111 protein-coding genes, 1 tRNA gene and 1 other annotated feature are annotated in these 115,343 nt (G+C 40.3%); of the genes, 84 read left to right on the forward strand and 28 right to left on the reverse strand.

Translation table 11 applies throughout. The features are described 5' to 3' along the window. Positions 1-127: 127 nt before the first annotated feature. Complete coding sequence (locus tag ACZ5NG_RS01780) at positions 128-283, reverse strand: DUF1540 domain-containing protein (RefSeq protein ID WP_464252301.1); 156 nt, start codon at positions 281-283, stop codon at positions 128-130. A gap of 235 nt (positions 284-518) precedes the next feature. Here ACZ5NG_RS01780 and ACZ5NG_RS01785 point away from each other — a divergent pair, with 235 nt between their 5' ends. The 9 genes from ACZ5NG_RS01785 to trxB all read left to right on the forward strand — a co-directional run bounded on the left by ACZ5NG_RS01785 (position 519) and on the right by trxB (position 10,659). Next, positions 519-965 carry a GreA/GreB family elongation factor gene (locus ACZ5NG_RS01785; protein ID WP_464252302.1) on the forward strand — a complete coding sequence of 149 codons (447 nt, stop codon included), beginning with the start codon at positions 519-521 and terminating at the stop codon, positions 963-965. A gap of 42 nt (positions 966-1,007) precedes the next feature. Continuing rightward, positions 1,008-1,685, forward strand: a complete 678-nt coding sequence (locus ACZ5NG_RS01790; protein ID WP_464253095.1) for a response regulator — start codon at positions 1,008-1,010, stop codon at positions 1,683-1,685. Continuing rightward, complete coding sequence (locus ACZ5NG_RS01795; protein ID WP_464252303.1) at positions 1,682-3,079, forward strand: sensor histidine kinase; 1,398 nt, start codon at positions 1,682-1,684, stop codon at positions 3,077-3,079. The genes ACZ5NG_RS01790 and ACZ5NG_RS01795 overlap by 4 nt, the downstream gene beginning before the upstream one ends. Before the next feature lie 121 nt (positions 3,080-3,200). Continuing rightward, the gene (locus ACZ5NG_RS01800) at positions 3,201-4,124 is read left to right on the forward strand and encodes a GerMN domain-containing protein (protein ID WP_464252304.1); all 924 of its coding nucleotides are present in this window, start codon (positions 3,201-3,203) and stop codon (positions 4,122-4,124) included. A gap of 459 nt (positions 4,125-4,583) precedes the next feature. After that, a complete protein-coding gene (locus ACZ5NG_RS01805; RefSeq protein ID WP_464252305.1) occupies positions 4,584-6,086 on the forward strand; it encodes an SLC13 family permease in 1,503 nt (500 codons plus the stop codon). Positions 6,087-6,309: 223 nt separating this feature from the next. Beyond that, a complete protein-coding gene (locus ACZ5NG_RS01810; RefSeq protein ID WP_464252306.1) occupies positions 6,310-7,026 on the forward strand; it encodes a Crp/Fnr family transcriptional regulator in 717 nt (238 codons plus the stop codon). A 131-nt stretch (positions 7,027-7,157) separates the two neighbouring features. After that, on the forward strand, positions 7,158-9,041 hold the full coding sequence (locus ACZ5NG_RS01815) for an aryl-sulfate sulfotransferase (protein WP_464252307.1): 1,884 nt from the start codon (positions 7,158-7,160) through the stop codon (positions 9,039-9,041). 50 nt (positions 9,042-9,091) lie between these two features. Next, on the forward strand, positions 9,092-9,415 hold the full coding sequence (locus ACZ5NG_RS01820; RefSeq protein ID WP_464252308.1) for a thioredoxin family protein: 324 nt from the start codon (positions 9,092-9,094) through the stop codon (positions 9,413-9,415). Positions 9,416-9,444: 29 nt separating this feature from the next. Beyond that, positions 9,445-10,659: a thioredoxin-disulfide reductase gene (gene trxB, locus ACZ5NG_RS01825; RefSeq protein ID WP_464252309.1), complete on the forward strand. Its 1,215-nt coding sequence runs from the start codon at positions 9,445-9,447 to the stop codon at positions 10,657-10,659. Between the two features lie 351 nt (positions 10,660-11,010). Here trxB and ACZ5NG_RS01830 read toward each other — a convergent pair whose 3' ends face one another. From ACZ5NG_RS01830 to ACZ5NG_RS01855, 6 genes are all read right to left on the reverse strand, one after another. Next, entirely contained in the window at positions 11,011-11,856 is an 846-nt protein-coding gene (locus tag ACZ5NG_RS01830; RefSeq protein ID WP_464252310.1) for an SPFH domain-containing protein, read from the reverse strand. Positions 11,857-12,568: 712 nt separating this feature from the next. Next, positions 12,569-13,369 (reverse strand): hypothetical protein, encoded by an 801-nt coding sequence (locus ACZ5NG_RS01835; protein WP_464252311.1) that lies wholly within the window; start codon positions 13,367-13,369, stop codon positions 12,569-12,571. Next, a complete protein-coding gene (locus ACZ5NG_RS01840; protein ID WP_464252312.1) occupies positions 13,362-14,231 on the reverse strand; it encodes an ATP-binding cassette domain-containing protein in 870 nt (289 codons plus the stop codon). The genes ACZ5NG_RS01835 and ACZ5NG_RS01840 overlap by 8 nt, the downstream gene beginning before the upstream one ends. Beyond that, positions 14,212-14,592, reverse strand: a complete 381-nt coding sequence (locus ACZ5NG_RS01845; RefSeq protein ID WP_464252313.1) for a GntR family transcriptional regulator — start codon at positions 14,590-14,592, stop codon at positions 14,212-14,214. Before ACZ5NG_RS01845 ends, ACZ5NG_RS01840 begins: the two co-directional genes overlap by 20 nt. 314 nt (positions 14,593-14,906) lie before the next feature. Beyond that, positions 14,907-15,392, reverse strand: a complete 486-nt coding sequence (locus tag ACZ5NG_RS01850) for an ImmA/IrrE family metallo-endopeptidase (RefSeq protein ID WP_464252314.1) — start codon at positions 15,390-15,392, stop codon at positions 14,907-14,909. A 224-nt stretch (positions 15,393-15,616) separates the two neighbouring features. Beyond that, positions 15,617-16,117 carry a helix-turn-helix domain-containing protein gene (locus tag ACZ5NG_RS01855; protein ID WP_464252315.1) on the reverse strand — a complete coding sequence of 167 codons (501 nt, stop codon included), beginning with the start codon at positions 16,115-16,117 and terminating at the stop codon, positions 15,617-15,619. A 177-nt stretch (positions 16,118-16,294) separates the two neighbouring features. Here ACZ5NG_RS01855 and ACZ5NG_RS01860 point away from each other — a divergent pair, with 177 nt between their 5' ends. From ACZ5NG_RS01860 to ACZ5NG_RS01870, 3 genes are all read left to right on the forward strand, one after another. Beyond that, entirely contained in the window at positions 16,295-16,789 is a 495-nt protein-coding gene (locus ACZ5NG_RS01860; RefSeq protein WP_464252316.1) for a hypothetical protein, read from the forward strand. A gap of 89 nt (positions 16,790-16,878) precedes the next feature. After that, positions 16,879-17,637 (forward strand): DnaD domain protein, encoded by a 759-nt coding sequence (locus tag ACZ5NG_RS01865; RefSeq protein WP_464252317.1) that lies wholly within the window; start codon positions 16,879-16,881, stop codon positions 17,635-17,637. 14 nt (positions 17,638-17,651) lie between these two features. After that, positions 17,652-17,993 (forward strand): hypothetical protein, encoded by a 342-nt coding sequence (locus ACZ5NG_RS01870; RefSeq protein WP_464252318.1) that lies wholly within the window; start codon positions 17,652-17,654, stop codon positions 17,991-17,993. A gap of 78 nt (positions 17,994-18,071) precedes the next feature. On the opposite strand, the gene ACZ5NG_RS01875 is transcribed toward ACZ5NG_RS01870, so the two are convergent. After that, positions 18,072-19,763, reverse strand: coding sequence for an MEDS domain-containing protein (locus ACZ5NG_RS01875; RefSeq protein WP_464252319.1), 1,692 nt, complete (start codon positions 19,761-19,763; stop codon positions 18,072-18,074). Between the two features lie 477 nt (positions 19,764-20,240). Between ACZ5NG_RS01875 and hydG the strand changes: the two genes are divergently transcribed. The 3 genes from hydG to ACZ5NG_RS01890 all read left to right on the forward strand — a co-directional run bounded on the left by hydG (position 20,241) and on the right by ACZ5NG_RS01890 (position 23,282). Then, positions 20,241-21,704, forward strand: coding sequence for a [FeFe] hydrogenase H-cluster radical SAM maturase HydG (gene hydG / locus ACZ5NG_RS01880; protein ID WP_464252320.1), 1,464 nt, complete (start codon positions 20,241-20,243; stop codon positions 21,702-21,704). 548 nt (positions 21,705-22,252) lie between these two features. Beyond that, positions 22,253-22,771 carry a hypothetical protein gene (locus ACZ5NG_RS01885; protein WP_464252321.1) on the forward strand — a complete coding sequence of 173 codons (519 nt, stop codon included), beginning with the start codon at positions 22,253-22,255 and terminating at the stop codon, positions 22,769-22,771. 115 nt (positions 22,772-22,886) lie between these two features. Next, the gene (locus ACZ5NG_RS01890) at positions 22,887-23,282 is read left to right on the forward strand and encodes a PH domain-containing protein (protein WP_464252322.1); all 396 of its coding nucleotides are present in this window, start codon (positions 22,887-22,889) and stop codon (positions 23,280-23,282) included. 324 nt (positions 23,283-23,606) lie between these two features. Here the strand turns inward: ACZ5NG_RS01890 and ACZ5NG_RS01895 are convergent, their stop codons facing one another. Both ACZ5NG_RS01895 and ACZ5NG_RS01900 read right to left on the reverse strand, forming a co-directional pair. After that, a complete protein-coding gene (locus tag ACZ5NG_RS01895; protein ID WP_464252323.1) occupies positions 23,607-24,365 on the reverse strand; it encodes an SDR family NAD(P)-dependent oxidoreductase in 759 nt (252 codons plus the stop codon). 195 nt (positions 24,366-24,560) lie between these two features. Next, positions 24,561-24,649, reverse strand: a tRNA-Leu gene (locus ACZ5NG_RS01900). 182 nt (positions 24,650-24,831) lie between these two features. Between ACZ5NG_RS01900 and ACZ5NG_RS01905 the strand changes: the two genes are divergently transcribed. The 5 genes from ACZ5NG_RS01905 to ACZ5NG_RS01925 all read left to right on the forward strand — a co-directional run bounded on the left by ACZ5NG_RS01905 (position 24,832) and on the right by ACZ5NG_RS01925 (position 28,079). Further along, positions 24,832-25,473 (forward strand): peptidylprolyl isomerase, encoded by a 642-nt coding sequence (locus tag ACZ5NG_RS01905; protein WP_464252324.1) that lies wholly within the window; start codon positions 24,832-24,834, stop codon positions 25,471-25,473. 195 nt (positions 25,474-25,668) lie between these two features. Further along, positions 25,669-26,289: an RNA polymerase sigma factor gene (locus ACZ5NG_RS01910; protein ID WP_464252325.1), complete on the forward strand. Its 621-nt coding sequence runs from the start codon at positions 25,669-25,671 to the stop codon at positions 26,287-26,289. Beyond that, the gene (locus ACZ5NG_RS01915; protein WP_464252326.1) at positions 26,289-27,389 is read left to right on the forward strand and encodes a DUF4349 domain-containing protein; all 1,101 of its coding nucleotides are present in this window, start codon (positions 26,289-26,291) and stop codon (positions 27,387-27,389) included. Before ACZ5NG_RS01910 ends, ACZ5NG_RS01915 begins: the two co-directional genes overlap by 1 nt. A 143-nt stretch (positions 27,390-27,532) precedes the next feature. Beyond that, on the forward strand, positions 27,533-27,754 hold the full coding sequence (locus ACZ5NG_RS01920) for a NifU family protein (protein ID WP_464252327.1): 222 nt from the start codon (positions 27,533-27,535) through the stop codon (positions 27,752-27,754). Positions 27,755-27,857: 103 nt separating this feature from the next. Next, positions 27,858-28,079: a NifU family protein gene (locus tag ACZ5NG_RS01925; RefSeq protein ID WP_464252328.1), complete on the forward strand. Its 222-nt coding sequence runs from the start codon at positions 27,858-27,860 to the stop codon at positions 28,077-28,079. 155 nt (positions 28,080-28,234) lie between these two features. On the opposite strand, the gene ACZ5NG_RS01930 is transcribed toward ACZ5NG_RS01925, so the two are convergent. Continuing rightward, a complete protein-coding gene (locus tag ACZ5NG_RS01930) occupies positions 28,235-29,143 on the reverse strand; it encodes a selenium metabolism-associated LysR family transcriptional regulator (protein WP_464252329.1) in 909 nt (302 codons plus the stop codon). Positions 29,144-29,259: 116 nt separating this feature from the next. Beyond that, positions 29,260-30,321, reverse strand: coding sequence for a CapA family protein (locus ACZ5NG_RS01935; protein WP_464252330.1), 1,062 nt, complete (start codon positions 30,319-30,321; stop codon positions 29,260-29,262). Between the two features lie 422 nt (positions 30,322-30,743). Between ACZ5NG_RS01935 and ACZ5NG_RS01940 the strand changes: the two genes are divergently transcribed. The 4 genes from ACZ5NG_RS01940 (at position 30,744) to ACZ5NG_RS01955 (ending at position 36,783) form a co-directional block, all read left to right on the forward strand. Beyond that, positions 30,744-31,895 carry an iron-containing alcohol dehydrogenase gene (locus ACZ5NG_RS01940; protein WP_464252331.1) on the forward strand — a complete coding sequence of 384 codons (1,152 nt, stop codon included), beginning with the start codon at positions 30,744-30,746 and terminating at the stop codon, positions 31,893-31,895. Positions 31,896-32,401: 506 nt separating this feature from the next. Further along, positions 32,402-33,562 (forward strand): iron-containing alcohol dehydrogenase, encoded by a 1,161-nt coding sequence (locus tag ACZ5NG_RS01945; protein WP_464252332.1) that lies wholly within the window; start codon positions 32,402-32,404, stop codon positions 33,560-33,562. An 11-nt stretch (positions 33,563-33,573) separates the two neighbouring features. Beyond that, entirely contained in the window at positions 33,574-35,235 is a 1,662-nt protein-coding gene (locus ACZ5NG_RS01950) for a GAF domain-containing sensor histidine kinase (protein ID WP_464252333.1), read from the forward strand. Between the two features lie 18 nt (positions 35,236-35,253). Then, complete coding sequence (locus ACZ5NG_RS01955) at positions 35,254-36,783, forward strand: sigma-54-dependent transcriptional regulator (RefSeq protein ID WP_464252334.1); 1,530 nt, start codon at positions 35,254-35,256, stop codon at positions 36,781-36,783. A 4-nt stretch (positions 36,784-36,787) separates the two neighbouring features. On the opposite strand, the gene ACZ5NG_RS01960 is transcribed toward ACZ5NG_RS01955, so the two are convergent. Beyond that, positions 36,788-37,099, reverse strand: coding sequence for a ubiquitin family protein (locus ACZ5NG_RS01960; protein ID WP_464252335.1), 312 nt, complete (start codon positions 37,097-37,099; stop codon positions 36,788-36,790). 384 nt (positions 37,100-37,483) lie between these two features. On the opposite strand from ACZ5NG_RS01960, the gene ACZ5NG_RS01965 reads away from it, so the two are divergent. From ACZ5NG_RS01965 to ACZ5NG_RS02040, 16 genes are all read left to right on the forward strand, one after another. Continuing rightward, positions 37,484-39,205 carry an aldehyde ferredoxin oxidoreductase family protein gene (locus tag ACZ5NG_RS01965; protein ID WP_464252336.1) on the forward strand — a complete coding sequence of 574 codons (1,722 nt, stop codon included), beginning with the start codon at positions 37,484-37,486 and terminating at the stop codon, positions 39,203-39,205. A gap of 83 nt (positions 39,206-39,288) precedes the next feature. Further along, positions 39,289-39,528: a MoaD/ThiS family protein gene (locus tag ACZ5NG_RS01970; RefSeq protein WP_464252337.1), complete on the forward strand. Its 240-nt coding sequence runs from the start codon at positions 39,289-39,291 to the stop codon at positions 39,526-39,528. A 96-nt stretch (positions 39,529-39,624) separates the two neighbouring features. Continuing rightward, positions 39,625-40,326, forward strand: coding sequence for an ABC transporter permease (locus ACZ5NG_RS01975; RefSeq protein WP_464252338.1), 702 nt, complete (start codon positions 39,625-39,627; stop codon positions 40,324-40,326). Next, complete coding sequence (locus tag ACZ5NG_RS01980) at positions 40,323-41,051, forward strand: energy-coupling factor ABC transporter ATP-binding protein (protein ID WP_464252339.1); 729 nt, start codon at positions 40,323-40,325, stop codon at positions 41,049-41,051. Before ACZ5NG_RS01975 ends, ACZ5NG_RS01980 begins: the two co-directional genes overlap by 4 nt. A 51-nt stretch (positions 41,052-41,102) precedes the next feature. After that, positions 41,103-42,080: a GTP 3',8-cyclase MoaA gene (gene moaA / locus ACZ5NG_RS01985; protein WP_464252340.1), complete on the forward strand. Its 978-nt coding sequence runs from the start codon at positions 41,103-41,105 to the stop codon at positions 42,078-42,080. An 8-nt stretch (positions 42,081-42,088) separates the two neighbouring features. Next, positions 42,089-42,586, forward strand: coding sequence for a cyclic pyranopterin monophosphate synthase MoaC (moaC, locus tag ACZ5NG_RS01990; protein WP_464252341.1), 498 nt, complete (start codon positions 42,089-42,091; stop codon positions 42,584-42,586). Then, complete coding sequence (locus ACZ5NG_RS01995) at positions 42,571-43,017, forward strand: MOSC domain-containing protein (protein ID WP_464252342.1); 447 nt, start codon at positions 42,571-42,573, stop codon at positions 43,015-43,017. Before moaC ends, ACZ5NG_RS01995 begins: the two co-directional genes overlap by 16 nt. A gap of 5 nt (positions 43,018-43,022) precedes the next feature. Further along, positions 43,023-43,514, forward strand: a complete 492-nt coding sequence (mobB, locus tag ACZ5NG_RS02000; protein WP_464252343.1) for a molybdopterin-guanine dinucleotide biosynthesis protein B — start codon at positions 43,023-43,025, stop codon at positions 43,512-43,514. Positions 43,515-43,520: 6 nt separating this feature from the next. Then, positions 43,521-44,279 (forward strand): HesA/MoeB/ThiF family protein, encoded by a 759-nt coding sequence (locus ACZ5NG_RS02005; protein WP_464252344.1) that lies wholly within the window; start codon positions 43,521-43,523, stop codon positions 44,277-44,279. Between the two features lie 525 nt (positions 44,280-44,804). After that, positions 44,805-45,272 carry a sigma factor-like helix-turn-helix DNA-binding protein gene (locus ACZ5NG_RS02010; RefSeq protein ID WP_464252345.1) on the forward strand — a complete coding sequence of 156 codons (468 nt, stop codon included), beginning with the start codon at positions 44,805-44,807 and terminating at the stop codon, positions 45,270-45,272. Positions 45,273-45,749: 477 nt separating this feature from the next. Further along, positions 45,750-46,115, forward strand: a complete 366-nt coding sequence (locus ACZ5NG_RS02015; protein ID WP_464252346.1) for a sigma-70 family RNA polymerase sigma factor — start codon at positions 45,750-45,752, stop codon at positions 46,113-46,115. Positions 46,116-46,259: 144 nt separating this feature from the next. Continuing rightward, entirely contained in the window at positions 46,260-47,555 is a 1,296-nt protein-coding gene (locus ACZ5NG_RS02020; protein WP_464252347.1) for a sulfite exporter TauE/SafE family protein, read from the forward strand. Then, a complete protein-coding gene (locus ACZ5NG_RS02025) occupies positions 47,555-48,256 on the forward strand; it encodes a hypothetical protein (protein WP_464252348.1) in 702 nt (233 codons plus the stop codon). The genes ACZ5NG_RS02020 and ACZ5NG_RS02025 overlap by 1 nt, the downstream gene beginning before the upstream one ends. Before the next feature lie 108 nt (positions 48,257-48,364). Further along, a complete protein-coding gene (locus ACZ5NG_RS02030) occupies positions 48,365-48,952 on the forward strand; it encodes a CBS domain-containing protein (protein WP_464252349.1) in 588 nt (195 codons plus the stop codon). 129 nt (positions 48,953-49,081) lie between these two features. Continuing rightward, entirely contained in the window at positions 49,082-49,663 is a 582-nt protein-coding gene (locus ACZ5NG_RS02035; RefSeq protein WP_464252350.1) for a hypothetical protein, read from the forward strand. Between the two features lie 107 nt (positions 49,664-49,770). Then, entirely contained in the window at positions 49,771-50,826 is a 1,056-nt protein-coding gene (locus tag ACZ5NG_RS02040; RefSeq protein WP_464252351.1) for a sulfite exporter TauE/SafE family protein, read from the forward strand. A gap of 240 nt (positions 50,827-51,066) precedes the next feature. On the opposite strand, the gene ACZ5NG_RS02045 is transcribed toward ACZ5NG_RS02040, so the two are convergent. From ACZ5NG_RS02045 to ACZ5NG_RS02060, 4 genes are all read right to left on the reverse strand, one after another. Then, complete coding sequence (locus tag ACZ5NG_RS02045; RefSeq protein WP_464252352.1) at positions 51,067-51,840, reverse strand: WCX domain-containing protein; 774 nt, start codon at positions 51,838-51,840, stop codon at positions 51,067-51,069. A gap of 25 nt (positions 51,841-51,865) precedes the next feature. Continuing rightward, positions 51,866-52,474, reverse strand: a complete 609-nt coding sequence (locus ACZ5NG_RS02050) for a CBS domain-containing protein (protein WP_464252353.1) — start codon at positions 52,472-52,474, stop codon at positions 51,866-51,868. 194 nt (positions 52,475-52,668) lie between these two features. After that, on the reverse strand, positions 52,669-53,142 hold the full coding sequence (locus ACZ5NG_RS02055; protein WP_464252354.1) for a DUF1634 domain-containing protein: 474 nt from the start codon (positions 53,140-53,142) through the stop codon (positions 52,669-52,671). A gap of 24 nt (positions 53,143-53,166) precedes the next feature. Next, positions 53,167-54,114, reverse strand: a complete 948-nt coding sequence (locus ACZ5NG_RS02060; protein WP_464252355.1) for a sulfite exporter TauE/SafE family protein — start codon at positions 54,112-54,114, stop codon at positions 53,167-53,169. A 673-nt stretch (positions 54,115-54,787) separates the two neighbouring features. On the opposite strand from ACZ5NG_RS02060, the gene ACZ5NG_RS02065 reads away from it, so the two are divergent. Genes ACZ5NG_RS02065 through ACZ5NG_RS02075 form a run of 3 tightly spaced genes read left to right on the forward strand, consistent with a single transcriptional unit; the run spans position 54,788 to position 58,568 of the window. Continuing rightward, positions 54,788-56,269 carry an ATP-binding protein gene (locus ACZ5NG_RS02065; protein ID WP_464252356.1) on the forward strand — a complete coding sequence of 494 codons (1,482 nt, stop codon included), beginning with the start codon at positions 54,788-54,790 and terminating at the stop codon, positions 56,267-56,269. After that, positions 56,244-57,599, forward strand: coding sequence for a sigma-54-dependent transcriptional regulator (locus ACZ5NG_RS02070; protein WP_464252357.1), 1,356 nt, complete (start codon positions 56,244-56,246; stop codon positions 57,597-57,599). Before ACZ5NG_RS02065 ends, ACZ5NG_RS02070 begins: the two co-directional genes overlap by 26 nt. Positions 57,600-57,659: 60 nt before the next feature. After that, complete coding sequence (locus ACZ5NG_RS02075) at positions 57,660-58,568, forward strand: radical SAM protein (protein WP_464252358.1); 909 nt, start codon at positions 57,660-57,662, stop codon at positions 58,566-58,568. Positions 58,569-58,578: 10 nt separating this feature from the next. Here the strand turns inward: ACZ5NG_RS02075 and ACZ5NG_RS02080 are convergent, their stop codons facing one another. Beyond that, positions 58,579-59,760 carry an MFS transporter gene (locus ACZ5NG_RS02080; RefSeq protein ID WP_464252359.1) on the reverse strand — a complete coding sequence of 394 codons (1,182 nt, stop codon included), beginning with the start codon at positions 59,758-59,760 and terminating at the stop codon, positions 58,579-58,581. A 133-nt stretch (positions 59,761-59,893) separates the two neighbouring features. Between ACZ5NG_RS02080 and rlmD the strand changes: the two genes are divergently transcribed. Then, positions 59,894-61,246: a 23S rRNA (uracil(1939)-C(5))-methyltransferase RlmD gene (gene rlmD, locus ACZ5NG_RS02085; RefSeq protein ID WP_464252360.1), complete on the forward strand. Its 1,353-nt coding sequence runs from the start codon at positions 59,894-59,896 to the stop codon at positions 61,244-61,246. Positions 61,247-61,301: 55 nt separating this feature from the next. On the opposite strand, the gene ACZ5NG_RS02090 is transcribed toward rlmD, so the two are convergent. The 3 genes from ACZ5NG_RS02090 to ACZ5NG_RS02100 all read right to left on the reverse strand — a co-directional run bounded on the left by ACZ5NG_RS02090 (position 61,302) and on the right by ACZ5NG_RS02100 (position 63,872). Next, on the reverse strand, positions 61,302-62,864 hold the full coding sequence (locus ACZ5NG_RS02090; RefSeq protein WP_464252361.1) for a recombinase family protein: 1,563 nt from the start codon (positions 62,862-62,864) through the stop codon (positions 61,302-61,304). After that, positions 62,861-63,028, reverse strand: a complete 168-nt coding sequence (locus ACZ5NG_RS02095) for a hypothetical protein (RefSeq protein WP_429840266.1) — start codon at positions 63,026-63,028, stop codon at positions 62,861-62,863. Before ACZ5NG_RS02095 ends, ACZ5NG_RS02090 begins: the two co-directional genes overlap by 4 nt. A 481-nt stretch (positions 63,029-63,509) precedes the next feature. Further along, on the reverse strand, positions 63,510-63,872 hold the full coding sequence (locus ACZ5NG_RS02100; protein ID WP_008881297.1) for a helix-turn-helix domain-containing protein: 363 nt from the start codon (positions 63,870-63,872) through the stop codon (positions 63,510-63,512). A gap of 122 nt (positions 63,873-63,994) precedes the next feature. Here ACZ5NG_RS02100 and ACZ5NG_RS02105 point away from each other — a divergent pair, with 122 nt between their 5' ends. Both ACZ5NG_RS02105 and ACZ5NG_RS02110 read left to right on the forward strand, forming a co-directional pair. Beyond that, on the forward strand, positions 63,995-64,285 hold the full coding sequence (locus tag ACZ5NG_RS02105; RefSeq protein ID WP_464252362.1) for a hypothetical protein: 291 nt from the start codon (positions 63,995-63,997) through the stop codon (positions 64,283-64,285). 24 nt (positions 64,286-64,309) lie between these two features. Continuing rightward, the gene (locus ACZ5NG_RS02110) at positions 64,310-64,663 is read left to right on the forward strand and encodes a hypothetical protein (RefSeq protein ID WP_464252363.1); all 354 of its coding nucleotides are present in this window, start codon (positions 64,310-64,312) and stop codon (positions 64,661-64,663) included. Between the two features lie 155 nt (positions 64,664-64,818). On the opposite strand, the gene ACZ5NG_RS02115 is transcribed toward ACZ5NG_RS02110, so the two are convergent. Further along, a complete protein-coding gene (locus tag ACZ5NG_RS02115; protein ID WP_110087611.1) occupies positions 64,819-64,989 on the reverse strand; it encodes a hypothetical protein in 171 nt (56 codons plus the stop codon). Positions 64,990-65,443: 454 nt separating this feature from the next. Between ACZ5NG_RS02115 and ACZ5NG_RS02120 the strand changes: the two genes are divergently transcribed. The 7 genes from ACZ5NG_RS02120 to ACZ5NG_RS02150 all read left to right on the forward strand — a co-directional run bounded on the left by ACZ5NG_RS02120 (position 65,444) and on the right by ACZ5NG_RS02150 (position 81,052). Further along, entirely contained in the window at positions 65,444-66,040 is a 597-nt protein-coding gene (locus ACZ5NG_RS02120) for a DUF1819 family protein (RefSeq protein WP_008881294.1), read from the forward strand. A 4-nt stretch (positions 66,041-66,044) separates the two neighbouring features. Then, positions 66,045-66,590, forward strand: coding sequence for a BREX protein BrxB domain-containing protein (locus ACZ5NG_RS02125; protein ID WP_008881293.1), 546 nt, complete (start codon positions 66,045-66,047; stop codon positions 66,588-66,590). A gap of 13 nt (positions 66,591-66,603) precedes the next feature. Further along, positions 66,604-70,176 (forward strand): BREX system P-loop protein BrxC, encoded by a 3,573-nt coding sequence (gene brxC / locus ACZ5NG_RS02130; protein WP_464252364.1) that lies wholly within the window; start codon positions 66,604-66,606, stop codon positions 70,174-70,176. Positions 70,177-70,227: 51 nt separating this feature from the next. Further along, positions 70,228-73,695 carry a BREX-1 system adenine-specific DNA-methyltransferase PglX gene (gene pglX, locus ACZ5NG_RS02135; RefSeq protein ID WP_464252365.1) on the forward strand — a complete coding sequence of 1,156 codons (3,468 nt, stop codon included), beginning with the start codon at positions 70,228-70,230 and terminating at the stop codon, positions 73,693-73,695. A gap of 61 nt (positions 73,696-73,756) precedes the next feature. Further along, a complete protein-coding gene (pglZ, locus tag ACZ5NG_RS02140) occupies positions 73,757-76,264 on the forward strand; it encodes a BREX-1 system phosphatase PglZ type A (protein WP_464252366.1) in 2,508 nt (835 codons plus the stop codon). A 61-nt stretch (positions 76,265-76,325) separates the two neighbouring features. Next, complete coding sequence (locus ACZ5NG_RS02145; RefSeq protein ID WP_008881288.1) at positions 76,326-79,499, forward strand: DEAD/DEAH box helicase; 3,174 nt, start codon at positions 76,326-76,328, stop codon at positions 79,497-79,499. A 1,064-nt stretch (positions 79,500-80,563) separates the two neighbouring features. After that, on the forward strand, positions 80,564-81,052 hold the full coding sequence (locus ACZ5NG_RS02150; RefSeq protein ID WP_340434195.1) for a hypothetical protein: 489 nt from the start codon (positions 80,564-80,566) through the stop codon (positions 81,050-81,052). A 250-nt stretch (positions 81,053-81,302) separates the two neighbouring features. Here ACZ5NG_RS02150 and ACZ5NG_RS02155 read toward each other — a convergent pair whose 3' ends face one another. Then, positions 81,303-81,452: a hypothetical protein gene (locus ACZ5NG_RS02155; protein ID WP_008881285.1), complete on the reverse strand. Its 150-nt coding sequence runs from the start codon at positions 81,450-81,452 to the stop codon at positions 81,303-81,305. A gap of 306 nt (positions 81,453-81,758) precedes the next feature. On the opposite strand from ACZ5NG_RS02155, the gene ACZ5NG_RS02160 reads away from it, so the two are divergent. Further along, on the forward strand, positions 81,759-82,373 hold the full coding sequence (locus ACZ5NG_RS02160) for a hypothetical protein (protein WP_008881284.1): 615 nt from the start codon (positions 81,759-81,761) through the stop codon (positions 82,371-82,373). A gap of 905 nt (positions 82,374-83,278) precedes the next feature. Here the strand turns inward: ACZ5NG_RS02160 and ACZ5NG_RS02165 are convergent. The 4 genes from ACZ5NG_RS02165 to ACZ5NG_RS02180 all read right to left on the reverse strand — a co-directional run bounded on the left by ACZ5NG_RS02165 (position 83,279) and on the right by ACZ5NG_RS02180 (position 87,674). Further along, positions 83,279-84,667 (reverse strand): ISLre2 family transposase, encoded by a 1,389-nt coding sequence (locus ACZ5NG_RS02165; protein ID WP_464251171.1) that lies wholly within the window; start codon positions 84,665-84,667, stop codon positions 83,279-83,281. A 298-nt stretch (positions 84,668-84,965) separates the two neighbouring features. Continuing rightward, a complete protein-coding gene (istB, locus tag ACZ5NG_RS02170; RefSeq protein WP_464250998.1) occupies positions 84,966-85,739 on the reverse strand; it encodes an IS21-like element helper ATPase IstB in 774 nt (257 codons plus the stop codon). Between the two features lie 2 nt (positions 85,740-85,741). Beyond that, positions 85,742-86,953, reverse strand: coding sequence for an IS21 family transposase (gene istA / locus ACZ5NG_RS02175; RefSeq protein ID WP_464252367.1), 1,212 nt, complete (start codon positions 86,951-86,953; stop codon positions 85,742-85,744). Positions 86,954-87,071: 118 nt separating this feature from the next. Next, positions 87,072-87,674, reverse strand: coding sequence for a transposase (locus ACZ5NG_RS02180; protein WP_464252368.1), 603 nt, complete (start codon positions 87,672-87,674; stop codon positions 87,072-87,074). 58 nt (positions 87,675-87,732) lie between these two features. Here ACZ5NG_RS02180 and ACZ5NG_RS02185 point away from each other — a divergent pair, with 58 nt between their 5' ends. From ACZ5NG_RS02185 to ACZ5NG_RS02290, 22 genes are all read left to right on the forward strand, one after another. After that, a complete protein-coding gene (locus ACZ5NG_RS02185) occupies positions 87,733-88,680 on the forward strand; it encodes an N-acetylmuramoyl-L-alanine amidase (protein ID WP_464253096.1) in 948 nt (315 codons plus the stop codon). Positions 88,681-88,733: 53 nt separating this feature from the next. After that, positions 88,734-88,952 carry an SHOCT domain-containing protein gene (locus ACZ5NG_RS02190; RefSeq protein ID WP_012208274.1) on the forward strand — a complete coding sequence of 73 codons (219 nt, stop codon included), beginning with the start codon at positions 88,734-88,736 and terminating at the stop codon, positions 88,950-88,952. 61 nt (positions 88,953-89,013) lie between these two features. Beyond that, a complete protein-coding gene (locus ACZ5NG_RS02195) occupies positions 89,014-90,186 on the forward strand; it encodes a recombinase family protein (protein WP_464252369.1) in 1,173 nt (390 codons plus the stop codon). A 41-nt stretch (positions 90,187-90,227) separates the two neighbouring features. Further along, positions 90,228-90,581, forward strand: coding sequence for a hypothetical protein (locus ACZ5NG_RS02200; protein WP_464252370.1), 354 nt, complete (start codon positions 90,228-90,230; stop codon positions 90,579-90,581). Beyond that, entirely contained in the window at positions 90,545-91,036 is a 492-nt protein-coding gene (locus ACZ5NG_RS02205; RefSeq protein ID WP_464252371.1) for a recombinase family protein, read from the forward strand. The genes ACZ5NG_RS02200 and ACZ5NG_RS02205 overlap by 37 nt, the downstream gene beginning before the upstream one ends. Next, complete coding sequence (locus ACZ5NG_RS02210) at positions 90,999-92,567, forward strand: recombinase family protein (RefSeq protein ID WP_464252372.1); 1,569 nt, start codon at positions 90,999-91,001, stop codon at positions 92,565-92,567. Before ACZ5NG_RS02205 ends, ACZ5NG_RS02210 begins: the two co-directional genes overlap by 38 nt. A 135-nt stretch (positions 92,568-92,702) precedes the next feature. Continuing rightward, on the forward strand, positions 92,703-93,104 hold the full coding sequence (locus ACZ5NG_RS02215; RefSeq protein WP_078683306.1) for a hypothetical protein: 402 nt from the start codon (positions 92,703-92,705) through the stop codon (positions 93,102-93,104). Between the two features lie 44 nt (positions 93,105-93,148). Next, complete coding sequence (locus ACZ5NG_RS02220; protein WP_078683307.1) at positions 93,149-93,883, forward strand: endonuclease III domain-containing protein; 735 nt, start codon at positions 93,149-93,151, stop codon at positions 93,881-93,883. A 56-nt stretch (positions 93,884-93,939) separates the two neighbouring features. Further along, entirely contained in the window at positions 93,940-94,485 is a 546-nt protein-coding gene (locus ACZ5NG_RS02225) for a LysM peptidoglycan-binding domain-containing protein (RefSeq protein WP_078683308.1), read from the forward strand. 112 nt (positions 94,486-94,597) lie between these two features. Then, positions 94,598-95,071 (forward strand): hypothetical protein, encoded by a 474-nt coding sequence (locus ACZ5NG_RS02230; protein WP_464252373.1) that lies wholly within the window; start codon positions 94,598-94,600, stop codon positions 95,069-95,071. A gap of 286 nt (positions 95,072-95,357) precedes the next feature. Continuing rightward, complete coding sequence (locus ACZ5NG_RS02235; RefSeq protein ID WP_464252374.1) at positions 95,358-96,749, forward strand: DUF6884 domain-containing protein; 1,392 nt, start codon at positions 95,358-95,360, stop codon at positions 96,747-96,749. Positions 96,750-96,804: 55 nt separating this feature from the next. After that, positions 96,805-97,377, forward strand: a complete 573-nt coding sequence (locus ACZ5NG_RS02240) for a hypothetical protein (protein ID WP_078683310.1) — start codon at positions 96,805-96,807, stop codon at positions 97,375-97,377. Between the two features lie 5 nt (positions 97,378-97,382). Continuing rightward, positions 97,383-98,027, forward strand: coding sequence for a plasmid pRiA4b ORF-3 family protein (locus tag ACZ5NG_RS02245; RefSeq protein WP_014256612.1), 645 nt, complete (start codon positions 97,383-97,385; stop codon positions 98,025-98,027). 330 nt (positions 98,028-98,357) lie between these two features. Continuing rightward, positions 98,358-100,385: an ATP-dependent nuclease gene (locus tag ACZ5NG_RS02250; RefSeq protein WP_464252375.1), complete on the forward strand. Its 2,028-nt coding sequence runs from the start codon at positions 98,358-98,360 to the stop codon at positions 100,383-100,385. Then, positions 100,366-102,123: a UvrD-helicase domain-containing protein gene (locus tag ACZ5NG_RS02255; protein WP_464252376.1), complete on the forward strand. Its 1,758-nt coding sequence runs from the start codon at positions 100,366-100,368 to the stop codon at positions 102,121-102,123. The genes ACZ5NG_RS02250 and ACZ5NG_RS02255 overlap by 20 nt, the downstream gene beginning before the upstream one ends. Positions 102,124-102,468: 345 nt before the next feature. Next, entirely contained in the window at positions 102,469-103,440 is a 972-nt protein-coding gene (locus tag ACZ5NG_RS02260) for a hypothetical protein (protein WP_464252377.1), read from the forward strand. 272 nt (positions 103,441-103,712) lie between these two features. Continuing rightward, positions 103,713-104,396, forward strand: a complete 684-nt coding sequence (sfsA, locus tag ACZ5NG_RS02265; RefSeq protein ID WP_464252378.1) for a DNA/RNA nuclease SfsA — start codon at positions 103,713-103,715, stop codon at positions 104,394-104,396. 354 nt (positions 104,397-104,750) lie between these two features. After that, positions 104,751-104,948: an ATP-binding protein gene (locus ACZ5NG_RS02270; protein WP_464252379.1), complete on the forward strand. Its 198-nt coding sequence runs from the start codon at positions 104,751-104,753 to the stop codon at positions 104,946-104,948. Continuing rightward, the gene (locus ACZ5NG_RS02275) at positions 104,945-105,583 is read left to right on the forward strand and encodes a 4Fe-4S binding protein (RefSeq protein WP_464252380.1); all 639 of its coding nucleotides are present in this window, start codon (positions 104,945-104,947) and stop codon (positions 105,581-105,583) included. Before ACZ5NG_RS02270 ends, ACZ5NG_RS02275 begins: the two co-directional genes overlap by 4 nt. Further along, positions 105,525-105,842, forward strand: a complete 318-nt coding sequence (locus tag ACZ5NG_RS02280; RefSeq protein WP_464252381.1) for an ArsR/SmtB family transcription factor — start codon at positions 105,525-105,527, stop codon at positions 105,840-105,842. The genes ACZ5NG_RS02275 and ACZ5NG_RS02280 overlap by 59 nt, the downstream gene beginning before the upstream one ends. A gap of 198 nt (positions 105,843-106,040) precedes the next feature. Continuing rightward, positions 106,041-106,277: an HAD family hydrolase gene (locus ACZ5NG_RS02285; RefSeq protein WP_464252382.1), complete on the forward strand. Its 237-nt coding sequence runs from the start codon at positions 106,041-106,043 to the stop codon at positions 106,275-106,277. Between the two features lie 91 nt (positions 106,278-106,368). Then, on the forward strand, positions 106,369-106,725 hold the full coding sequence (locus tag ACZ5NG_RS02290) for an arsenate reductase family protein (protein WP_464252384.1): 357 nt from the start codon (positions 106,369-106,371) through the stop codon (positions 106,723-106,725). Between the two features lie 84 nt (positions 106,726-106,809). Here ACZ5NG_RS02290 and ACZ5NG_RS02295 read toward each other — a convergent pair whose 3' ends face one another. Then, the gene (locus ACZ5NG_RS02295; protein WP_464252385.1) at positions 106,810-107,064 is read right to left on the reverse strand and encodes a CPF_0552 family protein; all 255 of its coding nucleotides are present in this window, start codon (positions 107,062-107,064) and stop codon (positions 106,810-106,812) included. A 263-nt stretch (positions 107,065-107,327) separates the two neighbouring features. Between ACZ5NG_RS02295 and ACZ5NG_RS02300 the strand changes: the two genes are divergently transcribed. From ACZ5NG_RS02300 to trpA, 8 genes are all read left to right on the forward strand, one after another. Continuing rightward, positions 107,328-108,161 (forward strand): exodeoxyribonuclease III, encoded by an 834-nt coding sequence (locus ACZ5NG_RS02300; RefSeq protein ID WP_464252386.1) that lies wholly within the window; start codon positions 107,328-107,330, stop codon positions 108,159-108,161. Positions 108,162-108,401: 240 nt separating this feature from the next. Next, positions 108,402-108,650 (forward strand) — a binding site (T-box leader). 98 nt (positions 108,651-108,748) lie between these two features. After that, complete coding sequence (gene trpE / locus ACZ5NG_RS02305; RefSeq protein ID WP_464252387.1) at positions 108,749-110,209, forward strand: anthranilate synthase component I; 1,461 nt, start codon at positions 108,749-108,751, stop codon at positions 110,207-110,209. Continuing rightward, complete coding sequence (locus tag ACZ5NG_RS02310; RefSeq protein WP_464252388.1) at positions 110,209-110,841, forward strand: anthranilate synthase component II; 633 nt, start codon at positions 110,209-110,211, stop codon at positions 110,839-110,841. Before trpE ends, ACZ5NG_RS02310 begins: the two co-directional genes overlap by 1 nt. Further along, positions 110,789-111,802 carry an anthranilate phosphoribosyltransferase gene (gene trpD / locus ACZ5NG_RS02315; protein WP_464252389.1) on the forward strand — a complete coding sequence of 338 codons (1,014 nt, stop codon included), beginning with the start codon at positions 110,789-110,791 and terminating at the stop codon, positions 111,800-111,802. Before ACZ5NG_RS02310 ends, trpD begins: the two co-directional genes overlap by 53 nt. A gap of 18 nt (positions 111,803-111,820) precedes the next feature. After that, complete coding sequence (trpC, locus tag ACZ5NG_RS02320; RefSeq protein WP_464252390.1) at positions 111,821-112,618, forward strand: indole-3-glycerol phosphate synthase TrpC; 798 nt, start codon at positions 111,821-111,823, stop codon at positions 112,616-112,618. A 17-nt stretch (positions 112,619-112,635) separates the two neighbouring features. Then, entirely contained in the window at positions 112,636-113,268 is a 633-nt protein-coding gene (locus tag ACZ5NG_RS02325) for a phosphoribosylanthranilate isomerase (protein ID WP_464252391.1), read from the forward strand. A 1-nt stretch (position 113,269) separates the two neighbouring features. Beyond that, the gene (gene trpB / locus ACZ5NG_RS02330; RefSeq protein ID WP_464252392.1) at positions 113,270-114,454 is read left to right on the forward strand and encodes a tryptophan synthase subunit beta; all 1,185 of its coding nucleotides are present in this window, start codon (positions 113,270-113,272) and stop codon (positions 114,452-114,454) included. Continuing rightward, positions 114,447-115,217, forward strand: coding sequence for a tryptophan synthase subunit alpha (gene trpA / locus ACZ5NG_RS02335; RefSeq protein WP_464252393.1), 771 nt, complete (start codon positions 114,447-114,449; stop codon positions 115,215-115,217). Before trpB ends, trpA begins: the two co-directional genes overlap by 8 nt. The last annotated feature ends 126 nt before the right edge of the window (positions 115,218-115,343 follow it).

The raw sequence follows: 115,343 nt of genomic DNA on the forward strand, positions 1-115,343 counted from the left end.
GTTTTGACCGTACCGCCAAGGAAACAGGCATTAATGAGAATGGGGCCCCAATAACCGACCGATAAAAAAGGGCTGCTGCACTGCGCGCCTATTCCTCCTTGTGCAACAGCCCCCCCTGGGTAAGATGTTAGCTCATGGAAGGTCTAAAGGTTTGGCATTGGGTTTCTCCAGAATTTTTAGCGGAACTGGTGTTGTTGCGATCTACTTCAATCATTGGTGCGTCACAGGTTACATTGCGGTTATATTGACATTCAGTTACCTTGCACTTGATAGATTGTGGCATCAAAATCACCTCCTTTACATCCGCTATTTTGCCAATTTTAACATAAAAATATTCTGCCCTATTTCGTTATCAGGATGAGGCAGTGGGCTATTGGAAGCATAAGCCAATATTGACAATCAATGTATAAAAGGATAAACTGATATATAAAAGGGATAGGCATTTCGTGGGCGCGAAATGCCTATCTGTTTTTTATATTTAATTTTCCCATTTAATGGCTAAAGGAGGCATAATGAACATGAAAAAAGTTGTTCTAACCAAACCGGTTTTTGATCAAATTGTTAAAAGCATTACCAATACCGATGAACGCAAAGAGCGAATTTTAGAGGAGTTCTTTCCCGAACCCTCTAGGGAACGCGAAGAAATTAAAGAAAAGTTGGAAAACTACATCATGCATATCGACAATTTGCTTAAAAATGCCAGCGTAACGGAAGATGGAGACAACAGCCTGCCATTTGTTATAATAAACAGTGAAGTGGAATTATTGGATACAGAAACTCAGGAATTATTTAAATTCCGCATTGTTTCCCCAATAGATAACGAAGTGCAAACTGACGATGTATCCTGTATCTCACCGCTGGGCAAAGAGTTGCTGTTGAAAAAACCGGGTGATAAAGTCCATGTTAACGCGCCGGGTGGAGATTTTGATTATCTGATACGATCAGTTAAATATCCGTTTACGTAGCGTTACAAAAGATAGGGGGTAAAGCAGCTGGCAACAATTCTAATTGTCGATGATGAAAAATTAATGGTTAAGGGGTTAAAGCGCAGTTTGGAACAAGACGGCTACCACACGCTGGTGGCTTATGACGGCGAAGAAGCCCTCACGGTATTTAACAAAGAAGCGGTAGATTTAATTATACTTGATATTATGCTGCCTAAAAAAAGCGGCTTGGAGGTTTGTCGGGAAATTAGAAAAAAAAGCGATGTTCCCATTGTCATGTTAACCGCAAAGGGGGAAGATGTTGATAAAATTGTCGGTTTAGAATTAGGTGCCGACGATTACATGACTAAGCCTTTTAACACTCGCGAACTAATTGCCCGGATTAAAGCGGTTTTGCGCCGCAGCTCAAAAACCGAGCAGAAAAAACCAACCGATAAGCTGCAAATTGGTGAATTGTTAATCGATATACCTAAGCGCAAAGTAATTCGGGGCAGTGAAGAAATCGAACTTACCGCTAAAGAATTTGAATTATTGAATTTATTGGCCCAAAACCCCGGGCGGGTTTACACCCGCGATAATTTGCTGGAAGTAATATGGGGAGCAGATTATTTTGGCGATTTGCGCACCGTTGATGTCCATGTGCGCCGCTTGCGGGAAAAACTGGAAAAGGATCCCCGTCACCCTGAATATGTACTTACCAAGTGGGGCGTAGGCTATTACTTTAAGGAGTACCGCCGATGAAATCAAGTATCCGCTGGAAACTGGCCGGTACATACTTAATATTTATTGTGGCCACAATGCTGTTGGCCGATTGGTTTGCTTACAGCACGCTGCGCTCGCACTACTTGCAAGAGCGCCAGCAAGCCTATCAAATTCACGCCAGTGTGGTGAGCACTTATGCCGCTGATGTTATCATTCAAGATAAGATGGCGCTGGCAACGGATGCTATACGGGATTACGGTAAACAAGTTGGTGCCCGGATACTGATACTCGATGCAGAGGGATTGGTGCTGAGTGATTCATTTAACGAAGATTGGGTCAGCGGACGCAAGCTATCACACCCGGAAGTACTGTCGGCCTTAGCAGGAAAAACCGCCGCCGGTGAACACCTTATTTCACCCAACGAATGGGTAATGTATATAGCAGTACCGGTAACAAAAGAAAAAGAAGTAATTGGTGCAGTAATGCTTTCCACGGATATTTCCGATATTGCGGTAGCGCTACACCAAGTACTCAAGCGGATGTTGATTTTATCGCTAATTGGCTCGGTTTTAGCCGGTATATTTGCCTTTTGGCTGGCCGAGAAGTTTACCCGCCCGGTGCAGGAACTGACTGCTGCCGTTAAACGGATTGCCCAGGGTCATTTAAAGCAAAAAGTGTCGGTGCGCAGCCAAGATGAACTTGGCCAGTTGGCAAAAGCTTTCAACACCATGGCTGAAAAGCTAATGACGGTTGATCGTTCCCGCCGTGACTTTATTGCCAACGCCTCCCATGAATTGAAATCACCGCTGTCTTCAATCAAGGCTTTGGCGGAATCTTTAATTTACAGTGATGAAAAAAATGTAGAGGTGTATAGAGAGTATTTAACTGATATCAACGATGAAGTTAACCGCTTAAACCGTTTGGTGCATGATTTGCTGCAAATGTCGCATATGGAAGCGGAAAACGTTATTGTGCATAAGCAAATCGAATACATTGATGTCATTATTGAGCAAGTACTGAGCTTAGTAAAAAAACAAGCTCAAGATAAGGGCATTATTCTTACTGCCAGCGTACAGGAAAACCTTGCCTGGGCGGTAGATAAAAACGTCTTAAGCTTAATTTTATTAAACTTAGTGGATAACGCCATTAAATATACGCCGGAAAATGGCGAAGTACAGGTTTTAGCCCACATTGAAGGGGAAAAGCTCCTGCTGCAGGTTGCCGATAACGGTGAAGGTATTCCGCCGGAAGACCTGCCCCATATCTTTGAACGTTTTTACCGGGTAGACAAAGCCCGCTCCCGGGAAACCGGCGGCACCGGCTTGGGCCTGGCAATTGTAAAGCAGGGGGTTGCTTTTTTAGGTGGCACTATCGATGTGCAAAGCGCACTTGGGAAGGGGACGGTATTCACCATTATTTTGCCGCCTAACTAAATTAAGCATAAAAACCCTTGTTTTTTCCAAGCTCTTAACATTTTTGTAACAAAATTTTATTTTGCTGTAATAAGTTGTCGCTATAATTACAGCAAGATAAAATCAGAGGAGGCCTTTTAATATGCCGCACTCAAAAACAAGGGAATCACAAAATGAACGCATATACTTTACCCCTGCCCAAGCTGCTATAATGATTATTGTTCTTCTGCTGGCAATGCTGTTGTTGGTTAGCACCGGCTGCACCAGACAAGCAGAAAATGAAAATAACGCGCCAAATCAACCGCCGATTAGTTCAAAACCGCAAACCCAAGTTGAATCGGTAAAGCTGTACTTTGCCGATCAAGATGCTGCATACTTAAAACCGGAAGTAAGGGAAATAACCCTTGAAGGGAAACCCTTGGCGGAAGCAGTGGTTGAAGAATTAATCAAAGGCCCGGAAGATAAAGAATTAAACCCTACCATTCCGCCGCAAACTAAGCTCTTGTCATTGCAGGTAACTGACGGGGTAGCTTACGTTAACTTTTCCAAAGAGATACAAACTAAGCATTGGGGCGGAAGCACCGGGGAAATAATGACGGTTTATTCCGTAGTTAATACATTGGCGGATTTAGGTGAAGATATTGAAAAAGTACAGTTTTTAGTTGAAGGAGAAAAGCAGGAAACCCTGGTAGGGCATTTGGATACCATTGAACCAATTAGCCCTGATTGGCGGCTGGTTTCCAGCGGGGAAATTTCCTTAAGTACCGTATCGCCGGATGAAGATAAGGTGCGGGAAATTCAAAAAAATGTAGAACAAAACCAGCAGCTTTGGCGGTTAGATCCACTCCAGACGGCAAAAGAAGCCGGTGCTAAATTTGGCTTTGATCCGCGCAAAGACACTTTTGAATTAATCAGCAAGGAAGAACAGGGCGGAACAGACGGTAAGGCAGTTGCCAAAGTACTGGCTACGCATAACGGTGAAGAGTATATTATTCAGCTGATCCAACCTGACAAGCAAGGCCCTGAGGGCATTTGGGTGATCAATTCGGTGACGATGAATAAGTAAATAAAATGATATTAAGGCTGTCGCGCTACAAACTAAAGGTTCCTAGCGCGGCAGCTTTTTTTATTTTGCCGGACAGTTGGACAAACCGATAAATTGTAGAGCACGGTCTTAACCGTTCCGCTAAAAGAAACATTGTATTAGCGACAATGGGCAGGCTTGTGGCAATATATCGACAAAATAAAAAAATAAATTCACAAGATTGTAATATAGATTACAAATCAATTTTAATTTCCTGTTGTATCATAACTGTAAACGATTTCACTAACAAGCGTAAGTGCAAAACTCTTTTAATATTGATATTAGAAATTAATGTGATTGTTATTTCAACTTAATTTAATGTTTTACATAAAAATAAACGAGATTAAGAAGGGAGTGCTTGCTACTTTTAAATTAAAATGTGAAATTATGTCCATTAAGTGATGCTTTTATACATGTGTATTTTAAAAAGGAGGTAAAAAAATGTCGGAAGCTAGCTTAGAGGTAAAAAACACTACTGCAGCTTTAAGTGAGAAAAAAAAGGTTTCGCCTCATGTAATGAAGTATATTCATAGTGCCATCGGTATCGGTTTTATGGTAGGTTTTCCTATGCTGCCTCCTATTGAACCGATTACTGAAGTGGGGATGCACGTACTGGCAATTTTTGTCGGCATGGTATATTTATGGTCTACGGTTAACAGTATTTGGCCCAGCATTTTAGGACTCTTTCTTATGGCAATGAGCGGTTTTGCCCCCCTAAGCGAAGTTGCCAGGGGCGCTTTTGGTGCAGACATTGTCGTTCTCATGTTATTGTCTATGATATTTTTTGGCGGTGTGGAATATGCCGGCTGTACCCAGTACATGGCCCGGTGGTTTGTAACCCGTAAAATCATTAACGGCCGACCTTACGCATTCTTGTTTATATTCTTTCTGGCTTCATATTTCCTAAGCGGCTTGACCGATCCGATTGCCAGCCTGTTTATTCTGTGGCCGATAGCAGTTGAGCTTATGCAAGAGTTTGGTGTAGACAGAAACCAAAAAGTATACGGTATAGCTATTTTCGGTGTATATCTGGCGGCCACATTGGGCCAACCGATGTTTCCCTTTAAGGGTGCGGCACTGGTATGTGTCGGTACTTTCCAAGCGGTAACCGGAATTGAGGTTAACTACTTGGCTTATGTATTGTTAAACTTAGTATTGTCTCTGGCGGTAATAACCGTATTTATGCTGTTGCTTAAATTTGTTTTCAAGCCTGATCTTTCGGCTTTAAAAAATATTAATGCGGAACAGTTTAAGAAAAATCCTCTGCCTCCGATGAATATGCGGCAAAAGTTGTTCTTTTTCAGTATCTTCGCCTATGTTATCTTACTTTTGGCACCCAGCTTCTTGCCGAAAACTTGGGCAATTACTAACCTGTTAAACAGCATGGGTGTTTTAGGCATAACTTTTATGTTTGTAGTAGTTTTGATGATTATTCACGTAGATGGGAAACCGGCTTTGCCCTTTGGCGAGGTTGCGGTCAAAAACTTCTCCTGGGATGTGTACTTCCTTGTAGTGGCCGCCTTGTACGGTGCCAATGCGGTATCAAATGACGCTACCGGCATCAAGGAATGGTTGCTGCAAGTGCTTCAGCCGCTATTAGGGGACAGGCCTGAAATCATCTTTATTGCTTTGCTGCTTGTTTTCATTGCCTTAGTAACCAACGTTGCCAACAACGCAGGGATGGTAGTAATTCTGATACCGATTGTGATGGCTTTTTCAAGCCAATACCCGGCTATAGAACCTGTGGCCCTAATGATGTTAATCACATATTTAGCTTTCTTTGCCATTCTCACACCGGCGGCTTCTCCTTATGCCGGTATGATGCATGCCCGCCGTGATCTAATTGATTTCGGTGCGATAATAAAAATGGGTACCCCCATTATTGTAATCGGTGTAGTTCTATGTGCTACAGTTGGTTACAAACTGGCTGCATTGCTATTTTAATATCAATTAAAATTGTTACCGGGCTGAAGCACAACGAACTGTTTGGTTCGTAGCACTTCAGCCTTTTATTTTTTAGAAAGCTTAAAAAAGGAATGAGTTGGCTATTGCTGCAGTAAACTATACGCCAAAGACTCGTATTTAACGACAAAAGGGGCAAACTTTCTATTGAACTGTTTACAGGCAATACTATAAAATTAGGATAAAAATGGTAAGGGTGGTGTGGATGGATAATAAGAGAAATGAGTTAGATGAATTTGTTACTCAATCTATTTATTTTGGAGAAATTACCCAAAAAAGCGAGGCTATGGATAGCCAGGTTTGGGATCGATATTTAAACGAAGGTAGCAGAAAGTTAGTTAAACGTGGGGATTATATTTTAAGAATTGAAGATAACGCTCAAGGTTTATTTTTTATCAAAAAAGGCAGGGTTAAAGGTAATTTATTGACCAAAGACGGTTCTGTAAAAACCATTTACATCAAAGAAGAAAAGACTATTTTTGGCGAACAGTTTATATTTCACCGCCAGCCGGGAATTATTGAGGTTATTGCCTTAGAAGATTGTGAATTATACTTTTTTTCCAAAGATAAAATGCTTGAGCTGATGAAGAAAGATTTTGATCTCACTTTATTTATTTGTCGCAGCCAGGCTATTATAGCCAGAATAATGGCTTATCAAATCCAAGATTTATCCAAAAACAGTACCCTACAAAGTTTAGCCAGAATTCTTTACAGTATATTTTGTTATGAGAGCTCAAAAAACAAAAAATCCCAGCCCATTACAATTAATATTACCCATGAAGAATTGGCCAATATGTTGGGCGTGCATCGTGTTACGGTGACCAAAAATATAAATTACCTAAAAAAACTGGGGTTTATTGATGATAAATATGAAAAGTTGATAATACTTAAACCGGAGGATTTAAAAGAATTATCTAAATAAACTGAATAATATTTTTTTGTTAAAAAAGTAATTTTTAGCGGCCAGATTGTAATTTCCGTTACATTTAAACAAAGCAAAAATTTATATAATTAGTGCAAGTGAAATTAATAATTTTCAAGGAGTGAAATGTCTTGAGAAAGTACTTAGAAACTCAAAAGCACTTAATCACTTTGCAGTACGAGTCGGAGCAAAAGTATCTCAACGAATTCAGAAACGGAAATTACACTTTGGAAAATCCCTTGGTTGTAAAAAACCCTTACTTAATCAATCCATTGGCCGCGGTTATTTGTTTTAACACCGAAGAGGAAACAGCTGTCGAAATAACTGTCAAAGGAAAAACCAAAGAAGCCGATATTAAACACACCTTCCCAAAAGCTACAGAACATATCTTACCAATTTACGGCCTTTATGACAACTATGTAAACACTGTAATTCTAAAACTGGATAACGGCAAAACTGCGGAAGTAAAAATTGAAACCGAAGAGTTAGATATCAACCGGGCCCATTACTGCAATACCACTTACGAATATTTTGGCAACGATCTGATGTTTTTATCTTCAACCACTCCTTTAATTGATTCGGCTAAAACCTGTGCTTATGATTTAAACGGCGATATAAGATGGGTAAGTCTTGAAAAAGCCAGCTGGGATATTAAAAAACTGGCCAACGGCAGACTGCTGGTAACTTCATATAGATCTATGCAAAAGCCTTACTACACAATTGGCCTGATGGAAATTGACCCTTGCGGTAAAATTTACAAAGAATACAGACTTCCCGGCGGCTACCACCATGATGCTATTGAATTAGAAAACGGCAATATTTTGGCTTGCTCTGATAACGACTTTAACGATTCCGTAGAAGATTTCATTGTAGAAATCGATCGAAAAACCGGCGAAATAGTTAAAAGCTGGGATCTGAAAAATATCCTGCCCAGAGAAGGCGGTAATGCCGGAGACTGGAATTACCATGACTGGTTCCATAACAACTCTGTTTGGTACGACAAGGCCACCAACTCTATTACCCTGTCCGGCAGACACAAGGATGCTGTAATCAACATTGATTACGATACCGGCAAGTTAAATTGGATTATCGGTGATCCCGAAGGCTGGGGAGAAGAATGGCAAAAATACTTCTTTAAAAATGTCACCAAAGGTGATTTTGACTGGCAATACGAACAGCATTCAGCCATGATTTTACCCAACGGAGACGTATTCCTCTTCGATAACGGTACTTACAGAGCCAAAACTGAAGAAAAAAGAGTTCCACCGGAAAAGAACTTCTCCAGAGGGGTAATTTACCGAATCGATACCGAAAAAATGGAAATCGAACAGGTTTGGCAGTATGGTAAAGAAAGAGGGGCAGAATTTTATTCCCCGTATATTTGCAACGTTGACTACTATGGTGAAGGACATTACATGATCCATTCCGGCGGAATTGCCACTTACCGGGGTAAACACACTGACGAATTGGGAGCAATGCTGCTAAACAAATATAAAGATGAGCACATTCACTTAACTTTAGAATCAACTACCGTTGAAATACTCAATGATGAAGTTAAGTTCGAGCTAAATGTAAAAGGCGGCAACTACTACCGGGCAAGAAGACTTTCTTTATATGATGAAAAAACTAAGTTAGAACTGGGTAAAGGGGAATTTTTGGGTAGCTTTGGCGTAACACCTGAGTTTGCTTTACCGGTTAAATTCAAAGACGCAAATGAAGAAGTTCCGGCAAAACATAACATATCTTTAGTTATGGAAGAAGACAGATTGGCATTAAGAGGAAAATTCAGAGAAGGCTCACAAGTATTCTTAGAATTAAAGGGTGAAACAGGTTCCAAGTTCTATTTAGTACCAACTGACGTTCATGACATTACCGCAGCCTGTGTTTCCTTTGAAGAACAAAGCGATAACGATGTTCAATTCTATGTCAGCAGAGAAGGCTTGTCCGGTGAATTTGATGTCTACTTGAATATCGATAACTTAAGATACGACACCAAGTGTTCCGTAAAGTTTTAACTACTGCTCAATACTAAATATTACATTTTTACACCAAAAGGGGTGAAAACGTGTCCTTAGAAAAGCTGGATTCCCAGGCTTTTAAAGAAAAAATCTACGATAACGAAGAAAATTGTTTGGTAATTTTCACCAGAAAAACTTGTCATGTATGTAAATCGGTAGTGCCCATCCTGGAGGAAATGGCACCCCAGTACGAAGGTAAATTTGGCTTTTACTACGTAGATGTAGAAGAAGAAAAAGCTTTATACCAGAGCTTCTCGCTTAAAGGCGTACCGCAAATCCTCTTCTTTAGCGAGGGAGGATATCAAGGTAAATTGGCCGGCCAGGTTGAAGAAGAAGACATAGAAGACAAAATCGCAGAAATTCTCGGATAGATAAGTATAAAGAAAGGCAGTGACAGCTAATGGCCGAAAGCTATGATTTGCTAATCATTGGCGGGGGGCCTGCCGGCCTCACCGCCGCCATCTATGGAGGAAGAGCAAAACTTAAAACACTGGTAATCAACAAGGGCACCGTAGGGGGCCAGGTCAACAATACCAGGGAAATAGTTAATTACCCCGGCTACCAAAAAGTATCCGGTGCGGATTTAATGAAAGACTTCAAAAAGCATGCCGAAAGCTTTGGGGTAGAGTTTCTTAAAGATACCGTAGTAGATGTGGATTTTTCCCAAGAAGAAAAAATAGTTAGAACCAAAAAAGGCAAGGAATTTTCTGCAAAAGCCGTAATTATTGCCTGCGGCAGTGAGCCGAGACTGTTAAATATACCGGGCGAAAGAGAGCTGCGGGGCAGCGGGGTGGCTTATTGCGCTACCTGCGATGCCGAGTTCTTTGAAGGTGAACACGTAGTGGTAGTGGGCAGCGGCGATCAGGCCATTGAAGAAGGCATGTTCATTACCAAATTTGCCCGCAAAGTTACGGTCATTGTTCTCCATGACGAAGGCATTTTAGACTGCAATAAAATAAGCGCAGAAAAAGCCTTTAAAAATGAAAAGATGGAATTTGTTTGGAACTCTACCGTTGAAAGGGTTCTAGGCGAAGATAGCGTTGAAGGGGTAATACTTAAGAATTTAAAAACCGGCGAATCCTCCAGATTAGATTGTCAAGGTGTATTCTTCTTCGTTGGTATGGTTCCGTCCACCGGTTTCCTCAAAAACAGCGGTATAGAAATGGACAAAAGGGGCTATATTCCGGTAAATGAGCTGATGGAAACCAACATTGAAGGTGTTTATGCCGTCGGTGATAACCGGGTTAAGTATCTAAGACAAGTTGTTTCCGCTGCCGGTGACGGAGCGACAGCGGCAGTGGCTGCCGAGCGCTACATTGAAGAGTTAAACGACTTTAGAGCAAATGTTTTAGAAAGCGATAAAAAAGTATTGCTACTGTTCTTCAGCGCTCAAAATAACGCAAGTTTAGAATTTGCTACTTTACTGGAAGAAGTTAATCAAGAATCCGGTGAAGAATATAAAATAGTGAAAGTTGACCTTGACCGGAAAAAGACTTTGGCTAGAAAGTACAATGTAGACCAGGCACCGTCTGTCGTGGTTATAGATAAAGGGGAAGTAATAAAACGCTTAGACTGCGTTCAGGATAAGGATAAATTAAAAGCGCAGCTAAGTTAATAAAACCGCAAAGGATGCAAAAAGCAAAAAGCACCGCGAACTGACGCGGTGCTTTTGCTTTTTAGCTGTAGGGGAGTTCTACCCCTGCCCGTTCTTGTAAATGTAATGTTGCTTTTAGGCCGCCAAGGATTTACCTGCGCAAATACGCCGGCACATATAAATGAACGAGCGACGCCGCCTCCGGGCGCCGGGCGGCCTGTACTTTCATCCTGAATTTTTAATCAGATGAAAGTGAACTCGGAGCAAAGCTCCTCAAACAGTCCTCGGCGCTAATCCTTCGTTAGCAATGCTATTTTGAATGCGCCGGCTAATCGAAAGCATAAGGTCAAATGCCTTGGCGGCCTAAGAACATTACTGATTTAAATTGCCCGTATTAATCACCGGTTGGGCGGAATTGTCGGATACTATCGCCACCAGCAAATTGTTAATCATGGCCGCTTTGCGTTCTGCATCCAGTTCCACCGTACCGTTTTGCTGCAAGGTTTCTATAGCCATTTGTGCCATCCCAACGGCACCTTCCACAATTTTTTGCCGAGCGGCTAAAATAGCATTGGCTTGCTGACGCTGCAGCATTGCACTGGCGATTTCAGTGGCATAGGCCAGGTGCGTTATCCGGGCTTCAATTACCTTTACCCCGGCTACTTCTAAACGGTTTTGCAGCTCTTTAACAATTTCTGCCGCTATTTCCTCGCTATTTCCCCTTAAAGAATAACCGTCATTTTCATAATTATCATAAGGATACCTTGCGGCTACATGTCGCAATGCCGTTTCGGATTGAATTTCTACAAATTCCTCATAATTATCTACATCAAACACCGCTTTGGCGGTATCTACTACTTTAAAGACCACTACCGCTGCAATTTCAATAGGGTTGCCCTCAATGTCATTGACCTTTAACTTTGCGCTGTTAAAATTACGTACCTTTAATGAAACCTTGTTAGAAATTGTCAGCGGCACAGTAAACCAAATGCCGCTGTCAATAACAGTACCCAAATACTTACCAAAGAACAGCAGCACCTTGGCTTCATTGGGCTTAACAATTTTAATTCCACTGGCCAAAACAAGTGCGGCAAGTAAAATAACAATGCTCAAAAAAATCTGCTGCGCTAAAAAGGCCCAAGCACTGACGCCCAACATAGCCAAAAAAAGTATTAATGCTAAGAAACCGTTAAACTTAAAGGCATAAAACTCACTCATATAAAAACCTTCCTTTCTTTTAAATTAATTTATTTATCTATCTAACTACTCAGTTAAAAATAAAGGGGAAAACCAATAGAGGGAAGGTAGCCAAAAAGGGTAACTTAAATAAGGCACGTTCTTACGGAGTATAAAAACTTAAAGAAAAAGGAAGCAGGGAAGATAATACCGACAGAAAATTTAAAATAGCTTCACTGTCTTATTTGCTAATTAGAGAAGTTATATCAATATCATACCATACTTTAACCGATTACGATGATACCAGGCTTTAAATGTTTCGCTTATGTTTAAAGGTAATTTTTTCCTTTAACAACAAACATGGCGCTAATATATAGGAACAGCTCCTGCCCGTTTTCATGATTGCAACGTTACTTTTGGGCCGCCAAGGATTTACCTGCGCAAATACGCCGGCACATATAAATGAACGAGCGATGCCGCCTCCGGGCGCCGGGCGGCAGTGTACTTTCATCCTGAATTTTTAATCAGATGAAAGTGAACTCGGAGCAAAGCTCCTCAAACAGTCCTCGGCGCTAATCCTCCGTTAGCAATGCTATTTTGAATGCGCCGGCTAATCGAAAGCATAAGGTCAAATGCCTTGGCGGCCTAAGGGCGGTTTCTTGACGGAGCATGGGAACCGCCCATATATTAAATGGTAGCGCCGCCTTTGGCCCGTCCCTGGAGGCAGTGAACACAACGTTTCTATACTCAAAAATCACATCCTAATACTCACATCCCGGGTGAGCAGGCGAAGGATCCATAAACCAATACAGATTAAGGCAATGGTACCGCCAAATGATACCGCGATATGGGGTTCGCCGATTTGTATACCCGGCCAAGCGGCCAGTAATCCTTCGGCGTCACCCCAAAGAACCCCTTTAATGAAGAAAAGCAAAATCGTAAGGGCAATGTAGGCAAAGCCTATCTTCCGGTTATAGCGATAGAAAGCGGCAGTGATCAGCCAGCCCATCAGGTAATAGAAAACCATATTTAAAATAACCAATAACATAGACAGTAACAAGTTCATGTCCGGGGATACAAAGGGCGCTAAAACAATAAAGAAAATAATGGCGGCAAGTAAATTATTTTCGGCGTCGGTTTCTGCCAAGTTACCGCTAATACTTTCAAAAACAACCGGCAGGTTAAAGATTTTCACAAGGGATACTTCAATTAACGACACTATTAAGGAAATTAGGGTTATGGCAGCCGCCAGCCCCAGCATTGCTATTGCAGCGCCATAGAACTGATCTTTGCGGGTGACGCCGTTTTGAACATAGTAAGGTAAAAAGAACAAGCCGGCAATAATGCCGATGACCAGCATATAGATATTACTGCTGGAAATAGCCACGCTGACGAAAAAACTGCTTACTTCACCTCCGCGCGTTGCCTTAAAAAATACTTCTATAATGTGAATTACTAAAATAACGCCCAGATACCACCGTGTCCACTGCATTTGTTCATAAAACATATCCACCGCCACTTTTGGTGTGTTTGACACTGCTCGCAAGTTATTCATCCTCCCCGGTTAAATATATAAATAAATCCTGCAGCGAAACCGGTCCGATATCCAAGCCCAATAACCGCGCCTGTTCTATTTGCTGCTCCCTTAGCTGTCCGTAAACAGTAACCGCTTTGGTGTTTCCCAACCGCTGCTCATTTAGTACTTTCATGCCGCCGGTAAACCGTTCCACTGCAGATGCTTCGCCGGTTATGGTCGCTCCCCGAGAGATTAATTCTTCATAAGGCAGATGCAGTAACAGTTTGCCCCGGTGGATAATCAGCACTTCATCAAACAAATAATCCATTTCCGAAACCAAGTGGGTGGAAATAATCATCAGCCGGGGGTGGCGGGCTTGCTCTTCCAGCAATTCTTGATAAAAAATTTCCCTGGTTGGGGCATCCATGCCTAGATAGGCTTCATCAAAAATGGTTATCGGAGTGCGCGCCGCAAGACCTATAGTGACATTTAACGCAGATTGCATGCCTTTGGATAACTTGTTAACCGGTTTATCCAAGGGCAGTTGAAAGCGGTTTACCAAATAGCGGGCGTACTCGGCATCGTAGTTAGGCCGATAGCGGGCGGTAAATTCAAGCAAGCCCTTTACCTTTTCGTCTTCAGTAGTATAATCTTTACCATATATAAAAGCTACTTTTTGCATAATGGCGGCATTTTCAAAAGGCACTTCTCCGTCAATTTTCACTGTACCTTTGCTTGGTTGGCGAAAGGAAGCAAGCAAAGAAAGCAGTGAGGTTTTTCCCGCCCCGTTTCTGCCCAACAGTCCGTAAACTTTGCCGTCTTCCAGGGTAAAGGAAATATCTTTTAGGGCGACAACGCGGTTATACATTAAAGAGAGGTTATTAACTTCCACTCTGGTCATTAGTTTCCCGTCCCTTCACTTGTTTAATTAAGCGCAAAATATCTTCTTCCGATAAGCCTAATATGTTTGCTTCTTCCACTAAACTGACAATATAGTTTTGCACAAAATCCCGTTTCCGTTTATTCAGCAGCTTTTCGCGGGCGCCTTTGGCCACAAACATGCCTACACCTCTTTTTTTAAAAAGAATTCCTTCATCTACGAGTTGGTTAATCCCCTTGGCCACCGTTTGGTGATTAACTTTATAAAAATTTACCAATTGATTGGTAGAAGGGACTTGTTCTCCTTCCGGCAGTAGGTTTTTCACAATCTGCTCTTCGATTTCTTCGCGGATTTGTAGATAAAGGGGTTTGTTGCCGCTCAACAGTTTAGTCGTCGCACTTCACCACCTTAACTGCAGTAGGTATTCGGTTATCCGGTTATACACATGTGTGTATAAGTGTATAAGTAGGGGGATAATTTGTCAAGAGGCAATATATTCCGGCCTATAATGGGTGCTTACTTTATTAAAAGAGGTATGTGGGGTGAAGAGGAAAGGAAAAAGTAAAAATTTGGATAAAAACACGTATTCGACAAATTATATAAAATTTTAACAATGCTTTAATATTAATGTGGTAAAATAGCGGTGCTGAAACTAATACATCCGTTTTTCCGGGCAATAATGCCCGGTTTTTATTTTTATAACGAGTTAATTTTGTATTTACCTTTAAAGTTTAATTCTTTTATTCTGTATTCCATAGCTTGCATGGAAACGCCCAGTATTTTGGCGGCAATGGCCGGTGAGTAATTTGCGAGCATGTGGGCTACCAGTTCTTTGGGCATTAACAGCTCGGCGGCAAACTTGTTGGCGTCGCGCTCTAATTTACCGGTGGCCCCGCCGCCGATGTTAAAACAGGTAAACTGCTTTTTTAAGTGCCGATGGGCAAAGTAATGGTAGAGCTCATGGGCCAAAGAAAAGTAGCGGCGGGCTTTGCTGTCGTTTTTATTGATTACGATCCTCCACTGACCGCCTTCCTTCCAAAGCATGCCGGAAATGTGCCTAAAGGGCCAATTATCTACCGCAATATGGTAATCTCTTAATATGAAAGTTACTACCAACATTGGGCGTTCGGCAAATTGCCGATATTGGTTTATAAATTTGGCTGCCAACAGTTCCGGTGACATTGCTCTCCTCCCCAAAATTTTATTAAATTATTCCACATCAAAAAGAAATTTCCTGTTAAAAACCAAACAAATGTTCGGTAAATATTAAAACAAAGGGGCTGCAGCCCAACGAGCTAATTGCCCGTCGGGAGACAGCCCTTTTTTGGATCAGCATCAAAGGTATGTAGGGCACTGTCTGGGTAAAGCCGCCTATCGGTTTTTCCGTAACAATGCCTTGTGCCGGGTTAAGATTGTTCTCTTTTTTCTTTTCTTTTTCGTTGTTCCATGCGCCACTTAAAATATTCCGCTAAATCTTCCAGCGTTTCCTGTTTGGCCTGAGCCGACATATTGGGGTGGGCACGGAAGAAGGCCTGAATGTCACGCATAAGTTCTTTTACTTCCGGATCGAGGCGATTTTGTTCGCTATCGTCCAGCTGTTCCAGCAGGGCAACCCGCTGCTCCGGCGTGAGCGGTTTGTCGCCGACTTTAATTTTGGTGTCTTGATCCTCCAAAGCATCCAGCAGATCAATTTCTAAAGCTTCAGAGCGGCCGATCAAATAATCAACGGTAACGTTAAAAAAATCGGCCAGCCTTTGCAGCACGTGGTAGTCCGGCGCCCGTTTGCCTGTTTCGTACATGGCCAATGTGCTGGGAGCCATGTTTAACCTCTTGGCCATTTCTCTTTGGCTGAGTGCGGTTTTTTCCCGCAGTTTTCTTAATCGCCTTGCCAGTATCGGTAAATCCATAATTTATCACCTAATTTCATCATAGCACAACTAGTGAGCAGAACAAACTTTGCTTGCAAATAGTGAAAAAGTATTTAAAAAATACTTGACACGCTCGCACGTTGCAAATAAAATGTAGTTAAAATTTGCTCGCGTATTGAAAGTAAAAAACAAGAATAATCTAAGGAGGTAAACAAAATGCCGGAAAAAAACCCTCAAGAAACCAATTTGCTTTCACTAATTGAAAACATCAACGTTACCCAGGTGCCTAAAGCACTTGATAAGATTATTCAATTTCAAACGATCATTCAAAAAACCCTGCAGCCCGGCCGCGATTTTGGGGCAGTTCCGGGGACAAGCAAGCCAACGCTTTTAAAGCCCGGTGCAGAAAAAATTTTGATGCTGCTGGGAGTGTCATCAGAATACCAAGTGCTGGAAAAAACCCAGGATTACAGCAGCGGTTTTTTTGCTTATACCGTTAAGTGTGTGCTATCTAAAAACGGTTTGCTGCTCACTGAAGGGGTAGGTCACTGCAACACTAAAGAAAGAAAATATGCCCGTCAAGATGCCTTTAGTTTGGCCAACACTTGCTTAAAAATGGCCAAAAAAAGAGCACAAGTGGATGCCGTGCTCACCATTGCCTCGCTAAGCGGCTTGTTTACCCAAGATGCCGAAGACTTGCCGCGGCAATAAACCCCATCAATTGGCCGGTTTTTACACGGGTTGGTGGTGCTGTGTTTTGTCAGCCACACTATTTAAGAATTACAGGTGGTGTTTTATAAATGGCAATCAATTACTTGGCTGAGATTTTAGCATTTAACGAATGGAAGGAAGTAAACCCGCTGCCTGCCAGTGCAGTTGCATTATGGCATGAATTGATGGCTGTTTGCAACAAGACTGGATGGCAGAGGCAGTTTACCGTTTCAAACGGAATGCTACAAGTTAAAGCCGGGTTAAGCCGCAAGCAATTTGAGAGAGCCCGCCAACTTTTGATTCAAAAAGGCCGCATAAAATACAAAAAGTCAGGACGCGCAAATCAAGCCGGTTGGTATGAAATAATTCCGATTGTTCAAAATGGGCAACAGGAGGGGCAACAACAGGGGCAACAAAAAGGGCAGCATAAGGGGCACAGTTGGGACAGCGAGGGGGGCACATTATATAAACATAAACTAAAACTAGAAAATAATGATGTGTATGATCATAATGCGCGCCTGACAAATATTTTTGCCCTTTTAGAAAAGGAATTGGGTCGCCCTTTATCACCGCCGGAAGTTGAACGCATTAAGCAGTGGGTAAGTCAAGAGCAACTGACTGACGAGTTGATTATCGAAGCGGTAAGGCGAGCGGTAAGGCGCGGCAAAACCACCTTTAGCTACATTGCCTCTATTCTTGGCCATTGGCAAAAAAATAACGTGCGCACGTTAAACGACGTGGCTGTACTGGACAGGCAGTTTTATGCGGGCAGAACCCTTCAAAAACCGGAACAACCGCCCCTTGATGAAGAGCAGCAAAAAATATTTAACTTACTGTTAATGAGCTAAAGGGAGGTGCCGCCGTGGATTTAATCAAAGTGGATATTGTGAGCGGTAGGGTGCTGACCAACAACCTAAAAAAGTTATGGGCTGCCGAGGCTTTAGGGCCGCGGGTGGACAAAACTGCTTGCGGTGGCGGTAATTTAACCCCTGTTGTGATAGACGCTGAGCTTTGGCAGCGAATAAAAAAATACAACCGCCGCCGCCGAGTTAACAGCTGGACCAATGAAGAGCTTTACACACTGGCCGCAATTACCGGCGGTTCTGCTAAAAAACTGCCTCAGGCAGCCAGTCGTCTGAAAAGAAGCCGCAACTCCTGCCGCTTAAAGTTTTATGAGTTAAAAAGAGCGGGAATCATTCGGTAAATGTTTCCCGGCCTGCTGATTAGCGAAAACAAAACAGTTAAGTGTGTTCCCTTGCAGGCAATTAAACCAAACAAGTTACTAACTACATTTAGGGTGCGGAAAAACAATGCTAAAGGTAGTGCCGTTGCTTCCGGTATCTATTTCTATTTTTCCGTTATGCCGTTCAATAATGCTGTAACAAATTGCTAAGCCTAAGCCGGTACCGTTTTCCTTGGTGGTAAAAAAGGGAGTGCCGATTTTATCCAACAGGTCGGCCGGTATACCGGGGCCTTCGTCGGATATGCTTAAGATTACTTGCCGATCTTCAACCCTGGTGCATATCGTAATTTTGCCCTTGGATTCCATTGCTTCCAACCCGTTGCGCACCAAATTAAGAATAACTTGGCGAATTTCTTTGTCGTTTAACGGTAGATCCGGGATATCACTAAGTTGAAAGGCAATATATTTATTCATTTCCAGAGCATCCGCTTGCAGTAAAGGGGCCAGGGTTTCAATTATATTGTTTAGGCTTTGCATTTTTAATTCACTGGGTTTATTTCTGCTGAGGGAAAGAAATTCAGTGATTATTGAATTTGCGCGATCCAGTTCACTGATCATCAAGTGGAAAATATTTTTATCCGTGGCATACTCTTTTTTGTTGCTAAGCATTTGTAGAAAGCCTCTGATCGTTGTCAGCGGGTTTCTGATTTCATGACTGATGCCGGCTGCCAACTTACCGATGGTGTTAAGATTTTCTAAACGATACAGTTGTTGTTCCATTTTTTTGCGTTCAGTAATATCTTCAAACAACATAATAATGAACCGGCGGCGTTCGTCAGTAAGCAGATTGACACTAACCCATATTACTTCTCCGTCTTGGCGAATAAAGCGATTTTCGGTTTTGTAGTTTTTTGATTCTCCTTTGATCAACTGTGTGAAATGTTTTTTACTTTGCTCTTTGTCAGTGGGGTGTGTACAGTCAAAAAGATTCATCGTACACAACTCTGTTACACTATAGCCCAGTATATCTGCAAACTTGCTATTACATTCACATATTTTGCCATACTTACTGATCAGAGCAACCCCGATATCAGCATCCCTTAAAATATTATGAATACGTAATTCACTGGCTTTTAATGCTTCGCCAAGATTTTCTTGGATAAATACGGCCGGCGTATTATGGTTTTTACGGTATAAACTTGATGTAAAAAGGTCGGTGTCGGTCATCATATATGGATGGCATTTCATCAGTTCCAGCAGAAAGTTTGCCGGCAGTTTATTGGCATTATAAGCACAAATGGTAAAGCATTCAGTATCTGTTATTACACTGTCGGCGCGATGCTCGTATAGTGCTAATGCTTCTAACATGTCATGCTGACCGGTCCAAAGAACATTACCCCAGATGCGAACAGGTAAACCTTTCTTTAAAAATGGCTCCACAGCATTTAAAAAAGTATTATAAACAGTAGTGGCATTAAATATTTTATGGGTTGTATAATATTCCTTGGCATCTAAAAAAACAAGGTTTTCTAATTCTTCTTGCTTATGACCTTTATCTTTAAGCCTTTTTAAAATAACTTGGATATTGTCGTTTGTGTCTATAAAGACTACTGCGTGCTGCAAATCCAAGCCGGTAGAGATAAATGAAAGGGCATTATTTAAGTACGGCTCTTTGTTTTTGTACAAGTAAATAATGTGTGCTCCGCTCATTAATTCGATACTGTTTGTAACAGCTACCCTTGAATGAATAGTCTTTTTGGGTTCTTTTTGTGGCATAAATGCTAACGACAACTTAACCACCACCTCTTACCAGTATCGGATACTGCAATGTGTATTAATATTCTTTATCCGGTTAAATTTTCCTTCACTCAGATAGTAAAAAAATACCAGCCCCTTTTAAAAATTCAAAATCCTACAAATTGTCAGATATTAAAAGCTAACTTGACCATATACTCTATTCGCCCATGTTTTACATTAAAATAGATATTGACAGCCCCGACATATTATTCCTATACTAGTGACAAGTACCTAACCGGGTGGGGTACGCCTTACTGGAAGGGTACGACAATATAATTGCTTTCCTGAGGAAAAGGGCAGATGATGCCTAAGGCCAAGGGGTATACTGTTAATCAAGTGCATTTACAGTGTGCTTTTGCGGTGTACTTCACCCGTTCTGTCTTTTTCCGGCAGGACGGGTTTTTAATTTTCTAAGGCTAAAGTTAAGGAAAGGCTGGCATTTATTTTTATTAATAGAAAGGGGTCATTATTATGGCATTGGCAAGGGATCCGTGGGATAAACTGCGCGACGGCGAAAACGAAGAGGCAACCTTTATTAATGATGATGAGATTAATTCATATCTGGAACAAGGGAAAAACTTTTCTAAAGAGCAATTAGAAGGGATTATTGAAAAGGCCAGAGAAGCGAAAGGTTTAAGTCCGCTGGAAGTAGCGGCATTGATTCAAGTTGAAGATGAAGAACTTTTAGAAAAGATGTTTGCCGCAGCTTTAGAAGTTAAGCAAAAAATTTACGGTAAAAGGTTGGTATTGTTTGCCCCCCTTTATTTAAGCGACTACTGCGTAAACAACTGCGTATACTGCGGCTTCCGCTGTGCTAACAAATATAAAAGAAAGAAATTAACTATGGATGAAATTCGCGAAGAAATCATCGCTTTAGAAGAGCTGGGGCATAAGCGGGTTATGCTGGATATGGGTGAAGATCCGGAAAGAACACCGATTGAATATGTACTGGAAGCAATGAAAACAATCTACGATACCAAAAAAGATAACGGATCCATTCGCCGCATTAACGTGCAAATTGCCGCCACTACCACTAAAGAGTACCGCATGCTAAAGGAAGCCGGCATTGGCACTTATATTCTGTTCCAAGAAACTTACCACCGGGACACCTATGCCAAAATGCATCCTTCCGGGCCAAAAGCAAACTACGATTGGCACACCACCGCCATGGACCGGGCAATGAAAGCCGGCATTGACGATGTGGGTATCGGTGTACTGTTTGGCCTGTACGATTACCGTTATGAAGTAGTGGCCCTGATTATCCACGCCATGCATTTAGAAGAAAAATTCGGCGTAGGGCCGCACACTATTTCCTTCCCGCGGTTGCGTAAAGCAGAGGGTGTAAGTTTAGATAACTTCCCGTACTTGGTAAGTGATGAGGATTTTAAGAAAGTCGTCGCTGTGTTGCGGCTGGCTGTTCCTTATACCGGGCTGATTATTTCTACCCGTGAAGAACCTAAATTCCGTGATGAAGTAATCGACCTTGGCGTTTCCCAGTTGAGTGCCGGTTCCATTGTCGGTATCGGCGGGTATAAAGAAATGCTGGAGAAGCTCAAAAAAGGCGGTAAGGATACAGAAATTGATGAGGAAGGACAATTTCAACTTTCCGACCACCGCACCCCGGATGAAATTGTGCGCAGCATCTGCGAGTCGGGCTATATTCCCAGCTACTGTACGGCATGTTACCGCAGCGGCAGAACAGGCGAAAGGTTTATGCCGCTGGCTAAATCCGGGGAAATTCAAAATGTCTGTCAGCCCAACGCTATCTTAACCTTTAAAGAATACCTGCTGGACTATGCCAGCCCGGAAACAAGAGAAGTAGGTGAAAGAACTATCCAGCAGCACCTAAAAGAGATTAAAAGCGAACGCGTTCGTCAAGAAACCATAGCCAGACTAAAGCGTATTGAAAACGGTGAAAGAGACTTATACTTCTAAATTAAGCTCACCACCCAAAAAGGCTCTCTGCCACTTTGCCGGCAGAGAGCCTTTTTGCGCCCCCATGGCAGGTAAAACTGCTGGCTGTGGGGCAAGCCGGTTACCGTAGCAATTACAGTGGAAGCCTACGGCAGAGGCTTTCAGCCGGAGGCACTGTTATCGTTACAATTGAGCCAAGACCGGTACCTAAATTAAGGAAGGCAATTGACTCGCTTAAAGATAAGACCGTCACTCGACCAGTCTTATCTTTTTATAGAAAGCAGTGAAAGAAAAGAATGTTTACAAAGAGGGTTTTGTTGTTCATTTTCTAATACACTTTTTAAGATATGTAAAAGCCGGACGGATAACAGTAATGAGGAAATAACGGTAACCGGGGTGGCAGTAAGTAAAGTCAAAAATCCTTAAAAGCGGGTGATAATATTTACAATAATTTTATTATACTGTGGCTCAATCATCCGGCAGTATTAATAATTATACCGATCTTTGTCATACTGACAAAAAATTACCCTTTAGTATTTCTTGCTTTAGGCTTCCTGTTTTATGTTTATGTGCTAACTCTGCTTTTATGGGCCGGTTATCATCGCCAAAAATCACGAAAGTACGGTTTAAAAACTATATTTCTTTTTCCCTGTGAACGGTGGCTGTACAAATGGTTAGCAAAGAGACAGGGGGTTGAAATACCTAACGGAAAGATTATCGAGATGCACCTTGATACCAAAATTGTTTATGCCGGTCAAAATTATCAGGAAGTTATGGAAAAGTTTCATAGGGACTTAGAACAAGACTTAAAGCAAATAAAAAAACTTATTACCTATGGTGATATTCCACAGGATTCGGTAATTGTTTTAAACACCTTCAACCGTTACTGGTTAGACAAAACCGAACAAATCTTAGGTGGTAAGCGTTATCCCAAAACAGTGTTAGCAAAGGCATCATGTAGGCTTTATACGCCTAAGGGGCATCAAAAAATATTTAAGAGAATGTTTCCGGGATTAAAATTATTAAATCCCGGACGAAATGACCCAGAACGTTGGGATTTAATTGTATCAGCGGAAAGGGAGGTTTAGGTTTGAAATTCGAACCGTCCCGGTAAAACCGGATAGCATTAGCCCTTTTAAAGGCAAAATAACGCTGATATAATCGAAAAAATTAGCTTATTTTATGTAAAGGGGGTTACCGCTTTTGTACTTCCCGTCTAAAAAAGATTTATGGCTGGCGTTGCTTATTTGGGCTGCTATGCTCATTTGCGTTCTGCCGCCATTATTGGCCGGTGAATTTGTTGCCCTGCTGATAATGTTGCCGATAGCAGGTTTTATATATTGGTTTTGGAGTACTACCGGCTATCTGGTAGCCGACGGTTACCTGGTGATTAAATACGGACCGATTAGAAAAAAAGTGCTGATAAAAGAAATCAGCAAAATTACCAAAACGAGAAACCCTATATCGGCACCGGCCTTATCATTGGATCGCTTAGAAATTACTTATGGCAAATACGGCCTGGCCATAATTTCACCGGAAAAACAGGAGGAATTTATTGCTCTGCTGCTGCAAGAGAACCCTAATATAAGGGTAGGGTAAGGTTGTATCCCGTGGCGGATAGAGCATCAAGACGCCGAAAACGGCATAGGTGAAAAATCCGGAGTATGCCTGTCCGACGATGAATGCGGCAGACAGCCAGTCTGCTACGGGGCCACGGGGACTTAGCTAGTGGCAGCTACAAAAATAGCCTAATCTTCCGTCACTACAGAAGATTAGGCTACTGTTGGCATATTTGGTTGCTCATACCCACTGCAGGAACCCTCCCCTTGGTAGGGCATATTGGGGTAGGCTAACCGGCCAAAAGGAACGTCCCCATGGCAGGTACCCCGTGGCCGCCATCGGCCACGGGGATTGACAAGACAATTATACACAGGTATATCCGCCGTCTATGGGAAGAATAACGCCCGTTACATAAGATGCTTCGTCGCTGGCTAAGAATATGGCACCGGCATTTAGCTCTCCTGCTTTACCGTAACGTCCCAACGGTACGGTAGCCTTCATGTAAGCGGTAAACTCTTCTGTTTTAAGTGTATCGGCAGTAAGTTCTGTTTCAAAATAGCCTGGGCAAATAGCATTACATGTGATATTGTATTTTGCCAGCTCTGCGGCAACCGCTCTGGTGAAGTTTACGACCCCACCCTTTGCTGCGTGGTAGGCAACGGTGTCTATCGCGGTGTTGCCTACTAATCCGTACATAGAAGCGATATTTATTATCCGGCCGTAGTTATTTTTCTTCATGATGTTAGCAAAAGCGCGTGTAACGTAAAATACGCTGGTTAAGTCAGTAGTGATGGTGAAATCCCACTCCTCATCGGTCATGTTAAGAACACCTGCGTTTTTGGCTGACCCGGCACAGTTAACCAACACATCGACTTTCCCAAACTCCGCTTCAGCTTTCTTTGCGGCCTCATTGACATTTTCCGGATTGGTAACATCGCATTTGATTGGCAAGCAACGCACACCCATTGCCCGGATTTCCTCAGCCAGTGCCTCAAGCCTTTCTAATCTTCTGGCCATGATAACCAAATCAGCACCTTGACCGGCAAATCCTTTTGCCATTTGTGCACCCAGCCCTGAAGAGGCACCGGAAATCACTACAACTCTTCCCGTTAAATCAAACATATTATTCTCCTCCGTTTTTTGGTAATATTATACAGTTAGCTAATATGCTTGTCCATAGATATATAAAAATAAGAAATATAAATATTACATATCAGAGGCTTGTAAAATATGTAATGCTATTTGTTGGGCAGATATATTTTTTTCTTGTTACCGAAAACAAAAACGGCTCACTCTGCTTTGTGAGCCGTTTTTTACTGGTGCCGAAGGTGGGAGTCGAACCCACACGAGGGGTGAGCCTCGCTGGATTTTGAGTCCAGTGCGTCTGCCAGTTCCGCCACTTCGGCACGTTTGATTTTTTCTTGCCTGTGCTTTCTGCATCAGCAAGATTAATATTAACATAACACCAATACAAAGTCAATGATTTTAGCTTCGGAAAAAAAGCTTTATTTTTTTAATATGGACAAAAGGTCACAAATTAGTCATAATTATATTTAGTTGATTAAATAAACAATGGAGGGGTAAAGCAATGGCTAAAAAGAAAAAAGAAGGCCCTTTGCTTGATCTCAGCGATCGTAAAACCAGGCTATATATTATTATTGGTGTAGTGCTGGCAGTTATCCTTTCAATAGGTATTGGCATCGGTTCGGTTGCTGATACAACTGATGCGGATGATGCAGCCGTTGAACAAACAAATAATGCAAGTAGCGATGCTGCAGATAAGGCTGATACCGCAGCACTGTCTGAAACCAGAGAAGTTACTGTTAATACCGATTACGGTGACATTGTGATGGAAGTTTACCCCAAGGCAATGCCGGTTACGGTTGATAATTTTATTAAGCTCATTGAAAAAGGTTTTTATAACGGACTGACCTTTCACCGCGTTGAAGATTGGGTAATACAAGGTGGAGATCCCAAAGGTGACGGTACCGGTGGGGCGGATGAAACAATTAAGCTGGAAACTCATCCTGCGCTGCAGAACAAACGCGGTATGGTAGGGATGGCCAGATCCAGCGATCCGGACAGTGCCAGCTCCCAGTTCTACATCCTGAAAGAAGATGCCCCGTCTTTAAACGGTCAGTATGCAGTGTTTGGCAAGGTTATTAAGGGAATGGAAATTGTTGATCAAATTAAAATTAATGATAAAATGAACAGCGTTACTGTTAAATAAGCCCCAACAACCGGGGCTTTTTTTAGGTAAATAATATAAAAAGAGATACTTAGTTAAGTAAACATTTTACATTAAGTTATTCTAAAGGAATAATCACCGCACTTGTCGAAATACATTTCGGGGAAATAGTTTAATCTTTAAAATATATAGTTGATTAACCGGCGTTCTTTAACGGGGGCTAAAGGGGGTTCACCATTGCCTTTATCCGATGAACAGATTATAGAAAGGTTCAAGTCGGGAGACTACACAGTTTTCGAAGAATTGGTACAAAAGTATGAAACCAAGGTGTACACGGTGGCGTATCGTTTTATGGGAAACCATGCCGATGCTTGTGATTTAGCCCAGGAAGCATTCATTAAAATTTACCAGGCATTGCACCGGTTTCGGGGTGATTCCAGCTTAATGACCTGGATATATCATATAACTGCCAATGTATGCCGCGACGAACTGCGACGCAGGCAAAGGAAACAAACTATATCATTAGATGAAGGTTACAATGACAATGAACAAATGTCGCCGATTTTACATATAGCCAGTGACGCACCCGGCCCGGAAGAATTAATGGAAAGTCATGAGCTGCGTGATCAGGTGCAGCAGTGTTTAAATATGCTGTCTGATGAACATCGTTTAATATTGGTGATGCGGGAAATACAAGGGATGTCTTATGATGAGATTGCCCAAAGCTTAGATTGTTCCTTAGGCACCGTAAAATCGAGGTTAAATCGGGCGAGAACGGCATTTAAAGAAAAAATGAAACTGGCTTTGGAACATTCTTCATCGCAACATCGTCAAACTATAAGAAGGGGGATGTTGTGATGAATTGCCAGTATGTAAGCGAAAATTTATCGGCTTATATTGATGGCGAACTGAATAAAAAAGAGTCTAAAGCCGTTGCTGAGCACTTACTGGTGTGTCATCACTGTCGGTCCCAGTGGGAGGAATTGAAGGCGGCCAGCGCATTAATTCGTGAACTGCCGGAAGTGACGCCGCCTCCGGAATTTAAAGCTGGATTAAATAAACGGTTAGCCTCAATACCTGCCCCTGTGGCAGATAATGATGATAAAGTTAGTATCACTGAAAAAGTGAGCTCAATTACGCGCAAGCCCTGGTATAAAATTGCTGCAGTGGCGGCAGTGTTCACCATGGTGATGGGAGTTAGCTCCCTTTGGAGTACTACCAACGGCGATTTTGATTTTGTCGGTCCGCAGTTGTCAAGAACAGAGACTCCTGAACTGCAAGTGCTAAAAAACGGGCAATCAAATAATGAGGTTGCACCTACTACAAATAAAGACGGGAAAAGCCTTAATAAAGGCCAGCTGCCACCCGGCGATAAAGAAGTAGCCCAGCCTGCCGGCGGCGCTCAAGGCGACAGCCAAGAAACATCACCGGATAAGCCTGTTTCCGGTTCTGATGAAGCTGTTCCCGATAAAAATAACAACGGTAAGCCGGAAGCCAACAACACACTTTCTTCACCGGCGGTGGTAATGACTGCCAATCATAAATATGTAGCTACCTCGTCAAACCTGACTATTGCCGTTGAAGATGTCAATGCGGCAGCAACCAAGGCCGCGGCAATTGCCAAAAAATACGGTGGCACGGTTAGTTACGGCAACACACTAAATATGTATATTCCGGTAGCTAATTATTATTCGGGATTTATCGGTGAATTAAAATCTTTAGGTGAGCTTACCGAGTCAACAACTTCTGAGGATGTATCTGCAGAGATACAAGCTTTAGAAAAACAACTGGCGCAAAAACAGCAAATTGAAGCGGTACTGCTGCAAGATGAAGAACAAAACGAACAACAACTTGATACCGTGCAAGCTGAAATTAAACAACTGCGCAATCAAATTCAATCATTAAAAGCTGATACAAAAAATGTAAAGGTAGTTTTAAAACTTGTCCCTGCTAATTAACCGTTTTTTATTTTAAACCTGCTGCTGTTTATAACGCAGCAGGTTTGCTGTTTTAGGGCTAATAAATATTGCTAAGATTAAAAAAAAAAGGTAAAATACTAGGGAAGCTAATTAGTTAGCGCAAAAAAAGGAGGTGCCAATCAGTGGAAGAAAGAGTAAAAGCAGCATTGGATAAAATTCGCCCCTTTCTGCAACGAGACGGCGGCGATGTGCAGTTGGTAGAAGTCACCGATGACGGTGTGGTAAAAGTACGACTTAAAGGAGCCTGCCACGGTTGCCCCGGTGCCACACAGACCCTAAAATTAGGGATTGAGCGGGTGCTCAAGGAACAAGTGCCGGAAGTTAAAGAAGTAGTACAAGCTTAAAATAACTTTTTGCCACCACAAGTAAAAATTTTAATATAGAAAATTGTTTGATGTCCCTCTTTTTTGGTTAGGATACTTCTAACAGAAAGGAGGGCATTTAATTTTGCGAGATAAAGTACAGGAAGCGCTAAATAAAGTGCGTCCGTTTTTGCAACGAGACGGCGGTGATGTCCAGCTGGTAGAAGTTACCGATGACGGTATTGTAAAAGTAAAGCTTCAAGGCGCCTGTCACGGCTGACCGGGTGCCACACAAACCCTGAAAATGGGGATTGAGCGGGTGCTCAAGGAACAGGTGCCGGAAGTTAAAGCCGTTATATCGGTGTAGTTAAAATTTTTTTATATTATTTCCCAAGTAAAAGGGGCATATCGCTTTATTTTTACGGTTAGCGATATGCCCCTTGCATTTTACCTTTAGCCTGTGGGGCAGGGAAGCACCGCATTATAAAGATGCCCGGCTTATCCTCTTTTTATTTCAAAGGATTATATTTGCGGCAGTGTATATTCGCCGTTTTTAACCAGATCTAAAAAGGCCTGCACCACCCGGTTTTGATAGCGCTTTTTCGGATAACTTAGGTAAAGATCCCGGGTTAAATCCAAACCTTCTACCGATAGGGCGGCAATTCGACCCGTTTGCAGCTCGCGGTGAATGGCCCATTGAGATACGATAGAAATACCCAAACCTGCTTCCACTGCGGTAACCACCGCACCGGTGCTGCCCAGTTCCATCACAATGTTTAGCTTATCAATGGATAACCCGGCTTTAGATAAGCTCTCTTCTAAAATTACCCTGGTTCCGGAACCCACCGAGCGCCAAATCAGTTTTTCGCCGGCAATTTCTTGTAAAGTAACAGAAGATTTTGCTGCCAGCGGATGATCTGTCGGTACGATAACCACCAGATTATCAGTAAAAAACTTTACTGTTTCCAATTTCTTGCTCTCCGGTTTAATTCCCAGCGCCCCCAATTGAGCCTGTTCACTCAAAAGATGCTTTATTACATCGCCGGAGTCGGAAATTTGCAGCGAGATATGCACATCCGGATACTTTTTTTTAAATGCCCCGATAATATAGGGCAAGATATAATGACCGGGGATAGAGCTGGCCGAAATCACTAAATCACCTTTTATTGTAGCGCTAAGTTCTCTGATTTCCCGCTCTGTTTTTTCTATTAGCCCTAAAATATGCAGGGCGTTGTGGTGCAACACTTCCCCGGCCGGGGTAAGTGTTATCCCCCGTCCCCGCCGTTCAATTAAGCCCACACCGAAGTATTCCTCCAACGAGTTAATGTGCTTACTTACGGCCGGTTGAGTAATGTGCAGCTCTTGAGCAGCCATCGATAAACTTTTTTTATCTACTACTGTAACAAATGTTTTTAATAAAGTTGTATTCACTGGTTTCACCTCAGGATATATTATACATGTTAAAAAGGATTGGTACCCAAGGAGTGTAATTTTTCAATGGTTAAAACTTTGCGCTAACGGCATTTACCGGCGCGGTTTAACAAAGCTCAATTTAATCGGTGAGGGTAAATGCCTTGTTCTTCGTTAGTCAAATGACCGGTAGTTTCCTGCCAAACTTCTGTCAGGCGCCGATAGTCTTCTGCGGTAATTCTTCCGTCCAAACCCTGCTCATAATCTTTAATGGCTTTTTCTACTGCCACTACCCGATACTGCATTTTCCCCTTTTCCCAATAGGTATGCACCCAGGTAGGGATATAATCCACTTTGCTGATTTTGGTTTCCTTTGTTGTTAAATCTTTTTCTAATGTTACATTTACTATAACCCCGCTGTCGGAATATTGCCAGCGTTGATTAGATATAAAGTTCCCCAAGGAGTAAATAACAAATACTTCTTTTTCTTGGCCGTTATAGGTAAATTTTTTCTTTTCCATTGGCTGCAGCACATGCACATGATCACCGAAAATAATATCCGCACCGGCGGCAAAAGTTTGTTCTACCAGTTCTGTTTGCTTTTGACTGGGCAGGCGTTGATATTCAATGCCGAAGTGCAGATACACAATGACAACGTCAGCCCCCATGTTTTTCAGTTCAGCAATATCCTGGGCAATCAGTTCCGGGTGAGTAAAATCTATTGCATATTCTTTACCCGGCGGAACCGGAATGCCGTTGGTGCTTTCGGTGTAGTTTAAAATGCCTACTTTAATGCCGTTTACATCAAGCAATAAAGGTTTTCGCTCTTCCGGGCTGCGGTAGTTGCCCACGGCAATTAAATCAGCCGCTTCCAGATGATCCAGAGTAGCCACCAGGCCGTTAAAGCCCCGGTCTAAGCTGTGGTTATTGGCAGTGGTGACCACATCAACCCCCACTTTTTTTAAATCAAAAGCTAACTGTTCAGGACAGTTAAAACGCGGGTAACCGGAATAACCGCCGTTATCAATGCCGGCCAAGCGGGTTTCTAAATTGGCAATTGTTATGTCCGGTGCCGAGAGATATGGTTCCACATCGGTCAGCTGCCGGTAAAAATTGTAACTGCCGGTTTCCTTTTGCCAAGCGGCATTAATAACCGGCATGTGCATTAAAAAATCGCCCACGGCAGATATATTCGCCACAGCAATTTGTGGTTCCTGTATCGGGGGCGGCGGCTCAGTTTGTACGGTGTTACTTTCATCCGCACAGCCCGTAAGTAGTAAAGTGAAAAATAACGTAATGAGCAACTTAACTAAAGCGGGGCTTTTCTTCATTTTTCTTAAAATCATCTCTTTCTTAGTAAGTTTTTGTCTAAATTAAGTTAATTCTAGTGACGCCGGCAAAATCCTCTTGCTGTTTTTGCACCATTTTTTTGCGTAGCGTTCCATTTTGATATAACGGTTTGCTCCAGAACAAAACAAAAGCTTGTGCAATCATTCACATGTATCAGAAAAGTATATATTTTATATATTTTATGAAAATTTAAACTTTGGCATTTAATTTGCAATTAATTAAGAGGCGAAGATAACCCTAAATCTAAAAAAACTTAAGGAGGTTATTTTTCATGGCTGTATCTGCTTATTTTATTCCCACTGTTAACATTATGGGCGCAGGTTGTGTTAACGAAGTAGGTGAAAGAGTTAAAAGTATAGGCGGTTCCAAAGTACTCATTGTTACTGATGCCGGATTGAATAAAATTGGCATGGCTGATAAAGTTAAAAAAATTATTGAAGATGCCGGATTAAAAGCGGTAATTTTTGACGGTGCTCAACCCAACCCAACAGATCATAACGTAGAAGACGGTTTTAAAGTTTGGCAGGAAGAAAAGTGCGATGCGCTGGTTTCTTTAGGTGGCGGTTCTTCTCACGACTGTGCCAAAGGTATTGGGCTGTTGGCTGCCAACGGCGGCAAAATTCATGATTATGAAGGTGTTGATAAGTCAAACAATCCCTTTGTTCCTTTCTTGGCCATTAATACCACCGCCGGTACGGCTTCCGAAATGACACGTTTCTGTATCATCACCGATACCAAGAGAAAGGTAAAAATGGCAATTGTTGACTGGCGGGTAACTCCGGCTATTTCTATCAACGATCCGGAATTAATGGTTGGTATGCCGCCTGCGCTTACCGCGGCAACCGGAATGGATGCTTTAACCCACGCTGTTGAGGCTTATGTTTCTACGGCTGCTACTCCGCTGACCGACTCGGCAGCTATAAAAGCGATTGAACTGATTGTTAAGTACTTGCCGGCAGCAGTGGCCAACGGCCAAAACATGGAAGCTCGTGAGAAAATGGCATATGCCCAGTTCCTTGCCGGTATGGCCTTTAACAACGCAAGCCTTGGCTATGTCCACGCTATGGCTCACCAGTTAGGCGGTTTCTATGACCTGCCCCACGGCGTTTGCAACGCCATACTTTTACCCCATGTTGAACAGTTTAACTTAATTGCCTGCCCCGAGCGCTTCCGGGATATCGCCATAGCTATGGGCGAAAATGTTGAAGGTCTGTCGGTATTTGATGCAGGGCAAGCAGCAATTGATGCCATTAAGAGATTATCCGCTTTAATTGGCATTCCTTCCGGATTAAAAGAGCTGGGTGTTAAAGAAGAAGACTTCAAGATAATGGCTGAAAACGCCATGAAAGATGCTTGTTCGCTCACTAACCCCCGCATCGCAAAATTAGAAGATGTAATTCAAATTTTCAAGAACGCAATGTAATGTAACAACTAATAAGCTTAAGGATCAAAAAAGGCTTGAAGTGCTGCGGGCTCAATATACGCAGTGCTTCAGCCTTTTTTATTAGTTGGTTAGCTTGCTTTGCGGTAGGTTAGGAATTTATTGGCCGGTCTTCGTGCCGGCCCGCAAATAAACATTGCATCTATACGACCGGGTGGGAGTAGAACTTGACCGTTAGCTTATAGCCGCCAAAGCATTTACGCTACGTAAAGAAAACTTAGCTTCAAGGCAAGGGCAGTCGGGCACAGGCGGAAGCCCATAGAGGCGAGGAAGCAAAGCCGCCGGCGCATATAAATGGACGAGCTCCGCCGAAAGCATAGGGTTAAATTGCCTTGGCCCCATTGAGGATACCCCGCCAAATCACTGTTCCATTACGTAACAGATATTGTAAAGAGGTAATGGCAAAACTGTGTTGAAATAGAACATTGCCTGCTTAAAATAGAAGAAATATATTTAAAATAATAAAAATTACGAACGGTGTGATTGGGATGAGTAAACTTTTAGAGATTAGTAAATTTGTAGCGCCGGAAATAATTTTTGGCTTTGGGGCAATTGCCCAAGTGGGGGAAAGCGCCCTACGCCTTGGTGCCCGCAAAGTATTTGTCGTCACCGACCCCAATATTATCGCCGCCGGCTGGGTTGAGCAAGCGCTGCACTATTTAAAAGCAGCCGGTTTGGAATACCGATTATGGCCGAATATTACAACCAACCCTAAAGATGTGGAAGTTATAGAAGGATGCAAACTTTATTTAGAAGCCGAATGTGATGCCATTGTTGCCGTTGGCGGCGGCAGTGCGATTGATGCCGCTAAATGTGTTGCGGTATTGGCCACAAACGGTGGCCGGCCGCAGAATTTTGAAGGAATTAACAAAATTACCAAACCACTGCCGCCGATGGTTATGGTACCCAGCACCGGCGGTTCCGGTTCCGAAGTCACTCAGTTTGCCATGATTGTGGATACCACCCGCAAAATTAAAATGACCATTATTTCTAAATCGTTAATACCGGATATTGCTATTGTTGACCCGCAATTGTTAACCACTTTAGATGCCCGGCTGACGGCGTCAACGGGAATTGACGCCTTAAGCCATGCCATCGAGTCTTACGTTTCTTTGGCTGCCACACCCCTTACCGATGTGCATGCCCTTTACGCGATACAGCTGGTGGCCAACAATTTGCGGGATTCTGTAGCCTGCAGCAGCAACATGGAGGCGAAAAACGCGATGGCGATGGCCAGTTTACAGGCCGGACTGGCTTTTTCCAATGCCATTTTAGGGGTCTGTCATGCCATTGCTCACCAAATAGACGGTTTAATGGATAAGCACCACGGCGAGACAAACGGTATTTTGCTGCCCCATGTAATGGAATTTAACTTAATTGCCTGTGCCGATCGTTATGCGCAAATTGCCGAAGCGTTGGGTGTAAAAACCGAGGGTATATCAAAGTGGAAGGCAGCGGAAAAATCAATCAGATGGGTAAGAAATTTATGCTCTGATGTGGATATACCCCAGCAATTATCCGAAATTGGCTTGGAAGAAGGTGCCATTCCCGCTTTGGCTAAGGCAGCAATGAAAGATGCCTGCCTAGTTACTAACCCCCGCGACACTAAGGAAGAAGACATTGCTAAACTTTTAAAACAGGCACTGTAAGGGGTGAGTAGATGTTTATAGATAAGCGTTCTTTAATAGAAGATTTAACCGGTGTTAAATCTTCTAAACTAAACTATTATTTGGAATTAAAAAAGCGTAACGAAGAAATTATCAAGCAAAATTACCGTTTAGAAATCATTCACCAAATCATTAAAGATATCAACATCGATATGTCTATTGAAGATATTGTGCAGCGCACTTACAGCAAACTGCCGTCGGTACTGCCCTGTGATTTGTTGGTGCTGGCGCTGCTGGAAAACAACCAAACACTGCGCGTTAAGGCGATGGTGCCGCAAAATGATTGCCTGAACAAAACCTTGCCGCAAACTTCAATGCTTCTTCAATGTGTTAAAGAAAATCAGCACTATATATACACCTTTGATGAAGGTGAAAGCATGTGTGAAGCAATCTGCGGTTACTCAGGGTGTAAAAGAAGCGGCATTACCAGCGTATTAACCATTCCGCTATCGGTGCGCGGCAAAGTAATCGGGACACTTTTATTGGGCGCCGGTAAAAAAGACGCCTATCAAGAAAGTGAACTGGCCTTTTGCAACCAACTTGCCGACCAACTGTCTATTTGTATAGAAAATGCCCGGCTGTACGAAGAAGTGCTTCACGCTAAGCGTGAATGGGAAGAAACCTTTGCTGCAGTGGCTGATCCCATTTTTTTAATCAATGTCAGCAACTTTGAAGTAATGCGCAGCAATAATCAACGGTTAGCCTACATGCCTGAACAGCCCCAGGGCAACAGCAGTGACAAGAAGTGCTACCAATTGCTATGGGGGCGAAATGAAAAATGCCACCAATGTTTACTGGAAGAAGTAATAAGAACCGGTAAAGCCGCTCACCGGGAAAGGCAAATCAACGGTTATACCCTTGATGTTCATTACTATCCGGTGTATAACAGTAAACAGGAAATCTATGCCGTTATTCACCACATTCAGGATAAAACAGAGAAAGTGAAGATGGAAGCCCAGTTGATCCATACGGCAAAACTGGCGGCCATTGGGGAAATGGCGGCCGGTGTGGCCCATGAATTAAACAGCCCGCTGACGGTGATCATCGGCACTGCGCAAATGCTGCAGCGCACAACAAACAGCGATCTCTCGCTGGATTGCTTAAGAGATATCGAAAACTGCGGGTTACGCAGCAAACGCATCATTCAAGATCTGCTTACTTTTTCCCGGCAGGATCAGCGGCCGATGGCCCTTATCGATATCAACACACAGGTAGAAAAGGCTTTAGGTTTGGTGCGCTATCAAATTAATCGCAACAATATTGCCATCAAAACGGAGCTGGCGGCAGACTTGCCGCCGGTGTTGGCCAACGACCGACAGCTGCAGCAGGTACTGATCAACTTTTTGTTAAATGCCCGGGACGCATTAGAATCGGTAGAGCGGGAAAAACAAATTGTCGTTAGAACCCTTTTAGGGGAGCGAGACGGTGAGCGGCAAATTTGGGTAGAAGTGATAGACAACGGAGAAGGAATTGAAGAGCACAACCTGCCTAAAATTTTCAACCCCTTTTTTACCAGTAAAGAGGCTAATAAGGGAACGGGGCTGGGCTTATCGGTAAGCTTTGGCATAGCACAGGCCCATGGAGGAAACATTGAGGTAGAAAGTGTCTATGGGCAAGGCAGTAAATTTAGATTAGTGCTGCCGCTGCAAGAATAAATGAAAGGAGGTTGAGGGGTGAAGGGCAATATTTTGGTGATCGATGACGAGCCGGAAGTAGGCATTTTGTTTCGCCGGTTGTTGACAAATAAAAACTTATCTGTTGGGGTAGCAACCAACGGCAAGCAGGCAGAAGGGCTGTGGAAGGCCAATTCCTATCAGGTGGCGCTGGTAGACCTTAAGCTCCCCGATGCTGACGGTTTAACGCTGCTGCGAAAAATCAAAGAGGTGCAGCCGGATTGCGAAGTGATTATTATGACCGGCTATGCGACAACCAAAACGGCGGTGCGCGCCATACAACTGGGGGCCTTTGATTATTTGGAAAAACCCTTTGAAAACATTGCCGAAGTAGAGCGGCTAATTCAAAAGGCATTGGATTACAGCAGCGCCAGCGGTAAACTGATTCATCAAGCCGACTGGGCGGAAACGGCCAAAAAAGTGGGTTTATATTATGGGCAAAGTGAAGATATGCGTCGCCTATTAAATATTGCCAATAAAATTGCCCCCAAAAACATTAACGTATTAATCTACGGAGAAACCGGTACCGGCAAAGAAGTGTTGGCCCGCTTTATACATCAGGCCAGTACGCGGCATGACCAAAACTTTGTAGCCGTTAACTGCGGGGCAATGCCGGAAAGCCTACTGGAAAGCCATTTATTCGGACACGAAAAAGGTTCTTTTACCGGGGCCAACAGCATGCACCGGGGGATTTTTGAATTGGCCAACAACGGCACATTGTTTTTAGATGAGATTGGTGAAGCCTCTCCCGCCATTCAAGTTAAACTGCTGCGCGTTTTAGAAACCGGCGAATTTCACCGGGTGGGCGGCGAAAAACCAATCAGAACCAACGTGCGTTTAATTGCGGCCACTAATGTTGATTTAGAAAAAGCGGTAGAAGAAAAGACATTTCGCGAAGATTTATTTTACCGTTTAGACGTAGTGCGGCTAACATTGCCGACGCTACAGCAGCGCAGAATCGATATTCCCGGTTTAGTTTATCATTTTTTAAAGCGGCTTGGCTTAGAAAAAATGCAGGTGTCACCGGAGGCGATGGACAGTTTGTGCCAATACTGCTGGCCGGGAAACATACGGGAACTGTTAAATACCGTTAAACAAGCCGCGGCCCTGTGTGAGGATAATATTATTTTGCCCCGTCATTTGCCGGAGAAAATATTTTCTTCTAAAAAATGCATCTCTACCTATGGACAGCAGGAGTCGTCATTTCAGCAGCAAGAAAAAACCCCGTTATCACCTGTGTCGGCTTTAACGGAGCTGCTAAACAACATTGCGGCCAGTGAAGAAATTTCTTCCCAAGAATTGCTGCAAGTTTACCGCCTGGTGTCAGATTTTAAAGCCGATCTCACCAAAAAGCTGTATCAGCGGCAGCTACTATCGCCAAGCAACCTTTCTCTGAAAGAAACAGAGGCCCGGGCCATTGAAAACGCTTTAATGCTCTGTGCCGGTAATTTCACCGCTGCTGCCAAATTGTTGGGTATCGGCCGGAACACCCTTTACCGCAAAGTGAAAGAATACAACATTAAACAGTAGCTAGCTAATTATTATCGGTTCGGCGGTTTTCTCTTTTATCTAAGCTGTAAAAACCCAAATGAACGCGGTAAATGCTGGGCAAACCGGGAGAAACCAAGCCCACCCGATCATTTGGCTTAATGAGGTAGTTCAAATTGTTGGATACACCGTTAACAAATACCGCCTCTACCTTATCTTCCGGTATGCCTAATTGTTTAATAATTTCCCTGCCGGTAATCCCCTCATCGGGGATTTCCATTTCCATTGGTGATGTTAAGCCTCGTTTTCTAAATTCACTGTATAAGAACGCAAAAGCACGCAACTCTATTTTACCCATTTGCTCACCTCTTCAAATTTTTCGTACTTTTTGCAAAATTTTATTTACACTTATCTTAATTATAAAGCAAAATTTGCTCCAATGTTTCGTTATTTCTTAAATTATCGTCGGTATTTATAGAATACAAGCCATTTAGCTGTCAGTCAAATATGCCTAATTTATGTATTTTTGCTTATTTAAAGCGCTGCTCATTTTGATACAGTTTTGGTCGCCCGGTAAGTGATTTGTTGTTTCAGAATAATACAAATTGTTGTATTTCGGAACACATTTAATCGATAATAATGCTGAATTTTAGATGATTGTCTGGTATGAATTTTGCTGGTATTATATAAGTAACTATCTATTGAAACAATATTTAGAAAAAACTAAAGGAGGGTGTTTTTTATGCCTAAGCTTATTAGGGTAGACATGACAAACAAAACAGTCAACATTGAGGAAACCCCGGAAAAGTATCTTTTGCTGGGCGGCCGTGCGCTGACTTCACAGATTGTTTTGGATGAAGTTCCGGCAGATTGCCACCCGCTGGGACCAAAAAACAAACTGGTCTTTGCTCCGGGACTTTTATCCGGTACCAATGCTCCTTCTTCCGGTCGCCTGTCTGTCGGCGGTAAAAGCCCGCTCACCGGCGGCATCAAGGAAGCTAACGCCGGCGGTATCGCGGCACAAAAGCTGGCCAATTTAGATATCAAAGCACTGGTTGTTGAAGGTAAGGCCGATAAAGGAACTTATCTGCTACATGTTACCGCTGATAAGGCAGAACTTTTGCCTGCAGACGATTTAGCCGGTATGGGCACTTACGAGCTGACTGCGCTGCTTAAAGAGCGTTTTAACCCCAAAGCGGCGGTAATTTGTATTGGCCCGGCCGGTGAAATGAAAATGCTCGCTGCCGGTGTTACCAATAACGACCCGGAAGGAAACTCCAGCCGTTATGCCGGCCGCGGCGGTTTAGGTGCGGTAATGGGTTCCAAAGGCTTAAAGGCAATTGTTGTGGAAGCGGATAAAAGCTTTGATGCACCGGTGAAAGACGCGGAAGCATTTAAAGCTGCCGCCAGAAAGTTTGCTAAAATTCTGCACGATCACCCGGTTACCGGTGAAGGTCTGCCTAAATTCGGTACCAACATTTTGATGAATATTATTAACGAAGCGGGAGCGCTGCCGGTACGCAACTTCAGCACAGGCCGCTTTGACGGTGCCAGCGAAGTATCCGGCGAAAAATTGGCCGAAGTGGCGGAGGCCCGCGGCGGTAAAGCTACCCACGCCTGCCATCCCGGCTGTGTAATTCGCTGCTCTAACGTTTACCCGCTGCCGGACGGTACTGTTTGCGCGCCGATTGAATATGAAACTGCCTGGTGCTTTGGACCGAACCTAGGGATCAGCGACTTGGACGTAGTGGCGAAATTGAATTATCTCTGCAACGATATCGGCTTAGATACCATTGAAATAGGCTGTACACTGGGCGTATTAATGGAGGCCGGGGTACTGCAGTTCGGTGACGGCGAAGGTGCCATTAAAGCTCTGGAGGAAGTACGCAAAGGCTCACCTTTCGGCCGTATTATCGGTGCCGGTACCGGTATTGCCGGTAAAGTATACGGAGTTACCCGGGTACCTGCTGTTAAGAACCAAGGCATTCCGGCTTACGACCCGCGTTCGGTTCAAGGTAACGGTGTTACCTATGCCACCACTACCATGGGTGCGGACCACACTGCCGGCTATGCAGTAACGGCTAACATTCTTAAAGTGGGCGGCTATGTAGATCCCACCAAACCGGAAGGACAAATTGCCCTTTCCCGCGACTTGCAGGTAGCCACTGCCGCCATTGACTCCAGCGGATTGTGCTTGTTTGTGGCCTTTGCTGTGCTGGATAACCCTGAAGGCATGCCGACAATTGTCGATATGCTTAATGCCAAATACGGCACACAGCTAACGGCTGATGATGTCATTAAATTAGGTCAGCAGGTATTGAAGAACGAGCGCGAATTCAACGCTCAGGCCGGTTTCACCAAAGCACATGACCGTCTGCCTGAATTCTTCTACGAAGAAGAGTTGGCCCCGCACAACACCAAGTTTAAACTGAAGGAAGAGCTGGACGAAGTATTTAACTTTTAAATTAATTAACCGGCTTAAAGATTGCGCGGCCGCAAAATATATTGTACAATGGTAATGCACTAATGTAGATAGAAGGTGAGAGCTTGCTTCTGGAAGTAAGATTGTACAGCGGACTGGAGAAATATGTCGCCGGTGCAACCTACGGCAAGCCATTAAAGGTGGAATTGCCGGCTGCCGCTACCGGTGAAGATCTTCTCAGAAAGCTGGGCATACCGGAAGAAGCAGTATATTCTATTCTGGTTAATGGCACTCACCGCAATTTAGAAGATTATTTTGAAGACGGTGACCGAGTGGCCCTCTTTCCACCGGTAGGTGGGGGCTAAGATTAGGTGCATATTAACGGGCGGGAAGCGACCCCGCCTGTTAGTTAAGGGCGTTATGCTTAACAAAACATAAGGACATGCATAGGTGAAAAGGATATGGAATGGATTATACAAGGAATTACAGAAGCACTGTTAATGTTGATACATCGCGACCCGGAAGTAATGGCCATAACCTTGTTAACGCTCAGAGTATCTTGCACTGCTACTTTAATCAGCGTACTTATCGGGGTGCCGGTGGGTTATTTTTTAGCCTATCACGACTTTCCCGGCCGGAAATTTTTTGTCAGTATCATTAACTTAGGCATGGGCTTCCCACCGGTTGTTGTCGGTTTGTGGGTGTTTATCCTGCTTTCTCGCAACGGCCCGCTGGCCCCCTTGGAACTGCTGTATACTCCGACGGCGATTATTATTGCGCAAGCAATTATTGCTTCGCCGATTGTCATGGGCTTCTCGGTGGCTGCCTTTCAACAACTAAATCCTAAAATTCGCACGCAAATATTGGCCTTGGGAGCGTCAAAATGGCAGCTGTTGCTGCTGTTGGTGCGGGAAGCACGCATGGGATTATTTGCCGCTGTAATGGCCGGTTTTGGCGGTGTGGTTTCTGAAGTTGGGGCCTCGATGATGGTGGGGGGCAATATTCGCGGTGATACCAGGGTGTTAACCACCGCCATGGTGATGGAGGTATCTAAAGGACAGGAAGAAATCGCCATTGCCCTAAGCATTATTCTGCTGGCCTTAGCTTACTTTGTGGTAGTTGTCTTAACCTTGAACCAACAACGAGGGAGATTTATTCAATGAGCGAGGTAATATTAGCGGCAAAGGATATTGTAGTGGTAAAATCAAAACGAGAAATATTAAACGTACCGTACTTAGAAATTAAGCGCGGCCAAGTACTGGCCTTAGTGGGGCACAACGGTGCGGGAAAAAGCACTTTGCTGCAGGTGCTGGCCCTGCTCTTAAAACCGACAAAGGGAGAAGTGTTTTTTGACGGCCGCCCGGTGCAAGAGAAAGATGTATTGCGCGTAAGGCGGAAAATGGCATCGGTTTTGCAAGAACCTTTACTGTTAGACACCACGGTGTTTAAAAATGTAGCGGTTGGCTTGCGGTTGAGAAATTATTCAAAGAAAGAAATTACCCAACGTGTAAATATGTGGCTGCAGCGAGTGGGGATTTTACACTTGGCTAAACAGTCGGTGCGCACTTTATCGGGCGGGGAAGCACAGCGGACAAGCCTGGCCCGGGCCTTGGTATTGGAACCCCAGGTGCTTTTTTTAGATGAACCCTTTTCCGCCCTGGATACCCCTACCAGACAGGCTTTGCTTATTGAATTGAAAGAAATATTAAACGAAAACAACATGACGGCAGTGTTTGTTACTCATGATTACCGCGAGATTCCCGTACTGGCTGATTTTGTGGTTGAATTAGTAAATGGCCGTGTTGCACAGGTCGGTAAGCCGGAAGAATTTTTAGCTGCCAAAAACCGTGAAAGTGAACATTCTTTAGCCGGGTATCAGCAATTTTGACTGACCGTATCAGAGGAAACTGTCTATTGATTTAGAAAGCAGGTGAAATATATGCTGGACGGATTTGAACGGGAGATCAACTATTTAAGAATTTCAGTTACCGACCGCTGCAACCTGCGCTGTGTATACTGCATGCCTGAGGAAGGCGTCAAACTGCTTACTCATGAACAAATATTAACATTAGAAGAAATATATCAAGTTGTAGAAGCGGCTGCGCTGATAGGTATAAGCAAAGTGCGTTTAACCGGTGGCGAGCCGCTTGTTCGTTTGGGCCTGGTAGATTTAATCAGAAATATCAGTACCCTGCCACAGATTGATGATATTTCCCTTACTACCAACGGGATATTATTAAAAGAAATGGCTAAAGATTTAAAAGAAGCCGGTTTAAAACGGGTAAATATCAGCCTGGACACCATGGTGCCCCAGCGTTTTCGTGATATTACCCGTATCGGTGATATTAATAAGGTAATGCAGGGCATCGAAGAAGCATTAAGGCTGGGGCTGAATCCGGTAAAAATTAATACCGTGGTGGTACGCGGCGTTAATTTGGACGAAGTGGTAAACTTTGCCCGCTGGACAAGCAAACAGCCGGTACACGTGCGCTTTATCGAGCTTATGCCGATAGGTACTTCCAGCAGTTGGGCAGGAGATAGTTACGTGCCCGCCGAAGAAATAAAAGAAATTATCCGCGGAGAGCTGGGTGAGCTTGAGCCCGCATCCCAACTCATCGGCAGCGGCCCGGCAAAGTATTACAAACTAAAAAATGCTTTGGGAACAATCGGCTTTATAACTGCGGTGAGCGATCACTTTTGTGCCCGTTGCAACCGGCTGCGCTTAACGGCAAACGGACGGCTGCGTCCCTGTTTGTTTGATAAGCGGGAAGTAGATATCAAAACGGCACTGCGCACCGGAATCTGTAAAGAAGAGTTGGCTAAAATTATAATGCAAGTAATTAAAACCAAGCCGGATCGTCATCATATGAGTGACGGTTGGCAGGACAAAAGGATAATGTCACAACTTGGAGGTTAAGCACTACAATGAGTGAAATGACCCATTTTGATGCCCAGGGACGGGCGCGGATGGTAGAAATAGGGGACAAAGATGAGACCAAACGGGAAGCTGTGGCCAGAGGCGAAGTGCTCATGCAGCCTGAAACCCTGACCCTGATTGAACAAGGGCGCATGGCCAAAGGGGACGTGCTGGGCGTGGCCAGAGTGGCCGGCATTATGGCGGCGAAAAAAACCCCCCATTTAATACCGATGGCCCATCCGATTAACATTACCGGCTGTAACTTGAACTTTAACATTGTCCACCCCAATAAGCTGGAAATTGAAGCCCGGGTGCGCATTACCGCGAAAACCGGTGTTGAAATGGAAGCACTTACCGCGGTAAGTGTGGCAGCCTTAACTGTTTATGACATGTGCAAAGCCGTGGATCGCAGCATGGTGATTAATAACATCAGATTGATTAAAAAAAGCGGCGGAAAAAGCGGCGAATATATACGGGAGGGCGAACAACCATGGCCGGAAGAGTGATAGCTGTAAATATCAGTCCGGATAAAGGAATGCGGAAAAAAAATATTGGCCAGGCCAATTTGCTGGTTGATTTTGGGATTGAAGGTGACGCTCACGGCGGCAAGTGGCACCGGCAGGTAAGTTTGTTGGCCTTGGAAAGCATTGAAAAGATGCGGCAAAAAGGCTTAGATGTCGGTCCGGGGGATTTTGCCGAAAATATCACCACTGAAAATATTGATTTAGTATCGCTGCCTATTGGCACCAAGTTAAAAATCGGAGATGAAGCATTAGGGGAAGTAACCCAAATCGGCAAAGAGTGCCACCATGGCTGTGCCATTCGCCAGCAGGCCGGCGACTGCGTGATGCCCCGGGAAGGGATCTTTATAAAAGTGCTGCGCGGCGGTACAGTAAAAGTGGGCGATAAAATTGAAATTGTATCCCAAGGAGAGTAACGGCAATGTTGAAACCACCGGTGATTTCTTTTGTTGGCTGGTCCAATTCCGGAAAAACCACCCTTTTGGAAAAATTAATTGCTGAATTAAAAAGGCGTGGCTACCGGGTGGGCACCGTTAAACATATCCATCGGCCCATTGATTTGGATAAGCCGGGCAAAGACACTTACCGTCATGCCCAGGCCGGGGCAGAGGCAGTGATTATCGCCGGTTCGGACGGATTTGGTTTAATCCGCAAAACAAAAGAAGAATGGTCCCTTAATAAACTGCTGCCGCTGCTTGCCGATTTAGATATCCTGATCACCGAAGGTTTTAAACAGGAAAATACGCCGCAAATTGAAGTTTACTGCGAAGGCGTAAGTAAAGGCAGTGCCGCCCAGCCGGAGCACTTAATTGCGGTGGTAAGTAACGTGCCGCTAAAGCGGGATGTACCGGTGTTTGATCGTGACGACCCGGTAAGCATAGCGGATTTTATTGAACAAAAGTACCTGAGGTGATATAATTTGCCGGAATTAACACCCGATCAATTAAGCCGATACCAACGCAACATCCTGTTGCCCCATTTTGGCCGGGAGGGGCAGAAGAAGCTTATGCAGTCAAAAGTGCTGGTTACCGGTGCCGGTGGCCTGGGTTCTCCGATTTTGTTTTACCTTACTGCTGCCGGTGTCGGTGAGATCGGAGTTATTGATTCCGATGCGGTGGATTTATCCAACCTGCAGCGGCAAATACTGCACAGCACCGCCGATCTTGGCCGGCCGAAGGTAGAATCCGCTTTTGATAAGCTAACGGCTTTAAGTCCGGATAGTAATATCGTAATTTATCACCAGCGGCTTAATGAAAACAATGCCCCTGACATCATCAGCGGCTACCAATTGGTGATTGATGCCACCGATAATTTTGCTACCCGGCAGCTGCTCAACAGGCTTTGTGTTCAGCAGGGCAAACCCTTTATTTACGGCGGAGTGCTGGCCTATCAAGGGCAGGTAATGACCTTTGTTCCCGGCAAAGGCCCCTGCTTTAGCTGTATTTTTAGAAACCAACCGCCGGCCGGTGCGCCTACTACTTCTGAATTAGGTATTTTAGGGTCGGTAGCGGGGACAATTGGCTGTATAGAAGCTACCGAAGCAGTGAAATTGCTGCTGGGTATCGGTGAGCCCCTGGTCGGCCGTATGTTCACCATCGACTTGCTAACAATGCAGTTTGCCGAAATTGAAATAAAGCAGGATGAAAACTGCCCGGTGTGCGGACAAAAGCGCGATTGACCTAAGTCGCGCTTTTTTATTTGCGTCAGAAAACAAAACGGTCAAAACCGCCCCTGCCTTTTATTACCATATAAATTTAGGCCCGAATGGAAATATTACCGAAAAAAACATAGGGATCGGCATGCAATCCGGCCCGATTGAAAGAGATTAACACTCAACAGCGGTCAGTAATTTATTTAGGGTGAAAAAACAATTGTCACTACCGACAGCAAAGTGTATAATGAATATGTAGCAATATTTATATCTTAATAACTATTATAGGTTATTGCTGTGTAATATGCTGAGGTATGATGTCAAAAATATTTTGGGTTTACAGGCAATTTATGTGATAGTTACCACAAATATTTGCCTTTTGCCGAAGGGAGGGATCTTTTTAATTTTTTATTTTTTAAGCACCTTTAGTTTTCTAACTGGTTAGTACACAGTTAGTAGGTGATGACAGGAAAAACACGCACCTTGATGTGCCTGGGGAACCTTAAAGCACCTTTGCAACCGCTTGATATTTTCGTATAGGAGGGTGCGGCAGTGAATAAGAAGAAAAAGAAACATATAGAAATTATCAAAACCCATCTTAAAAACTATAAAACTTATAAAATAGGCATTAAAAACCTTCAGCAGTCATTGGATGAAATTATGCCTAATATTACGACAAATTATGAATGGAAAGAAGGGACATCCGGAAGTTATAGCGGCAAAAGCTCAACGGAAACTACAGCGATATATAGAGTTTCCGGGGAAAAGGCATTATATTTGCAAGAACAACTTAGTATTTATAAAATGATCATTACATCCATTGATGAAGCCCTTGCCGCTTTAACCGAAGACGAACAAAAATTTATCAAATGTCGTTATTTTGAAGGCTATAGTATTGAAAAAACCGCAATGGAGCTGGGATACAGCGTGCAAAACTGTTTTAAAATAAGAACGCAGGCGATGGAGAAGTTATTAATCAGTCTGAGAAACCTAATTACACTGACCGTAGACTTTCATTAAAAAGCAAAGCACCGGGTAGCGTTATGTACACCCGGTGCTTTTATTTTTTTGGACTGCCGGCTCTGTAGAGTTTTTGTAGAGTTTTTTTAGATTTTTTATAGAGTTTTACTGGAGTTTTTAGTAGAACTTTTAGAGAGTATTAGTAAAGTTTTGATATATTTTTCACAAAAATCTATTAGAGTTTTAATAGAGTTTTGATAAAGTTTTCACAAAGTTTCGCTAGATTTTTTCTTGATTTTCAATAGAATTTTTATAGAATTTTACTTTAATTTTTGTATATAAAAAGTGTAAGTTTTTTATTTAAAAATGAGGTAGTATGCTATTAAGGAATCTATTGAAAAACAATATATAAAATATAGTCAAAAACACTTCCTGATAGGGAGGTGTTTTTTTAATCACATTTGTGACTAAAAACACTAGCTCCCCCCTTTGGAATAAAGGGAACACAAAACAAACGGTGTAATGGGGGTGAAATTAATGAATAACAAAAAAAAAATCATTGTCAAGCATTTGAATAACTACAAAATATACCAAACAGGAATGAAAAATATTCAACTGTCTTTAGACCAAGTGGCCATAAATAAAAATAACGTCCGCCTTAAAGAGCAGTTAAGTATTTACAAAGCAATAGTTAATTCCATAGATGAAGCAATAAAAATATTACCTGACGATGAAAGAGAATTTATTAAGCTTCGCTATATAAATGGAAATTCTATGCAGGAAACAGCCAAACAAATGGGTTGCAGTGTTCAAAACTGCTTTCGTATCCGCAATAATGCCATGAACAAATTATTAATCAGTTTGAGCAACTTAATAAATATTTCACCTGACTTAGGTGAATAAAAGGTGCACGCTTCGGTTTTCTGAAGGGTGCGCTTTTTGTTTAAATAGAAAACTCATCAAAAAAAGGGGGAATGCCCAAAGGCAAAAAAGCGTGCTGTTTAAATAATTATGTTTTGACAATTTTGGTTAAGAGGAGGTTTACCTATGAGTGGAAGAGCAATTTATACCGGGCTCATGCAGGCAACAAGAGCCTATGCCCGTTGGGAATATGAGTGCTCAATGAATATCCTGCACAATAAAAAGCGCCTACTTCTGCTGTTGATAATGTGCTTGCCGGTTATAATTCCGGCCTTGGCTCATGCCGCTACATTGCTGCCTGAATCCTTGGGCGGTAAGGCGGCCTACTCACCGGCATTTTTCACCCCTAAAATATTTTACGGGTCGATATTAGTCGGGCTTTGTGCCGGTTTAATTACCGGTTGTATCGGTGCCGGCGGCGGTTTCATTATTACACCGGCGCTGATGAGCTTTGGGGTGAAGGGTATCCTGGCAGTCGGTACTGACCAGTTCCACATCTTTGCCAAAGCCATTATGGGCTCTGCCGTGCACAAGAAGCTCGGCAACATCAGTATTAAACTGGGATTGTCCTTTTTGGCCGGTTCCTTTGTTGGGGTAACCTTAGGCGGTTACATTAACCGGGCACTGTATAATTACAACCCGATAGTCAGTGACTTAGTAATCAGCTGCCTTTATGCACTCATGCTGGGCTTTTTGGGTATTTATGCCATGGCAGACTACCTGAAATACAGAAAAGCCCCGGAAACAAGCGCTGAACAGGAAAGATTAACCGGATTGGCCAAACGGTTGCAAAGCATCAAGTTACCGCCAATGGTCAAATTTGACGAAGACCTTTTCCCCGGCGGCAGAAGTATTTCCTTCTGGTTTGTCGCTATAGTAGGCGCTGCCGTTGGCTTGTGCGCCGCTATGATGGGCGTTGGCGGCGGATTCCTCACCTTCCCGGCTTTTGTCTACGGCTTAGGTGTATCCACCGGTACAACGGTAGGTACCGACGTATTCCAAATCATCTTTACAGCCGGTTATAGTGCCATTGCCCAATACGCCATCTATGGTTATGTATTCTATACCCTGGCTATGGGTATGCTGCTTGGTTCACTGATTGGTGTGCAAGTCGGTGCCATTACCACTAAAGTTGTTTCCGGCAGTACCATTAAAGGCTTTTATGCTACCACTATTTTAGCCGGTTTTGTTAACCGTTTTTGCGCCCTGCCTACCAAGTTGCAATCTTTAGGTTATTTGGAAATGAGTGCCGGAACGGCAAACATGATTAATACAGTGGGTAATGTGTTATTCTTCGGAATTATCACTTTCTTCGGCCTATGGGTGTTTGCTAAGTTCTTTACTAATATAGGCCGGCTGCGGGCAAGCGCCATAGCACAAAGTGGGCTTAGCCCAAGCGGCGCGAAGGGAGTGAGCCAATAATGATAGTTCACAAGAAACAATTTTACATTGGCGTAGTTCTTTTCGCCTTGTTTATTGCCATATTTGCTTACATGTGGACACCGTCATTTAACAATATGAATGCCTTTGATTACGCTGACAACTTATTTAACAGACTCTCTAAAGCTTCTTGCTACCAAATTCCGGATTTAATAAACCAGGCTGAAGAAAAAACCGGGACGGAGTTAAACACCACAGTGATGGCAGACGACCCGGAACAGGCCCAAACCATAGCAGCCATGTTTGACAGAATTGGGGCAAAAGCGGAAGTTACGGAAGAAGTTAACGTTAAAATATCCGGAGATTACGGTCTAATTACTAAAGCCGTTTTAGAGGACAGCGATCAGGGTTTTAGCAATAATGCCGCTTACTTTGAAAACAAATACGGTTTAGATGCCAAAGTAGTGCTGTACAACTGGTGGTTCTCAATGGACGGAATCTACAATGACTTACAAGCAAGAGGGGAATTTGAAGCGTCAAAATTTATTAACGATGTAAAGGTTAAAGGGCCGGAACCCGGTTACAATTACTTTGGTATTGAAGCTCAAGCAATATCTGAGGCTGCCGGAATAGCAACTTTCGCGATGGTATTCTACATTTTCTACACTGTACTGCTTGGCTATGCCATTTACTTCTTCTTTGAGGGTGTAGGCATCTTGGCAAGCGGTAAGAAAGCAAGCTAAGTTTATATAAAAACTGATATTTGAGCACGCAAAGCACCTTATCTCAAGGGTCTCTCTTTTAATAGAGTGACCCTTAATTAATTACAAAAAAAGGCGGAGGGATTTTATATGACGCCACCCAAAAGAAAAACGGCAGGCGACATCATGTTGCCGGCAAGTAATTTTCCGCTGATTTATGAAGATGAGACCATTAAAAGAGCGTTAACCAAATTTCAGTTTATATTGCCTTCCCAGCAAGGTGAAAAGCATGTGTTGGTTGTGATTAACCGCAAAGATGAACCCATTGGCTGGTTTGCCCTACAAGATTTGTTAAGGGTAATTTTAGGCAGCGGTTATAAAAACCAATACAATCTTTCTCAATTAACCGGACCGTACGCAAGTTTTGCCCGGATAATGGTTAGCGTGCTGCCTGATGACTGGGATAAATTATCGGAACAGTGCTGTAGAGTGGCCGACCGTCACATTGGGGCATATTGCAGACCCTTAGAAAAAGATGCTGTTGACGTTAATGCCGGTATTAAGCAAGTAGCCTCATTAATGAATCAAAAAAATCTCTATATAATGCCGGTAGTGGAAAAGGGTAAATTAAGAGGATTTATCAGGTCAGAAGATATTATATTGGAAATGGGCAAGGAGCTGGCTGAGGCCCCTTTTCCGGGCAAAACTTCGGCGATTCCCGTAGCACATAGCCCGTAGGGGCGGATGTAGAGGCAGGGCGGGGTTTCATCCCTGCCCCTTTACCCGGAAGTAACGCAATCGGATACGGGTCGGCATGGAAACCGACTCCTGCAAATTCACTCCGAATTTTTAAGGAGGTTGGCGGCAGTGGCTAAGCAAAAAGGAAAAAACAAACGCTTAAAAAATATTGACATAATCATTAACGAACTGCACCGAACAACTCCTCATGGCGGCTCTACCGTTGCCGAACTGGCAGCATTATGTGGGGTAAGCACGCGAAATATTTACCGCTATCTCAACGATATTGAAAGCATGGGTATAGAAATAATCCGCCCGGTACAGGTAAAACCGGGTGTTAGCGGCAAAGGAAGGTATCGACTGAAAAACATCTCCGCTGACAGTGCCGAAGACAGTAGATTAATTACCCTAATCAGTTACTGTATTGTCGGTGAGCTGCAATGCCGTCATCTTTTTTATAAAACTTGCGAGTTGTTAATTAAATATTGGGCCTTAAAACACGGATTAAGCCTGCCGCCCAACTGGACACTTAAAATTAATAGCTCTTCTATTAATGAGCCTGTTGCCCAAGGTAAATACAATATTTCCCATGTTAGTATTATCCCTTTCACAACTAAACAAATAATATCTGATTTTTTAGATGTGACAAAAAGATCTTCACCCTTAGAAAAACACAGCATACCATTGAATATCGGCAAAAGTCAAAGCTAATTAAACTTGTGAATGATATACCAAACTGTACATTTTAGTAGAATTCACTTATTGTAGTGATAAATATATTGTCACTGCATTGGCAGTGCAAAAGGGGCTGACATATTATGTTTTTAAACTATGCCGGCGCCGAGATATTTATCAATCCATATGTAATAATGCTTATAGGATTCAGCATCGGAATATTAGGAGCCTTTTTTGGATATAAAGCAATGTTTTTCACAGTTCCAGCCATGAATATCTTTGGCATACCCGCGGTATTTGCGGTGGGCAGTGATTTGGCCCATGCCTGTGCTAAGTCTTTGTTTGACAATCTGCAGCAAAAGTTTTTTAAGTACATTCAGTGGCGGTTAGCACTTATTTTAACTTGTAGCGGCTTCATCGGTATTTGGGTAAGCGGTTATTTAATCAGTTTAATGGAATACTATCAAGTGACGGATTTGATCATCAGATGTTTGTATATCGCTTTGTTAGCCATTTGCGGGTTAGCACTGTTAAAACGCAATAATTTGTTGAACTGCGGCTTGTTTTTACTGCCTAAGCCCAGCCTAATTGATGTAGGCCCGAAATTGAAAGTAAGCCCGTTAGTAAGAATTTCTGTATGGATACCGCTATCCATAGGCCTAATCGGGGGATTGTTGCTCGGCTTGTTGGGCGGCGGTGCATTTTTGGTCAGAATACCCCTTTTAATGTATTTTCTCGCCCTGCCGCTACCGATGGCAATTGCCACAGATTTTGTTGCTGTTTTGGTCACTACTGTCTTTGGCATTACGCTGTGGTCGCAGGCCGGCTACTTGGCTGTCATTACAACGATGTTCTTGTTTGTCGGGATAATAATCGGCTCACAAATTGGCTATGCCGCCAAGCGAATAATTCCGCAAGAAAGAGTGCCGGAAAAAACCAGAGAAACTTTATTGATTATGGCCGGGATAAAAACTGCCCTGGCGGTTATTTTAATGATGTTTGGTTTAGAAAAGTTTGCTATGCTGTTAATTATTGCCGCTATATTTAGCCCGGCGGTAATAGTGATCATTTACTTGTTGTTGGAAAAAATTATTGCCGGGATTTCCGACGAAGAGCAATATATTCCCTATGATGAGGGTGAGTACTTTCCTTACGACGAAGAAAATTATTATCCAAGCAGATCATTTTTTAAAAAATAGCACACATAATCTATAATTTTAACTTTGCCTATGTAGGGCAGGCTTTCATTCCTGCCCGCTGAAAATGAAAAACGATTAATATGATTTTGCCTAGAACAAAAGCAGGGCACGCTCTTGACCGTTCCGCTTGTCTGAACATGACAGTACGGTCAAGAGCGTGCCCTACAATTTATTTTAGTAGGTAATATTACTTTTGACCTCTATGGGCAGGGAAGCGCCCCTGCCCCTTTCACCCCTTAATTAACTGATTTTATCGGATACATATTTGCGGCTGTATACATTAAGTATAGACAGGCAGTAGTCAGTTAATTTGTTGCGTAAAGAAATAGGAGCAATAACTTCCGCTTCATCTCCCCATTGGAATAACCATGGCAGGATTTCATTAGTTTTTACAGACTTGATATTAAGGAGCAGCGAACCGTTAGACATTTGTTCTTCAACAGCCTTAAACGGAGCATCTTCTTGGTGATATTTTTTAGCGGCGGCAGAACTTAACATAATAACAACGTTTTCATAAACAGCGGATTTAACGGTGGTCTTTTTAGATTCTTTGGCAGGCAAATAAGTTAGAGCATTGCTTTTGGCAGTAATCGGTTGTTTTATTTCTGTCAATTTCCAATTGGGGGGCAGTAATATTGAGTTTTTCATGGCGATATATCTGATGAGAAACTCATAAAGTAACCTTAACTGCTCACGATATTGATTTTGTTTTTTGGCATACAAGCCAATCAGCATCATTAAGTTTGCGTCGACACGGGATTGTGGCATTGTGCGACTACGCAGGCGGTATTTTCCTTGTCCGGTTACACCGGGTTTGCTTTGCGCGGGACGGACAATATCAAAACCTATATCTTCCAGGTCATTTAAATAGCGGTAAATATTTCGTGTGCTTACTTTACATAACTGTGCTAATTCATTCAACGTACACCCGCCTTTAGGTGTAGTTTTTCTTAAATGGTTAAGCACCTTATTTATGTTGGCTACGCGATTATGCTTAGTGTTAGCCCTGCCCATATATATATCCACTCCTTAAAAGTAATTAAGGATTTTCTGTGGCCGGTATTTTTGTTTTGTCTTTTTTTACGTCTTTATCTGCGTCAGCTACAATTTTGGCCATTTCCAAGAAAATATCTTCGGCCCGTACGAACCCTACCAATTTGCCATGCTCAACAACGGGTAAGGTAGATAAATTTTTTTCAGTCATAATGACGGCAACAGCGTCTAAGGAAGTGTCGGCATGCACCGCTCCGGACTCCAGCGGTCTTAGCAGTTCGGTTATTTTTAAATCCGCTATTCTGCTATAGTTTTGATCTAGCGACATCCAAGAATCTTTAGAAAATAAACTTAATAATTCTTTGGCAAAATATGCTGACGGACCGGTAAAAGTGGATAAATTCCACCCATGAACATTTTTTAAACCTAAGTTGTAAGAGTATATTTTTTTAAGTAAATCCTGCAATGTTATCCAACCAATTGGTTTATCGCTGCGATCTAAAACCAATAAAGTTCGCCTTTTATTATAGCTGGATGTTAATGAAAACTGAAACTTAGAAAAAACTCTTTTTATTGTTTCGTCTTCGTATATAACGGGATAGCTATCGGCCGAAACCATAATGTCTTTGGCCGTTAATTTTACAGGTGACGCCATAACATGTAGTTCCTCCTTCTATATTTAACTGCAACGACTTAAGTACATCGAAAGCTGTATTGTTATTATCAGTAAGTATGCTATCGGTTTGTTTAGGCTTAAACTTGCGCCTTTGGATTAAGCCCGTTAGGGCTATACATATCCAAAGGACACAAGTCATATACAGCCGCTTTAAATAACTATAACGCAATATTTTAATGACCACCAGAACCTAGTATACCAGAAGCTGCTAAAACTAGCACTATAACCTCTACCACAGCGATGGTAAAAAAGGGCACGTCTTTTTGTTTAAAATAGGCCGGCACCAGGAATACCAGGTAAGCAATAATGGTTAAAATACCCAGCCAAGCACAACCAAGTAAACTAAGGAAGTTACCGTAGTTTAACATGCCCAGCCAAGCCCAACCGCTGGGGCTGTTGGTTGCTTGCAAGTATTCCGATGTGCTTAAATGCCAGTTAGCCGCCGTTTGTTCAGGCGTGACCAGTCCCGGCACCAAACCAAATACATAGACAAGAAAGGTAATTACCAAAACAGCTATACCGATATTTGAACCTAAGCCAACTAATTTGGCATAAGCAATTTGTTCTTTAGGAACATACATTTTAGGCAGGCCTTGTTTTGGTGAGGCGCTGTGTGCGCTTTGCGGAGCCAGTTGTTGTTTAGCCATTAAATTCCTACCCCCTTTATTATATTACATTACACCTAACCCTTTGAGGATTGAGGTAATGCCGGAAAATAACAACATGGCGATTACCAAGTATTTAATTACGTTAGGCTTAGTTTTAGACAACATTTTAACCCCAACTTTTGAGCCGAGCATAATACCGATTACCGACGGCACGGCAATGATCGGTAACACCGCGCCTTGGTTCAGGTAAACCCATGCTGCCGATGTATCTGTAATGGAAAGCAGAAACTTACTGGAACCAACTGCCAATTTTAACGGCGCACCCATAATTAAGTTTAACACCGGAACGTTGGCCCAACCGGCGCCCAAACCAAACATACCGGCAATAAGTCCGATAAAAATAAAGGTTAAATATGCTTGAGCAGTACGTCCGACAGCCCAGTTAATTTGTTTGCCGGTGGATTCTTCAATATAAGTACCGGATATCTTCAGCTTTTTAGACAGGGTGTCCGGTCCCGGCCCGCTGGGAACATCGGTGTTCTTAGAGAAAACAAACAGCATGGCGATACATGCAATGGTTACACCTAGCGCAATCTGTAGGATATTCTGTGGAAGGGCCAGACCGATAAAAGCACCGATAATACTGAAAGTAGAGGCAATTAAGGCCACCGGCAGAGCTAATCTTAAGTTAGCTAAACCTTTTGCCAGTAAGCCCGGAGCGGCAGCCAGTGCACCGGATAAAGCAACAATCAAGCCGGCGCCTCTAACAAAGTCGAGGTGGAACGGGAAAAAACTACCGACGATAGGTACAAACAGCACGCCACCGCCAATACCGGCAAGTACCGCTACAATGCCGAGTATAAACGTGGTGATAAAAAGCAACAACGGCCATACCCACCAGGGTACTTCCGGGTTTCCGGCAGCGGCAGAAACCGCGGCAGTTACGTCGGGCATCGCTGATGATACCGCCAAAGTGATATTGCTAACCTTATTAACCAATGCTTCAATCATATTACTTCCCTCGCTTTTACAAACTAACTTACAGTTTTACACTGCTAAGTTATAACAATCAAAACGGTTTACTTAAGTTTTCTCGAGAATTTTTAAAAACTATTAGTAAAAAATTTTACAATTTGTCCAGTAACGATGCTAAAAAGCTAAATTTTGTCCTCCTCCTCCTTTCCTTTGTTTTTCATTGCCTGTAGATAGCCTGCAGAGAGTTATAACTTAACAGACAATTTTTTCGTCAGTTGTGTTTATAAACAAAGTGGATTATGGTATAATGCACATTGGAAGGCTGCTTTTTGATTCAGATTGTTATAAATTTCTCAAATGCTAATGTTTCTTAATTTACTAACTAAATAAAAGCAAATACCGTGCCAAGAATCTTTAAAACGTACATCGCTTGATACTGCTGTATTTTTTTATACATTGGCGATTATTGCACAAACAAACTTTGCACAAAAATGAACAAGTTGACCAAAATATTTTTCGCAACATGTTTTTAAAACAAACGAAACGCTACTGATAATAGCTTTGGCAGCTAGTGTTTGTTAACAAACAGCACCTTGCACGAAAACAAACACCAGGCTAGTTAACGGCGGAGAAAGGGGGGATTGAAATTAAAAAAATTGACTGGACAAAGTCTTTAAAGTTTGAAATTACATCCATTGTTTTAGTAATTTTGGTTATTCCCGTTTTCTTTATCCTTTATGACACCTATTTTGCCGGAAAAAAAGAAGAAATCACTTTTATCGCGATGGAAGAGCGGCTTGGCACCATGGTAGAGGCGGTAGCAATGGAAATTAATCGCCAAATATTGGCGGATGAACCACATATCAACAAAATGTCAGAAGCTGAGCTCAGTGCATATCTGGAAAAGGTATTTACCGAAGCGGCGGATCCCGTTGCGAAACTTAACCCGGGGGTAAGGATGGGTTTGTATTTTCCCTATGATGATAACATGGTAGTAAGCGGCTTTTTGCATGATTATCGGCAGCTGTCTCCGGAAGAAAAAAAAGAACGGGAACAGAGAATTTTCAATCACGCTTATACCGGAATTCGCAGTGTGTTGGCCAGTGGGGAAACCCTTTCTACCCTGGCCGGTGATCCGGATGATCGCTTTTTGGAATATTTAGTTCCGCTGCGAATCAACAATGAAACGGTAGCGGTACTGTGGGCGGATGAACTGCTTCACCCTATCTTTAATCAGGCCCAGCAGTTTCGCAGTATGACCCGCTACCTTTCACTGGCGGCCATCATCATCGGTGGCTTAGGAGTAATAATGATTATCAGGCGATTAACTAACGATGTTAGCCGGATTAAAAAAGGTTTGGAAATGGTAGGACAAGATTTCAGTTATCGGCTGCCCAATATACGGGGCGAAATGGGTCGCATTGCCCGGGCAATTAACAACATGGCACAGGCTTTAGAGGAAAAGGAACTTTTGGAAAAAGAGATGATGCGTCAGGAGCGATTGGCGGCTTTAGGCCAGGTGGTAACCGGGGTAGCTCATGAATTGCGCAACCCCATCGGTATTATTAAAACAACGGTGCAGGTAATGGAATCTGAGGTAGAAGAACCGATTAAAGAATATTGTCGGGTGATTAAGCAACAGGTTGATCGCCAAAATAAAGTAATTAAAGAATTATTGGCCTATGGCCGGCCCAGTAAACCCGTTAAAGAAAATGTGCAAGTGAACGACTTGTTGAATTCGGTACTGACCTTTATCGGTGCCCAATTAAGGCAAAACAACATTAAACTGAAAACTGATTTTGCCGCTGAATTACCGCCTGTGTTTGCAGATGCTGAACGCATTAAACAGGTATTTGTTAACTTAATACTCAATGCCATTCAGGCCATGCCCGAGGGCGGGGAACTATGTATTACGACAAGTTATGACCGGCAAAAAGTAAGCATTAGCTTTAAAGACACCGGAATTGGCATCTCTGATCAAAACATGGAGAGAATTTTTGACCCATTTTTTACCACGAAAGATGCCGGTACCGGCTTGGGTTTAACTATCTGTAATCAAATAATGCAAATGCATAACGGTGAAATTAAGGCAGAGAGAAACGCTGATACCGGAATGATTTTTACAGTTATATTGCCAACCAGTGAAGAATTGAGGAGGGATAGCAGTGATCCCGAAAATCTTAATCATTGATGATGAAGAACATATGTGTTGGGCCTTAAAAAAGGCCATGCAGCAAGAGGGTTATGAGGCCCTTACAGCTACTTCCGGCAGCAAAGGAATTGAAATTTTAAAAGAAAAAGGCCCGTCACTGGTTTTGTTAGATTTAAAAATGCCCGGCATGGACGGCTTAGAAGTTTTAAAGATTATTAAAGAAATTCATCCGAAAATACCGGTAATTATGATTACCGCTCACGGCACCATTGAAACCGCTATAGAAGCGATGAAACTGGGGGCTGACGACTACATCACCAAACCATTTGATTTGGATGAATTAAAAATTGTCGTGGCTCAGGCATTAAAGTACAGCAATTTGGTTTCGCAAGTATCATTTTTGCGTTCGGAATTAAGCAAGAAATACGGAGAAATAATCGGCGAAAGCGCAGCGATTAAAGAAGTGATCATGCTGATTGACCGGGTGGCCGCTACCAACGCTTCAGTACTGATCACCGGTGAAAGCGGTACCGGCAAAGAAATTACCGCCCTGACCATACATCAGGCCAGCCCCCGAAAAGAATATCCTTTTGTTGCCGTCAACTGTGCCGCGCTGCCGGAACAACTGCTGGAAAGCGAGCTGTTTGGTCACGAAAAAGGAGCTTTTACCGGTGCGGCGGCGTTAAAGCCTGGACGTTTTGAAATTGCGGACAAAGGCACCATCTTTTTAGATGAAATTGGCGAAATGTCGCCCACTATGCAGGCCAAATTGCTGCGCGTACTGCAGGAACGCGCTTTTGAACGGGTAGGCGGTACGGAAACGCTGCATGTTGACGTACGCATTATTTCCGCCACCAATATTGATATCAAAAAAGCGGTTGAAGAAGGTAAATTTCGTGAGGATTTGTACTACCGGCTGAATGTGGTGCACATTCATCTGCCGCCTTTAAGAGAGCGCAAAGAAGATATTCCCCTTTTGGTTAATTACTTCTTAAAAAAATACATGCTGGGCACTTATCCGGTGAAAAAGATTTCGCCGGAAGCCATGGAGCTGTTAATGAATTACCACTGGCCGGGCAATATCCGCGAACTGCAGAATGTGATCGAACGGTCGATCATCATTTGCCCCGGGGATACTATTTTGCCGGAACATTTGCCCAAAGAACTGCAGCAGCAGCAAAGCAATGCGGTAGAAACAATTGTTCACTTTCCCGATACCGGTATCTCGTTAGAAGAAGTGGAAAAGCAGTTGATATTAACCGCTCTTAAAAAAAGCAAAGGCAATCAAACTAAGGCCGCTCAACTTTTGGGTATTACCCGTTCGGCATTAATTTACCGCAGCCAAAAATACAATATAAAACTGGGCTAAGTTGCCAGTTTATGGTTAAACTATGCTTACATTAAAACTTATTACATGTGTGGTGAAGTTATGGTGACCAAACAACCGGTTTATAAAAAAATGCCTTTAAACGAGCTAAAAAAGCGCGCCGCTCTCGCTCTCGAAAAGCTGGCGGATTGCACGGTATGTGCCCAGCATTGCCATGTTAACCGCTTAAAAGGCGAAAAAGGCATATGTAGGGCAGGCAGAAAAGCGGTAGTAGCCAGCTACGGACGCCATATGGGAGAAGAAAGGGTGCTGGTAGGCGAAAACGGTTCCGGTACGATATTTTTCTCTTACTGTAATTTAGCCTGTCAGTTTTGCCAAAACTGTGACATCAGCCAAGAAGGCAGGGGAAGGGAAGTAACTGCCGATGAACTATGCGACATCATGCTGTACATTCAAGATATGGGCTGTGAAAACATTAATTTTGTCTCTCCCAGTCATTTTGTGCCTCAGATACTGGAGGCGCTTACCCTGGCGGTAAGTAAAGGGCTAAACTTACCGCTGGTATACAATACCGGGGGGTATGATGACTTAGAAACCATTAAACTGCTAGACGGCATTATCGATATCTACATGCCGGATATTAAATTTGCCGCAGATGAAACCGGCAAAAAGTACGCATCTGCCCCCAAATACTTTACCGTAGCCCGTGAGGTAATTAAAGAAATGCACCGGCAGGTGGGGGATTTGCAAATCAACGAAGCAAACATTGCCGTTAAAGGCTTGTTGGTGCGCCATTTAGTTATGCCTAATAATATAGCCGGCACAGAAAAGCTAATGCAGTTTATTGCTGAGGAAATTTCCAAGGACACGGTAATTAACATTATGGATCAATATTATCCCACCTATAATGCGGCCCGCTATCCGGAAATAAACCGCCCCGTTAATTTGCAAGAATACCGCCGGGCGGTAAAAATGGCGAAAGAAGCAGGCCTACACCGTATTATCAGATAAATTTACTTAATTAACTTACTTGCCGCTTGTTACCGGTTGCCTTCTTAATTGAGCTAAAAACAGGGAAGAAAAGCAACAAACCTAGCGAATAGCAGATTAATAGGCTTTCTAAATTCCAAATGTCTACCCAAGCGCCGCCGAACAGCGGCCCAATTAAATAACCGAGGGAATAAGCAGTGTTGTAAATACCGAAAGCGGCACCGTAACTGGCATATTGGTGCCCTTTCATTACTGCGTCTGCTAAAAGGGGGCCGCTGGGGGCAAACATTAAGCCAAAGGCCAACCCCAACCCGCCCATTACCAAGGCGGTAGAAACAATGGTGGGAACGGCGGTTAACGCAGGAATGACCAGTGCGGTGATGACGATACCAAACTGAATGATGGGTACCCGCCCGTATTTATCAGATAACATGCCGAATAAAGGTTGGGCGACAATACTGGTTACCGATATCGCTCCGAATAACAGCCCAATTACCGTGGAAGAGGCGCCAAACTTATCGTGAAAATATCCCGGCAGCAGCGGATCTAGGAAACCAAAGCCCATTGACGCCAGCAGTACTAAAATAAATGTTGTTAAAATTACCCGGCTGTGCGCAACATCTTGCCAGGTAAGTTGTGAGCGCATAGTTTCTTTGACGGCCGGTTCCTTTAAAACTGCCATCACCAAAACCGAAACAATTGCCGCCAATATTGAGGCCAGCAAAAAGGGCATGGAATAACCGCCCCAATCGTAAATAAACCCGCCGACGGCCGGTCCTACCATAAAACCGAAATTCATCCCTGCCATTGCCAACCCCATTTTTTCACCGCGCACTTCAGGAGGATAAAGATCGGCTACAAAGGCCGGGCCGGCCGTCCAGGTGGCGGCAGCGGCCGCTCCTTGCAGAAACCGTAATGCCGTTAGAGACAAAAAGGTATTGGCGTAAGCAAAACCGACGGTAGAAAGGGTTAAAACAACCATGCCCAGCGCCATGATCTTTTTACGGCCAAAGCGATCGGCCAGTAAACCAATTGGGATTGAAGCTATAAGTAACGCCAAAGAATAAACGGCAAAAATTATCCCCAGTTCCAGTGCTGAGGCGCCTAAGTTCCGAATATATACCGGCAGCACCGGCACAATGATGCCGTAAATAAAACTGTCGATAAAAACGGTGAGCGCAACAATAATTAGGGCCTTACTGCGAAAGTCCAAAGCTGAATCCTCCTGAATGTCAATTACAGTACATATTATAATACCAGGTAGTGAAAGCACAACTAAAAAATGCTATGATATGCATAGTATATTTTTTATTAGGGACAAGCCTTTTTTATGAGGTGTTTTTATTTTGAACCAAAAAGTTACTGTTAATATAACCGGATTAACCCACCAAGGTGAAGGAGTAGGACGCCTGCCGGACGGACTGGCTGTTTTTGTTCCCGGCACGATACCGGGTGAGCAGGCGGTAATTCAAGTGGAACAGCGCAAAAAGAATTTTGCCCGGGCACGCCTGGTGCAGATTGTTAAGCAAACGGATGAGCGCTGCCGGCCGCAATGTGGGGCTTTTGCCGATTGTGGGGGCTGCGGGCTGCAGCACATAAATTACACTGCCCAGCTTAAATATAAGACCCGGCTGGTAGAAGACAACCTAAGGCGCATTGGAAAACTAACTGACATAAAAGTGCAGCCCACATTGGGCATGGCCAACCCCAAACACTACCGCAACAAAGTGCATTTTCAGCTGCAAGAGGTTGACGGCCGCATTGCTTTGGGCTATTACCGGCAGGGCAGCCATCAGTTCTTGCCCCTGACCGAACCCTGCCTACTGGTTGACCAAGCACTAAATGAAACGGCCAAAACAATAGAGCGGCTGCTTAATACATACCCGGCGCCGGTTTATAACTGGCAGACCAAACGGGGGTTGTTAAGGCATGTGGTACTGCGCAAAGGGCTGGCCGGCGGTGAAATAATGGCGGTGATTGTCACCGCCGGCGGCAAATGGGCGGAAGAAAAGCAATTTGCCGCCGCGCTGCAAAAGGCGCAGCCCCAGGTGGTGTCGGTAGTGCGCAACATCAATAAGGCCAAAGGCCGGGTAGTGATGGGGGAAGAAAACATCACCTTAGCCGGCAAACCCACCATTACCGATTGGCTGGGAGATTTGCGCTTTGAAATCTCCCCCAATTCCTTCTACCAGGTAAACCCCCGGCAAACCTTGGTGCTGTACCGAAAAGCGGCGGAATACGCCGGGCTGACCGGTAAAGAAAGCGTGATTGATGCCTACTGCGGCATCGGCACCATTGCCCTGTTTATCGCCCGGCATGCCCGGGAAGTGATCGGCCTGGAAGTAGTGCCCCAGGCAGTAGAAGATGCCCGAAAAAATGCCCGGCACAACGGGATAAGCAACGCCGAATTCTACCAAGGAGAAGTAGAACGCCTGTTGCCCCTGCTGCAGCAAGAAGGCTACCGCCCGGATGTCGTTATATTGGACCCACCGCGCAAAGGCTGCGACGAACAAAGCCTGGCTGCCTTGGCCAAAATGGCGGTACCCCGCATCGTATACGTATCCTGCGACCCCGGCACCCTCTCCCGCGATCTGGCCTATCTAACAAGTAATGGCTTTAGCGTAAAAGAAGTGCAGCCGGTAGATATGTTTCCGTATACAAGTCATGTCGAGTGTTGCGCGTTGCTTATAAAAAAATAAATATTTGGAAAAGCGCGTTTCTGAAAATCAATGAAACGGGCTTTTCCTATATCCTTTATTCATTTAAAAAATCATTTGCAAACCGATAATAAATTTTCGGTGAACCGTCTTCTTTTATTTCGATTCGATCAACCAAACGGTGAAGCATCTCAGGGGTTAATTTATTGAAATGTATATATTCTTTTAATTCATTTTTTAGTTTTTTCATATTCTTTCGTTCCCGTTTGGATTGATCTTTAGATTTTTCTAGCTTCAGTTTATCGGACATCAAATCATTAATTTTTTTATTGATTTCTTCAATTGTTAAGCGGTATTCTTCAATATCAATACTGTTATCTGCAAGCAATGAGGTTAACTGCACTTTCTGCTTTTTGAGCTTTTCAATATTTTGCTCAACTTGGCTTAAACGGTTTGTATTATTTTTTGTATCAGATTCTAGCTGCTTTATCACTCGGTCGATAAGGCCATCCAGATCCATCTGTTGCGCAATACTCTTTATATCATTCAGGATTATTTCTTCTAACTCTCTTTCTTTAATAAAATGGTCAGAACATGCTTTGCTGCCATGTTTGTTAAAGTTTCCGCATACATATCCTTTACGGTTCTTTTTAAAATGCATCCCCCGGCCACAATCTGCACAGAAAATGGTATTCGTAAAAAGATGAACCTCTGCTTGAGGACGAATTCTACTTCTTGAGATGATTAACTCCTGTACTGTATTAAACATTTCAATAGAAATAAGCGGCTCATGTGCATTTTCAATAATTACATATTCTGACTCAGGTAGAGGTTGTCGTTTGTCAGTAACTGAAGGTTTCGTATCCCGGCATTGTACCAATGTGCCGGTGTAATGCGGATTTGTTAATATAACCTTAATTGTTGAACCGTGCCATTTATCGCTTGCGTTGGATTTACCTTTAAGCTGTGCTGGTGTCGGGATGGATTCATTGTATAATTGCCGAGCGATTGCATCAAATCCTTTTCCCTGTAGATACATATTGAATATACGTTTGACCACTTCAGGTGTATAATCATCTCGTACATATAGCTTTTTATCTTTTAAATAATATCCGTACGGCGGCTCTGATCCGTTAAATTCTCCTTCTTTGGCTCTTGCTCTAAATGTTTGTTTAAGACGATTGCTTGTTTTTTGTGATTCCTGTTCGTATATCCACGCATATAAACCGAATTTGTCCAGATCACCGTTCAAAGTATCAATTGCCCCATCCAGCGTTTTTAAGTGGACTTTGTGCTTATTTAAAATTTCCCGTAATTGATACGCCAGCGGTACATTACGAGCAAGCCGGGATAATTCTTTTGCTAAAATTAGATTAAATTTACCTTCTTTAGCATCGTTAATCAACTGATTCAGACCTTTGCGGTTAGTGCGTGTCCCAGATTCTACTTCTTCGTAGATATCGTATATTTCCCAATTATTCTCTTCACACATGCGTGTGAATATTTTTTTCTGCGTATCTAAAGAAGATTTTTGCTCTTCTTTTGCGGTAGATACCCGAACGAGAATGGCAACTTTTAAATTTTTTGAACACTGTGTTTCAATGGATGAATTTTCGTTAGTCTTCTGTTTGTTCAAATTATTTGCAAATACCAATCTCATGATTTATCACCTTCATAATCATGAGATGCAGTGGTGTCATTATTAACATATACGCTTTTTAAGGCATCGTCAATTTGGTTTTTAAATAGCTCAGTTAAAATGTATTCTAGTTTAACTTCATTTAGATAAATTCTCTCAATTTTCATTTCCGTCGTTGCCTCCATTTAGTTTTTTACATTAATGGGGCTAGACGTTTCAGCCGGCTTACTAATCTAGCTGAAATATGATACTTTCGGATTCTTAATATTTTAATAGGGGTAAAAAAGTTTAAATTTTCTGATATATAAAAAGAGAATTAGTGACATTCTTAAAATAATAACTGTAGTGAAAGGAATTTGACGCAATAATTATAGAGATAAGCTAACAGATACTAACCAAAAATACTCTTCTACCATTAAAATTCCCAACAACAGCGTAATTTCATTTTGGAAATCGTTCTTGAGGAAATATTTTTCTTTTTGTGTATTTGAAAAAATAAAAGAAGGAGGAAATGTCTTAGCAACATTTCCTCCTTCTAGACCTACAAGTTGCACTAACAACAAGTTTCTTTAATTATAACTAATTGAATATCCATTAATCAACTGAAAATTGGAATTTATTATCTTTTAATATGCCATTTAGTAAAACGTTTGTTCGCCGCTATAATTAATCTTTCATGTATGGAAGCAAGAAAATATATAACCCCTTTTTCTGTTCAAATGACAATGTCGATATCATATTAGCTAATATAGTATCAAGTTCTTCTTCGGAATTCACATTATTTTCCTTTCTCAAATGAATTTCCTGCAACTTACTTTTTTCCTCCAATATACGAAAAAAATCGCTCATGGATATATTGAACGTTTCACAGGCTTTTTCTAAAAATTGAAATGTTATCTCTTGATTACCATTTTCTATACGTGACAGAGAAGGTTGTGAAATTCCAACCATCTTTGCAAATTCAATCATGGATAAATTATTTTCTCTTCTTAATTTCCTTATTAATTTACCTGCTTGAAGATAGTTCATTGTTTTGAATTTCCTTTCTCTATTTCTTTTATCGTACAATTTTCTATTTTTACAATCAATATACTATGTGTTATTCTATTGATGAATATATTCATAAAAAGAATTATAAGGCTGGTGAAAACGTGATTGATGGCTTTCCAAAATTGGTAAATCAACTAATTGAACGTCGACTGGAAGATATTATTACTAGTAAAGAGTATGCAATGTTCATCGAAGGTATTTATCTAGATTTAGAACAGAAACTCTCATCAAGTATAAAGGATCTAGATACAGAAGCAAAAATGAATCTAATGGAAGATATTAAAGCAAATATTTTCGATCAGGTTTTTTATCAAAGTAAGTTAACGTATCGTGTTGCATTTAAAGATGCTTTTTCACTATTCATCGATACATTTTTAACTCCAAAGAAATAATAAAGTGAAAAGGGGTTATTTGCATTGAATCTTTATAAAGGAAAATTAGTAGTTGATATTGTAACTGCAGTAGAGACTGATACAGAAGAAGTTATGACAGAAAAGGCTCACGAAGGGTTTGCAACAGAATTGTTTGATGAAATTATGGCCCTTTTAGGTGCAAAAGGTTATTGTACAAAATCAATCGGAGCCACATTAAAAAATGCCGGTAAAGCAGATGAGGTACAGTTAAAATTAATTGAATCCAATAAGAAAGAGGCGATTAAAGCAGATGAGGTACAGTTAAAATTAATTGAATCCAATAAGAAAGAGGCGATTAAAGCAGTAGAAAAAATTTATAGTAAGGCAAATAGAAGCACTTATTATATTCAAATGTAAGATTAACATTCCTATTTTATATAGGCAGGAAATTAAGAGAGTAATAGTTTTATTATATAAAGTATTAATTTTCAGAGTGCGAAAACAACAGTTATCGCACTCTTTTTGTTTATAAGTTCAAAAACAATAATTACTTATTACAAAAGGGTGTGAGTTTATCCATTGTACTTTTTGATTTTTATATTTTTGCCATCAATACTGTAAACAAAGTAGTCATTTGTGTTTTCTAAAAGCTCAACATTGCCATAATGAATTTGTCTGTGATGATTTGCGCACACTGTGAGCAAGTTATTTGTTGATAAGGATCCGGATTCTAATTTTGCCATCGGTATAACATGGTGATTCTCAATGTAGTATTCCCCGTTTCGTTTTTTGAATGAATAAGGATTTAAACCTAATGTTTCGCAAATAAATGTTTTGAAAAAATGCGGGGTTTCTGTTACTTAGAAATTTAAAATAAATGCATTTATAAGTTGTGTTATTTATCTGATATCTATATTTTATCAAATCTATAAAATTTTTTTGGTAATATAATAGCTTGTTAACATATTGGCTACATTTATTTTCAAAGAAATGTGAGTGTACTTTATTTTCTCTTTGATAGACGGTTTGTTCAATAAGAGGATTTTCGTCCTTCAGTGATAGGCTGAATTTACCGATCCTTTTTACCTTTATTTTCTTTTTTGCATTTGCCTATATTGATATAATCAGTAATAAGAAAGTGTCAAAATAACATTTTGCGAAAGAGTAATGTTTTTGAGAAAGGAGTGAGCGATATAGATGCTTGACTATTCAGCTGGTTTTACAAGTGAAGGCTGGTTTCAGAATGAGATGTATATCGTTCTGCAACTAAAAAAATCCGGTTTAAGCAGAAAAGAAATTTTGAACGATATAATTGAAAAAAATTCCTTTCAAATGAGAAGTGAATCAGGAATTAGAAAAAGATTTCAGATGGTATATCGCCGCTCCGAAACCTTTAATGATGAATTAATTCAATTTTATTTAATGGGGTCTCGACATGATCAAAAGGCTTTACTTTTATACAGTTATTTAAGATGTTATCGAATTCCTTATGAATTTTATCTTGAAGTTATTAAATATAACTACCTTAATAATAAGCCTTTGATCCAAACGGTTGAAATTGATTATTTTATTGAACGGAAAGAAACGGAATCAGAAAGCGTTGCAAATTGGCGGCCTGATACGAAAAAAAGATTACGGAGTTCCATTCTCCTGTTCTTTAGAGAAAGTGGGATGTTGCAGAAAAAGGACTCGGTTACATATGAGATATCGCCAATACATATGAGTACAAAGTTAAAAGAATATGCCAAAGAATATGATAAATTATTGTATTCCTTTAGTGAATTAAGTAGGTGAGTATATGAGTACTTATGATCGATTGAATAAAATGGAAAAACGTATCAATGAGGAAGGTTTCACGACGCCAACAGGGATTGGGAGCGAAATTCCTCACTATGTATTCGATTATCCTGCTGAAGATGAACTTATTGTTCGATCTTACATCGAGGGATTATTGAAGAGAACTTCTTTAAAGATAAAGGAAATTAATCTATTTAAATTCTTATTAAGCTTTTATGAAGAAGATGAATTAGAAGAATTGATCGAAATTAGTGAAGAGGAAGGTTATGATGAAATTGTTCGTATATTTCAAACAATAATTGAACATCCACACATAATGGCACAGTCCTTTATTGAAAAAGCTAAAGATGCTGAACTTATATTCATTACAGGGGTAGGAAATGCTTATCCATTCCTACGTTCAAGTCAATTATTAAAAAAAATATCGGATCATGCCTTTCGTAAACCAATTATACTATTTTACCCCGGTCATTTTACCGGATTAGACCTACGACTATTTGGAATTTTACATAATGAAGATCAGTATCAATTAACGAGAATATCATAAAGGGGGAGATTATGTGTTAGTTAGAGAAATATTTAAAAAAGACATTTTTCGCCCGATTAATGGGGTCGTACAAGCTGGACAACTTGATCACGATACAATTAAAAATGAATTGGAGGAATACGTTTTAACCGATGAAGTAACTGGCTACCTTCAAACGTTTTATGAAAACTATTTATCCGTATATAAAACACCTACAAAAGATATAGGCGTTTGGATATCAGGCTTCTTTGGTTCAGGTAAATCGCACTTATTAAAAATTCTATCATATTTACTGGATAATAAGGAAATTGACGGGAAAAAGCCTTATGAATATTTTTATGAGAAAACGGATAATAAAAAATTGCTATCGATGATGGAGGAAGTGGCACAGAAAGAATCAGATGCTATTTTATTCAATATTGATTCATTATCTTCTTCCAGTTCGACAAATAAGGAAAGAATCGTGGAGGTCTTTCTTCGCGTTTTTAACCGTCATTTGGGCTATTCTGACACATTATGGGTAGCTGACATGGAACGGCAATTAGATGAGATAGGAAAATATCAAGAATTTAAAGATACCATTTTCCGACTTTATGAAACCAAATGGGAAGATTTTCGATTAAAAGCTGTTTTGCGGCGGAAAAAAATTGTCCAAGCATTAATTGAAATCGGATTGGATGAAGAAACGGCCAATAGTTTTTTTGAAATTAGTAAAAATACATTTAGCATTTCTTCAACGCAATTAGCACAATTAATTGCGAACTACTGCAAAAGTCGTGGACCTGAATATAGAATTGTCTTTTTAGTTGACGAGGTTGGTCAATACATAGGGACTGACGGAAACCTCATGTTAAATTTACAAACAGTAGTAGAAGATATTGGAAGTGCAACAATGGGCCAAGCATGGGTCATTGTCACATCTCAAGAAAAAATAAAAGCGGCAGTTAATGTCCATAGCGAAAAAGATTTTTCCAAAATCCAAGGACGTTTTGCGACCCGAATTAATTTATCTAGCGCAAATACAGATGAAGTCATTAAAAGAAGACTTTTAGAAAAAACAGATACTGCAACAAAAACATTAAAAGCCACATATGAGCCAATCGAACAAATTGTAAAAAATCGTCTTTCATTTGATCCAAATTCAACGCAATTTCGTTCCGGATACCGTTCTGCCGATGAATTTGTGTCACTTTATCCATTTGTACCGTATCAAGTGGAACTTTTACAAGATGTATTCAACAAAATAAGAATCCATGGTGAAGGCGGAACCAGTTTGGCACACGGGGAGCGTTCATTATTAAAAGCTTTCCAAGAAGCAGCAAAACTTAATTCGAATGAAGAAATCGGAAATTTAGTAACATTAGCAGAGTTCTATCCTTCCATTCGAAGCTTTTTAGAAACGACAATTACCCAAACGATCACACGTGCGGAAGATCGTGCCAAAAATAATGAAGGATTGAAATTAGAAGATGTCGATGTTTTAAAAGTGCTTTATTTAATAAAAGGAATTGACAAAATAAAAGCTACACCAAGTAATATCGCCACTTTATTATTAGGATCAATATATGATGACCATGATGACTACCATATAAAAGAGTCGTTAAACCGTCTAGAACAAGCCATGTTTATTGAAAAACATGCGGATGGTACATATTCTTTCCTTTCCGATGAAGAACAAGAAATAAATAAGGAAATTCGAAATGTTGAAGTAAACCCTATAAAAATTAAGGAACAATTGGGTGACCTGTTTTTCACCAAGTTATACCCGAAACCGAAATTTGAATATCGGAAAGATACTCCTCCGTTTGATTACAATAAAAGATTTGATAACTATACAAAAGGGAATATGACCAATGCATTAACATTGCAAGTATTTACTGTGGCAATGTCTGATATGGAAGCTGCTTTAAAGGCCAATTCCGGTCAGTTAGTGATTTGTTTGGATGAAGAAATTGTGGCTGAAGCTGAAAGTGCCATTAAGTACTCTGAGCAAGTTCAAAAATATGTAAACTTTAAGCGGAATAGCAGTACAACAGAAACACAAAAGCGAATTTTTGAAGCCAAGTTGTCTCAAGTAGATGATTTCGAGCAAAAAGCTGAGGAATTATTAAAAAAGGCAGCTGAGAAAGCCCGTTTCTTTATCCAAGGGCAAGAAAGATTTTTCAAAGGCTCATTTGAAAATAAAGTAAATAGTGCGTTTGAACTTTTGATCAAAAACACCTATAGCCGGCTGGATTATGTTGATGAACCTATTCCTTTTAAAACACATAAAGAAGCTTGGCGAAAACTCGCAGAACACGGTATTGAAAATGATTTATTACAAATGACCGGTAATCGCAGGGCTTATGAAGAAATGAAGGACTACTTTGAAGAAATTGCCCGTTGGCATGAAAAACCGTCATTAAAATCTGTGATTGATAAGTTTCAGGCTGTACCATACGGTTGGAGTGAATATGACATAATCGGGCTTATATTGGCTTTAATGAATGCCGGCAAAGTAAAACTTTCCATTGGAGATGAGCTGTTTACACCTGAACAGTCGAATTTTTATGATCGTTTGGCACGTATTTCAGAACGGGAAAGAATTCGTGTTATTCCCGAAATTGAAGTGGATCCGAAAGTAAAACGAGAATTTATTTCCATTATAAGAGAATTTTTTGGCGATCGAGACTTTGGTGAAACGTATCAAGACTTTGCAAACGTCATTGTCAAAGAATTAACTGAACGTTTTGCCGCTCCGCTAGAGGAAATCAATAAAAAACGTAGAGAACAAAAATTGTATGAATTCCCATATCCGGGAGAAAGAGAAATTAATGCTCTTTCAATGGGTATTAATCAAATTTTACAAATCCGTGATCCGGAGCAAATGGTTAATGTGTTCATCAATACAGAAGACGATTTAGAATCTTGGTTAGAATCGATAGAAAAATTAAATGGTTTCTATAATAAAACGCCAATCACCATATTTGATGATACGGTAGATGTATTAGACCGTTTACAAAAGGATTTAACAATCATCCAAGACAATGATGTACTTCTTATTAAAAAACAAATTACGGATATTTTAACAAATCCGAATCCTTATCGGGATATACCTAAATTACCGCAATTAACGAGTCAATTAGAATCTAAAATAAATGAGATCGTAAATGAACAGCGACAAGCGATAAACATACAAGTTGAAAAACTTGAAAAGAAATTAAATGAGACAAAGGAATATTATCTGGAAATACCTGCAATCGTTGATTATATTGACACGGAAATGCAAAAGTTCAACAGGCTGAAAAGCAATCTTGAACATGAAAAAAGCTTAGTCATTATACGTGTACTATTACAAGATCTTACAGATTTGACCAATCAAATTGAAAATCGGGCGAAACAATTAGAAGTCGAATACAGGAAACCGCCGATTGATAATCCGTCTGACGAGCCAACAACCGTTATCCGGGAAAAACAAAGCAAAAAATTAAACGCTAATGAACTGTACCATCTGTTTTTCAATGGGCGGAAGAAAATTGAAACACAACAAGATTTAGATCATGCACTTCAAGAATTACGGAAAGCTTTATTACGTGAGTTAAAAGATTATACGTTAGAAATTGAATAAGGGAGAGGGAATTGCCCCTCTCCTTATAAAACAAGATGGGAGGTCGGAGCGATGGTTATGCATAAAACAGAGCTAAAAAACTTTGCCATTTCTGCACGGAGAGAATTAATTGAAAAAGTTGCATTGCGTGCCAAGCTTTTTGGAATTGATGAGAAAAATGGATTGAAAATAGAGGAGAAATTCGGACAACTGATAGTAAATGGAGAAACCTATCCGTTAAATTGGAGATTGGCTTTTCAATCTCTTGCAAGACAACTGGAGATTAAGGGTTATCAACAACTCATTGAGGAAGTAGCTTACACTTGGTTTAACCGTATAATTGCGATTCGATATATGGAACTTCACGGTTATTTGCCAGAACGAGTCAATGTTTTATCCAGCAGTACCGGGAAAGTAGAACCTGATATTCTTACAGAATTTGAATCAATGGATTTGGACGTTGATAAAGATCAAATCAAAAGATTAATACGAGAAGGCGATACGGAACAAGCATATCGTAAATTATTCATTGCACAATGCAATGCTTTGCATCATATTTTAGATTTCCTCTTTGAAAAGATTAATGACTATACAGAATTATTACTGCCTGACTATTTATTAGATAGTGAATCCATCATAAGTAAATTGGTGAAAAATGATGCATTAACGGAAAGCTTTCAAGAAGTAGAAGTCATTGGCTGGTTGTATCAGTACTATAACACGGAACCGAAAGAAAAAGTATTTGCAAATCTAAAGAAAAACAAGAAAATTGAGAAATACGATATTCCTGCGGCAACTCAACTTTTCACACCAAAATGGATTGTTCAATACATGGTCGAAAACTCTCTTGGTCAACTGTGGTTAGAAGCCAATCCAAATTCTCCGTTAAAGGAAAAAATGCGTTATTATATTGAACCCGCTGAACAAGAGGAAGATGTAAAGCAAAAACTAGAGGAAATCAGATATAAGAACGTTAATTTAGAAGAAATTACGATTATTGATCCATGCTGCGGTTCGGGGCATATCCTTGTGTATGCATTTGAGTTACTTTATCAAATGTATGAAGAAGCAGGGTATCCAAGTGGAGATATTCCCCAATTAATATTAGAAAAGAATTTATATGGACTTGATATTGATGACCGAGCTGCACAATTAGCATCTTTTTCATTAATGATGAAAGCACGTGAGAAATCTAGAAGGATTTTTAGAAAAAAAATACAGTTAAATATTCTTTCGATTGAAGAGTCTAATCATTTAGACAAAGAGGGAATTGCTCAATTAATTGGGGAAAACGATAATGAAAGAATCGAATTACGTTCTATAATTGAAACTTTTATTGATGCTAAGATCTATGGATCTATGTTACAACCACAACAATATTGCTACCAAAAATATTTAAATAGAATTCAAAAAATTAATGATGAACAATTATCATTAGAAACGTTAAATGTTTTTGAACATTTAGAAACACTAAAAAAACTCTTTAAACTAGGGAAAATTTTAGCCTCGGAATATAACGTTGTAATTACAAATCCACCTTATATGGGTGCCAGAGGAATGAATAATTTACTAAAAAAATTCCTTGAAAAAAATTTTAATAATGCAAAGAACGATACTTTTTCTGTATTTATTGAACGGTGTATTCAATTTTCGAAAACAAACGGTTTTGTTTCAATGATTACAATGGAATCTTGGATGTTTTTAAGCAAATATGAAAATTTAAGAAAAGAAATACTAGAACAAACATTTATTGATAAAGCTATACATATGCCATATGAAGGTAAAGGTAAAACAAGTTTAGGTATAAATTTTGGGACAGTTTCATTTATACTAAGAAAATTATATATAAACGAATATCAAGGTACTTATCAAAGTATACGTTATTTTGAAATAGACGAAGATGGGGTACCATTAAAATTTCCTAATATTAACGAAAGATTTAATATTGTTAGTCAAGCAAAATTCAATATTATTCAAGGTTCACCAATAACGTACTGGATGAGTAGCAATACAAGAAAAGTTTTTAAAGAGAATGACACGTTAGATAAGTATATTGATATTACAGGGAGTCAACACATTACTGCTAATAATGAAAAATATTTAAGATATCACTGGGAAGTTAATAAAAATGATATTGGAAAGCGATGGGTTTCTTATGCAAAGGGAGGAGACTTTCGTAGATGGTTCGGAAATAATGAATTGGTTGTAGATTGGAGTGATGAAGCGAGAAATTTTTATAAAAATAATAAAACCTCTAATCTCTTAGCAGAACAATATAGATTTAGAAAAGGAATTACTTGGACAGCTACAACTAATGGCAAGTTTTCATCTAGGCTATTAGAAGATAAGGGTTTGTTTGACAAGAAAGGTCCAGCCCTGTTCCCGTTATTGGAAGATGATCAAAATTATCTATTGGGTTATTTAAACTCTAAACCTGTTGCTGAATTTTTAGATATGTTTAGTGGAACTTCGGATTATCAAAATATTGATATTAAGCGTCTGCCTTATTTAAATGTAAGTGCTAATTTAAAAAATAAAGTTAATAAAATTGTAGAAGAAAATTTAAATATATCAATGAATGATTGGAATTCTAATGAAACTTCAATCGATTTTCAAAAACATCCGTTCATGGATTATAAATATGAATGTTATCTATCAAACATTTTTAACGAATACAAAATAAATAAAGGGAAGCAATTTAGCAAATTAAAGACTAATGAAGAAGAATTAAATGATATATTTATACAACTATTTGGGTTACAGGATGAAGTTTCAGCGGAAGTTCCAAATGAAGAAGTTACTGTTGATAAACCAGAAAGACTACGTGATACTAAGTCATTTTTGTCTTACTTTATAGGATGTGTCACGGGGCGTTATTCATTAGATGTTGAAGGATTGGCTTTTGCTGGTGGTGATTGGGATGAATCTAAATATAAAACCTTTAAACCAAATAAATATGGTTTGATTTTGTTAACGGATGAGTATTATTTTGAAGATGATATTATTGCCCGTTTACGTGAATTTTTATCGGTGACTTTTGGTGAAGAAACTGTGGAGGAAAATCTCCAATGGTTGGCGGAATCGCTTGAAATGAAGCGAAATGAAACTGCTGAGGAACGGTTGCGCCGGTATTTCTTGGATGAGTTTTTTAAAGATCATTGCCAAGTATATCAAAAACGGCCGATTTATTGGCTTGTTGATTCCGGTAAACAGAAGGGACTAAGGACATTAATTTATATGCATCGGTACCAGCCGGATACGATGGCAACAATTCGTTTTGAACATTTGCAAGAAATTCAAACAAAATACAATAACGAAATTGATGCGGTAAATTTACGAATAACCAATCCGAATTTGAGTGCTACGGAAAAACGGGAATTGGAAAAAAGGAGAGAACGTTTTCAAAAACGGTTAGAAGAGCTGCTTGAGTTTGACAAAAAACTGGCCGAATATGCAAATGCCCAAATAGTGATCGATTTGGATGACGGAGTTAAAGTGAATTACGCTAAATTTGAAAAAGTATTAGCCAAGATTAAATAACGGATATAATTGGAGGAAAGGGGATTCTCTTTCCTTCCTTTTATTAAAAGAGGTGAAATCAATGGACGTTATCGAATTGCTGAGAGAACGGATACGAGAAGAAAAGGAAAAAAAATCTCGAGCGATTGTATTTTGGTATGATTCTGATCAACAAGAAACAATAACTTCCATTCAGGAAGCACTTAAAGATGAAGATATCATCGTTCGCGAAGTGACGGAAAATAATTTCTTTAAATTAAAAATTGATATTGAAGTGGAAAATCCAAAAAAATCCTTTCTGTTATATGCACCTTTCCCTAGACCAAAAGATGAGGAAAACTATTTGCTGGATATTTTATTATATGGTTCGGAATTTAAAGCTGATCAAATAGCCATTTGGTCAGAACAATTGGGAATTGAGGATGTTATTTTACGTCCGATTGTTCAGAAATATCCTGCGTTTTTTAAAAGTAATGAGAGAGTAAATAAATTAAAAAAGATTGTGCCTTTCAAACCAAGGGAAGAAGAATTGGAAATCGGCATGTTAGCTGTTTTGACCAATACATTAATCGGCAATCTTTCGACCATCACCCGAAATTTGCTTTGTGCGGGGTTAGATAAAGAACAAAATGAATTATATAAACGCATATCAAAGTTTTTTTCAATCGAACGCATGTGGGAGTTATTTGAGCAACATTTCGGATTGCATCATTTGAAAGAAAAAGACAATTTAAATGACTTACTGGACAACTTATTGTTTCAACATTTTTCAAGGGATGCTCTTTTTGAAATCGAACATTTGTCAAATAAGTATTCTTCCACACGGTCGAATATTTGTGCTTTATTAATCGATGATTGGATGCGGGGAACGAATGAAGAAAAAGAAATTTTGGAGTCTTATATTCGTACGACAGAAAGCACTTGGCAATTACAACATTATTTACAAGAAAAAACGGCTGAAGAAATAGAAAAAGTGACTACATTCCCGATTATCGATGCGATATTAATTGAAAAAGTACGGAATGAATTGCTATACAAAACTACCGATTTAACGGCTTGGAAAGAGAGAATTACATTTAGACAAAAGACATACTGGGGGAGTAAAGAAAAATTTTCCGGCTTATATACATGTCTGTATCATGCAGTCAAATTAACCGAATATAAAACGAATTTAAAGCAATATGACAGTCGTGAAGACTTGTACGGACAGTATATTCATTCCTTGCATTATATCGATCAAGCATACCGTCAATTCATGTATTCTTATTCCAATTTATTACAACGGGATTTTATTGATTCGCTTGAAGACAAATTGACAAATTGGTATGAAAATATCTATTTACGAAAACTAGCGGATGAAACAAACTATTATTTGGAAAATGAACAAAAAACGAGAATCCCACTTCAAAGAAGATTTTTCAGAACAAATGTTCAGCCTATTTTGGAAAAAGAGCCGACGAAAGTTTTTGTTATCATATCGGATGCGCTTCGATACGAGGCCGGTTACGAATTATGTCAGCAACTGAACCAACTGGAGTATGGGGAAGCAAGTATTTCGCCATTATTTGCGAGCTTGCCGTCCTATACACAACTCGGTATGGCATCGTTATTACCGTTTAAACAATTAGCGATGGATGAATCGAAAACCATTTATGCAGACGGCATATCTTCCTTAGGAATTGCAAATAGAATCAAAATTTTACAAAATGCACATAAAGATGCTATTGCATATCGTTGGGATGAATTTGATCAATGGACACAAACAGAAGCAGATGCACATTTTAAAGGGAAACGATTGATTTACATTTACCATGATGTTATTGATGCTGTCGGTGATTCAAGGAAGTCCGAACGGGATACATATGGTGCGGTAGGAAAAGCAATTAAAGAGCTTAAAATGACTGTGGAACGTTTATCACGTCTGCAAGCCAAACGAATCTTCATTACTGCAGACCATGGATTTTTATTCCAATATCCGAAAATCGAAGCTGATGTAAAAATAGAACCTGTCAAAGGAACCATCTATGCTAGTAACCGGCGTTTTGCAATTGGTAAAAATTTGAGTGTTCCGTATGGTGCAATAAAACTGCAGGAAAAAGATACCCCTTTAAAAGATGTAGAAGTAGTCATTGCCAAGGGGTTGAATCGGTTCACCGGCGGCGGAGGTTCTCAATTTGTGCATGGAGGCGCAATGCCTCAGGAAGTCATTGTTCCTCTAATTGAATACCGTCGTACAGAAAAGGCGGAACCGGTAGAAGTAAGTGTCGCCGTGCTTGATAAGGTTATTACAAACTATCGTTTTACAGTAAGCTTTTACCAAGAACAAAGTATATCCAGTGATGCACTACCTCGTCAAATAAAGGCAGCATTTTACCAAGGAAATGAACGAATTTCAAATGAAGTAACGATTTCATTCGATATGGTTGGTGCAAATCATGAACGAACCAAACAAGTTATGTTTACTTTGATGGAAAAATATTATGCAATGGGTGAATTTTGTACATTAAGACTTGAAACCGTCAATGACAAAAAAACTGAACCTTACAAAGAAGAAACGTTTATAATTAAAATGTATGAAGCTTTGTATTAAAAAGTAAACCTGCCATAATTGTATTGCTATGGCAGGTTTTGCATAATATGGGGGATTACCAATGTTAAAAGTTGGAGAAATCATCAAAGGTCCATTTTGGCCAGAGATCGTTGAGATAAAAAACTGTGAGAAAATTGATGAAGATCTTTACCAAGTTGAAGCTATCGGAAGGAAAACAAATAAATATTATGATCGATATATTGAAAAATATCAACTGGAACAATTAGAAACGATTAAACAAGAAGATTCGTTTTTCCAACCGGAACGTCTTCAACATTATTTACAATATTATATTTTAAAAACTGAAGAACGTTATTCGCAATCAAGAGCTAGGGGAAACAAAAAAATTATTCCGCTTCCCCATCAAATTGAAGCCGTATACAGCCGAATGTTGCAGTCTCCACAAGTACGATATTTACTTGCAGACGACCCGGGCGCAGGAAAAACAATTATGTCCGGAATGTTAATCCGAGAATTATTAGCAAGGGGCAGAGCGGAAAGGATTTTAATTCTTGTACCCCCTCTTGTATTAAAACAATGGCAAGAGGAACTAAAGGAAAAGTTTGGCGAAGAATTTATCATCGTTAATCGAAACTTTTTAAATAGCTCAAACGAAATCAATCCTTTTGAAACCTACGATAAAATCATTACTTCTTTATATTGGGCGGCAAGGGACGAAATTAAATCCCTCATCTTAAAAAGTCGGTTTGATTTAGTGATCGTGGATGAGGCGCATAAAATGGCGGCATATACAAGGGGAACAAAAAAGCGAAAAGTTCAGCGTACAAAAATATTTCAATTAGGCGAGGCGTTACTTAGCCATACGGAACATTGTTTACTTTTAACTGCTACGCCGCATAAAGGGGATAAAGAAAACTTTCGCCACTTAATGAGTTTAATTGACCATGATATTTTTTCCCATCTAAACAACGGAGAATCCATGTATGAAAAAAGCAATCCATTTATTATTAGAAGATTGAAAGAATCGATGGTCAATTTTGACGGAACGCCGTTATTTCCTAAAAGAACGACGAAAACCATTACTTTTGACCTGAGTCCGGAAGAAAAAGAAATTTATGATAAAGTGACGGAATATGTCCGTTATCACTTTAACCGGGCCAAACAAAATAACAATCAGAATGTTACGTTTGCCATGATGATTTTGCAGCGTCGGTTAAGTTCTTCTTTCGATGCTATTTATCTGTCATTAGTAAGAAGAAAAGAGAAATTAGAAGAACTTTTATACAATGAACAAAAAAATCAACAAGTTGAAGTTCATGATTTTGACGAATTGGCTGCAGAAGATCAGGAAGAAGTGGAGGCACAATTAGAAGGTGAAACGGAAGCTATTGATTTGCACGAATTACAATTAGAAATTGATCAATTAACGAATTTAATCGACAAAATCAATATTCTTCGCCAAAGGGATGTTGAAAGAAAATATATTGAACTTGAAAAAACGTTATTTGGTACAAATGGATTAGTAGCTCAAGGTGAAAAGTTGTTAATTTTTACTGAGTCAAAAGATACTTTGTATTACTTGGAGAGGAAGCTGTTGGCTCACGTTCCGGAAGTGGCGAAAATTGTCGGTGGTTTTTCAATGGACCAAAGGCGTGCAGAGGTTGAGAAATTCCGTAATCATGTACAAATCATGTTGGCAACGGATGCAGGCGGCGAATCCATTAACCTCCAGTTTTGTAATCAAATGATCAATTACGATATTCCTTGGAACCCGAACCGGCTAGAACAAAGGATGGGGCGTATCCATCGAATCGGTCAAAAAAATGAAGTATTTGTCTTTAATTTGGTGGCCGGAAATACAAGGGAAGGCGATGTGTTAATTCGGTTATTGGAAAAAATGGAACAAATGCGTACAGATTTAGGTCAAGAACAAGTTTATGATTTTATCGGTGACGTGTTAAAAGAACAAGGAGTAGATTTGGCCACACTTATGGAAGAATCGATTAGCGGACGAGAAAACTTAGATGAATTGATTGCAAAAATGGAAAAAACTTTGTCAGATGAGCATAAGCGTTTAATTGAATTGGCCAATCGAGAAAGAATGGACGAACAAAGTTTTGATTTACCGGGAATGAGAAAAACATTCCAAGAACTTTTAATTAATAGTTTGCCAAAAAGAGTTTACGGTGAGTTTGTCATTAATCAATTTCAAAATACGAGAATCCGCATGAATATATCCAGTGATCAATCCGTCTGCCGAATTAATCACTTTCCGAAAAATATACGTGAATTAGCAAAAAAACAACGGATTTTATTAAAAACGGAGCAATCTGTCCGATTTGCATTAAAACCGGAAGTTGAAACAGAAGATATTCAACTATTACAAAATGATCATCCGTTATATAAATTAGCTTTGGAACTTGGGGGTACAGAAACGCAACAAGTCACCATACCGGTGGCAAAAGTCAAAGCAAACGTTCCGGAACGAATTCAAATAGAATTGGACAAAGTTAATGTTGTGGATGGAACAGGAAGAGAATTGGAACAGTCACTGATTCTTTTAGGTAAACGGGAATCAGGAGAATGGATTGAAATAGACCCTTATCTTTTATTTAATGGGAGATTTGAATATATAAGTACAATGGGCATAGAAGATCCTTCGTTTAAACGTGAAGCAATATTACATGCAAGAAAAATCCTCCAGAGTGTACAGTTAAAGCGTGATGAATATTTAAACAAAAAAAGTATTTATTTGCGAAAATCTTTTGACCAACAGATGAGAACATTGCAAGAGCGACTCATGCAATTTCAACAAACTAATTTTGATAATAAAAACAGTGCATTAATAAACCAGACTTATTCCCAAATTGATGATTTAGAAGAAAGAAGTAGAGAACGGTTGGAAGAAATCGAACGTGAACGAAGTATTCAATTGCAACCGATTAAAAAAATTGCACAACTTATCTTAGAACCGGCAAAGAGTGATTGTAGCAGAATCATCCCGGATGACGTTTTTGAAAATGTAAAACTATATGAATACGCAAACGGAAGATTAAATGTACGAAAAAGAAAAGCGTTTGGACTCGTTGATTTTACGAGTGAAACCTCCAACGAGGAAAAACGATATATCATTGTCACAAAGTCCCTTAATCATTTACTTGAAACAATCAGATATGAAGATTATGCGGGAGTGGAAGAATTGGTATTTATCTATGTCTTGGATCAGCAGCAAAGAATTGTTCAAGAATTCAATTTAATAGAGTTGAAAAGATGAAGTCAAAAGAAAAATTCCTTAATAAAGACTCAAGAATGTTGCCTCATTCTTGGGTCTTATTTTTTATCATTTTGGCCGGTTGGACAGTTCACTGATGTTTTTACATTTACGAGTACGGAAAATATGTAAAAACTTTAACTTACGTAAAAGTTATTGGTGTAAGTGGCAACCAGATGAGAGGTTTGTAAAAAGTAGAGGTTTTTCGGTACGGGATTTTTGTAAAAAGTTAAAAGCCGTTTAAATAAATATGTATCTCTTACCAATTTGTGGTATTAGTTTTTTTGCACCAAATTCAAGTTAATTTTCATTCGCAAAATGGGGATGAATTAGGAGCTGTGAGATACTAATTCTCGGCTTGGAAGGGTGGTTTTTTAATCTCCATAACATTAATTTGAAGCGGTTTTTGGGGGATAAGCGTTATGAATTTGTTCATAGGTTTAACTGGGTAGGTTATAATATACCCAGTTAAACTGATGAATCTGTGGTTCAATCGTAATCATTTTGCCCGGATAACCTTGTATATTGCAATAAAAAATACGGGTATAATCATTTAAGATTGCCATGTCCTCCTCTCCATGTAAAGTTGGTACAACCCCCTGCTATGTTCGACACTTTGGAACTTCCTATCATTATTTTCATTCTAACGATAATTCGTATCTTTTATTTGTCTCGATTGGAATTTAACAAATGGAAATGATGTAATATCACTGTGTACTAAGCAATAAAACATGGTAACTCATATTCGTATCTGAAAACAAAAAACGGTTATAAAAGAAATTATTAATGATGTGCAAAATTTAATCGTTGTTACTATTGATAGATACGTATATTCGTTACGATTGTGTATTAGAAAATCATTAAGCTTTATTGAAAGATTGTTTTTTAGGATACCATTTAAGAACAAATTGTTCAATGTATCCTAAAAAATTCCGAATACATTCGTTTCAGAATCTGCAGCACATCTAAATTTATATGGGTAAAACTTGCCTAAAATATTTTGCAAAAGTTATTAGAATTTTGCACAAGTGAAGTTATAATGTTTTAAAAATTTGGAGGTGATATACATGACATTAATGGAAGTATTGGAACAACTAAACAACGGAAAAACTAAGGCAGAGGTTGCTTCCATGGCAGGAATAAGTGTAAAAGATTTAGAAAGAAAGTTGGCCAATGCAGCAATTGAATTTGATCAAGAGGAAAATGAATATCAATATAAAGGTACAGCGTCGGAAGATTCGCTGAGTAGAGATATAAGAAGTAGAATTGTTGTCTTATCAGTTGATAAACCCTTTGTAAAAAAGAAACAAGAAAATCGAACGCAAATAAAAAGTGAAGAAACTTTCGATATGGAGTATAAGTTGTTCAAAGATTACTTACAAGTCGATCACTCAGAATTAAATGAGAAGAAAACGTTTTTCCTAACAGAAGAAATTTATAACACCATTAAACATCTTAGTGCGGAAAAATCATTTAAAATGAATGGATTAGTAAATGTTTTGTTACAAAAGGGATTGGAATATTACAAGGTTGATTTACTAAAAAAGGATAGTTGACTATTGGTAATATTCCTTTTTTAAATTACCGTTTGAAAAAACAGCATGAACATAACTGAAATGTTTATGTCTCATGCTGTTTATTTTTTTCATTTTCTATTTTTCTAATAGCTACTAATTTTGCACCGGTTCTTTTCCGCGATTTTTGCGCGGATTTTACAAATAATAGGTATTCGGATTATCTGGTGGAATATCCATTGAGTTTTATATTTTGAAATAACGCTATTGAACATTTTCTTCGTAATGTGCATTATCCTTCTCTAACCTTAACGACAATTTTCTTTAACTCATCATTATCTCGTAAATGCCTTGCTAAATCGTTTAGTACATTATTAGGCTGGTCATATTGAAAGGTATCTTTATATCCACCATGTTCTATTATTTGAACCTCATATTTCATACCGTTTTTTACCCTCCCTCTATAAACTTTAATTTTCTTCAGAATTCTCACGTTTTCTTTAAATTTCACTAACTTTCAATAGCTTCTTCACCTCATGTTAGTGGATATTAATTGAATATATTCAATATATTTATATGGTAGAGTCCGTCCTATCGAACAGATTTACAATATCTGTAATATCCTGTATGACCGTGCTAGAAGTCTCCACACTTCTCATGGTCGCTCACCCTATATTTTGAATAAATCTACCATTAATTCTAATTATTCTGTAAAATTTATTTATATAAAGTGAAAGGAGAGTATTAAATGTCTAAAAATGAGAATGAACTTAAAATTTTTTTAGATGCTAAGCTCCAACCGAATACAAAAGAAGAGATACAACAAAAAATAAAAGAAATAGCTGAGAAATTTGATAAACAAAAAGTAAATTTTAATTTTGATCAACATTTATCTCCAGAAACCATTTCAAAATTTATAGAATCTAGGAATAAATTAAAAACGACCCTTAATGAACTTTTCCCTTCCCTAGATGCTGATAAATTTATTAATTTTGTTGTTTCGTCACCTCTTAAATCTAATCAATTGGATTTGAAAACTCTTTTAAACTTATTCAATTTGTTTGAAGATTTTTCTTCATTTAAATACAGTCATTCGGATTTAACTGTGTCTATAACGGTACGCCAATCTTCAACCCAAGAAGAAACAATCAACAAAGAGTGGTATCTTAAATTTATTGTTAATGTTGTTTTCCCAATCTTTGCTTTTTTACTTTCTCAGTATCAAAACATGCAAACAACGGAACAGCTGAACAGAATTGAAACCAAAATTAACAAATACATAGAACAACAAAATGAGTTGGAAGATGTGCAAAAGATAATAATTGAACTACCAAATGATTTTTCTGGTGGAACCCGATTATAAAGCAGGTTTAAACCTGCTTTATAATCGAACTGTGTAATTTACTTAATTTTACTTTTTCGTAATATTTACCTGTGAGCTATTTAGTTCAGGAGGTTTTTCTTATGGACAATAACACTTTTATCCCAATCGTTGTTGCTTTTCTTGGTGCTTTAGCAGTTTGGACAGCTGTGATTATCAAAAAGAAGAAAAATAATTCCTAGAGAGTTGCTTTTTGAAGCATCTCTTTTTTATTTTGATGCGCATTATGTGTTTACTGCGAAACAATTGTTATTTTAAAAGCTTTTTTACTGCCTACATCCCACTACTTAATCCGAAGCGCCCAAATAATGTTACAACATCTATATCCTGTTTTTGAATTTTTTTAAAGTTCAACATCAATTTCATTCACCTCTTCATTTTTTTTATAAAAATATATGAGGATAAAAATTTAATATGATAATTTCTGGAACCCGAATAATTTAATCTGGATTTTTTGTGGGAAAATTTTTGAAAAAAATTATAAGAAGATCTTAAAATATTAAAATCTTAAATTTATAATATTTAGGATTTTGGCGGTTTGAGGGAAAACGTCAAAATTTAGTTGATCTGGAACTGCCATGATAAAAAATGGAAAGGAGAGTGGTTACTATAAGAAAGGATGAATTATATTTGCTCTATAAAGATCCAATTTAATGATTTCAATAAGGGAGAACCCCAAACTTATTATGAACGGAGAGTAAAGTGAAACCAAGATTATCCTCTACTGTTCATATTCTGTTTGGGGTTATTTTATTTTATGGAGGGATAACATTGCAAAATACAGATACTAAAAAAGGAAACGAATCAACTTATGAAGATGCAGTGATAGCGTCAAGATACTATGGGTTTTTTAAAGAAAAAAGTATTCCTCTGTTTACCTTCCAGCCTTAAGCGTAACTTATTGACTTAAGTAACTGGGAAGTACCAGTTCTTTTACCAATATTCAAAATAGTTATGTTACCGATGGTTTCGTGCGATCCGGCAAGCTTTCGTTTTCTGATAATTTCTTGGTCTATTTTTACCTTCCTTGCTTCATTTATGGCTGTTTTCTTTCTTTTTATAAACAATTCATATACATTACCACCATTTGCTACAAAAACTCTTAATCTGGCCATCTGGTCTACACCTGTTTTACTCCAAGCCAAGGGCCTTGAACTTAACCTAGACGACAAAATATGGCTAACATGGCCTTCTGCACTGCAGCCAACATAATCCGCATCATATTGCCGCATTATACCTTCCCAGTTGCCCAGTATGTACCTTCTTGCTTCCTGCACCGCCCTTCTCTTTGTTTCCGGTTCGGTTGCACAAATGATTGCCTTAAATAACTCTTTTACGCTATCCTTGTCTCCCGCATTTATATAATCCCACATAATTGGTGTGGTGTAGCTCATATGTGCTGTAGCTTGTGTTACATACTTTGATAAGTGGTAACGGTCCAACACATAGATGCTTCCCTTTATCCAGCCTAGTCCATTCTTTATCCAAGGTGCCCCATCCCCTGATAGGTATATCTTTTCTATAGCATCCATGTCATAAGCCTTATCTATATAGTCTAAAACTTCTACCCATAATTCATCAGTGTTTGTATAAACACCACTAAAATATCTTGCATTCAATAGTTTCCAGCGATCTTTACCAATCCTTTTTCTGCCCTCATGCACATATACAAGCTTTGGCTCTATATAACCTCCGTTCTGAAGCGCCACATGATCTTCATCTGCTTCTATGTAGAGTACCTTTACAGTCTTTTTAGCTTGTTTAATCTCTACTAAATTATTTTCGACACGCCCAAGCTCACGTATACTGTTCATTACTGTCTGTGATGTTAGAGTTACTGCTTCAGAAACTTTTTCTCCGCTTTTGCTGTAAGGCATATATACTGCTTCTTCTATCAGTTTTGCCTTCAGCGAAGCGTCTAGCTTGTCATGGGCTGATATGCCCACTGCCTCATCCGACAAGTAGCTATATTCACCTGTATTTTTGTTCCTGTAATATGTTCTTTTATACCTGACTTCGCCAAATATTGTAGCAAGAGTCTTTTTAGCTGCTTTTTCTTTTACTGTCCAGCACCGTTTACGTTCTTTGCTGTTTTTATATACCTGATCTACTGTTTCCAAGGCTTCAGCAACTAAGGTTACTCCAACTTCATCCAACGTCTTCTTAATAGCGAGAATGAACTCGGATATATCTTTTCCTTCTCTTATTAGGTTTTCTAGCTCTTTTTCAAAACTACCAATGATTTTTTGTACTATTTCCTGTATAATTGATTCCATAAGAGTATCTCCTTTTCTGTGGTTGTTGTGTTTCTTGGCAAATTCATGATATCACAGAGGAGATACTCTTTTCTTTTATTTTGTGGTTTTTCCCAAAGTAATTTTACGCTAACAGATGCAGTTAAGCTGTATAAGGAGCTTACGATGATACTTAATATGGATTCGCCTATATCCATTAATACTGAGAAAAATTATTACTACGTAAAGAAAAATATTAATAAGAATCAATACTGTCAACACCGGTTTAAAATTCCCCGATTTCTCCGGTGAGAAATTCCCCACCCTAGTGTAAAATTATCTAGCTTTCATCATCCCCCTTACTAAGGCATAAGCCTGATTTTTTCTTGTTTTTCATGCGGTAACTGGAGCCGCGAATGTTAACAATGCTAGCATGGTGCAATAATCTGTCCAAAATGGCAGTAGCTATGACACTTTCACCAAATATATCAGCCCATTCCGTGAAGCTCTTGTTGGAAGTAAGGATAATACTCCCGTTTTCATACCGCTCGGATATGATATTGAAGAATAAAGATGCTGAGAGCTTGTCTAGCGGATGGTAGCCAATTTCGTCAATTAAGAGAACTTTCGGACGTATATACTTTTTCATCTTCTTTTTTAGGCGATTTTCCTCATAAGCTTTCTTTAGATCGGCAATAAGTTCATCAGTCTTTACAAAATATGCAGTTGCTCCCTGGGCAATAGCTTCCATAGCAAGGGCTACCGACAAATGCGTTTTCCCCACTCCCGGCGGTCCTAAGAAAACTACATTCCCGGCCTCATGTACAAACCGTAAAGTGGCCAATTCTTTAATTTGCCGTTCATCTACTGATGGTTGAAATGAAAAGTCAAAATCGGCAATAGTCTTCTGGAAGGGAAGTCGTGCCATGCTTAACCTGGTTTTAAATGCACGGTCCTTCCGGGCTGATAATTCTTCCTCTACCAGTGTATTTAGAAAATCAAAGTATGTTTGGTCTTTATCAACTGCTTCTTGAAGCCGGTATTCTAAAGTTCTGGCCATTTCTTTTAGCCCCAGTTCGGTAAGATGTTCACGCAATATTTCAATCTGCAGCATTGCTATACACCTTCCCAAACCAGGGATTCATAGTAGTCTAAAGGCCTTTTTTCAACCTGAGGCGGTTGAAGCACTGTTACAGAGTTTTTTCTGCGCCGGCTGGTAATGTTTTGGCCAGGAAGCCCATAGTAATGTTCCGGTTTTGCAATACGCTGATAACGTTTATGTTTTACCAGGGTGTGTTGAGTGAGCATTTGCCCTTGCCAATATACTTGTAGTTGGTCCCCGATAATTCTAAGCAAAACATCTCGTCCGATTAACTGCCAGGGTACAGAATAGAAGTTGCATTTGTAGGAAACAAAGCAGTCTCGGCTGACTTTGCGCTGGCAGTAATATGCCAAGTCAAAGTCTGGGTAACCGGTATATGGCTGCAATAACTCATGGGCCCACCGAGTAACCGGCTTTTCTAGAGTAGTAGAGTGAATACGTACGTTGGCCTTTTCATCCCGCCACTTGTGGGCTTGGAAATTGAGGTCTTCCAAGGAACTGAACTTGCGCCCGGGAAAGAAGTTTTCCCGGATATACCGGATTGGGCGTTCTACTTTGCCTTTAGTCCGCGCCCTGTACGGATGACAAAGCCGGGGACTGAAATTAAAGTGAACACTAAAATCCAAAAACCGTTCGTTCCAGATGATATGACCGTTATCATCACGCCCCAGGGTTACTGTCTTGGTGTTGTCGTAAAGTATTTCTTTTGGTATGCCTCCAAAAAATTCAAAAGCATTAATGTGGCATTTTAATAGTGTTGCAACATCCTGAGATGTGGTAAACTCTAGATAGAGCATACGTGAGTAACTTAATACCATAACAAAGCAATACAAGGGACGGCGTGCTCCATCTAGGTCGATGATATAGCCGAAATGAGCCCAATCTACCTGGGCCTGTTCACCAGGTCTTGTTTCATATCTTACGGTTGCTTGGGCCTTTAATACTGGCCGGTATGGCTGCATAAAGTCTCTCAATATGGTAATTTTACCTTTATAGCCCTTATCTTTTATTTCATCATAGATGACGGTGGCGTTAAGTACACCTTCTTGCATACGGGAAACTATATATTCTTTATATTCATCTAACTTACTAGGTCTTCTCCGCCTAACTTTTTTGGGCGGGCCATCAGATTGTATCCATTTTCTTATGGTTTTGCGGTCTCGCCCGGTACGGCGAGCAATTTCGCTGATAGAAACACCATTTTCATACATTTGCTTAATGTTCAACCATTCCCCACTCCCTACGTAAATTTTAAACACCTCCGATTTGCCAGATCTTCGGTGTTTATATTTCTAGGGGGTGGGGATTTTTTCCCCGGTGATTATAGGGATTTTATCACCGTTTTTAACACTGGGCAATTTCTTCAGCGGTAGGTTTGTGGGTATCTTCTTCACACCGGTCCCCTTTGTCCAGCTCATTTAGGTAGTCGTTTATCTTTTGATCTATGTGTTTGAGCAGTCTATTTAGTTTCTTTTTATTGTAATTATTTTTTTTGGAATTGCTTGCTCTGAATTTGGAACCATCGATAGCTACTACGTTTTGGCCGAATAATTCCCATTCTCTGCAGAGAAGGTTGAACTGCTTAAAGACTTTTTGAAGAGCTTTCTTGTTATCTTTTCTAAAGTCAGCTATGGTTTTAAAATCGGGCTTAAGATTGGAGAGCAGCCAGATTACTTCCAGATTTCTATGGGCTTCAGCTTCTAACTTGCGTGAAGAGCGAATACCATTTAGATAACCATAAAGGTAAAGTTTGAGCAGATCCCGCGGGTCATAAGGGGGTCTACCGATTGAATGGGTTTGGGCGTGTGTGAAGCCTAACTCTATCATATCAAGGCTTCCTACAAAAGCCTCTATTACTCGTACCGGATTATCGTCACTTATATATTCATCAATACTATTGGGAAACAATGTAAGTTGGTTGCGATCTTCTCCCTTTATATATGCCATAATGGCACCTCCCTTTATTTATCATTCTACCAGAAGGTGCCATGGTTTTGTGGATTTTATGAGGTTTTCACACAGTCTGACGTTCCTTATGGCAGGTTTACCGGCCACAAAGAACGTCCCCGTGGATGATGGGAACAAATCTTACAAGGCCGGCGAAATAAACAGGCAGGTATGTGTTCACGCTTTTGTAGACGATAAAGAGGTTTGGCAATACCTGCCTTGGGATCATCGCGGGTGGCATGCGGGAGGAGCAGCCAACAATACCCATATTGGCTTTGAAATCTGTGAGCCTGCTGGGTTTTCGTATAAATCCGGGTCGGTAATGGTGGGTTATGATGCAGCAAAGCAGGAAGATTATTTCCGTAAAGCGTGGCAGAATGCTGTTGAACTCTGCGTTATGCTCTGCAAGAAGTACGGTCTTAATGAGAATGACATCATCTGCCACTCCGAAGGATATAAGCTCGGTATTGCCAGCAACCATGCTGATGTGATGCACTGGTTTCCCAAGCATGGGGAGAATATGGACACTTTCCGTAAAGCAGTAAAAAAAGCGCTGGAGAACAGTACAGATATCAATACTGATATTGGAATTGGAGATATGGTGGAGTTTAAGGTCAGTGTAAAGAATTACTACCCCGGCAGTGTGGAAGTTCCAACGTGGGTCAAAAATGACTATTACCACAGGGTCACACAGACTTTATACAAAGGCAAGCCGGTCATAAAAGGCGGCAAAGAATGTGTTTTGCTTGGCAAAAAGGTTAAGAAATCCGGCGGTCAAGAGATTGCAGGCATAAACACTTGGGTAGCAAAAGAAAACCTTGTAATTGTAAACAGCATTCCTGATAACAAGTGCAATAGAACCTATACAGTGCAAAAAGGCGATACCTTATGGAGAATAGCGGAAAAAGAACTCGGTAGAGGAACAAGATATCCGGAGATTAAGAAACTCAATGGCCTGACTTCAGATACTATTTACCCCGGACAAGTTCTCAAATTGCCGGAATAATGATAAAGGACAGCCAATTGCGGCTGTCCTAAGTCTTTATAGGAGGTGCTTGAATGATAGAGGCGGCTAATCATTTACCATATAACCCGCAGGAAACGAACTATACAAAGATAACACAGGAGGAAATTCAAAGAGAGGTTGATTACTGGCGGGCGTACAAAATTCTGCAGAGGATGCTTAAGGCGGGACTGATTTCAGAAGAAGAATTCAACAAAATCGACAAGTTGAACCGCAAAACTTTCTCGCCGATGTATGCACAGCTTATGGCCTAATTAGCTTGCTATTAGCGGCACACAGAGGTAACATGTCACATGCCCAAAGGAGGTGAAAACAGTGAGAAAGGTAACAAGGATTGATGGAAACAATGCTCTCCAAGCTTTCAAGCCAAAGGTGAGGGTAGCGGCTTATTGCAGGGTTTCAACAGACAGTGATGAGCAAATGGCAAGCCTGGAAGCACAAAAGGACCATTATGAATCCTATATAAAAGCAAATCCTGATTGGGAATTTGCAGGGATTTACTATGATGAAGGCATATCAGGCACAAAAAAGGAGAATCGGACTGGACTTTTGAGACTGCTTGCAGATTGCGAAAACAAGAAAATTGACTTTATTATAACCAAGTCGGTCAGCAGATTTGCCAGAAACACAACCGACTGTATTGAGATGGTGAGAAAACTTACCGATCTCGGTGTTTTCATCTATTTCGAGAAAGAGAATATAAACACACAGCGCATGGAAGGCGAATTGGTGCTGACAATTTTGAGCAGTCTTGCAGAAAACGAGTCATTATCCATTGCAGAAAATAGTAAGTGGTCTATCAGACGTAGGTTCCAAAACGGAACATACAAAATTTCGTATCCTCCCTATGGTTACGATTATGTGGATGGAAAGCTATTTATCAATAAAGAACAGGCTGAAATCATAAAGCGGATTTTTTCCGAGGCTTTGGACGGTAAAGGCACACAGAAAATTGCAGATGGGCTAAATTCCGATAAAATCCCAACAAAGAGAGGTTCGCATTGGACAGCGACAACTATCCGCGGCATTTTAAGCAATGAAAAATATACTGGGGATGTCCTTCTGCAAAAAACCTATACAGATGAGAATTTTAAGCGGCATTATAATCATGGGGAAAAAGATCAATACATGATAAAAGATCATCATGAAGCCATTATATCCCATGAGGAATTTGAAGCCGCCCAAGAGATATTAAAGCAAAGAGGAAAAGAAAAAGGTGTAATTAAGGGAAGCAGCAAGTATCAAAAACGCTATTCTTTCTCGGGGAAAATCAAATGCGCAGAATGTGGCAGCAGTTTTAAGCGTCGAATTCATGGCAGCGGTAACCGTAAATATATTGCATGGTGCTGCACAAAGCATATAAAGGACGCATCAAGCTGTTCCATGAAGTTTGTCAGAGAGGATGCAATCCATCAGGCCTTCGTTGTAATGATCAATAAGCTTATTTTCGGTCATAAATTCATTCTAAGACCATGCTACAAAGCTTAAAGAAGACAAATTACTCAGATAACATAACAAAGATTCAGGAGATGGAAACAAAAATCAAAGAAAATACAGAGCGAGTTCAGGTGATTATGGGACTTATGGCCAAAGGATACCTGGAACCCGCTCTTTTTAATACACAAAAAAATGAGCTGCTTAAAGAAGCAGCCATATTAAAAGAACAAAAAGAAGCCATAAAACGCGCAATCGATGGGAGCATGACTGCTCTTGTTGAGGTTGAGAAGCTTCTTAAATTTGCAACGAAAGCTGAAAAGCAGATTGATGCATTCGATAGCGAAATATTTGAGGATTTTATTGAAGAAATCATAGTATTTTCACAAGAAGAAATAAGTTTCAAAATGAAATGCGGGTTGAACTTAAGAGAAAGGCTGGTGAAATGATGAGCCATATACCTTTTGGATATACCATTCAGAACGGTAGGGCTGTAATTAATGAAGAGGAAGCAGTTAAGATTGAGAAACTATTTGAGGCTTACCTTTCCGGTCTTTCTTTAACCGAAGCAGCCCAAAAAGCGGGCATTAAGCGCTACCACACATCTATTGCAAGAATGCTTTCAGATAAACGGTATGTTAAGGATAAATTCTATCCGCCAATTATCAGCAAGGACACATTCGAAAAAGCACAACTGGAAAGACACAGGCGAGCTGAGGCGCTTGGCAGGATTTTTGAACATAAAGGAAATGAAAAGAAATGCATGAATTTTAGGTTTCATGCTTCAATGCCAGATAATCTATACGATGATCCATTTCAGCAGGCAGAGTATGCTTATAGTCTTATTAAGAGCGAGGTGATTTTAGATGACAACCAGGAATGTTACGGTAATTCCTGCCCGTAAGCGAATTGGGAATAGTGCAAATGCCGAGGAATTACCTAAGCTTCGGGTAGCAGCTTACTGTCGTGTTTCTACGGACAGCGAGGAGCAGGCAACCAGTTATGAAGCGCAAATCGAGCATTATACAAATTACATTAAAAGCAATCCAGAATGGGAGTTAGCTGGTATATTTGCAGATGAAGGTATTACCGGAACCAACACGAAAAAGCGTGAAGAATTTAACCGGATGATAGAAGAATGCATGCAGGGCAAAATCGATATGATAATTACGAAATCTATCAGCCGGTTTGCAAGAAATACGCTGGACTGCCTAAAGTACATAAGGCAGCTTAAAGAAAAAAATATTCCGGTTTACTTTGAAAAAGAAAATATAAACACATTGGATTCCAAAGGAGAAATCCTGTTGACCATTATGGCATCTTTGGCGCAGCAAGAAAGCCAATCGTTAAGCCAGAATGTAAAGCTGGGTATTCAGTACCGATATCAGCAAGGGAAAATCCATATCAATCACAACCGGTTTCTTGGCTATACAAAGGATAAGGATGGCAATTTAGTTATCGTACCTGAAGAAGCTGAGATCGTCAAACGCATTTACAGAGAATATCTTGAAGGTTCCAGTATGCTACAGATAGCTAGGGGTTTGGAGGCTGACGGAATTCTGACGGGTGCAGGCAATCCCAGATGGCATACCAGTACCATCAATAAGATTTTGAGGAATGAAAAATATATCGGTGATGCGCTGCTGCAGAAAACCTATACGGTAGATTTTTTATCAAAGAAAAGGGTACCCAATAACGGTATAGTTCCACAATACTATGTAGAAAACAGCCATGAGCCTATAATCCCGCGTGAAATTTTTATGCAGGTTCAGGAACAGCTTGTCAAAAGAAGATGTGTGCATATAAGTAAGAACGGAAAGAAGAGAAACTATAGCAATAATCATCCTTTATCACAGATGGTCTTTTGCGGCAACTGTCATGAAATATTTCGAAGGGTTCATTGGAATAACCGAGGAAAGAAATCAATCGTATGGAGATGTGTTAGCCGATTAGAAAATACCGGTTTGTTTTGTACCGCTTCCACTATACTTGAAGATACGCTTAAAGAGAAAATTGTAGAAGCCATCAATGTAGCAGTCAGCGGAAAAAACTCTTTTCTGGCTATACTGAAAAAGAATATTGAAACCGTATTAAGCGAGGATTTGGATGAGAGTACAGCAGATATTGATAAAAGGCTGGAAGAACTCCAAACCGAGTTGATCCAAAAAGCAAATTCAAAGGAAGCATACGATAATATTGTCAATGAGATTTACCGACTACGTGATCTAAGGCAAGAAACCCTTTCGAGAAACGCTCTCCGCCAAGATAAGCGGGATCGGATTGCTGAGATGACTGATTTCCTTAACACGCAAACCAGTGATATTGCGGAGTTTGATGATAAACTGGTTAGGAAACTAGTTGAAAAGGCAACTGTATATGATGACAGGCTAGTGGTAGAGTTTAAGTCGGGTCTGGAAATAGAAGTGAAACTATAGGATTTCAATATGATTGCCGCCAGTTGAGGAGGAAACCTTCTTAATTGGCGGCGTTTTTATTTTTATACAAATATATAAACAAATATATAGACAAATAAATATTTTTCATGTATAATTGTTATGAGGTGGTGAATTATGGATATTAGAATAGACAGCTTAATTCCCTTTGATTCATTGAAAACCAATATAGATCATGTATTCTCTGTTGTTGATAAAAACGGAAAAGTTGTTCTGCTTAAAGATAATAAGCCGGTTTATATAGTCTTAAAATACGATGAAAATAATTTAACTGATGTAGGAATTAGCATGAGCGAAATGCCTAACTATACGCTTCATGATGCTATGAGAATTGTCTTATCAGAGGCGGAAAACAAAACGATGCATGCTGCTGAACTTGCCGATGAGATATATAGGCGTAGGCTGTATTTAAAAAAGGATGGCAGTAAGGCGGAATATACACAGATAAGGGCAAGGTGCGGGCATTACCCTGATATGTTTGAAGCATTGCCGGGAAACCGTATCAAATTAAAAGATTAAAGTATAGCGCTAAGCATGAGGAGAAGCTATGGAAAGGTGATAATATGGCGGAACATTTGCTTGTAACAATAGGAAAAGCACGATTTAGTGATTCACAAAGACATCTTATTCCTTTTGTTAATGACATAGAACATGATAAATTTCTTAACGATATTGAAAACACGCCCCATGCTTTTGTTTTAGCCTGCTTGATGGATAGGCAGATTAAAGCGGAGCGAGCGTGGTCAATTCCCTTTAGAATAAGGGAGATTATAGGAAGCTTTAAAATTGATGATTTAGCCAGCGTTTCACTTGAAGAGTACAAGAATATTTTTAATAGAAATGTCTTGCATAGATTTAACGATACAATGGCAGAAGTGTTTTATTCTGCAGTTCAGGATATTAAAGTAAAGTATAATGGGGATGCTTCGCGAATATGGAGCAACAACCCTAGTAGCGCAAAAGTGGTTTATGAATTCTTGCAGTTTAAAGGAAGCGGCAAAAAAATTGCCACAATGGCGGCTAATATTCTTGCCAGACAATTTAAGATCCCGTTTTCTGATTATTACTCAATTGACATATCACCAGATGTGCATATTCTAAGAGTAATGCGACGGACAGGTTTGGTTGACAATAACGCTGATTTAGATTCAATTATCTATAAGGCAAGAGAGTTAAATCCTGAGTTTCCTGGGATTATAGATTTTTCATGCTGGGAGATCGGGCGAACCTGGTGCAGGCCGAGTAATCCTAATTGCAACGAATGTATTATTAATTCTGAATGCAAGAAGAGGGTTTAAACAATTTTTACATAATAAGATATATTTTGCGGCAGTTTGCCTTGGAGGTGATATAGTTGAAACGTATAAGTGTTCTACTTGTAATAGGACTGGTAATTATAATCCTTGCTGGCTGTGGAGGGGTAGAAACACGAGAAAAAATATTACCGGATGGTAGGAAACTTATAATTGATGCTGCTGGAAAAATCATATCTGATAGTAATCCTGAACCACTTGAAGGGTATACCTATGACGAACAGACAGGACGGTATGTTAATGAAACTACCGGCATTTGGTATATCGTTGAAAATGGGCAAAAGGTAATACCGCCCGAAGAATACTTTGATCCTGATGAAGTAGGCATACCCAGCGGTATAAATATTTCAAACCGTCCCGACGATGTATGGGAACTTAAAGAGGTACGTGAGGTAACCATTCAATCAGGAGATACGCTGGTTGATATTATCAACCCGTACTTTATGAATGAACATTACAGAATGAATTATGAATGGTATGCTAAACAGGTTCTGGAACTTAACAACATTACCGAACCTAACTTTATAAAAGCGGGAGAAACTTTAAAGATACCGATTTATATTGACAAAGGTGCAAAAGTGAACTAGTGAGTGGTAGCATGAAACAGTTAAAAAACGTGTTGCTGTTCTCTGCCTGGTTTCTATAAAAGACCGGAACAGGGTATTTTTATTATTGTTAAGCTGAAAGGGATGATAAAGATTGGCTCAAATACAATCATTGATGCGGGCTGTAATAAACTTTTATAATTTTAACAACAGAAATGCTCCCGTAGTAATCACAAGAGTAAAAGAACACGACAGTGAAAGAATGTGCATGGACAGACTAGAAAGAGCGATTTTTGACTCATGTGATGAAGAATGCAAGGCAACTCCATCAAGATATGCAATATGGGGAGAAGACGTCCGTAGCATTAGTATTTCTGCAAAAGAAGCAATGAAAAACGGGAACATCGAACAAGCAGAAAAATCAATGAATCAAGTTATTAATAGTATGGGCGCATTTATAGACGCTCAATTGATACTCAGCAATTTGCCTGGAAACATCAGCTTTGTAAAATCCAAAGATATTATTAAATCCTATATTGCCAGACTGCAAGAGAACAGCGAGGTGTCAGATTCTGAAAAGGACTATTTAATTGACAGCATGAAAGAGATAATGAATAGCATTGAGTAAAAGGATTGATTAACTGATGAGTTATTCATCATGCAATCGGAATCCGGATTCGAATTCCTTATGAAATATAGTTTGCGATATAAAGGTCTTCAAACCTGATGCCAAAAAACCTTTAATAATTAAATTTTATTATAGCAAAAGCTTCGAACATCGCTCTGGTAGTTATGAACATAGCTTGAAGTCTGAGAAAAGACTTGATGTTAACAATCATTTGAATAATTGGGACATGCTGAAATAGCGCATGTTTCGATTTGTTTAAGATTTAAATTATAGGTGGCGAACAAAAATGAAAATTGCTTTGATTTCTTGCACAAGTAGGAAAAAATCATATAAATGCCAAGCAAAAGATTTATATTCAGAAAGCTCGCGGTTTCAGCTGGCCTTTTCTTTTGCAAAGCTTATTGCAGATAAAATATTTATCCTTTCTGCAAAATATGGCTTAATACCAGAGAACATGATTATCGAACCTTATAATGAAACCTTGAAAGATAAAAGTACTCAGGAACGCCGTGCATGGGCAGAAATGGTGCTAAACGAATTAAGAAAGGTTTCAGATCTAGAGCATGATGAGTTTATTGTTTTAGCTGGTGAAGTTTATCATGAAAATTTGTTGCCCCATATGAATCATTTTTGGCTTCCTTTGAAAGGTAAACGTCAAGGGGAATGGATTCCAGAGTTAGAGAGATTGATTAAGCTTGAAAAAGAATCGGATAAAACAAAGGTTCTTCATATGCTTTTTAATAGTTTGCCTCGTCTGGATTGGTCAATAATTAACAGTATTCCTTATAAAAATGGTATATATATAATGTTTGAAAAAGGCGAGAATTATCATGGTATGGATAGAATAGTCAGAGTAGGTACCCATAGAGGTCAAGACCGTTTGTTGCAAAGATTAAGAGATCACTTTGTGAAAGAGGATGCTGACGGTAGTATTTTCCGTAAAAATATCGGTAGGGCTTTTTTGAAAATGGCATCGGATCCATATTTACAAGTGTGGGAAATTGATATGCATAATTCTGAAAACGAAAGAAACTATGGACACTTAATAAATGAAGGGCTTGAAACTGAACTTGAGGCAAAAATTAGCCGATATTTAAGAGATAACATCACCTTTGTTTGTTTTCCGGTTGATAAAGAAGCTGAGCGATTGAGGTTAGAAGAAGGTATTATTGCATCACTAAACAGGCATTCATCATTTGGCCCGAGCAGCAATTGGCTTGGTTTGCATAGCCCTGTGCCTGAGATTGCAAACAGTGGCCTTTGGAATAGACAGGGTTTGCTGGGACAACCTTTATTTGATGAAGAATTAGAGCGGGTTGTGTGGCTTGCCAGATTTGGAAACGATAGTTACAGAAACAATACGGGGCATAGAGCACGTGTACAAAGAGCAAAAGATAGTGTCAGGGTGGCTGTTGAAGCTACGGGTTCACAAGGGAAAACAGCCGATGATGTAAGGCAGTATATAGAAAAATTGTTACAGGAAGCAAAATTGCGAGGCGAGGACTATATTGATTTGGTTTCAGGGGATATTCATAAGCAGATGGGTATGAAAAACAGGATGCCGCAGATATGCAGGATTATGTATGAGAAAATGATGCCTGGTGATGAAGTTTTACATACTACTCCCAGCGGTTATAGTTCGACTATAAAAATCAGGTATGACCTCAGAAATAGATAAGGCAAAGAAGTAGTGGATTAATAATGACTGCTATGTAGCAAAGAGGTGCGGAAAAGTGGCTGTTAATTATAAAAAATGCCCTAAATGCGGGTCTAAGAATTCGGTTAAAATTGTATATGGCATGCCGAGTTTTAAGCTTTTTCAGGAAGCTGAAGCCAGAAAAGTAAAATTGGGCGGTTGTTGCATTATAGAAGGCGGTCCGGAATACTACTGCAAGGATTGTAAAAATGAGTGGAACCGGGAGCAGGTGCTTGACATCATATACGGTCAGATTAAAGGGCTTAAAGCATCAGTGGGTGGTTACTTTGGCGGGTATTATCATGTAGATATTGATTTGAAAAATCTTAAAACTACATGGCTGTTCAAAGAGGGTGGTTCTGAAAAAACCAGTACAAGATCCATCCGAAATAAAACTGCAGAAGAATTCATTAAGAGTTTAAAAGAGATCAATCTGCTGAACTGGAAAGCAAAATACGTAGAACCCGGAGTCTGTGACGGGACTCAATGGAGCGTTGAAATAATTACAGACGGGAGAACCGTCAGAAAATATGGCGACAATAAGTTTCCAGAAGAATGGAGGCAGTTCTGTAAAGTGATTAAAAGAATAACGGGAAAGGAATTCAGGTGAAAGTGATGAAAGCCTTTCAGATAAAAATCGAATTAATTGATTCCGAACCACTAATATGGAGAAGGGTAGTTATCCCGGCGGATGTTACCTTCAGACGCCTGCATGACACAATACAATTTTCAATGGGTTGGCGGGATTATCATCTTTATGAATTTGAGTTTCCGCAGGAGAAACTCAGAATTACAAATGACGAAGAATCCTATGAGGTATTTAAATTTTACTCTGCCAAGTACAAAAGCAAAAAGCCAACAAGAAAGGAAGACCCTCATGGCATTATAGCCAGGATAATTGAAACAACCGTTAGACAGCCTCAAACGGTCAAAATTGATAACTATCTGGAAAAATATAAGACCCTTGAGTACATTTATGACTTTGGCGATTATTGGAGACATAAAATTGAACTGGAAAAAACCATTGAAGATTATGAGTTTGGTTACCCTATAATACTTGCAGGCGCGGGGGCTTGTCCGCCGGAAGATGTAGGTGGTTTTGGCGGTTACAAAGAATTTCTTGAAGCATGGAATGACCTTAAGCATCCGGAACATGAATCAATGCGGCAATGGGGAGAAAGCCAGCATTACAGGGAATTTGACATTGACTTTAGGAATGATCTGCTAAAGACATGCTTGAAAATCAAAAAAGTAAAGTAGTGGAGGAAGACGACTTATTCCTCAAGAGTCATATTTTAGGTTTCAATGGGCTATGCTGATATACTTCCTGCGTAGATATGTTCCCGTGAACAGCGATTTTTCAAAAATGTCCGAAAAACTCATTGACATGTTCCCGTAAACGTAAGGTTCAAAAAATTAGCCCAAGACATCAATCCAAGCGGCTCGTTCCATGTGGAATGCGTGGTGTTGATGTCAAGGGTGTAAGCCTTGATTTTACTAGATTTGGTAGGGGCGATTTGGTTAGCTTGGACAAAGACAATACCAAAAGAGGTGGACATACCTGCTGGTGTTTGTACAAGGAGGAAATAAATGTATATCAGTAAAGTTGCGATTAAAAATTTTAGAGTATTTGACAATATTGGTATTGTTGCTACTTTCAAAAAGGGTGTTAATGCTATTATTGGAGAAAACAATAGCGGAAAAACAGCCCTGATTGATGCTATTAGAATTGCTTTTTCTTGTGTCCGTTATAAGAAAGACATTTACTTTAATAAATCAGATTTCCATATTAATACGAAGGGAGAAGTTGCGAAGACTGCACAAATAGATATATATTTTGATGAAGTGTCAGAAGATCTTTTTGATATATGGGACCCAGAAAATCCAACCAAGGGTGAGTTTCATGTTCGTTTTTATACTGTGCCCGGGAAAAATGGTTTAGAAAAGATTCGCTATACGGCTTGGGGTGGGCCTGTTGAAGGTAACCCATTATCAATAGAAACTTTTGATGCCCTTGAAGTGGTGTTTTTAGGGGCCTTGAGAGATGCTGAAAATGAATTGAAGCCTTCACGTTCTAGCAAACTTGCGAATTTGCTTGGAACAGTGGCAGATAGTGATGTCGCACGACAAGAGCTTACCGATATACTTAAAAAAGCAAATGAAGAATTACTTAAAAAGACAACCATAACGAGAATACGAGAAATTATTAATACTAACCTTTCAACGATTGAACAAGAAGTTATACAGCAAAGAATTGATATAGGTTTAATTGAACCTAGGTTTGAATCTATTGCATCATCTTTAAGAGCATGGTTAAAACCTCGTTGGTTTTTAATTGACAAGGACAGTGATATATATACAAATATAATTGAGATATGCTCAAAAGAAGGAAATCAGAAATTGATTGAACCATGTGAGGAAGGAGTTTACCTTGATATTCAGGGTTTTTTGAGGCTAGATGAACCTATTGAAGATAAAACCAAAGAAGTTCTTAGCAATTTAGCGTCTCACTCATTGGAATTATATCAAAATGGACTCGGGTATAACAACATTCTGTTTATGTCTGCAGTCTTAGGAGATATGGGATATACAAAAAGCAATATAGTTTACAGTCTTCTTATAGTAGAAGAACCAGAAGCTCATCTTCATCCTCAGTTACAAAGGTTGGTACATAGTTTTTTCGAAAATAAGCAGCAACCTTCGTCCAGCATACAAGTTTTTTACACATCACATTCACCGACCCTTGTTTCACGTATTGGAATAGATAAAATTAATTTACTTTTTGAAAAAGACCATAGGATACAATGTACTTCATTTGCTGAAGCTAATTTAAGAAATGACGAAAAAGAGTACCTTGAACGTTACCTTGATGTAACTAAATCACAAATGTTTTTTGCAAAAGGCATTATATTCGTTGAAGGAATTAGTGAAGCCTTACTATTACCGGAGATGGCGAAACTCTTATCTCGGCCACTAGATAAATATGCTGTCGAGGTAGTAAATATTGACGGTGTTTCTTTTAAGCCATTTGCACATCTTTTTACTAAGTCGGATTCTTCTGTTTGTGCATTCGCGAAAGTAGCACTAATAACTGATGACGATAGGTGTACTGATAAAGGTGATAAAGAAACTTATATATCCAAGGATTACGACTATGATACGGACAAGTTGGACGAAGTTATTAAAAAACTTTCTATTGGAAAACCATCATCACGGTGTGTAGAGATATGTTCTGTATGTAAGGCTACTCATATAGAACCATTTACTGCTAAAAAAACTTTGGAATACGAATTGGTACTATTGCCTGATAATATTCCGTTTGTACTGAAAGCTCTAATTAAAATATATCCAGAGGCAGGACTTAAACTATCAGAAAAAGTTAAATCCTTAAAAACCGATGAAGAAAGGGCTGCATGTATATGGCTTTTTATTCAAACTAGAAATAAAAGTAAAGGTAGTTTTGCTCAAGCATTGTCAAAGATTATAAGAGACCAGGTTAAAAAACTTGAAGAGAACATAGAAGTAGAAAAGAAATTTTGTGTGCCATTGTACATTAAAAAGGCTATCTATGCTGTTACTGAAGTGGAGGTCTCCATTAATGGAGAAGTTGACACCTGAACAAAAAGCTTTTTTAGAAGCAGAGGGGAAAATTGTTCTTTGTGCGTGCCCAGGAAGTGGCAAAACATTTATCGTAGCAAGAAAATTACTAAAATATGTTGAGAATTGGGAGCACGCACATAGAGGAGTGGCTGTACTGTCGTTTACTAATGTTGCAAGCCAAGAAGTAGATAAACAAGTTAAAAAACTGATGCCAGAGGGGTATCGTATAGAATATCCACATTTTATTGGCACAATAGATAGTTTTATTGACAGTTTTATTCTACTAAGGTTTGGGTATCTGATGGAAGAAGGGAGTGGTAGAAGACCGATAATATTACACGAAAACCATTGTGAAATAAAGTTTTATAGCAAATATAAAGAATGTTATACTCGAGGTTGTATTTCAAACCCTTTTGAATTTCATTGGTCTTCAGATTGGAAGTTGTTGAGAAGGGGCAAAGAAATCGATTGTTCCATTTCTTCAGAAAAACCATGCATTGCGTTTAAACGGGCAATGATTAAAAAAGGCTTTGTAACACAAAATGAAGCAGCTGCGTTATCATATAGGATTCTTAATAAATACCCCCAAATTGTGAATGCTATTGCACGGCGCTTCCCCGTTATAATGATTGATGAAGCTCAAGATACATCGAAAGAGCAAATGAAAATTATTGAATTGTTAGCTGCTGCGGGTGTAAAAACTATTATACTTGTTGGAGACCCTGACCAGTCAATATATGAGTGGCGTGGTGCCACTCCAGAATTTTTTATTGCCAAACTGGAGGATGCCAACTGGAAGCCAATGTGGTTAACTACCAATTTTAGGAGTTCCCAATTAATATGTAATGCAACACATTTGTTTTCATACTCATTAGCTTCACGTGGACCAAGCAAGGCTGAGGGGGACTTTGCCCAATATCATCAGAAACCGATTTTATTGAATTATAGCAAAAAAGCTGATAAAAATGATATTATTAATAAATTTAAGGAACTCTGTCAAGAAAACAGTATTGACTGGGATTCAAGTAAAGTAGCAGTATTGACTAGAGGTAAAATACATAAAGGCACTGATATCCATGGGCTATGGAAAAGCCCAGAGGTTGAATTATTGGCTAAAGCAGCATACGAATTCTATAAAGGTTCACGCCGTAGAGCATTTGAACTTTGTGAAAAAGTGCTGTACAACCTTACAATTGGTGACATAGGCGATGTAAAAAGTGAAATTAAACAAGTTATAGAAAATATTATGCCTTATGAAAACTGGAGAAAACATGTAGTGAAACTACTTGTTTCTCTCCCTGATCCCAACATCAAATTGTCAGATTGGGTTAAATGTATGTTATCAATAATTACTAATATTATTCAGTCTGCAGAAGATATTTCTTTAATACCATCTATAGCATTACAAGATAAAATAAAAATTAAGTCACGTGATGCTAAAAATCCGGGTTTTAAGTCAATACCATTACGTAATTATATTGAAAAAAAATACGAAAATGATATTACCTTTTCCTCTGTACACGGAGTAAAGGGAGAAACATATGATGCAATTATGTTAATTGTAGATAAAACAAGGGGAAGTACGTTAACACCTACCATAATTGGTGAGGCTCCTTTAGACAGTGAGTTAATTCGTATAGCATATGTAGCTATGACAAGACCGCGCAAGCTTCTTGTCGTAGCACTTCCGGCAATAAAAAATAAAAAGTCGTTTAAAAGGTTACCACCAGATAAATGGACATATATGTATATTTAGTAAAGAGTTTATGAACATACAATTTGATTATTTTGATTAGAGTTATAAATGGAATATAAAAAAGGCTCTTTGTGGTGCAGAGACGGACTTGGAAATTAGAATTAGTTAATACGTGTGACCAGAATGATGTTGTTTATTAAAGAAAGCGTAAAGCCTTACAATAAAAAGTTCGATATAGTCATTAGATATAAAGATCGAGTTGCAGGTTGAGAACAAAAGAAAGGTTTGTGTCACATGATATATACTTTAAATGCTCGAGGTAATGTACTCTTGCCGGTCTTGAGACAGACTTTCCGATTAACTGACCAACAGAGCTATCGAATAATCAGTGAGATATTTTCTGAGATGAAAGCACTACTCAGCTCAAAAGGTATTGCCTACCATAACCTAAAATCAGCTCTCATACCTGTGCATAAAGATCGTTATGAGATGGCTTTTATATTTGATAGCTCAAAGATTGAAAGCGGATGGTATGGGTATAAAGTTTTTTCAGCACTTATACCGGCAATGAATAAAGAAAGTACATACAGTATTTTGTTAGGAGACATAATTGCCAACGGGGTTGACCAAGCTATGATACGGCAATTACTGTTTACAAACATGGAAAAATACCATGAAACTGTATATAAACACAGTACTCAGTATTATGTTGTATACATAAACAACCTAACAAAGAATCAAATTAATAAAATATTGAACACTTTAGCCAACGAAGAGTATTTTATCGGCTATGTAGACATGACTTTTGGAAGCATTTTAAAAACTATTTTAGCATATTGTCTTGTACCACATGCCATCAAGCATAAGAATATAATACTCCTGCCTCACGAAGCAGACAGAGATGATGCTGAAAATATAAACATATCGTTATATCCGTATGAGGATAATGGGTTTATCATCAAGAGTATAAATGAATTTTATTTTAATCTTTTTCTTTCATACAAGATAGAATCGCTTTATACTGATAAGGATGATTTATCCTTTTCGCTTAATGCTATATACCCCTCATACCGCTCAGTATTAGAGCTTCCACTTGTTATTCCAGAAGCAAAACTTACATACTTGATGACAGAAAAACAAAACATATTTTCATCGTTAGGGCTTGTTGATTACACAACAGATGAGTTGAGGCGAATCATCGTCGATAGAATGAGCCGGAGCTATATATATAACTTGGAATATCTAGAAGAGTACAATGTTCCTAAATTTAACGTATCGTTAGAGTTAAATACGCTGAGCGGAGGCATTAGAAAAGTTATTGTTTCTTTAAAATACATTATTGAATCTAATCAACTGCAACTGATAACTATGTACTGAATAAGAGATTTCCAAGAAATCTGGGAAATCCTGAATTTTTTGTATAAATGTTAGGTTAAAATGGTATGTAGCCAGAGGTTATGAACGTGGCGTATAGCTGTAACAATAGGTGCTAGGGTTTTACGCCCTTCCAAGTACGTCTATGGTGAATTGTTAATGACATGGGGGACCTTAACTTTGGAGAAAGGGGTAATCCGGTTCGGATGAACAGGATAATTGCGGGAAGTGTTTTGGGGGGGAATGATGACAGTTATTAATTCGGTGAAACAGACATGAAGTATAAAAATATAATCCATGCCAAATTCATAAATCGCCAGAATCGTTTTGTAGCCCATGTTGAGCTTGATGGCAAGGTTGAAACGGTGCATGTAAAGAACACCGGGCGCTGCAAAGAACTGCTTTTGCCCGGCAGGGATGTGGTACTTGTGAAAACAGATAATCCCGCAAGAAAAACCCAATACGATCTGGTAGCCGTATACAAGGACGGACTGGGCTGGGTCAACATTGACAGTCAGGCACCAAATCAGGCAGTGAAGGAGTGGCTGAATAATTCACCGGCACTGTTTAAAAATATCAGCTTGCTCAAACCGGAATATACTTATGGAAAATTCCGCGTGGATTTCTATCTGGAGTGTGCCTCCCGAAAAATTTTCATTGAGGTCAAAGGCTGCACGCTGGAAATAGACGGCGTTGGATATTTTCCTGACGCACCCACCGAACGGGGGGTAAGGCATTTGTACGAGCTTGCTGAAGCGGCAAGAAAAGGATATGAGTGCTATATCGCATTTGTTATCGCCATGCCCGGTGTTCGGAAAGTACTGCCTAATAAAAAAACCCACCCGGAGTTTGGTACGGCTTTGGCAGCGGCAATGGAAGCGGGTGTAAAGGTCCTTTATCTTCCCTGTAATGTTTTGCCGGATGAACTGACAATCGCTGATGTAGTGATTAGCTGCTGATATGTTTCGATGGTTCCACAAATAGCCCACAGACACCAATTCTATCAACATAAGCCTTTGGAGTATGTGGTCTTAATTTCTAAAAAATAAAGTCCAGGAAAGCTTAATAATACTAGGTTTTATGAAAGTAAAGCTATACCCTCGATATATGTACGTGGGAACATATCGGGGGTATATTTTTTTAGATTACACTGCCTTTGTTAGGAATAAAAGGTTATCATTCCCATTGACATATCCAAACATTCGAATATACTATCATATATAAGTATATTATAAATTACTTATATACCTGTTGTTTATTATGCGTTATTCTGTGTGGACAATAAAGTTGTCTAATAATAAAGGAGGTAAAACATGAGAAAAGCAAAAGTAAATCAAACAGAATGCGTGGCCTGTGGAGTTTGTGAAAAAGTCTGCCCGCGTCAAGCTATAACCATATTTCATGGAATTTACGCAGATGTTAACGAAGATTTATGTATTGGATGTAAAAAGTGTCAGAAGGTGTGTCCAGCTTCGGTAATTCAAGTTGTACAAAAGGAGGTTGCATCATGAAAAAGTGGAATGAATATTTATGGATATTCTCTGCAGTATATTTAACTTTAGGTTTTTTTAATATTCTGTTTGCCTGGATAGGGCTGATTTGCTTTATTACTCCCTTATTGCTCTCGATAATAGGTAAGGGTAAAATATACTGTAACAGATATTGTGGAAGAGGGCAGTTATTTGAATTATTGGGAGGCAGGTTGAAACTTTCTTCCAATCATAATATCCCTGCCTTTATAAGAAGCAAATGGTTTCGTTACGGCTTTTTAACATTTTTTATGACTATGTTTGCGATAATGGTTGTTTTCTCTACTTATTTAGTTTTTAGTGGAACTAATAATTTGCAAGAAGTGGTTACTCTTCTATGGACAATTAAACTCCCCTGGAACTGGACAAATACCAGTACAGTATCACCTTGGGTTGCCCAGTTCGCCTTTGGATTTTATAGTATTATGCTTACATCTACAATTTTGGGACTGATAACAATGTTTTTTTTCAAACCCCGTTCATGGTGTGTTTATTGTCCCATGGGTACAATGACTCAGGGTATAAGCATGCTGAAGCACAGAAGGAAGGTAAAACAGGATGGAACAGCAAGCAAAGGAAATAGCCGATTTGCTGAAGGTTATGGCCAATCAACATAGATTAATGATTTTATGCTACTTGATCGAAAGGCCAATGAATGTCAGTGAAATACACGAAAAAATACCTACTATATCTCAATCGGCTTTGTCTCAAAATTTAGCCCTGCTAAAGGCTCACGGCATTTTAAGCTCTAACAAATATGGCCTTCAGAATGTTTATCATATTAATGATGACAGGGTTAAAAAGCTTATTCAAACACTATGGGAAATCTATTGTAAACCCAATAAGGATGCCAAAGCAACAGCGAAGCAAAAGTAGCAGTAGGTATTATCATATTATGGCTCACCGGAATAATAGGTTGCTATAATTTTAAGCTTTTCTTTGGCTATTTTGCCTGAGTTAGAAATTTGGAGGTAGCACCCTTTATGACTGCTTCTATCCTACCGTAAGCTCGATGACGAGTTGTGGGCACAACCCAAAAGGGAAAATTGACAGTGGCACAAGTGATTCAAAAACGTGCCGATGGTATGGCAAGGGCAATGGGAAAGTGATGCCTATGTCTCCGGTGAAATCGGATACGAAAAACCTGCCAAGCGGATAGATGTACTTATGATTGAAAACAGTGTTTCCACTGATATACAAAGAGCCTTGGCTGCGGGCTGGCAAGCCGGCTATTTGAACCGTAATGGTAAAGCAAAAGCTTTTGGCTGTATTGAAATCCGAAGCTTGAAGGAATTGCTAAAGCTGTTATGATATAGTATATAAACATGGCTGCGTTTTAGCATTTTGGAATGATTTAAGCTGCAGGGAGAAAACCGCTGCAAGATCGAATGGGGGTATTTTTATGTTATTTGTGTGTTACCCAAAATGCACCACTTGCCAGAAAGCTAAAAAGTGGCTGCTAGAAAACCACATAGACTTTGAAGAAAGAAATATCAAAGAAAATAATCCTACAATCGAGGAATTGAAGGATTGGCATAAAAAAAGCGGCCTGCCACTGAAGAAGTTCTTCAATACCGGCGGACAGCTGTATAGAAAACTAAAACTGAAGGACAAGCTTCCCGGCATGAGGGAGGAAGAACAGTATAGCCTGCTGGCATCTGACGGCATGCTGGTAAAGCGGCCGATTCTCATTGCTGACGGCTTTGTGCTGGTAGGCTTTAAGGAAACTGATTGGAAAGCTGCCCTTGGCATGGAATAACTGACCTTTTTTCGACGAGCAAAAAACTCCACAGATAGTTAATTAACTGTCTGTGGAGCCCGAGGCTAATTTGCAAAATATTTTTTAACTTAAATCAATATAGCGTGCCGTAACTCCCTCAAGGCTGTTGAGCTCTTTTACCAAGGCCTCAACATCCTCCTTATTGCCGCAAGGCTGCAATACAATAATCCCGTCATTTGAACATGTGTCGTCACCTGCTTCATGCAGTCCCAAGCGCGCTTTGATCTTACAGCCGTTTTTTGTCAGGGTCTCTTGAAATTTTAATGCATTGTCAACTCTGTCCTCCATGCGGACGCCGATGATATAGTAGCAAGACATTAAACTACCCCTCCTTGGCGCAAATTTCCATAATATTCTTAAACTTCATTATAACAACTTCGAACTTTTGATACAAGCAAAATTTTCCTTTTTCCTACAACAACTTTAGACTATCTTTCTTTTTAAGGAAGAGGAAGCAATTTTTTCCATTACGCTATATTGAAACATATTGTAGAATATTTATATCAATGCATTTATCCTGAGTGAGTATTAATTAGCAACAGCCCAAGGGATGTATAAGTATGTCAGAGGAGGAAAAGCCTTTGAAGTTTATTTCATGGAATATTGATTCATTAAATGCTGCATTAACAGGTGCCTCAAAACGGGCCCTATTAAGTCGCAAAGTATTAGAAAGCATTGCAGAAAACAATCCCGAAGTAATTGCCTTACAGGAAACCAAGCTGCCAAGGGGCGGACCTACTAAAAAGCAATTGGAAATATTAAATAACATGTTTCCGGAATATGAAATTGTCTGGAACAGCTCAGTAGAACCGGCACGGAAGGGTTATGCCGGCACCATGTTTTTATATAAGAATTCTTTAAAGCCAAAGGTAAGCTTTCCCAAAATCGGCGCCCCTGGCACTATGGATTTTGAAGGTAGAATTATCACCCTGGAGTTTGATAACTTTTACTTAACGCAAGTGTATACCCCCAATGCGGGAGAAAAATTAAGTCGGCTGAAGGAACGGCAGATTTGGGATATTAAATATGCTGACTATCTTGAAAATCTGGATAAAGAAAAATATGTTATTGTAGCGGGGGATTTCAATGTAGCACATAAAGAAATTGATTTGGCCCATCCTGACAGCAACCGTAATACAGCCGGCTTTACTGACGAGGAACGTGAAGGTTTTACCAATCTGCTAAAAAGAGGTTTTACCGATACCTTTCGCTATCTACATGGCGATGTAACAGGTGTTTATTCCTGGTGGTCTCAGCGTGCTAAAACAAGCAAAATTAACAATTCCGGCTGGAGAATTGATTATTGGTTAGTTAGTGACAGAATTGCCGATAAGGTTATCAAATCTGAAATGATGGATTCAGGGCCCAGACAAGACCATACACCCATATTGCTGGAAATTGGCTTAGAGTTATAAAAGAGAAAGCATATACAGCCGGTGGGGGAATTTCATTTAAAATATGCTCTTCTCAAGTCAACTTTTTATGGGGATTATTGTCGGCAACCCATTAATTATGCTCAAGGTAAAAACTATGAAGAAAATAATCAGTCTTCTGTCACAAGTTAAACAAAAAGAGTTTAAAATATTATTGACAGAGATACTAAGTTATATTAAAATAATCCGAAATTTCAATATGTCTTATGCAAATTAAAATTGATGAAACCGAAGAGCAAGAGTAGTAAGAATAATCTATTGCATTCAGAGAGCCGCTGCCTGGTGAGAATGCGGCTGCAAGGGTTATTCCGAATGGACTTGCGAGGGAAGCCCGAAATCGAAAGAGAGTAGGCGCTTACGGGGAGCCTGCCCGTTATCAGGGGGATGCATATGATGGTATGCAAAAGTGAGCGGGTGTAGTTATACACCAATTTGGGTGGCACCGCAGAAGCGTAAGCTTTTGTCCCATTTTAGGGACAAAAGCTTTTTTATTTTTTACTTATATCCTTTGGCAGCGTTAATAAAAAACAGAACTCATTTATTGAAAATTAATAAATGGGGTGATTATTATGATAACTCCCGATTTCCAAGAAATCCGGCAATTGGCGGAAAACTACAATGTCATTCCGGTCTGTAAGGAAATTTATGCGGATATTACAACCCCGATTGCCCTTTTGAGAAAAATCTCCCGTATAAGCAACAGCTACTATCTGCTTGAAAGCGTTGAAGGCGGGGAAAAATGGGGCAGATACTCTTTTTTGGGCTTTGATCCCATTGCGCGAGTTACATGCAAGAACGGGGAGATAACCATAAAAGAGCATAACGGCAGCAAAACGGTGTATTTCCGCAAACCCCTTGAAGTGATACGGGCTTACCTTTCGGAGTATAAAGCCCCAAAACCGGCAGAAATGCCTCCCTTTGCCGGAGGGTTTGTAGGATATTTCTCCTACAGCATGATCAAATATGCGGAGCCGGTGTTAAAGCTTAGGAGCAGTGAATTTAATGATTTTGACCTTATGCTGTTTGACAAGGTAATTGTCTACGACCATCTAAAGCAAAAGATTATTGTAATTGTAAACATGCGAAACGGCAATGTAAAAGAAAATTACCGAAAAGCAATAGATGATATCGAAGGTATCGTCAAGTTAATAAAAGAGCAGATAATGCTGCCGCAGTCCGTGATGACAAGCGTGCCTCGCTTTACATGTAACGTTTCGAAAGATGAATACTGCGCTATGGTAAATAAAGTAAAGGAATATATAAAAAAGGGCGATATATTTCAAGCTGTAATTTCCCGGCGGTTTGAAACGGAATACAAGGACAGTCTTCTTAATGCTTATAGGGTTTTAAGAACAACCAATCCGTCGCCATACATGGTGTTCATGCAAAACGACGATGTTCAGTTGATCAGTACATCGCCGGAAACCTTGGTCAGACTGCAAAACCGTGTGCTTACAACCTTCCCCATAGCAGGCTCGAGGCCCCGCGGCAAAACACCCGAAGAGGACAAAGCTTTGGAAACTGAACTGCTGCAGGACCAAAAGGAACTGGCGGAGCACAACATGTTGGTTGACCTGGCAAGAAATGATTTGGGGAAAATATCGGAGTTTTCCAGCGTTCGCATTACAAGTTACAAGAAAATACTGCGCTATTCAAAGATTATGCATATTACTTCCGAAGTGGAAGGGCAAATCAAAGCAGGAAAAGACGCGCTGGACGCAATAGAGGCGCTCCTGCCGGCGGGGACATTGTCCGGTGCGCCCAAAATTCGCGCATGTGAGATTATTGAAGAATTGGAAAAAGAGCCGAGGGGTATATATGGCGGCGCCATAGGCTATATAGGCTTCACTGGCAATATGGATATCTGCATTGCTATACGAATGGCAGTAAAAAAGGACAATAGGGTCTATGTTCAGGCCGGCGGGGGAATCGTGGCGGACAGCATACCCGAAAGGGAATATGAAGAATCCGAAAACAAGGCCAAGGCAGTAATAGAGGCAATTATTTCAGCAAGTGAGGTGGATGAGTGATGATTTTGCTGATCGATAATTATGACAGCTTTTCCTATAATTTGGTGCAGCTTGCGGGGGCCATCAACAGTAACATCAATGTGATTCGGAATGATGAATTGACAGTAAAAGAAATTAAAGAAATGCGCCCGTCCCATATCATAATTTCGCCGGGGCCGGGCCACCCGAAAAATGCCGGGATTTGTGAAGAGCTTGTAGAGCAAATGAAAGGATATGTTCCAATTCTCGGCATATGCCTCGGCCACCAGGCGATATGTGAGGTATTTGGGGCTTCCATAGTACCTGCAAAACGCTTGATGCATGGGAAACAAAGCGATGTTCATATTGCCAACGGAAGCGGCATATTCAAAGGCCTGCCCCCTATAATACGGGCGGCAAGATACCATTCGCTCATTGTGCAAAAAGAATCCCTTCCCGATGAGCTTTTGGTAATTGCAGAAGACGAAGATGGGGAAATCATGGGTGTAAAACACAGGGATTACGAAATATACGGGCTTCAGTTCCATCCGGAATCGGTATTGACGCCGCAAGGGGCTATAATAATGAGAAATTTTTTACAATTAGTGGGGGTGAAGATTAATGATAAAAGAAGCCATCCACAAATTATTGAACGGGGAGAACCTGTCACTTGAAATGACCAAATCGGTTATGGATGAGATTATGAGCGGGAATGCCACTAACGCCCAGATAGCCTCCTTTATTACCGCGATGAGAATGAAAGGCGAGACAATCGATGAGATTACGGCATGCGCCATAATTATGAGAAAATACGGCACAAAGTTAAAGTATGATGGCGACCTTATGGATATTGTTGGAACCGGCGGTGATCAGTCAAACACATTTAACATATCCACTGTCTCCTCCCTTGTGGTTTCGGCCGCAGGCATACCGGTGGCAAAGCACGGTAACAGGAGCGTGTCCAGCAAATGCGGAAGTGCCGATGTGCTGGAGGCCTTGGGGGTAAAAATTGATATTCCCGTAGCAAAAAGCGAAAAGATTTTGAAGGAAATAGGGATTTGCTTTATGTTTGCCCCCTACTACCATTCTTCCATGAAATATGCCGCGCCGGTAAGAAAAGAGCTTGGCGTACGTACAATATTCAACATTTTAGGGCCCCTTTCAAATCCTGCCAACGCAAATTTGCAATTGCTGGGTGTTTATGATGAAAACTTGGTAGAGCCTCTTGCCAGAGTGCTTTGTAACCTTGGCGTAAAAAAAGCCATGGTAGTGCATGGGCATGACGGGCTGGACGAAATATCCTTAACCTCTTCATCCACCGTTTGCGAAGTAAATAACGGATATTTGAATAGTTTCTTTTTAGACCCAAAACAGTTTGGTTTTGAATACTGCAAACCGGAGGATTTAGTAGGCGGCGGCCCGCAAGAGAATGCCGAGATTGTAAGAAGGATATTAAGCGGAGAAAAAGGGCCTAAAAGGGATGTCGTGCTGCTAAACTCCGCGGTATGCCTTTATATGTTCTATGACAAGCTCACTTTAAGGGAATGCGTGAGGATGGCTGCAGACATAATCGACAGCGGCAGGGCCATGGCGCAGCTTGAAAATTTCGTTCGGCTGTCCAATGGGGAAGAATGAGAGAAGGCAGGTAATAATATGATTCTTGATATTATAGCGCAATCTACAAGGAAGCGTGTCCAATCGGCTAAAACAAAAGTGCCCATTGATATATTAAAATCTCAGATTTTTAATAACGGGAAAGCACAAAGGTTTAAAAGCCGTCAGGACTTTGCCTTTGAAAAGGCATTAAAAAACGAGGGGATTTCTTTTATATGTGAAGTTAAACGGGCCTCCCCCTCCAAAGGAATAATTGTGGCGGATTTTCCCTATAAAAAAATTGCCAAAGAGTATGAAAAGGCTGGCTGTAATGCTATTTCGGTATTGACAGAACCGGAGTATTTTAAGGGCAGTGATGTTTACCTTAAGGAAATTAGCGAGTCGGTAACGGTTCCGGTGCTCCGAAAAGATTTCATTATAGATGAATATCAGATTTATGAATCAAAACTTATCGGTGCGGATGCGGTATTGCTAATTTGTGCATTGCTGAATACCGATACCCTTAAAAGATATTTAAAAATTTGTGATGAGCTTGGGCTTTCTGCCCTAGTGGAGGCCCATACGAAGGAGGAAATTATTTGCGCAATTTCAGCCGGAGCCAGAATAATCGGAGTAAATAACCGCAACCTTAAGACTTTTGAGGTAAACATCCGCAATTGCATAAATTTAAGGGAATTAGTGCCAAAAAATATAATTTATGTTGCGGAAAGCGGTATTCAAACACGAGAGGACGTTGCATTGCTTGAAAAAGCCGGGGTTGACGCGGTTTTGATTGGAGAAACCCTGATGAAAAGCGAGGATAAAATAGCTATGCTTTCATATTTAAGAGGCGGCTAAAGCTGAGGTGTTCTTAAATGGCAAAGATAAAAATATGCGGCTTGACGCGCCGGCAGGATATCGACGCTGTAAATACCGCCCTTCCCGATTATATCGGTTTTGTTTTCGCAAAAAGCAGAAGGCAGGTTGACGAAATGCAAGCAAAGGCGCTGAAAGCGGCATTAAACCCTTCCATAAAAGCAGTGGGGGTATTTGTAAATGAAGAAATCGGGAAGATAATACGGCTATGCAACTCCCAGGTGATTGATTTGATTCAGCTCCACGGCGATGAAAATGAGGATTATATAAAAAAGCTTAAAAACTGTGTGCCGAACAAAATAATAAAGGCAGTCAGGGTTAAAAACCGGGAAGATATAAAAAAAGCGATGGCGTTTTCCTCCGACTATTTGCTGTTTGATGCGTACCATGAAAGCATGTACGGAGGCCTTGGCAGGACCTTTGACTGGTCGTTGATTTCCGGCGTCAACAGGCCGTTTTTTCTGGCAGGCGGTATTAATTCAGACAATATAATGCGGGCAATTACGCAATGCAGCCCTTACTGTATTGATGTCAGCAGCGGAGTGGAGACAAACGGTTACAAAGACCCGAAAAAAATAATGGATATTGTGGCTAAGGCAAAGCAGACAAATAAACAGGGAGAGGATGATTAATATGTCAAAGGGAAGATTCGGAATCTACGGCGGCCAATTCATCCCCGAGACTTTAATGAATGCCGTTATCGAGCTTGAAGAAGCATATAACCGGCTTAAATATGATGCCAAATTCAACTTAGAACTTGATAAGCTTTTAAAAAAATATGCAGGCCGCCCTTCCTTATTGTACTTTGCGGAAAAAATGACCGAAGATCTGGGAGGGGCCAAAATTTATCTAAAAAGAGAAGACTTAAACCATACCGGTTCCCATAAAATCAACAATGTGCTGGGGCAGGTGCTCCTTGCAAAGTACATGGGCAAAACCCGTGTAATTGCCGAAACGGGAGCCGGACAGCATGGAGTTGCCACTGCAACGGCCGCTGCCCTTATGGGAATGGAATGCGAAATATTCATGGGCGAGGAGGATACCCAACGTCAAGCTCTAAATGTATATCGCATGAAGCTGTTGGGCGCAAAAGTGCATGTGGTTACGAGCGGCACCCGAACTTTAAAAGATGCGGTGAACGAAACCCTGCGCGAGTGGAGCAGACGCGTCAGCGACACCCATTATTTGCTGGGATCCGCCGTGGGGCCTCACCCCTTTCCCACCATTGTCCGGGATTTTCAAAGCATTATCGGCCGTGAGGTTAAAGAACAGATGCTGAAAGCCGAAGGCAGGCTTCCTGATGTACTGGTGGCTTGCGTTGGCGGCGGAAGTAATGCGATAGGCCTTTTTTATGATTTTATCAATGAACCGAATGTCCGTCTTATTGGTTGCGAAGCTGCCGGCCACGGCATTCACACTCAAGAAAACGCCGCAACAATAACAACCGGAAGAGTAGGCATTTTCCACGGTATGAAGTCCTATTTCTGCCAAGATGAATACGGGCAAATCGCCCCGGTTTACTCCATTTCGGCCGGACTGGATTATCCGGGAATAGGCCCCGAACATGCATACCTGCATGATACCGGCAGGGCGGAATATGTAGCGGTTACGGACGACGAAGCGGTAGAAGCCTTTGAATACCTGTCCCGTATAGAAGGAATTATTCCGGCAATCGAAAGCGCCCATGCGGTGGCCTACGCTAAAAAAATCGCCCCGGCAATGGGACGGGACCGGATTATAGTAATTGGCCTTTCAGGCAGAGGAGATAAAGACGTTGCTTCAATAGCACGCTATAGGGGAGTGGAAATTCATGAATAGGCTTAAACAGGTATTTGCTAACGGAAAAGCATTTATTCCCTTTATAACTGCGGGGGATCCTGCGATAGAAATAACCGAACAATTGGTGCTTAAGCTGGCAGAAGCCGGTGCCGACTTAATTGAGCTGGGAATACCCTTTTCCGATCCGGTAGCCGAAGGACCGGTGATTCAAGACGCAAATATCCGTGCTTTGTCCGGCGGTATGACAACGGATAAAATATTTTTTATGTTAAAAGGGTTGCGAAAAACCTGCAATGTGCCCATAGCTTTTATGACATACGCCAATCCGGTGTTTGCTTACGGTGCTGAAAAATTTTTTAAAAATTGCAAAGAGGCGGAAGTTGACGCTATTATTGTTCCCGACTTGCCCTTTGAAGAACAGGAAGAACTTCTGCCTTTTTGCTCAAAATATAATGTTTCCTTAATTTCAATGATTGCGCCTACCTCACGCAACCGTATACAAATGATTGCCAAAAAAGCGCAAGGCTTTATTTATTGTGTATCATCCATGGGAGTGACCGGTATTCGGGAAAATATCAGCGATGATGTTAAGGAAATGGTGAAACTTGTAAAAGAAGTGAATGACATTCCGTGTGCAATAGGTTTTGGCATTGCAACACCCGAACAGGCAAAAAAAATGGCCGAGTATTCCGATGGCGTTATAGTAGGGAGTGCAATTGTAAAAATTGTGGAACAATACGGCTTTGAATGTGTGCCCCATGTTGCGGAATATGCGCGCATGATGAAAAACGCAATTAAATAATCTTTCGGTAAGTTTAGATAACGGGAAACGGAGGAGGCAAAAGCACGTAAACAGTGCTTTTCCCCTTTTATCCCGTTATCCCTCCACATCCACCTTCAAGCCGGATTTAATACCGCCGTTTTTGTT

Source organism: Desulfovectis peckii (assembly GCF_055391705.1).

Excerpts from the sequence above, each read along its gene's own strand:
- ACZ5NG_RS01780 (WP_464252301.1), bottom strand. The coding sequence starts at position 283 with ATGCCACAATCTATCAAGTGCAAGGTAACTGAATGTCAATATAACCGC.
- ACZ5NG_RS01785 (WP_464252302.1), top strand. The coding sequence starts at position 519 with ATGAAAAAAGTTGTTCTAACCAAACCGGTTTTTGATCAAATTGTTAAA.
- ACZ5NG_RS01795 (WP_464252303.1), top strand. The coding sequence starts at position 1,682 with ATGAAATCAAGTATCCGCTGGAAACTGGCCGGTACATACTTAATATTT.
- ACZ5NG_RS01800 (WP_464252304.1), top strand. The coding sequence starts at position 3,201 with ATGCCGCACTCAAAAACAAGGGAATCACAAAATGAACGCATATACTTT.
- ACZ5NG_RS01805 (WP_464252305.1), top strand. The coding sequence starts at position 4,584 with ATGTCGGAAGCTAGCTTAGAGGTAAAAAACACTACTGCAGCTTTAAGT.
- ACZ5NG_RS01810 (WP_464252306.1), top strand. The coding sequence starts at position 6,310 with ATGGATAATAAGAGAAATGAGTTAGATGAATTTGTTACTCAATCTATT.
- trxB (WP_464252309.1), top strand. The coding sequence starts at position 9,445 with ATGGCCGAAAGCTATGATTTGCTAATCATTGGCGGGGGGCCTGCCGGC.
- ACZ5NG_RS01830 (WP_464252310.1), bottom strand. The coding sequence starts at position 11,856 with ATGAGTGAGTTTTATGCCTTTAAGTTTAACGGTTTCTTAGCATTAATA.
- ACZ5NG_RS01835 (WP_464252311.1), bottom strand. The coding sequence starts at position 13,369 with ATGAATAACTTGCGAGCAGTGTCAAACACACCAAAAGTGGCGGTGGAT.
- ACZ5NG_RS01840 (WP_464252312.1), bottom strand. The coding sequence starts at position 14,231 with ATGACCAGAGTGGAAGTTAATAACCTCTCTTTAATGTATAACCGCGTT.
- ACZ5NG_RS01850 (WP_464252314.1), bottom strand. The coding sequence starts at position 15,392 with ATGTCACCGGAACTGTTGGCAGCCAAATTTATAAACCAATATCGGCAA.
- ACZ5NG_RS01855 (WP_464252315.1), bottom strand. The coding sequence starts at position 16,117 with ATGGATTTACCGATACTGGCAAGGCGATTAAGAAAACTGCGGGAAAAA.
- ACZ5NG_RS01860 (WP_464252316.1), top strand. The coding sequence starts at position 16,295 with ATGCCGGAAAAAAACCCTCAAGAAACCAATTTGCTTTCACTAATTGAA.
- ACZ5NG_RS01865 (WP_464252317.1), top strand. The coding sequence starts at position 16,879 with ATGGCAATCAATTACTTGGCTGAGATTTTAGCATTTAACGAATGGAAG.
- hydG (WP_464252320.1), top strand. The coding sequence starts at position 20,241 with ATGGCATTGGCAAGGGATCCGTGGGATAAACTGCGCGACGGCGAAAAC.
- ACZ5NG_RS01895 (WP_464252323.1), bottom strand. The coding sequence starts at position 24,365 with ATGTTTGATTTAACGGGAAGAGTTGTAGTGATTTCCGGTGCCTCTTCA.
- ACZ5NG_RS01905 (WP_464252324.1), top strand. The coding sequence starts at position 24,832 with ATGGCTAAAAAGAAAAAAGAAGGCCCTTTGCTTGATCTCAGCGATCGT.
- ACZ5NG_RS01915 (WP_464252326.1), top strand. The coding sequence starts at position 26,289 with ATGAATTGCCAGTATGTAAGCGAAAATTTATCGGCTTATATTGATGGC.
- ACZ5NG_RS01940 (WP_464252331.1), top strand. The coding sequence starts at position 30,744 with ATGGCTGTATCTGCTTATTTTATTCCCACTGTTAACATTATGGGCGCA.
- ACZ5NG_RS01945 (WP_464252332.1), top strand. The coding sequence starts at position 32,402 with ATGAGTAAACTTTTAGAGATTAGTAAATTTGTAGCGCCGGAAATAATT.
- ACZ5NG_RS01950 (WP_464252333.1), top strand. The coding sequence starts at position 33,574 with ATGTTTATAGATAAGCGTTCTTTAATAGAAGATTTAACCGGTGTTAAA.
- ACZ5NG_RS01960 (WP_464252335.1), bottom strand. The coding sequence starts at position 37,099 with ATGGGTAAAATAGAGTTGCGTGCTTTTGCGTTCTTATACAGTGAATTT.
- ACZ5NG_RS01965 (WP_464252336.1), top strand. The coding sequence starts at position 37,484 with ATGCCTAAGCTTATTAGGGTAGACATGACAAACAAAACAGTCAACATT.
- ACZ5NG_RS01975 (WP_464252338.1), top strand. The coding sequence starts at position 39,625 with ATGGAATGGATTATACAAGGAATTACAGAAGCACTGTTAATGTTGATA.
- ACZ5NG_RS01980 (WP_464252339.1), top strand. The coding sequence starts at position 40,323 with ATGAGCGAGGTAATATTAGCGGCAAAGGATATTGTAGTGGTAAAATCA.
- moaA (WP_464252340.1), top strand. The coding sequence starts at position 41,103 with ATGCTGGACGGATTTGAACGGGAGATCAACTATTTAAGAATTTCAGTT.
- moaC (WP_464252341.1), top strand. The coding sequence starts at position 42,089 with ATGAGTGAAATGACCCATTTTGATGCCCAGGGACGGGCGCGGATGGTA.
- ACZ5NG_RS01995 (WP_464252342.1), top strand. The coding sequence starts at position 42,571 with ATGGCCGGAAGAGTGATAGCTGTAAATATCAGTCCGGATAAAGGAATG.
- mobB (WP_464252343.1), top strand. The coding sequence starts at position 43,023 with ATGTTGAAACCACCGGTGATTTCTTTTGTTGGCTGGTCCAATTCCGGA.
- ACZ5NG_RS02015 (WP_464252346.1), top strand. The coding sequence starts at position 45,750 with ATGAATAACAAAAAAAAAATCATTGTCAAGCATTTGAATAACTACAAA.
- ACZ5NG_RS02020 (WP_464252347.1), top strand. The coding sequence starts at position 46,260 with ATGAGTGGAAGAGCAATTTATACCGGGCTCATGCAGGCAACAAGAGCC.
- ACZ5NG_RS02025 (WP_464252348.1), top strand. The coding sequence starts at position 47,555 with ATGATAGTTCACAAGAAACAATTTTACATTGGCGTAGTTCTTTTCGCC.
- ACZ5NG_RS02030 (WP_464252349.1), top strand. The coding sequence starts at position 48,365 with ATGACGCCACCCAAAAGAAAAACGGCAGGCGACATCATGTTGCCGGCA.
- ACZ5NG_RS02040 (WP_464252351.1), top strand. The coding sequence starts at position 49,771 with ATGTTTTTAAACTATGCCGGCGCCGAGATATTTATCAATCCATATGTA.
- ACZ5NG_RS02045 (WP_464252352.1), bottom strand. The coding sequence starts at position 51,840 with ATGGGCAGGGCTAACACTAAGCATAATCGCGTAGCCAACATAAATAAG.
- ACZ5NG_RS02050 (WP_464252353.1), bottom strand. The coding sequence starts at position 52,474 with ATGGCGTCACCTGTAAAATTAACGGCCAAAGACATTATGGTTTCGGCC.
- ACZ5NG_RS02055 (WP_464252354.1), bottom strand. The coding sequence starts at position 53,142 with ATGGCTAAACAACAACTGGCTCCGCAAAGCGCACACAGCGCCTCACCA.
- ACZ5NG_RS02060 (WP_464252355.1), bottom strand. The coding sequence starts at position 54,114 with ATGATTGAAGCATTGGTTAATAAGGTTAGCAATATCACTTTGGCGGTA.
- ACZ5NG_RS02075 (WP_464252358.1), top strand. The coding sequence starts at position 57,660 with ATGGTGACCAAACAACCGGTTTATAAAAAAATGCCTTTAAACGAGCTA.
- ACZ5NG_RS02090 (WP_464252361.1), bottom strand. The coding sequence starts at position 62,864 with ATGAGATTGGTATTTGCAAATAATTTGAACAAACAGAAGACTAACGAA.
- ACZ5NG_RS02095 (WP_429840266.1), bottom strand. The coding sequence starts at position 63,028 with ATGGAGGCAACGACGGAAATGAAAATTGAGAGAATTTATCTAAATGAA.
- ACZ5NG_RS02100 (WP_008881297.1), bottom strand. The coding sequence starts at position 63,872 with ATGAACTATCTTCAAGCAGGTAAATTAATAAGGAAATTAAGAAGAGAA.
- ACZ5NG_RS02115 (WP_110087611.1), bottom strand. The coding sequence starts at position 64,989 with ATGGCAAAATTAGAATCCGGATCCTTATCAACAAATAACTTGCTCACA.
- ACZ5NG_RS02120 (WP_008881294.1), top strand. The coding sequence starts at position 65,444 with ATGCTTGACTATTCAGCTGGTTTTACAAGTGAAGGCTGGTTTCAGAAT.
- ACZ5NG_RS02125 (WP_008881293.1), top strand. The coding sequence starts at position 66,045 with ATGAGTACTTATGATCGATTGAATAAAATGGAAAAACGTATCAATGAG.
- pglX (WP_464252365.1), top strand. The coding sequence starts at position 70,228 with ATGGTTATGCATAAAACAGAGCTAAAAAACTTTGCCATTTCTGCACGG.
- pglZ (WP_464252366.1), top strand. The coding sequence starts at position 73,757 with ATGGACGTTATCGAATTGCTGAGAGAACGGATACGAGAAGAAAAGGAA.
- ACZ5NG_RS02145 (WP_008881288.1), top strand. The coding sequence starts at position 76,326 with ATGTTAAAAGTTGGAGAAATCATCAAAGGTCCATTTTGGCCAGAGATC.
- ACZ5NG_RS02150 (WP_340434195.1), top strand. The coding sequence starts at position 80,564 with ATGACATTAATGGAAGTATTGGAACAACTAAACAACGGAAAAACTAAG.
- ACZ5NG_RS02155 (WP_008881285.1), bottom strand. The coding sequence starts at position 81,452 with ATGAAATATGAGGTTCAAATAATAGAACATGGTGGATATAAAGATACC.
- ACZ5NG_RS02160 (WP_008881284.1), top strand. The coding sequence starts at position 81,759 with ATGTCTAAAAATGAGAATGAACTTAAAATTTTTTTAGATGCTAAGCTC.
- ACZ5NG_RS02165 (WP_464251171.1), bottom strand. The coding sequence starts at position 84,667 with ATGGAATCAATTATACAGGAAATAGTACAAAAAATCATTGGTAGTTTT.
- istB (WP_464250998.1), bottom strand. The coding sequence starts at position 85,739 with ATGCTGCAGATTGAAATATTGCGTGAACATCTTACCGAACTGGGGCTA.
- ACZ5NG_RS02180 (WP_464252368.1), bottom strand. The coding sequence starts at position 87,674 with ATGGCATATATAAAGGGAGAAGATCGCAACCAACTTACATTGTTTCCC.
- ACZ5NG_RS02185 (WP_464253096.1), top strand. The coding sequence starts at position 87,733 with ATGAGGTTTTCACACAGTCTGACGTTCCTTATGGCAGGTTTACCGGCC.
- ACZ5NG_RS02190 (WP_012208274.1), top strand. The coding sequence starts at position 88,734 with ATGATAGAGGCGGCTAATCATTTACCATATAACCCGCAGGAAACGAAC.
- ACZ5NG_RS02200 (WP_464252370.1), top strand. The coding sequence starts at position 90,228 with ATGGAAACAAAAATCAAAGAAAATACAGAGCGAGTTCAGGTGATTATG.
- ACZ5NG_RS02205 (WP_464252371.1), top strand. The coding sequence starts at position 90,545 with ATGCGGGTTGAACTTAAGAGAAAGGCTGGTGAAATGATGAGCCATATA.
- ACZ5NG_RS02210 (WP_464252372.1), top strand. The coding sequence starts at position 90,999 with ATGACAACCAGGAATGTTACGGTAATTCCTGCCCGTAAGCGAATTGGG.
- ACZ5NG_RS02215 (WP_078683306.1), top strand. The coding sequence starts at position 92,703 with ATGGATATTAGAATAGACAGCTTAATTCCCTTTGATTCATTGAAAACC.
- ACZ5NG_RS02220 (WP_078683307.1), top strand. The coding sequence starts at position 93,149 with ATGGCGGAACATTTGCTTGTAACAATAGGAAAAGCACGATTTAGTGAT.
- ACZ5NG_RS02235 (WP_464252374.1), top strand. The coding sequence starts at position 95,358 with ATGAAAATTGCTTTGATTTCTTGCACAAGTAGGAAAAAATCATATAAA.
- ACZ5NG_RS02245 (WP_014256612.1), top strand. The coding sequence starts at position 97,383 with ATGAAAGCCTTTCAGATAAAAATCGAATTAATTGATTCCGAACCACTA.
- ACZ5NG_RS02250 (WP_464252375.1), top strand. The coding sequence starts at position 98,358 with ATGTATATCAGTAAAGTTGCGATTAAAAATTTTAGAGTATTTGACAAT.
- ACZ5NG_RS02255 (WP_464252376.1), top strand. The coding sequence starts at position 100,366 with ATGGAGAAGTTGACACCTGAACAAAAAGCTTTTTTAGAAGCAGAGGGG.
- ACZ5NG_RS02260 (WP_464252377.1), top strand. The coding sequence starts at position 102,469 with ATGAAAGCACTACTCAGCTCAAAAGGTATTGCCTACCATAACCTAAAA.
- sfsA (WP_464252378.1), top strand. The coding sequence starts at position 103,713 with ATGAAGTATAAAAATATAATCCATGCCAAATTCATAAATCGCCAGAAT.
- ACZ5NG_RS02270 (WP_464252379.1), top strand. The coding sequence starts at position 104,751 with ATGAGAAAAGCAAAAGTAAATCAAACAGAATGCGTGGCCTGTGGAGTT.
- ACZ5NG_RS02275 (WP_464252380.1), top strand. The coding sequence starts at position 104,945 with ATGAAAAAGTGGAATGAATATTTATGGATATTCTCTGCAGTATATTTA.
- ACZ5NG_RS02280 (WP_464252381.1), top strand. The coding sequence starts at position 105,525 with ATGGAACAGCAAGCAAAGGAAATAGCCGATTTGCTGAAGGTTATGGCC.
- ACZ5NG_RS02290 (WP_464252384.1), top strand. The coding sequence starts at position 106,369 with ATGTTATTTGTGTGTTACCCAAAATGCACCACTTGCCAGAAAGCTAAA.
- ACZ5NG_RS02295 (WP_464252385.1), bottom strand. The coding sequence starts at position 107,064 with ATGTCTTGCTACTATATCATCGGCGTCCGCATGGAGGACAGAGTTGAC.
- trpE (WP_464252387.1), top strand. The coding sequence starts at position 108,749 with ATGATAACTCCCGATTTCCAAGAAATCCGGCAATTGGCGGAAAACTAC.
- ACZ5NG_RS02310 (WP_464252388.1), top strand. The coding sequence starts at position 110,209 with ATGATTTTGCTGATCGATAATTATGACAGCTTTTCCTATAATTTGGTG.
- trpD (WP_464252389.1), top strand. The coding sequence starts at position 110,789 with ATGATAAAAGAAGCCATCCACAAATTATTGAACGGGGAGAACCTGTCA.
- trpC (WP_464252390.1), top strand. The coding sequence starts at position 111,821 with ATGATTCTTGATATTATAGCGCAATCTACAAGGAAGCGTGTCCAATCG.
- ACZ5NG_RS02325 (WP_464252391.1), top strand. The coding sequence starts at position 112,636 with ATGGCAAAGATAAAAATATGCGGCTTGACGCGCCGGCAGGATATCGAC.
- trpB (WP_464252392.1), top strand. The coding sequence starts at position 113,270 with ATGTCAAAGGGAAGATTCGGAATCTACGGCGGCCAATTCATCCCCGAG.
- trpA (WP_464252393.1), top strand. The coding sequence starts at position 114,447 with ATGAATAGGCTTAAACAGGTATTTGCTAACGGAAAAGCATTTATTCCC.